A 114,188-nucleotide genomic window follows, 5' to 3' on the forward strand; every position below is an offset into this window, starting at 1 on the left:
TGGATGCGCTGCAAAGCGCGGTGCGCACGCTGCGGCCCGATGATCTGGGCACGCAGCAATTGCTGCTGCTGGAGGATGGTCACTGCCTGACCGATCAGGCGCTGGAGGCGTGCAAGCGGGGCAGGGGCCATGGCCAGATCGACATGGGCGCCTCGTCGCTCGCCACGCTCACCCGGCTGGTGGCTGCGGGCTTTGGCCTGACGCTGATGCCTGAACTCGCCGCCGAGGAAGAGCTGCGCGGCGCGCCCGGCCTCCGCCTTGTGCGGTTCGACGCGCCCGAGCCGCGGCGCACCATCTGCCTCGTGCGCCGCGCATCGACCTCCGGCGACGGGTGGTTTGGACAGCTAGCCGAGGTGCTGACGCAAGTGGGGCAGACGATTACCCAAGGCGCCGCCGACACTTACGCGGGAGCGCGCGCCATGAGCGGCGCGCGATGAGAGGCGAGACGCCGCACCCGGCAGCTTCGGCTGCGCTGGCAACTGCCGCCGTGCATGCCTATACTCATGCCAACTGACCACACCATTCGCGGGGACCAATTCGTGCGTGATCTGAAAATTCCGGCGCAGCGCCATCCCGAAAAGCAGCGCCGTCCCGACAATGCCCAACCGAAGAAGCCTGACTGGATCCGCGTCAAGGCGCCGGGCGGGCAGGGTTATGCCGAGACTGCCCGCATCATGCGCGACCATAACCTGACCACCGTCTGCGAAGAGGCAGGCTGTCCCAATGTGGGCGAATGCTGGTCCCAAGGGCACGCAACCATGATGATCATGGGTGAGGTCTGCACCCGCGCCTGCACCTTCTGCAACATCGCCACCGGCAAGCCGCCCGAGGATCTGGACGTGTTCGAGCCGGGCCGCGTCGCAGATGCGGTGCAGAAGTTGGGGCTGAATCACGTCGTCATCACCTCGGTCGATCGCGACGATGTCGAGGATGGCGGCGCCGAGCATTTTGCTCAGACCATCCGCGCCATCCGCCACCGCAGTCCCGGCACCACGATCGAGATCCTGACGCCCGACTTCCTGCATTGCGACCCGGCGGTCCTGCAAACCGTCGTTGATGCCAAGCCGGACGTGTTCAATCACAATCTTGAGACGGTGCCCGGTCTCTATCCGTCGGTCCGCCCGGGCGCGCGCTATTTTCACAGCTTGCGCCTCTTGCAGCGGGTCAAGGAAATGGACCCCGAGATTTTCACGAAGTCCGGCATCATGGTGGGGCTGGGCGAAGACCGCGCGGCGGTCCATCAGGTGATGGATGACATGCGCGCCGCCGATATCGACTTTCTGACCATCGGGCAGTATCTGCAACCGACGCCCAAGCACCATGTGTTGGACCGGTTCGTCACCCCGGATGAGTTCAAAGCTTATGAAAAGGCGGCCTTCGGCAAGGGCTTCCTGATGGTCTCGGCCACGCCACTGACACGCTCGTCTTACCATGCGGGCGATGATTTTGCCCGCCTGCGCGAGGCGCGGCTGGCCAAACTGGCAAAGCTGGCGGCGGTTTAACCCGCGACGGCGCGGCGCGTGGCATCCGACATCTCTGGCACGAGGCGCTCAACCAGCAGGAGAGTCTCGCGCAGGCCTGCCTTGGGGTCATAGCTCTCGGGCAGGATATGCATGCGCTGCCAATAGCCGTCCGATAGTGTATCGATCCATTCCGCGATGCGGCTGATATCCTCCTCCGGCGCGCCTTGCATCAGCGCCGCGCAGGCCTCGCGCACCGCGTCATTACGTGCGGCATCGAACTGGGCCGAGATGGCGGCGTAATCGGGCGTGAACTTCTGCTCGCCCCAAAAGGCGAACCAGATCGACAGCGCCTCGGGATTGCAGATGGACGGATCGAAATCGGCGCGGATCAGCGCGATCAGGCGGTCCTTGGGATCATCCCCCGCATCCTCCAGTGCCTGCTCCCACGTCGCCTGATAGCGCTGGTAGTGATCGCGCAGCGCCTCGGTCAGCAGGCCCGCCTTGGATTTGAAGTAGAAGACCGCAACGCCCTGCGACAGCTCGGCCTGCGCCGCCACCGTTGCCAGCGTGGTGCGAGCCAGCCCGTTCTGCGCGATCGAACGCCATGTCGCATCCAAGAGTTGCTGGCGCCGCTTGTCGGCATTTTCCTTGCGCTCTTTGCGCGGCTTGGCGGTCTGAGGTTTGCTCATGGAGTCACGTCGCTGGTTTGTGGCCTATTTTAGTAGCGGTCTGGCGTAAAATACACCATAGCAAATAATTTATTTGAGCGCTCAAAAAAACTTTTGCAGGCCGCGCGATGTGCTATGCTTCGACCAACTTGAACAGGAGACCCAGCATGACAACCGCCACAGCCGCACCCGATATGCCCACAGCAAATGAGCCCGCCACCGAAGAGTTGCATGGCTGGGATCGCACCCATCAGCTGCACCCCTGGGCCGCGATGGATGACTGGCGCGGGTACGATCACATGATGGTCGACGCCGCCAAGGGGATCTACCTGTGGGATTCCACCGGCAAGCGGTTCATCGACGGCCCGGGGGGCATGTGGTGCGTCCAGATCGGCTATGGCCGGCAGGAGATGGCCGACGCGATCTCGGCGCAGGTGATGAAGCTGCCATACACCTCGCCCTGGACCACGGTGACCGAGCCGTCGGCGCTGTTGGCCAAGAAGCTGGCCGATCTGGCGCCGGGTGATCTCAACAACGTGTTTTTCACCACCGGCGGCTCGACCGCCGTCGATACCGCCATCCGCACCGTGCATTTCATGAACAACCGCCTCGGCCGCCCGGACAAGAAGATCGTGATTGCGCGTGAAAAGGGCTATCACGGCTCGACCTATCTGGCCTCTTCCGTGACCGGCAAGGAGCGGGACAAATCCCGCTTTGACGTCGAGGAGCGCCTCGTGCGCTTCCTGCCCGACGTCAATCCCTATCGCCGCGCCGAGGGGCAAAGCGTGGCCGACTGGTGCGACGAGAAGGTGGCCGATCTGGAGAATATGATCGCCGAGGTTGGCGCCGAGAATGTCGGCGCCTTCATAGCCGAACCGATCCTTTGTTCAGGCGGCGTCATCATCCCGCCCGAAGGCTATCACAAGCGCACCCATGACATCTGCAAAGCGCATGACATCCTCTATATCTCGGACGAGGTGGTCACCGGCTTTGGCCGCCTCGGCCATTGGTTCGCCTCGCTGGACGTGTTCGGCATCACGCCCGACATCATCACCTGCGCCAAGGGGTTGACCTCGGGCTATCTGCCGCTGGGCGCCTGCATCATTTCGGACGCGGTGATGGAGCGGATGACCGACCCGGACGATGCCGCGCTTTTCGCCAATGGCTATACCTATTCGGCCCATCCGGTCTGCTGCGCAGCCGCCCTTAAGAATATCGAGATCATCGAGAATGAGGACATTCTGGACCATGTGCGCCAGATCGCCCCGCATTTTCAGAAGCGCCTGCAGGCGCTGCGCCGCTTCGACATCGTCGGGGATGTGCGCGGCATGGGTCTCTTGGGCTGCATCGAGGGCGGCGCGCGCACATTAGCCGGTGAGCGCCGTCTGGGCGCGATGCTGGACGAGGTGTGCGAGGAGATGGGTCTGCTCGTGCGCCCCCTGATCAACATGGCCGTCTTCTCGCCGCCGCTGATCATCACGCGGGCCGAAATCGACGAGCTGTTCGATATCCTGGAGCGCGCCCTGGAAGAGGTCGAGCGGCGCCTGTCCGCGTGAGAACATTAAGATCACCGCGCAATTATTAATTGAAAAATCAAATGGGGCCAGTTCGTTTCTGATTGAGCGCTCAGATGAAAACTTGTGTGACGCCGCGGTCCTGCTAGCCTTGATGACAAGGCCATGAGCGAAACACGCCCCCAAAAAAAGCCGTTCAACAAGGAGAACCATATGTCTGCCTATCGAAACTTCGCACTTGTCGTATCGTCCGCGGCCCTGGTGGCCGCCGGGGGCGGGGCGCTTGCTGCGGATGGTGAACTGACGGTCTTTGACTGGGCCGGCTACGAGGATCCCAATTTCTTCCCGGCCTATGTCGAGGCGCATGGCGAAGGCCCCACCTTCGCCTATTTCGGTGACGAGGAAGAGGCGTTTCAAAAGCTCCGCTCGGGCTTTCAGGCGGACGCGGCGCATCCCTGTTCGCAATCCGTGCCTAAATGGATGGAGGCGGGCCTGCTTGAGCCGATCGACACCTCGCGCATCGAGCGGTGGGATGATCTTGAGCCGGGCTTTCGCGATATCGAGGCCTACAAGAAGGATGGCGAGAATTACTTTATTCCCATCGACTGGGGCAACACGGCCATCGTCTACAACACCGAACTGCTGAGCGAAGAAGATGTCTCGTCCCTTCAGGCCTTTGCCGATCCGGCACATGCGGGGCGGATATCGATTGGTGACAATGTGGACGATGCCTATGCGCTGGCCTTCCTTGCAACGGGCGTGACCGACTGGACCAAGGCAACTGACGAGGAGTTTCAAGCCGCGTCGGACTTCCTGCGCAAGGTACATCCGAATGTGCGCGCCTACTGGTCGGACGGCGCATCGCTGGCGCAACTGATGCAGAGCGGTGAGGTCTATCTGGCCTGGGCCTGGAACGAGACTTATGCCACGATGAGCGCCGAGGGCCATCCCATTGCGCTGAAGCGTGACACCGAGGAAGGCGCGTCCTCCTGGGTCTGCGGTTATACAAAACTGGCAGGTGGGCCCGGCTCGGATGACAAGTTCTATGATTTCATCAATGCCTGGCTCGAGCCGCAATCGGCAGACTATATCGTGACCGCATGGGGCTATGGTCACGCCAACGCCGAGGCGATGAGCGAGATTCCGGCGGAAACGCTGAAATCGGTCGGGCTGGAAAGCAGCGAAAAGATGCGCGAGAACACGCTTTGGCAGGCTCCCGTGCCCGCGGCGCTGCGCGAGAAGATGATCGCTGAATTCGAACTGATCAAGGCGGGATTCTGAGCCGACTGCAGGATCGCATTGCAAATCGGGCGGGCCCTTCGCGGCCCGCCTTTTTGCATGTCATGCGGGCTTGCGAGCGCGAATGTGATGCGGGCAATGCTCCCCCGTCTCCAGCACGCCGATCATCGCGCGCCAGGTGACGATGGAATGGTCGATGAACTCCGCCCCATGTTCGGCGGCCAATTCATCGCGCCGGGTTTCCAGCAGTGACAACTCCTCTCGCGCTACGTCCAGATACCAGGCGTTGCGATTGGTAAGCGCTATATTCTCAAACCCAGCCCCTTCCAGCGCCGCACGGTAGCGCGCGGGCGAAGCCATGGCGAAATCCAGATCCTCTAGAACCAGATAATCGGCCATCTGCTGTGTCGGCGTGTCCCCGGAGATCATCCAGTCGGAGGCGGCGAACCAGCCGCCGGGCGCAAGGACGCGATACGTCTCGCGGGCGAGGGCATCCTTGTCGCGAATGTGGATGATCGAATCCTTTGAAAAAACCACGTCGAACGCGCCGTCCTCGTAGGGAAAAGGTCCCGGCGCGACCTTGTTGATCGTCACCTCGCCGTCTGCGCCCGCTGCCGCGATCCGCGCGCGGGCGGCGGCGGCGACATCGTCCTCAACGTCGATCCCGGTCACATGCGCCGCGCCATGATCGCGCGCGAGGGACAGGGTGATCGCCCCCGATCCGCAGCCGATATCAAGGACGCGCTTTCCGCTCAGATCCAGCCCATCCAGCACACGCGCCACTTCCTCGGGGCCGCCCGGCGACAGGTATCCCTCGCCCCAGAGCATTTCCAGAAACGAGATATGACCCTTGTCGTAAAGCGGCTCGGACATGGCGGTTTACTCCAGAAGGATGATGGAATCGGCACCCCAGCCTACGGTTACGGTGCTGCCCTCGCGGGCAACGGCGCGGCCCGCCGTATTGCGCATCGAGATGGTCACAGGTGTCTCGGCGCCGGGCAGGGCGACGCTGTAATAGGTCATGTCGCCGTAATAGTCGGTGCCGGTCACGGTGCCCTCCACCTCGCGCTCGAACTGGCCAGTATCCTCGCCGGTGATGGTGAACATCTCTGGCCGCACGCCGACTGCGTTGATCTGCGCCGCGGTCAGACCTTCGGGGGCGTGGCTGGCGGCAATCTCGACCTTGCCGAGCGCGGGAATATCAAGGTGAAAGGGCGCGCCATCACCGCCCGTCGCCGTCGCGTCGAGAAAGTTCATCACGCCGATGAAGGACGCCACTTTGCGCGTTGCGGGGCGGCGATACAGCTCCTCGGGCGTGGCGAGTTGCGCGATCGTTCCGTCGAAGATGACAGCGATCCGGTCGGACATGATCAGCGCCTCTTCCTGGTCGTGGGTGACAAGGATGAAGGTGATCCCGAGCGATTTTTGCAGGCGCCGCAGCTCGTGCTGCATCTGGTCGCGGAGCTTCTTGTCCAGCGCCGACAGCGGCTCGTCCAGCAGGATCACTTTGGGCCGCATGACCAAAGCGCGCGCCAGCGCCACGCGCTGCCGCTGGCCGCCCGACAGCTCATGCGCCTTGCGCTGGCCGTAGCCGGCCAGATCGACCATTTCCAGCGCCGCCTCCACCTCGCGCGCCATCTTTTCGCGGCCCAGCTTCTTGCGCGTCAGGCCGTAGCCCACGTTTTCTGCCACATTGAGGTGCGGAAAGATCGCGTAGCTTTGGAAGACCATGTTCGTCGGGCGCTGATTGGCCGGAATGCCCTTCATCGACTTGCCGCCGATCATGATGATTCCGCCAGTCACTTGCTCGAACCCTGCGATCAGGCGCAGAAGTGTTGTCTTGCCGCAGCCCGAGGGCCCCAGAAGCGAAAAGAATTCGCCCTCGCGGATCGTCGCATTCACGCTTTTCAGCGCGGTGACAGCGCCGAAGTTCTTCGACACGTCGCGGATTTCAATCATGGGGGCGACATCGGCTGGCGTCATTTTCAGACCATTCCTTGTGTTGATCCGGCATCCATACCCTGCCGGCGGACCGCGCGGCGGCGGAAAATCTCGGAGACCGCCAGCAGCATGACGGACACCGCCAGAAGGATCGTCCCCAGCGCCATGACCGATGGGAGGCGCGCGGGAAAGCGCAGTTGGCTCCAGATATAGACGGGCAGGGTGACATCGGTGCCGGTGAGGAAGAAGGCGATGATGAACTCGTCCAGCGAGATGGTGAAGGTGATGAGCAGGCTGGAGATGACGCCCGGCATGATCAGCGGCAGCGTCACACGCCGGAATGTGCCCCAGCGCGTCTCGCCCAGATCGAAAGACGCCTCCTCGAGGCTGGTTTCCATCCCGGCAAAGGCCGAGCTGAGGATGGCGATGGAAAAGGGTGTGCAGATCAGCACATGCCCCGCCACCACCGTCCAGAGCGAGAGGGACATGCCCAGTTGCATCAGCATCACGAGCAGGGCGACCGCCACGATGATCTCGGGCAGGACCAGCGGCAGCATGATGAAGCCCATGATGCCTTTCTGTCCCGGAAAGGTGAAATTCGCCGCCGAGCGCGCGGCGCAGGCCCCCAATAGCGTGCTGATGACCGCCGTGCTGACCGCGACGATGGCGCTGTTGCGCACCGCGCCATGCAGGGCGTCGGTGCCCCAGAGCAGGTCGAACCACTTGGTGGTGAAGCCGCTAAGCGGGAAGGCGACGACCGTCGCATCGTTGAACGCAAAGAGCGGCAGCAGCAGGACCGGCGCATAGAGGAATACCATGTAGACCACGGCATAGACCGCCAGCCACCGACCCGAGAGATATCTGCCAAACCCGCCCATCATCTGACCTTGCCGCCGAACTTGCGGCCCGCAAAATAGATGCCGACGCTGATCGCGCCCACGACGACCATCGACGACACCGCCAGCGCCGCGCCGAGGGGCGCGTTATTGGCCTTGCCGAACTGGATCTGGATCATGTTGGCCACCATCAGCCCATCCGTGCCGCCGACCAGCTTGGGGGTGATGTAGTCGCCGACGGTGGGGATCAGCACGATCAGGGTCGAAGCGACGACGCCCGGCATCGCAAGGGGCAGGGTGATCCGAAAGAACCGCCGCACCGGCCCGTCGCCCAGATCCTCGGCCGCCTCCAAGAGCGAGCGGTCGATCTTCTCCAGCGCGACAAAGATGGGCAGGATGGCGAAGGGCGCCCAGGCATGGGCCAGCGTCAGCACCACCGCGTTGGCATTATAGAGGATGAAGGTCAGCGGCTCGTCGATGATGCCAAGGTTCATCAGCGCCGAGTTGAAGACGCCATTATAGCCCAGGATCACCTTCCACAGGAACACGCGCAGCAGATAGCTGGTCCAGAAGGGCACGGTGATCAGGAAAAGCCACAGCGCCTTGCGCGATTTGACATGAAACGAAAGGTAATAGGCGATGGGAAAGGCCAGGATCACCGTCGCCGCCGTCACGATCAGCGAAATGCGCAGGCTGCGCCACATCAGCACCTGGAAAATGGGCTGGGTCCACGCCTCGCGGTAATTGGCAAAGGTCAGCGTCTTGTCGAGGTCGAGGTAGTTCTGCGTCCAGAAGCTGAACATTACCACCATCGCCAGCGGCGCCGCCAGCATGACCAGCGCATAGATCAGCGTGGGGCTGATCAGGGTCAACCCCTGGCGGCTGTGCTGGCTCAGACCGGGCACGATGTCGGCATCTCCCCTGGACAGCCTTCAGCGATACATGGCCTGCATGCAAAGACAAGCGCCCTCATCGAGCGGGCGTACCCAACAGCTCGGCATTGGTGCGGCTCAGCGTGCCCTCGGCCGGCTCGTCGCCGTTCAGCACGGGAAACAGCTCGCGCAGGGCGTCGTGATAGCTGCGCACGCCATATTCCAGATCCGACAGCACGATCCCGTCGAACCCGCTGGAGAACGCCGCCTCCCACGTCCATTCGATCAGCTGCTCATCTTCCTTGCCGGTGATGCGGTCGATCCGCATCGACAGGTAGCGCGCGGCGCGCATCCGGCGGTCCTCATCCTTGTGGCGATAGGTGCTGCCGCGCTGAACCGTCCTGCCGTTCTCGATGGGGAACTCGTGGTAGAAAATCACCGAATCCGGATAAAGGCCAAAGACGAGATTCGGGAACATGCCCACATAAAGCCATGCGGCCTTATGTACGTCATCGAGACGCTCGGGCGGTTGCAGGATATTGCGATAATGCTCGACGCTCCACAGGCGATGCTTGCCTTGCCGGAACCGGCCAAGGGAGCGCGACGTGCCATTTTCGAACGGCTCGTCATGGTAATTATTGCCATAAAGGTCATGCAGACCCGGATGCGCCATGGGCACGTGATAGCCTTCGTTGTCGACATCGCGCACGCATTTCCAGTTGGCCTCGATCTCGCTGGCCCAAAACCCGTCCTCGGCAGGCACGAGGTTTTCCAGGTCGTATTGCGCCAGCTCATCGTCAAAGCGGGCCATGATCTTGGCCACGCTGGGCTGCGGACCCGGCTTGAACCGGACAAAGACAAAGCCTTGCCAGATTTCCATTTCGACAGGCTTCAGCCCCATCTCAACGGGGTCGAGATCGGGCAGGGTCTGCGGTTGGGCCGCACCGCGCAGAGTACCATCGAGGTTATAGGCCCAGCCGTGGAAGGGACAGATGATCGCCGATTTGCAGTTGCCCGAGCTTTCGGCCACGACGCGGCTGCCGCGATGGCGGCAGAGATTGTGAAATGCGCGAACTTCCATGTCGCGCCCGCGCACGACCAAGGCGCGCTCGCCCACCAGGTCGGATGCGATGAAATCACCGGGATTGGGAACATCGTTGATATGGCAGACCACCTGCCAATGGCGACGGAACAATTGTTCTTTCTCGGCCTCCAGCATCTCGGGGCTGAAAAAGCTCCACGCAGGCAGTCCCTTGCGGTCCCACTCGTTCGGTATCCGGGTGTCTTGAGTTTCCATGGCGGCCTGGCTCCTTGGTGCGTCGGGCCGAGTATAGGTAATTTAAATGAGCGCTCAAATAAAAATTTTCCCATGGCTCATCGGACTGCTGCTTTCATAGAAAAGGGGCGCCGATCCGCCGCACATATGCGAGCTCTGATGTGCCAGCGCCACGAGTTGCGCGGCCTTTTGCGTCATCGGAAACGATGTAAATTTCCCCGGCTCCATGGACCAACATTTTTTTCGCATAACCCACTGGACGCCGTCAGACCGCATTGCTATACGGCACCTCGTGTTCCGGCGTAGCTCAGCGGTAGAGCAGTTGACTGTTAATCAATTGGTCGTAGGTTCGATCCCTACCGCCGGAGCCAACTAAAACCTTAAGCGTATAACTTACTTAGCTTTTTGTTTTCAAATTGTTGGCGACCCACCCAAAGGCCCGCCCCCCAAAAATTACCTTAAATTCATAGGTAAAGAAGGGCGCTTGGCTCTTCTTTTCGGCTTGAAGCGCTGACACTGATCACACGGTCCGAGCGTCAGGTTCCCCAAGGCTGAATGTGGTCTGCGCCAGTTGTAATTCTCCTGCCATTCTTCGAGTGTTTTGCGAGCGTCGCCCAATGTGCCAAAGAGCGTTTCATTCAAACCTTCGTCCCGCAGCTTCCTGCCGCCTCTGCGGTGCACTTGCAGCTTCTCTTCGGTGTAGATCCGCCTGACTTTCTTGTGGTTCACCTCAAAACCCTTACGCGCAATCATCACGTGTATGCGGCGACAGCCAAACCGACGCCGTTCGCGCGAAACCCGTTTGATTGCATCGCGCAAATCAGAATCATCGCCACGACGCGACAGATACCGCACCGATGATCGATCAACTTGCAAGACATCACACGCCCGCCTCTGGCTTACCTGATGAACATCCATCAAATGCGCTACTGCTTTCCGCTTCCCAACGGGCGTCACCACTTTTTTGAATTGATGTCTCGTAGCATTGCGTTGTCGAGCATCTGTTCGGCCAGCAGCTTCTTCAGCTTGCCGTTCTCATCTTCCAAAGCTCGTAGTCGCTTCGCGTCAGACTGCTCCATACCGCCATACTTCGATTTGTATTTATAGAATGTTGCCGAAATGATCCCATGCCGCCGACACACGTCAGCAGTCTTCACGCCAGCTTCCTGTTACTTGATCATCTCAATGATCTGTTCGTCCGTAAATCGTGCCTTCATTTGTCCGTCCTTTTGTTGGGCGGACTCTACACAAATTTGGAGGAGTTTCAGGGGCGCAGGTCACAAGACCCCGCGTCCGCCGCCCATGTCAAAGAAAACCACCTTCAAATCGTGGCGGCAGGAACATCACCCTTCGAACCCGACTTCTTCAGCAGCCTGTTAAAGGCCCAGATACGCTTTGCGAACAGTAGGGTGCCCTTCAAGCTCTTCCGCGGGGCCTTCCAGCACGATCCGGCCATGCTCCAGAACATAGCCGCGATCCGCGACTTTCAGGACCTGGCGCACGTTCTGCTCGACCAGGAGGACGGGTAGGCCGGTGGCCGCGACGCGCTGAATGGCGGCCATCACGTCCTTGACCAAGAGAGGCGAGAGCCCGAGGCTCGGCTCGTCCATGAGAAGCATCTTGGGCCGCAACATCAGGGCGCGCGCGATGGCGACCATTTGCTGCTGCCCTCCGGACAGGGCACCTGCCGGGCTACCAGCCAGACGGACGAGATCGGGAAAGAGCGCATGCACCTCCGCGAGGCTTTCGTGGCGGCGTGCGCGGGCCTCTGGCAGGAACGCTCCGAGAAGCAGATTATCTTCGACCGTTAGGTTCGGGAAAAGCTGCCGGCCCATCGGCACATGGGCCAGCCCCTTCTGGGCCATCTGATGCGGCTTGACGCTGCCGATGGCCTCGCCGTCAAACAGGATCTGACCCTTCCATGTCGGGATCATGCCCGAGACGGCGCGCAGGATGGTCGACTTGCCGCTGCCATTGCCCCCGACGAGGCCGACAAGTTCGCCCTGCCGGACCTCGAGATTGATGTCGAATGCCACCTGAAGCGTGCCATAGCCCAGATCGACGCCTTCGACTGAAAGAACGCTCTTGCTCATTCCGTCCCCAGATATGCTTCGATCACTTGCGGATCGCTTGTCACGGCCTGCGGCGTACCTTCGGCGATGCGCGCCCCGCTGGCCAGCACAATGACGTGATCGGATAGCTCGATGATCGCCTCCATGATATGCTCAACCATGACAATGGCCATGCCGTTGTTTTTCAACCCCTGAACAAGCCCAATCATTTCACGTAGCGCGGGCGGGTTGAGCCCCGCCATGATCTCATCCAGAAAAAGCACCTTGGGCCGTAGCGCCAGGGCGCGGGCGAGCTCGAGCCGGCGACGGCGGGCCAGATTGAGATCCATAGCCGGCTGGTGCGCGCGGTCGCCCAGACCGACGATTTCGAGCTGCTCCAGCGCCAGGTCTTCGGCATTGCTGCGCCGGGGCTCGGTGAGGAACGCCCCGATCAGGACGTTCTCCAGCACCGTCAGCTCCTCGAAGGGCCGCTCGGTCTGGAAGGTGCGCCCCATGCCAAGGCGGGTCCGCGCATAGGCGGGCGCCTTCGTGACATCCTGGCCAACGAAGGTGATCTGCCCCTCATGCACGGGCACATAGCCGGTCAGCGCGTTGAAGAGCGTCGTCTTGCCGGCCCCGTTGGGCCCGATCAGGCCCAGAATTTCGCGGTCCGCGACCCGGAGCGAGACATGATCGACCGCGACCACGCCGCCGAAACGGACCACGATTCCATCAGCCTTGAGAGCGTCGGGCATATCGCCTCCGGATCATGTTTCTGGCCACCTCGCCAAGGATGCCGCGCGGCATGAAGAGGACGACGATGAGAATGAGAAGCCCGTAGATCAGCAGGTTGGCCTCGGCAAAAGCGGTGCGGAAGATCTCGCCCGCGCCGATGATCAGCACGGCTCCCACAAGGGGGCCGAAAATTGTCCCGCGGCCGCCGATGATGGCGGTCAGCGCGATCTGGATCGAGAGCAGCAGGTAGAACATGATATGCGGCTCGAGAAAGGACAGGAAGATGCCGTAGATGCCCCCACCGGCGGCGGTAAGCGCGCCCGACAGCATGAAGGCGCGCAGCTTGATCGCACGCGGATCGATGCCCGCCGCCATGGCCGCATTCTCGTCCTCGCGCACAGCGCGCAGCTGATAGCCGAACCGCGCCATCGACATCCAGGCAGTGCCTCCAAGACAGATCAGCGCAAAGACCAGTGCCATGTAATACTGGGTCGCACGCTCGAATAAATCGATGCCGAAGGGCTCGGGCAGGGTGGCGATGAAGACGCCGGTGGCGCCCCCCGTCAACCAACCCTCGTTGATGGCGACGAGGCGCAGGATTTCGGCGACGGCAATTGTCGAGAGGGTGAAATAGGGGCCGCGCAGCCCGAATGTGATGGACCCCCAGAGCCAGGCCAGCGCGGCGGCGGCCAGCATTGCCAGTGGAAGGGTGATCCAGGGGGCGAGGCCGTGATCAATCTGTCCGATCGCGACCACATAGGCGCCCAGGCCCACAAAGGCCGAATGCCCGAGACTGACCTGACCGGCCCATCCGCCAAGGATATCCCAGGCCGTGGCCCAGCCGATGAACAGCAGCATCGTGATGCCGACGGTCATGTAGGCCGGAAAGACATGCGGATAGGCCAGACCGACAAGGGCGAAAAGCGCGATGGCGCCAAATGTCATGGGCCGGCTCATACGCGTTTCACCGAGCTGCCGAAGAGGCCTTCGGGCCGCAGGAGCAAGATGAGCAGGAACGCGATAAGTCCGTATGCGTCACGATACTCGGAGGCCAGATAGGACGCCCCCAGCACTTCGATGACGCCCAGCAAAAGCCCTCCGCCAATGGCCGCGCCAATGCGCCCTAGACCGCCCAGGACGGTGACGACAAACGCCTTGAGTGTGAAAATGGCGCCTGTGGTCGTCGGGGTGGCAAACAGCAGCGGGATCAGGGTCGCACCAGCGATCATCGCCAGCATGACACTGAGGCCGAAGACGATGGAATGGATCCGCGTCGTGTTGATGCCGACCAGTTCGGCGCCAAGACGGTTCTCGGAAGTGCCCCGGATCGCCCGGCCGATTTCCGTGCGCTCGAGCACCAGATAGAGGCCGATAATGGCCAGTGCGGTGGCCAGACCGGCCAGAAGCAGAACCACTGACACCCGGACCGGCCCGATAGCGATGGTCGAGGCGGCGTAGCTGACCTGAACCGATTGCGGCTCGCCGCCAAAGGTCAGCAGCAGCGTGTTGCCGATGACCAGTGACAGCCCCAGCGTGGCCAGCATGGACGACTCGGCCGGCGCTTCGACAAGCCGCGCCAGCATAAGGCTTTCGATGAGCACGCCGGTGAAGAACCCGACAGGCATGGCGATGACGAGCGACAGGTAAGGATCCCAGCCAAGCACCAGATGAAAGAGGACGGCGGAATACATGCCCAGAACCACGAAATCGCCGTGGGCAAAGTTGATCGTGCGCATCACGCCGAAGATCAAAGTCAGCCCGACCCCGACCAGTGCATAGACACCGCCGATCAGCAGGCCGTTCGACAGGTTCTGCGCAAACGCAATGAGGTCGAGCATGATGTGTTATTCCAGACTTGAACGGCGCTTATCGCCTGAGGGCGGCATGGCCTGCCACGATATCATGGCAGGCCATTTTGGCAGGGATCAGCGCGCGTCCCACGCAGGGTTCGGGAACCGAACTTCTTCTGCCGCAAGGTCCGCGGGGTAGACCGTCACATGCCCGCCATCCTGAATTTGCAGGATGAGGCTGCGGATCGGGTTCTGGTTCTGGAACTCGCCCTCATCCTCGAATTTGACCGAGGTCACGGAGGTGTCGAGATCGGTCGCCTTGAGGGCATCGCGCACGGCGGTCCGGTCGGTCGATCCGGCGCGGCGCAGCGCGTCGGCCGCGACGGTCAGCGCCAGATAGCCTTCGGCCTCGTAGAATGAGGGCTCGGCGCCGGCCGCGTCCTTGAGGCGGCCATAGAGGTCCTGCGCGCCCTCATATTGCACGTCCTTGCTCCAGCTGACGGCGGTCACGACATATTCTGCCAGATCGCCGACCTGATCGATGTAGCTGGTCAGGGCGGCGGATGTATCCATCGCGATGACCTTGGCATTGAGGCCGACTTCGCTGATCTGGCGGGTCAGGGCGACACCGTCCTCGGCGTAGGAGATCATGTAAAGGATATCGGGCTCGTTCTCGCCGATGAAACGGTTGAGGATGGGGCGGAAGTCGGTCACGCCCTGATCGTAGGCCTGACGGCCGACGACTTCATAGCCGCGCTCTTCGGCCAGCATCTCGCCTTTCTCGGCTAGCGATGTGGGCCAGGCGCCATTGCCCGAAATGATCGCGATGGTCTTCAGCTCTTCGTCCTTGGTCTCGCGCAGCCAGTCAAAATAGTCGAAATAGGCGCCCGCGACGATGGTCGAGTTATGCTTGGCCCGGAAAACCCAGGGCGAGCCAGGCTTGGTGATCGAATCGTCGGCACTGCCCAGAACCAGCAGCGGGATTTCCTGGCGCGTCATGATCTGGGCCATCGGTCCGGTGATCGAGGACGCGTAGGAGCCGATGACCATCGGCACGCCCGCATTGTCGAGGCTTTCCACCGCGGCGAGGGCGCTTTGTGCCTCCGAGCGGTCGTCCTGTATATTCAGGGTCAGGTCTTCGCCATTGATGCCGCCATTGGCGTTGATTTCGTCCAGCGCGACTTCCATGCCGGTCAGATAGCGGTCGCCGAAGGCCGAGAAGGCGCCCGAAAGGCTGTTGATCACGCCGATCTCTACCTCCGCATGGGCGGCGGTGCCCATGGTCAGGCCGGCGGCAAGCGCCAAAGTCAGATTCTTTCTCATTACATCAAGCTCCTAGTTGAACATTAACGCCGCGAGGCGCGCGGACGCATCAATATTGCGAAACTTCGAGAGGCATTGTTGTAATAACAAATAACTTACGTCAAGTAACGCTAAGAGAATTTTTGGAGCCTAGCCATGCCAGCCGATGATCCTTTGACCTCCGGGGGAATTTCCAACTTCAGTCGCCAGTTCCGCAGTGGCGCTTTGACCGCCGAGCAAGTGACGCGAGACTATCTCGACCGTATTGCGGAGCTGGACCAGAGGCTGGGCGCATACGCTCATGTTGCGGCCGATGATGCGATCCGGCAGGCGCAGGCGATTGATGCCATGCGGGCTGCGGGCTGTGATCTGGGGCCGCTGATGGGCGTGCCGATCGCGGTCAAGGATCTCATCCGCGTTGACGGGATGCCAGTCACCGGCGGCACCAAGCTGGAGGTTCAGGATCTGATCGGCCCCGAGGGGCCTGTTGTTCTGGCGCTGCGCCGGGCCGGATGTATCATTCTGGGTAAAACCAAGACAGTGGAGTTCGCCCTGGGCATCACGGGCGTCTCGGCGCCGCACGGCACCCCCTGGAATGCGCATGACCCCGACACACATCGGCTGCCCGGCGGATCAAGCTCGGGTTCCGCTGTCGCTATGGCCGCTGGCCTCTGCGGCTTTGCGATCGGCAGTGATACCGGTGGCTCGGTGCGGGTGCCCGCCGCCTTGAATGGCGTTTTCGGCCTCAAGACGTCGTTCGGGCGTCTCTCCAACGACGGCGCATTCCCGCTGGCGGCTCATCTCGATTCGATCGGCCTTCTGACGCGCGATGCGCGCGATGCCGAGATCATCCTCTCGGTTCTGACAGGTGAGGCGCCCGCTCCGAAGAGGCCGATATCGGCGCTGAGGATCGGCAGACCTAGCACGTATTTCTTCGACGGGATCGAGCCTTCGGCAGCGCAGCGCGTCGAGCAGGCGATTGATCTGCTCTCTCGGCATGGCGCCTCTATCGAGCCGGTCGATATCCCCGAAGCGCCTGAGCGAGAAGACTATTTCCCAGCCGTCTTGCCGGTGTGCCTGGTCGCATCGCTGGGGCGCGAGCGGGCCAATGAAGGTCTTTCGCTGATGGATCCGGTGATTGCAAAACGGGTCAAGACAGCTTTTGACGTTGACGCGATCCGCCTTGTGCAATTGGAAGCACGGCGGTCCGCATCAATGCACGCTGTCCATGGGCGCATCGCAGGGTTCGATGCTTGGATATCGCCGACCGTCGGTGATGTCGCCAGCCCTGTCTCGGCGCTTGAGGATCCCGAAAAGGGCTTTGAACTGGCGCTTGGCATGACGCGCAATACGCAGCCCGCCAATTATCTTGATCTCAGTGCCGTTTCCATACCTCTGCCACGTGATGTTGGTCAGATGCCGTTTGGATTGCAATTGATGGCAGGACCTGGTCGCGAATTCGAATTGATCGCAATTGCTCAGTCCATCGAAAACGCTCTTGAAGAGGGGATGGGCATTTGAATTTGAATAGCTTGCTAGCTTACCCAGAAAGGTGGGGTTGCCGAATGGTTTCGAAGCAGTTGCAATGAACCTCTTCGGTAGATCCGGCGCGGGCAAGCTAAAATGGTTAGTACTTCGAACAGAAAGGGCTCATAGTATTTGAAGCTATGTCTCTTTGCGTAGTTCGACCCAATTCAAGAACTGCCTGAACGCCTTTCGGAGATCGTTGGACAGCTCATTGACATGGGTTCGGTCGGGGCTCTACTCGCATCCGGACTTCCACTGACTCGCTGGTAACGGATGACGTCATCGCAGCACTACCGTCTTCATTGAAATCCTCGGCACCCAGGGCACGGGTCGGGCGGGTTCGAGTCGCGACTTCCTGTCGGCACATGCAGGCAATTCAGTTCGTGTTCAGGCACGCTGCTGATCATGGCGCCGCAACCTTGATGCCAGTGCTACCCGCTGCCCGGCAGCGAGGTCGTGAAACGACACGCTTGAGCGCCTCATTGTAGGCCGACCAGTTCCTGGTCTTGTAGCTTGGGGGTATCGGTCTGCTCATGAAACCCAGCTACCATGCTGGATTCACGAGATGAATCCCTCACGCGATTTGTGCAACAGGGCCGTTTAGTATCATTCAATCAAGCAAAGCGATCATGCATGACCAAAGTCGCATCGATCTCGCTCGCAAGGCTGGCAGAAGACCTGCGCGCCGAGATACGGCTCTGGCATCTCTGGCTTGGTTTGGACACTCACTTACGGCGAGCGAATTGCTGGACAGTAACTAAGGTGTCCTTCAAGCCTCTTAGGTCTTCAGCGCGCATCATCCACGTGGCATGATGCCTATCGGCAATCAGATTAACCGCAGATATGGCTATATCCAAGCCACATGCTGCGGGCGAAAGGTATTTCTCATGAAGGTTGTGGTTATGGGTGCGGGCGTCATCGGCGTCACCACCGCGTATTATTTGGCCAAATTTGGCGCTGAGGTCGTGGTGATCGACCGCCAGACCGGGCCCGGCCTGGAGACAAGCTAGCCGTCTTGCCGTCTCGATGCTGATTGACCTGGCGTTTTCCCGGCGACAAGATGCAACCGGAATCCTGACCGGCTCCGGTGAGTATTTGTTCAGAAAATGGCTTCTTCAGGCTATGTGCACTCATGCGAAGACCACTTTAAGCCTTTGCGTGCATGGCCGCCGATCAGCAGCAATTTCATGATTAGGAGCGTTTTGGCAGAGGGACCGGCAGATGCCAAATACATGGCGCGTGCCTTTCATACCGACGAGCGAAATTCGTGCATAAACGCATTTGGAGGGCGGTGCATAAGATGAAGACCAGGATTTTCAGCCGGCACAGTTGGGCGAAAGTGTCATCCTGTTGAGCCGCGGTCAGCGGGTCGGCAACGCCGCCCATCGCGACATCGTCGGCTCCGGTGTCGTTCGGGCAGCGGTGGGGCGCGGGATCGTTCCGAAAAACGTGGATGACCAACCTGTTCGCGCGGTGGTTCCAGAATTCTGTTCGAGGGCAATGGTGCCCGCGCTTGAAATTGACTTGTATTTAAATTCCATAGCATACTTGCCTTTTCGCATCATCTTCACGGAGGCGGGGGAATGAGTGAGGGTGCCCGGTCTGATTTTGCCAGCTCGCTTGATACGCTGCCGGGCGTGTCCAGTTTCGAATGGAGTTCTCAGACAGATTGTACACGCCTGTCTGATCGGGCACGATCCTTGCTTGGTGTCGCCAGCCCGATCTCGACAGATCAATTTTTCAACCGCATTCATCCTGACGACCGGATCCGGATCGAAGCCGAGACGATCACATTTCTTGAAACCGGGGGCAATCGGACGGAAGAGTTCCGGTTCATACGGCCAGACGGCAAGGTCGTGCATCTGATTTCGCACGCGTCGCTTGTTCGCTCGCACAGTTCGGGTCATGACCTAGTCAGCGGGATATTCATCGATGTTACAGAAGCGCGGGAAAATGACAGGATCGGCGGCATGCCGGAATGCCAATTATTGGGATCCTATGTCTATGACGTGCGACATGGTGAGTCCGTCTGGTGTCCTGCATTGCGGCAATTGCTCCTGTGCCCGGCCGATGGTCTGATCACGCGCGAGACGATGCGCAGACATATTCATCCATCGGACCGCGATTGGGTGACCGGCAGCATGGATGCGATCACGCGGCGCCCCGGCCCCTATGAGCTTTCCTATCGCCTTGTTTTGCCGGATGGACGCACGCTGTGGGTGCGGGACGCCGGACGGGCGCATGCAACCCGTGAGCAGGCCACTGGCAAGGTCGATCGTGTCACAGGGACACTGACGGATATCGTCAGGCAGACGACCGGGCCGACGTCGCATCTGAAACTCGCCAGCGATGAATTCTGGCGCCTGATCGATACGGCGCCAGTCGGCGTCTATGCGGTGGACGCCGATCTGCGGATGGTGCGCATCAATCGGACCGGCATGGCGGCTTTCTCGGAGATAGACGACCTTATAGGGCGCGATATCGGGGAAGTCCTCAATATCCTCTGGGATGATCCCTTTGCGTCTTATGCCGTGACGCAATTCCGCAAGACGCTCGACACCGGTACACCATATTACGCCGAACCGGTGATCCAGGACCGTGCCGATCGCAAGGTGCTCGAAGCCTATGACTGGAGCATCGAGCGGACGATCCTCGACGACGGTGAGCCCGGCGTTCTTTGCTATTTCTACGATTTGAGCGAACGGGTGCGCGACGAGCGGGCACTGGAAGAGCAGCAGAAGAAGCTGGGCCTCGCCTATAGCGCTGCCCAAATGGGTGCGTGGGAGGTGAACCTCGTCACGCAGGAGGTGAGCGGCACGGCGCAACTGGCCAAATTGTTCGGCCAGCCCGGATATTCAGGGGATATGAGCCAGCTATGGCGCAATTCGATACACCCGGAGGACCGCAGACGCGTCGAGACGGCCTTTGAGAAGGCGGCGCGGCGGGCAGGGGGGCTCGAAGTCGATTTTCGCATCCTGATCGGCGCGGATGAGGTCCGCTATCTTGCCGCGAAAGGCGAGGTGGTGCGCAATGACGAGGGCCGCGCCCTTCGGGTGATCGGGGTCATTCAGGATATCACTGCGGTTAAAGAAACCGAAATGTCCCTGCGCCAAAGCGAAAGCCAGCTCCGGACCGTCATCGACAGCACGCTGGCTTTCGTCGGCGTGCTGGGCCCCGATGGACGGGTCGCCGAGATCAACCAGCCCGCGCTGGACTTTGGCGGCCTCGCCCGGGGCGATGTGATCGGCAAGAAATTCTGGGAAACGCCCTGGTGGGCCTACAAGGACGAGATCGCCGAACAGTGTCGGCAGGCCGTGGCCAAGGCGCAGACCGGCGAGCCCGAGCGCTTTGACGTGGTCGTGCGCGGGAAAGGTGATCAACTGATCACCGTCGACGTTCTCATTATGCCCATCTTCGACGAGGATGGTCGCCTTGTGCGCCTTGTCGCCTCCGGTTTCGACGTCTCGGCGCGCGAGGAGGCGCGCGCCCATGCCACGCTACTGATGGGCGAGATCAACCACCGTACCAAGAACATCCTTACGCTCGTTCAGGCCGTGGCGCGGCAAACCGCGCGTGGCGGTACTGAAGGCTTTCTCGACCGGTTCGAGACGCGTCTGCGCGCCTTGTCGCGTGCGCAGGATCTGTTGCTGGATGGCGGGAGTGACCGGATTGATCTGCATAGCCTGGCAGGATCGCAGCTGGATCATTTTCGGGATCTGCTCGATACCCGCATTCACCTTTCCGGACCACCGATCGAGCTTTCGGCCCAGGCCGCGCAGGCGGTGGGCATGGCGTTGCATGAACTGGCAACCAATGCCGGGAAATATGGCGCCCTGTCGAATGAAAACGGCCGGGTCACTGTCAGTTGGGATGTCCAGCCCAAAACCAACAGTTTTGACATCCGCTGGGCCGAGCATGACGGCCCGACCGTCTCCGCGCCCCGGTCCAAGGGCTTTGGCTCGACGGTGATCGACCAGATGACCAGTTCCGCGCTGAATGCGACCGTGTCGCTGGATTACGCGCCGGGCGGTGTGCGCTGGCACCTGACCTGCGCGCTAGAGGCTCTGAAACAGTCGTAGCAGCTGGTCGCTACAGGAATCCCATGCATTGCGACGCGTCGCGCCATTGAGGCAGACGCGGTAACAGACCTGCTCACGCTCCGCCTACCTCTGCTTTCCTTGGTGCGTGCTGGTGCGCACCCTTTGCCGACATTGGCCGTCGAGCCTGGAGCGCTTTGCCGGTTTGGAAATTGTCCCGAAAGTCGCGGAACCAAAAACCCGCCGACAGTCTTGTTTCTACATGTCACCCATTTGTGAAGACGCAGGCTGAACGGAGAAAACCATGTACGGAATCTTCTATTTGATCGGAGTGATCGTGGTGATCCTCGCTGTCCTCAATCTTGTATTTTGAACTCCAAGGGAGAGTATCATGACCGAACCTACCTCGAATACATCAGAAGACCTCAAACAGCAGGTAAAAGCCAAATCGGCTGATCTGGGCGCCAGTGCCCGCGATGCCGCGCAGGATGCGGCGGGCGCGGTCCGCGAAGACGCAACGCGCCGCGCCGAACGCGCCAAAACCGGCGTTGCCGACGAAGTGTCAGACGTGGCCTCGGCACTGCGAAAGGCCGCCGATGACATGCGGAACGGCTCGGCGCAGGAGCGCACGATCGGCCAGATCGCAGGCGGTCTGGCCGATGTGTCGGACACGATCCGCGACAAGGACCTGGGCGAGATGGCCGAAGAACTCAGCGGCTTTGCCAAGCGCAATCCGCTCCTTTTCCTCGGCGGTGTCGCACTGGCAGGCTTTGCCGCCACGCGCTTTGCAACGGCATCGGCTCGGCGCGACCGCAGCGACGTGCAACCCGATCCTTATCAATCGGCCAGCTCGGTCCATGCCAGCCACCGCCCGGCCAGCCCCAACATCAACCGGACAGCCGATGTCCGGCCCACAAGCGGAGGTGCGTCATGAGCGATTCAAACAAGAAATCGACCTCGGACATGCTGTCCGACGCGCTGACCCATGTCAGCGCGCTGGTCCGCAAGGAAGTGGACCTGGCCCGCGCCGAAGTGTCGGAAAACCTCAACCGCGCTGCCGTCGCTCTCGGGTTGATCGTGGGAGCGATCGTAGTGGCCCTGACCGCGCTTAACGTTCTGTCGGCGGCCTTGGTCGCGGCACTGACCGAGGCGGGTCTGGACGCCGGGTGGAGCGCGCTGATCGTCGGCGTGGTTTTTGCCGTAATCGCTTTCGTGATGGCGGGCAAAGGAATGAATGACCTCAAGCTGTCCAGCCTGGCGCCTTCGCGCACCGCGACCAACGTCAAGCGGGACGCCTCAGCAATAAAGGATGCCTACGATGACAAGTAATGCCAAATCTTCCGAAGAAATCGAACGCGAGATCGAGCGTGAGCGCATGGGTCTCAAGGACTCGATCAATGACCTGCAGGATCGTCTCTCACTGGACGGCGCGTTTCAGCAACTGGGCGACCAAGTCCGCGAACATGGCGGCGAATTCGGCCGCTCCATTGCGCGCTCGGCTCGCGACAACCCGGTAGCCCTTGCCCTGACAGGGGCAGGACTCGCGTGGCTGATGTTCGGCAACAATCGCAAATCCGGGCGCAGCGCTGACGATTACGACGATGATCGTCGCCGCGACGAGGCACGCTATCGCCGCCGCAGCGTGTCCTACACCCGTGATGTCGATCACGGCGACGTGCCCGATTATGCCGCCCGCCGCGGGGCCAGCTATAGCGGTCCGAAAACGGGCGCGGAAGATCGCATGCGCGCGCAGCCCTCTTGGGCCCGCGACTGGGACCGGCATGAGTTGGGCGATATGCGCCACAGCGGCGGATCGCACTCCGGCGGGGCAATGGACGCCGTGCGCGGTGCCGCCAGCAATGCGCAGGACAAGGTCTCTGCCGGGTCCTCTGCGGCGGCAGGCGCAGTGTCTTCGGCGGCATCTTCGGTGCACGACAGCGCCAGCGATGCGGCACATAGCGTTTCGGATACGGCCAGCGACGCAGCACAAGGCGTGCGGGATCGCGCAGGCAATCTCTGGAGCAGCGCGTCGCAGCGGGCCAGCGCTGTGCAACGGCGGCTGACAGAGGGAACCGAGAACCTGTCAGAAGAAGCGCGCGACCGGATCGCAGCCGCCCGTGCCCGCGCCATGGATGCGCGCGACGAGGCCGGTCGGCGTCTTAGCCGGGGGGCGGATCAGGCCGCCGACTTTTATGAAGAGCATCCGCTTGTCGCCGGTGCCGTGGCGTTCGCCCTCGGTGCGGCGATCGCCGGCGCGCTGCCGCGCACACGGGTCGAGGATGAGTATGTCGGCAGCTATAGCGACGACCTTTATGACGAAGCCGAACGTATTTATGCCGAAGAGGTCGAAAAGGCGCAGAAAGTCGTCAAGGCGGGCGTTGATGAGGCCAAGACCGTCGCCTCGGACCTCGAAGGCGATGTCAAGGATGCGGCCAATACGGCAGCGGACAAGGCAAGGTCCGCAGCCAGCCAGGTTGCCGGAGCCGCCAAGGACAAGGCCGAGCAGGAAAACCTCGGTGACGTCAAGGACGACGTCAAAAGCAAGAGCTAAGCCACACGGGGCAGCCTGAGATAGTAGGCTGCCCCGCTTTCTTTTCAGATTAACTCCAGGAAGATATCTATGACCCGTGGCCGCGACGCGCAAAAACCCTCCGGGATTCCGGCCAAAGGATGGAAGGATATCGCCCTGCGGGTCAAGGACGAGATGGCGCGCGACCATGTCGGTCTGATAGCGGCAGGCGTCGCCTTCTACGCACTTTTGGCCATATTTCCGGCGCTCACCGCGCTTCTGGCCATCGGGGGACTGATGCTGGAGCCGTCGCAGATCGTGAGCCAGCTTCAGACCTTTTCAGAGGTCATGCCCGAGCAGGTTGCCAGCATCATTCTGGACCAGGCCGAGGAGGTTGCAGGCTCGCGCGAGGGCGGCCTCGGTCTTGCGGCCGTTCTCGGCATCGTTCTAGCACTGTATTCGGCCTCGAAGGGGGTTGGAAGTCTGATCGAGGGGCTCAATGTCGCCTATGATGAGGAAGAAGAGCGCGGCTTCATCTGGCTCAAGGTCATCACCTTCGGCCTGACCATCGCGCTGATCCTCGGCGTGATCGTGGCAATGGTGCTGATGATGGCGGTGCCCGCAGGGCTGGCTTTTGTGCAGTTGGGCCCGGTGGTCGAGATGGCGGTGACGGCGGGCAGCTGGCTTTTCCTGCTGATCCTGCTGTCCGTCGCTCTGACCTTCCTCTATCGGTTTGGCCCTGACCGGGACCGGCCGGAATGGCGCTGGACCTCGCCCGGATCGTTTGTCGCTTGCGCGGTCTGGCTGGTGGCGTCCATCGGCTTTGCGATCTACGCCGCCAATTTCGGCTCGTATAACGAGAGTTTCGGTTCACTCGGCGGAGCGATCGTCCTGCTGATGTGGCTCTGGATCTCTGCCTACATCGTACTGATGGGGGCCGAGTTGAATGCCGAGGTGGAGGCGCAGACGCGCTATGACACCACCATCGGCGAGGACGAACCGATGGGGGAGCGCGGCGCAGAAAAGGCCGACCGGCTGGGCGAAGCCAAGGGATGAGCGGCGCCGGAAGGGTCAGCTGCGCTCGGATCCCCGAGTCAGCGTAAATACGGCATCGGCATGGAGCGGCCCTTGTGCAGCCGCCTCGCCGCGCGCGGTGAGATCAACCAGATGCGCCAGAACGTTGCGCGTGGCGGCGGGCATCAGGGCGGCTGGGGTTTGCGTATAGATGCGCCCGGTCAGCGCCGCCGCGGTGGCCGGACCATCGGCCAGCGCGGCGATGATCGAAGCCTCACGCGCCGCGCGGTGCTGCATCAACCAATCGAGGCGGGCAGACGGATCAAGCACCGGCGCACCATGGCCGGGATGCAGCACAGCGGCCCCCACCTCCTTGAGCCTTGCGCAGGAGGCGACGAAATGCGCCGCATCCCCGTCGGGCGGCGAAACCAGAGAGCTGGCCCAGCCCATGACCAGATCGCCCGTAAAGATTGCGTTTCCGGCGGCAAAGCACATGTGATTACCGAAATGTCCCGGCGTCCAGAGCGCATGGATTTGCCATCCAGCGCCATGAAGGACCTCGCCATCTTTCAGAAATATATTGGGCGCAAACTCCGCATCCACGCCTTCGCCGCCGCCGATCATGCCATCCGCTGCAAGCTGCGCCATGACCGGGCTGCGGCCGGCACTGGCATCGCCAAAGGCCAGAACGGGCGCGCCGGTCTCGGCGGCAAGGCGGCGCGCGAGGGGCGAATGATCGCGGTGCGCGTGGGTGACCAGAATATGGCTCACATGCTGATCTGGGCCAATAGCCGACAGGAGGGCGGACAGATGCCGGTCGTCATCGGGGCCGGGGTCGATCACGGCAATGTCCTTGGTGCCCAGAAGGTATGTGTTTGTGCCTCGAAACGTCATGGGCGACGGGTTGGGTGCAAGGATCCGGCGCAGATCCTGGCCGAGGATAGCGGCAGGCAGATGCTCGGGTTGGCCGGGCATGGGGTCGAAAGGGAAGGTGTCGGACAAGGGGCGGCGCGCCTCCGTCAGAATTGTGCGATGGGGTAAGGCTATCGGCCGCGTGCTGCGCCGTCCAGCCTGGTGCGACAGGAACAGGCAGACGCGTGCCGCGGCTTGCACGGGTGAGGGGGCTGGCGTAGCGTCGGCCATTATGTTTCGATGGCTCAAGCGCACCATGCCGCGTGGTCTCTATGGCCGCGCCTTCCTGATCCTGCTGTTGCCGGTCATCTCGCTGCTTTTGGTGGTCTCCGTGGTCTCGGCACAGCGCCTTTTCGAAGGGGTGACGCGGCAGATGACCACCTCGGTCAGCCGCGAGGTGCGCTTGCTGCTCGACAGCGATGATCCGGCGCCGATTGCCGACGCGCTTGCCATCATCATGATGCGCGTCCAGCCCGAGGATGTTCCCGCGCAGAACCTGCGGCCATGGTACGACATCACCGGGCTGATCCTTCTGGACGAGATCGAGGCACTGCTCCCCCGCCTCATTGCGGTGGATCTCAGCGGCGGCCAATTGGTTGATCTCTATCTGCAAACCGCTGACGGTCCGATGCGCATGACGATTGACAGGCGGCGCTTTTCGGCCTCCAACCCGCACCAGCTTTTCGTGAATATGGTATTTTTCGGCGTCCTGATGACGCTGATTGCCTATCTCTACCTGCGCAATCAGTTGCGCCCCATCACACGGCTGGCCCGCGCCGCCGAAGCGTTCGGGCGAGGGCGTCACGAGCCTTATCGCCCGTCGGGCGCGAACGAGGTGCGCGCGGCGGGCAATGCCTTTCTGGACATGCGCGCCCGGATCGAGCGCCAGATCGAGCAGCGGACTCTCATGCTGTCCGGCGTCAGCCATGATCTGCGCACGCCGCTGACGCGCCTCAAGCTGAGCCTCGAGATGCTGGAGAACGAGGAAGAGCGCGCGCCGATGCTGCGGGATGTGCGCGACATGGAGCGCCTGATGGATGCGTTTCTGGACTTTGCCCGCGGCGCGTCCGAGGGCGAGCCCGAGCCGGTCGATCCGGGACAGCTGATCCGCCGGATTGCCGAGGATTGCGCGCGCGCCAATATTCCCGCAACGCTGCATGAGATCACCGGCGAGGGGACGGTCCCGCTACGCCCTGTCGCAATCCGCCGGGCGGTGGAGAACCTGATCGGCAACGCAGTACGCTATGGCACACGGGCCGAGCTGTCGATGGTGCTGACCGATCGAGCGCTTCGCATCACCGTCGAGGATGATGGCCCGGGCATCCCCGAGGCGCAACGCGAGGAGGCGCTGCGGCCCTTCGCCCGGCTCGAGCCCTCGCGCAATCAGGACAAGGGGCCGGGTGTGGGGCTGGGCCTGTCGATTGCCATCGACATCGTGCGCGCGCATGGGGGCAGCTTGCGCCTGGGTACTTCGAAGCGTCTGGGCGGTTTGCGTGCCGATCTTGTGATCGCGCGATGACGCGTACCGAGTTCAGCGACGCTCTGTTAGGGAGGCGAATGCCGCAAATTCGCCAAATTCATGTAGGATGATGCATTTTTCCCTGCAAGGACGGGCAGCTTCCATGAAGACTGCTGATCACGATGCGCCGGTTTTCTGGCTCGAGATGAAGGATGGCCGCCCCGTGGCTTCGGGGCCTGCTTCGTGGCGGTCGGGGCCGAACCTGGCGGACAATTTGGGCAGATTGCACGCGGCCTGGCAGTGGGACGGATCGCGCCTGAAGGCCGAGGTGGACTGCCACGGATTCTACAGCCTCTTCGTCTATGAGAAGGGGGGAGTCATTGCCCTTTCGCCCAGTCTGCTGGCGCTGGTCGCTTGCGGGGCGGACGCAACCCAGGACCATCGCGCGCTCGCGGTCTTTCACCGGATCGGCGTTTTCATCAATGACGACACGCCGCTGAAATATGTGCGCACGCTGCCGCCCAACGGGAGGCTGACTTGGCAGGACGGAGTGCTGCGCATTTCCGGCGACGCGCCCATGCCCAAGGTGCAGAGCATCACCCGCGAGGATGCGCTCGAGGGTATGACGCATCTGTTTCGGCAATCCATGGCGCGTATTTTGTCTGCTTCGGATCGGCCTTTGACGCTGCCGCTCAGTGGCGGCCGCGATTCTCGGCACATCCTGCTGGAAATGCTGCAGCAGGGCCACATGCCGCGCGCTTGCGTGACCTTTCATCACAATGGCGCCGTGATGAATGGCGAGGCTCTGGCCGCCCGCGCGGTGGCCGCGCGCGCAGGCGTGGCGCATGTCGTGCTGGGCCATGCGCGCCCGCGCCTTGCCGATGCGCTGCGCTGCGCCGTGATGACCAGCCTTTGCGTGGATGAGCATGTTCAGATGATGCCGCTGTACGACTACATGCTGGGCACTGGCGACGCTGCCTTTGACGGGATCGCGGGCGATATCCTGACCAATCCCGACAATGATGCCGAGGCTTTTTTCCGGCTAGCGGAGAAAGGCGACTATACCGGCATCGCGCGCGGCCTGACCGAGGGCCATGCGCGAGTCATCTCGCATCCCCATTGGGGGCGCGGCGCGGGGCCGATCCTGTCGCCGGGAATGGATGACGAAGTGCATGAATATCTGGGGGAGACAATTGCTAAATATGTGGATGCGCCAGACCCTTACCAGATGTTCTGGATGTATCACCGGACCCGGCGCGAGATCAATTTCGTCCCTCAGGCAATCCTCTCAACCGCAAGCCCGGTCTTTTGCCCCTATCTCGATCCGGATTTCGCCAGTTTCTGCTTGTCTTTACCCTACAGCGTGACGCGCGATCAGATGCTTCATGACGATGTCATCGCGCGGGCCTATCCGGCTTTTGCCGATATACCCTTTGCCGCGGGGTTTGCCGTCCCTGCGCCGCGGGGAGGAGGCGCCCGGCACAAACTGCGGAGCATGGTGGATGTACTTCATATCACCGCCGCCCTTGGTCCTCGCGCGATGGCCGAGCGACGCGCCTTTCTGCGCCCGCCACCGCGATTGAAGCGGGCGCCGGATACCGCCCTGCGCCTGCATACGATCTGCCTAGATGGTCTGGATGCCCCCCGCGCGCGCCGCCTGATCGAAATCGCCGCGCGGCTTGAGATGGGACGCCCGCAGCGTCTGATCTCGGATGCTTTGGCGGAGGCGAAAGCATGACTGACGCATTGAGACGGCGACTCGCACGCGCGCTTCACCGCCGTAAACGGGCGGGTGCGTTTCAACGGCCGTTCGGCGGGACCACCGCTCGCCGGGTTCTTTTGCTGGGCATCGATCATCCGATACCGCAAAGTCAGCTATTCGGCTTTCACTACCATGCAGACCGGTTCCGCACGCGTCTCACTGCAGAAATTCGTGAGATATCCGTTGAGGGCGACCTTGATGTTGAACTTTTAGAGCGCGCGACAACAATCTGCTTTCAAACGCATTTCGATATTTCAGATGTGGCGCTCGCAAAGCTTGTCGACCGCATTCGCGCAGCGAACCCGGCGGCGCGTCTGATCTATCTGGACTGGTTCGCCCCTACCGATCTGCGGCTTGCCGCGCGAATGGGTCCGCTGGTGGATGCCTACGTGTCGAAACATCTGCTGCGCGACCGCGCCCTATATGGGCAGAAGACCTATGGTGACACGACGCTGATGGATTATTACGGGCGGGAACACAATCTCAACCATGACGATCAGATATTCCCTGTTTCCAACGACTTTCTCGGTAAACTTCATCTGGGCCCATCCTTTGCCACGGCTGATTTCATGCTGCCGGTCTTCGACCGCGGGCGGATGCCCAGAGGGCCGCGCCGCTTCGATCTGCATGCGCGCATCGCGGTCGAGGGATCGCCCTGGTACAACGCCATGCGCGCAGGCTGCGCCGCTGCGGTAGCCGGGCTGCAAGGGGTGCGCGCCATCACGGGGTTCGGCGTGCGGCATGACCGTTTCCTGCGCGAACTTGCCGCATCGAAGGTCTGTTTCAGCCCGTTCGGCTATGGCGAGGTCTGCTGGCGCGACTATGAGGCGATCCTTTGCGGCGCCGCCCTGTTGAAGCAGGACATGAGCCATGTGGAGACCGCGCCCGACATCTTCATCCCGGATGAAACCTACGTGCCGGTCAAATGGGATCTGAGCGATTTCGAAGAGCGTCTGCTCTGGCTGCTGGAGGATGCCCCGGCACGGCAGCGGATCGCGGCAAATGCCTTCGAGGTACTGCATGAATATGCGCGCTCGGGCGCATTCGTCGATCAGATGGCGCCCGCGCTTTTCGGAGAGGCCGCGCCGTGACGGACCGTGTAGATGCCGTCGTGATCGGCCGTAACGAGGGCACGCGGCTGGTTGCCTGCCTTGCCTCGCTGCAAGGGCAAGTGGGGCGCATCGTCTATGTCGATAGCGGCAGTACCGATGGTAGCGTAGCGGCGGCGGAGGCTGCCGCGGCCGAGGTGCTGCAGCTGGACCTGTCGCAGCCTTTCACCGCGGCACGGGCGCGCAACGCCGGTCTGGCACTTTGTGATGGCGAGTTCGTGCAGTTCGTGGATGGCGATTGCACCGTCGCGCCGGGATGGGTCGCGGCGGGGCTGTCGCATCTGGAGTCCGATCCCGGCTGCGCCGTCGTCTGTGGCCGGCGCCGCGAAGCGCGGCCCGAGGCGAGCATCTACAATCGCCTTTGCGATATCGAATGGGATACGCCCATCGGCCCGGCGCGCGCCTGCGGTGGGGATGCCCTGATGCGGCGCGGCGCCGTCGCCGCCCTCGGGGGGTTCGATCCTGCACTGATTGCGGGCGAAGAGCCGGATCTGTGCCTGCGCCTGCGGGCCGCCGGGTGGCACATCAGGCGGCTGGATACCGACATGACGCGGCACGACGCGGCAATTCATCGCTTTGGCCAATGGTGGCGGCGCGCTCGGCGCGCGGGTTACGCCTTTGCCGAAGGGTCCGCACGGCACGGCGCCCCGCCCGAAAAACACTGGGTTGCCGAGACGCGGCGCGCACTGATTTGGGGGCTGGCACTGCCCGGCGTAATCATCTTTGGCGGTCTGATCTGGTGGCCGCTGGCGCTGCTTTTGTTGCTCTATCCCGCGCAGGTGCTTCGGCTGGGTCTTCGCAGTGGCGATTGGGATTGGGCGGTTTTCACCGTGCTGGGTAAATTCGCCGAGGCGGGCGGCGCGCTGCGCTACTATGCAGGCCGGATGGCCGGGCGCCGCAGCAGGCTGATCGAATACAGGTGAGCGTTCAGCGTGCCTGCCTTGCGCGCCATGCCAGGCCGGGAAGGATCGCGGCGCAGCGTGCGTAGCGCGGTATCAGCCGTGTGGGATGGCCGAGCGCCCGCCAGAGCCATTCCAGTGCCAGCGCGCGCATGATGCGCGGTGCCCGCCGCTGCTGGCCTGCCAGAAAATCGAGACCGGCACCGATCGAGACCAGCCCCACCGATGGGGCAAGCGCCGCGCCCCGTGCTGCCAGCCGCTCCTGTTTTGGCGCGCCCAGCGCAAGAAAACAGAGCGCCGCACCTGAAGCCTCCAGCGCGGCCAGCATTTCTGCCGCCGCCGCGCCGTCTGGGTCGAACCCCATGGGCGGCGCGTGGTGATAGGCCACTTCCAGACCGGGAACGAGCGTGCGCAGATGCGCCTCTGCGCCGCCGAGAACCGCATCCGTGCTGCCGATCAACGCAATAGAGCGCCCCTCTTCGGCAGCGATGCGCGCCAGCGGCACAATCATGTCCGAGCCGGGCATCAGGTCAACAGGCTGGCCCGCGACCTGTGACAGCCAGCGGATGGGTCGTCCGTCGGCCACGATCATGTCATGCTGTGCATACGCCTCGGCAAAGGCTTCGTTGCGTGCGATCTGCACCATGTGGTCGAGATTGACCGTCGCCATGCGAAACCCGGCGCGGCGACGCGTGAGCGCGCGTATATCCTCCAGCAGCGCGGCGCGGCGCGCATGGGAAATGTAGACCTTGCGGCCGTTCGACGTGGTCAGAAACATCCGATGCGCGCCCTCTCTGCTCACGCCTTCATAGCCGCGCTACGCGTCGATGCAAATGCGTCGCCGGGTTCGCCAGACAGGACAAGTCGGGCGCAGCGTGCTAAGAGGCGCACAATCGTTGTTTCCCGGACGCCCCATGCCAAACGCACTCGCCTATCTGATGCTGATGATCTGGCCGCTGGTCTGCGTGCTGCTGTGCAAACGGATGCCGGCGGAGCGGGCGATCATCTGGTGCATCCTGGGCGGGTATCTCCTGTTGCCGCAATCGGTGGGGTTCGATCTGCCTCTCGTGCCTGAAATGGACAAGGTGTCGATCCCCAGTATCAGTGCGTTTCTTCTGGCGGTATTCTACCTACGCCGGCGTGTCTCGGTCTGGCCCAAGGGTTGGGCGATGCGCGCTCTGCTGATGCTCTTCGTCGCCGGCGCGCTGCCGACAGTCCTGACTAATGGCGAGGCAATTGTTTTCCCGGTTTCTGGCGATGGAACGCCCCTCAGCTTTGTGGCGGGTATGCTGCCGGGGCTTGGGCTGCGCGATACGCTGTCGGTGGCGGTCGGGCAGATCATCGTACTTCTGCCGTTCTTCTTGGGCCGGAGCCTTCTGGCCAGCGACGAGGGTCTGCGCGAACTGTTGCTGGCGCTCGTGGTGGGTGCACTGATCTACTCTGTCCCGGCGCTTGTCGAGATCCGCCTCAGCCCACAGATCAATGTCTGGGTCTACGGGTTTTTCCAGCATGACTTCGCGCAGATGATGCGTCAGGGCGGGTTCCGGCCCATCGTGTTCCTGCCGCATGCGCTTTGGTTGGCATTCTTCATCATGAGTGCGGCGATGGCGGCATTGGCGCTGTCGCGCGGCGCACCACAGGGCACCCGCCTGCAATATCTGTCGGCGGCTGTTTATCTTCTGATCCTGCTGGTGCTCTGCAAGAGTGCGGCATCGTTGCTGTATGCGATGATGCTCACGCCGATCTTCCTGCTCGGCTCGGCCCGGCTGCAGGTGCGGCTGGCGCTGGTCTTTGCGCTGATCGCGATGATCTATCCGATGCTGCGCAACAACGGTATGATCCCGACCGAGGCGATCCTGACGCAAGCCGAAGCCTACAGCCCGGAGCGCGCACAATCGCTGGCCTATCGCTTTGAAAACGAAGAGAGGTTGCTGGAGCGCGCAGATGAAAAGCCCCTTTTCGGATGGGGCGGATGGGGCCGTAACCTGATGCATGATCCGCAAACCGGCGCGGTTCTGACCATTCCCGATGGTGAATGGATCATCGTCTTCGGCACGTTCGGTTGGGCTGGCTACATCGCCCAGATGGGCCTGATCGGTGGGCCGCTGATTCTTCTTTGGTGGGGGACGGGGCGTGGCCGTGAAGGGATCATCCCGGCCTATGTGGCGCCCCTGTCCGTGCTGTTGGCGATCACGATGATCGACATGCTGCTCAATGCCATACTGACGCCCTATACTTGGCTCATGGCGGGTGCGATCCTTGGGGTCTGCGAGGCGCGGCTGCGTACAGAGGCGCCAGATCCGGAGGCGGATGCGATGGAGCTGCCGGAGCGGCGCAGGGTGCTGATCGGGCAGCTGCGTCCGGCGCGGCGGCGGCGGGCCTCGCTTGGGGTCTCGGAAGTCCGGCACTGATTCCTTTTGGAAAGATTGCAGTGATGTGCCATTGTTGTCGTCTGATGACCAATCTGTTTCCCGGACATGATTTGTCGCGCGAGGCGCGCTAAGAGAAAAATGCGCCACGTCGCCTTATAGTGACTTGAAACCAGTCGCTTGCCCGGCAAAACTCATGCAGGTTGGAAACTGCACTTCGCGGTCTTTCAGTCGCTGTAGTATCAGTATGCTGTCCTTGTGTGTTTGTGCGGGGCAGTTGGAGTTTGCGAGTTAATATGGCTGAGTTTTCCGATCTTGTCGCCGCGCGGGCACGTGCATCCGAAGGCGATCTGGCCATCGTTGGCATGGCTGTCCACGTGCCGGGGGCGCAGGATGCCGGCCAATTCTGGGCCAATCTAGCGGGCGGCGTGGAGAGCATTGTCCGGCTAGACCGCGATGCTTTGATCGCAGCGGGCGAGGATCCCGCCCGGATTGCCCAGAAAAATTACGTTCCCGCCACCGCCCCGATGGAGGGGTTTGCCGATTTCGACGCCGAGTTCTTTGGCTTCGGCCCGCGCGAGGCGGCGATCCTGGATCCGCAGCACCGCAAGTTCCTTGAGGTGACATGGGCCGCGATGGAGCAGGCAGGCCACGCACCGCGCGGCTTTGCCGGACGCATCGGCGTTTTTGGAGGCTGCGGGCAGGGCAGCTATTTTAACGACAATATTCGCACCAATGCCGATCTGGTCGAGGAGGTGGGACATTTCCTGCTGCGCCATACCGGCAATGACAAGGATTTCCTGACGACGCGCGTCAGCCATGTGTTCGACCTCAAGGGCCCGAGCGTGACACTGCAGACCGCCTGTTCCACGTCGCTGGTCGCGGTTCATTATGCGCGGCAGGCGCTGCTGAACGGCGAGTGCGACATGGCGCTTGCTGGCGGTGTCACCATCGAGCTGCCGCAGGGGCGCGGCTATCTCTACAAACAGAATGAAATTCTGTCGCCTGACGGACATTGTCATGCGTTCGACCACCGCGCCGAGGGGACGGTCTTCGGAAGCGGTGCGGGTGCGGTAGTGCTGCGGCGGCTGAAGGATGCCGTGGCCGATGGCGATCATATCTGGGCCGTCATCAAGGGCACCGCCATCAACAATGACGGCGCGGCCAAGGCCGGATATCTCGCGCCCAGTGTCGAGGGGCAGGCCGAGGCCATCCGCGCCGCACTGCGCGATGCGCATGTGGACCCGGCCAGCATCGGCTACATCGAGTGTCACGGCACCGGCACCTATCTGGGCGATCCCATTGAGATTGCGGCGCTGAGCGCGGCGCATGAGGGCGCGCGCACGCCTTGCCGCATCGGATCGGTGAAGACGAATATCGGCCATCTCGATACGGCGGCGGGGGTGGTCAGCCTGATCAAGGCGGCGCTGGCCCTGCACCACGGCCAGATCCCGCCCAGCCTGAATTTTGAGGCGCCCAATCCGGCGATAGATTTTGCCAGTGGCCGCTTTGCCGTGGCTGACAGGCTGATCGACTGGCCCGAGACAGATGAACCGCGCCGCGCCGCGGTCAACTCGCTGGGCGTAGGCGGCACCAACGCCCATGTGGTGTTGGAGCAGGCGCCTGCCCGCACCCCTTCGGAAGAAAGCGATTTTCCTTTTCATGTCCTAACCCTCTCAGCCCGCAGCAAACCGGCCCTCGATGCCGCGTCGCACGCCTTGGCCGCGCATCTGCGCGCCCATCCGGAAGAGCCGCTGGCCGATGTCGCCTGGACGCTCAAGGAAGGCCGACATGCCTTTGCCAAGCGCCGCGTTCTGGTGGCCGAAAGCCACGAGGAGGCTGCCGCGCTGTTGGAGGCGGGCGATCCACTGCGCGTTCCTACCCATGAGGCGCCCGAGACGGCGCCGCAACTGGTATTCATGTTTCCCGGAGGTGGGGCGCAATATCCCGGAATGGCCCGCGACCTTTACGAGACCGAGCCGGTGTTTGCCGAATGGATGGATCGCGGCCTGGATCATCTGGCGCCGCAGCTGGGCTATGATATCCGCGCGCTCTGGCTGCCCGAGCCGGGCGCGGAGGCGGCCGCTGCCGAGGCGCTCAAAAAGCCGTCGGTGCAGCTACCACTGATCATGATCACCGAATATGCGCTTGCTCAGCTCTGGTTGGGCTGGGGCGTGAAACCCGCCGCGCTGGTCGGCCATTCGATGGGCGAGAATACCGCCGCCGCGCTGGCGGGTGTCATGTCCTTCGAGGATTGCATCGATCTGGTGCTGTTGCGTGGCCGGCTTTTCGACAGCGTGGCGCCGGGCGGCATGCTGAGCGTGCCGATGGATGTCGGCGATCTGGCCCCGTTGATCGGCGACGATCTGGATATAGCCAGCATCAACGCGCCGGGCCTTTGCGCCGTTTCCGGCCCTCAGGGGGCGCTGGACGCGCTGGTGGCGCGGCTGGCCGAGCGGAATGTCGACTGTCAGCGCGTGGCCATCGACATCGCTGCGCATTCGCGAATGCTGGACGGTATCCTGCCGCAGTTCCGCGCGCATCTGGAAGGGATGACGCTGACCGAACCGCAGATCCCGATCCTGTCGAACCGCACAGGCGCGCCGCTGACGGCAAGTGAGGCACGCGATCCCGAATACTGGGTGCAGCAGCTGCGCCAGACCGTGCGCTTTGCCGATTGCATCGACGCGGTCGCGGCGCGGCCTTCGGTCTTTCTTGAGGTCGGGCCGGGCAGGGCGCTGGCCTCTCTGGCGGGGATGGGCGCGCGCGTCGGGCCGGGGCAGGCTTTCAGTACCTTGCGCCACCCGGACCAGGACATCGCGGACGACGCGCATTTTCTGGGCGTGATCGGGCGACTTTGGGCCAGCGGAATCGAAGCCGATTGGGCGCAGGTCTGGGGCGGCGCGCGCCGCCACCGCCTGCCGCTGCCGGGCTATCAGTTTCAGCGCAGCCGCTACTTCATCGAACCCGGCAAACCTGCGGTCGGTGACGGCAAGGCGCTGCTGCGCGAGGGCGATCTGCGGGACTGGGGATATGCCGTCCGCTGGCGCCCCGCCGCAGCAGATTGCGACACCGAGACCGAAGAGACGCTGGGCACATTGCGCAGATGGCTGATTTTCGCAGATGAGGCCGGCATTGCCGCGTTCGCTGCAAACGCTCTGCGGCAGGCCGGGCATACAGTGACACTCGTGCACTCCGGCGACAGTTTCCAGCGGCGCAGCGAGGCTGAGTACATCCTCTCGCCCGAGCAGGGGCGCGCGGGCTATGAGGCGCTGATGGCGGCGATGTCAAGCGACGGCCGCTTGCCCGAGCGGATCGCGCATTTCTGGGGTGTGACGGCGGAGGAAAGCTATCGCGCCGGATCCAACTTCTTTGACCGCAACCTGGAGCATGGGCTTTATAGCCTGACGCATCTGGCGCAGGCGATGGGTGCGGTGCAGATGCCGGAGGGCTGCCATATCTGCGTGGTAACTTCCGGAGCGCTGCGCGTGGCCGAGGAGGGGCCATGCTATCCTGAAAAAGCCTGTGTTCAGGGACCTGTCGGGGTGATTCCCCGCGAATTTCCCGGCGTGACGGCGCAATGGGTGGATATTGAATCGCCCGCGTCCCAAGGCAGGCGACGGCGGGCCCAAGCGGATGAAACCGCGCACCGTCATCGCCTCCTGATGCGCGACCTGCTGGCCGAGCCTTCGAATGACATCGCCGTCCATCGCAGCGGAGCGCGTCTTGGGCGTGTGCTGCGCCACCAGCCGCTGGAGGACGTTCAGGAGACACCGGTTTACACACAAGGCGGGCTTTACCTGATCACTGGCGGCTTTGGCGGGATCGGCCTCAGCGTTGCGCGCGATATTGCGCGGCGGGCGCAAGGACATATCGTTCTGCTTTCGCGCCGTGCGGTGCCGCCGCGTGCGGATTGGGCGCGTTATAGCGAGGCCGGGCCCACTGCGCGCAAGATCGCCGCAATCCGCGAGATCGAGGAACTGGGAGGACGCGTCACGTGCCTTGCCGCCGATGTGACCGACCTCGCCCAGATGCTGGGCGTGCGCGATGCCCTCGGCGATATTGGCCCGCTCTCAGGGATCATCCATGCCGCCGGCGTCATCGACGACGCGCCTATCCTGGCCAAGACCGATGCGGCGATGCAAGCCGTACTCACGCCCAAGCTCGGTGGTTTGCGCGTGATCGACGCGGTTTTTCCCGATGGTGCGGCGGAAATGCTGGTGCTCTTCTCGTCGACCAGCACTCTGACCACCCCGGCGGGGCAGGTCGATTACGTGGCGGCCAATGCCTATCTGGATGCGGTCGCCGAGGCGCGCCGGGGCGGGCGCACGAAGGTTTGCGTGGTGAATTGGGGCGTCTGGTCTCAGATCGGGATGGCCGCCGATGCGATGGCACGCCGCACTGGCGAGGAAAGCGCAGCGCGCGCACTGGACCAGCCAATGCTGCAAAGCGCCGTCGAAGGCGCCGACGAGTCCGAACGTTTCACCCTGGATCTGTCGCCCGAAAAGGACTGGGTTCTGGCCGAGCACCGAACCCACACGGGCCAGATCCTGCTACCGGGCACCGCCGTGATAGAACTGGCGGCCGAGGCGATGGCCGCGGGCGGTGCGTTCCGCCCATTTGAACTACAGGACCTGCAATTCATGCGCCCCTTCGCCGCCACGCCCGGTCAGCGGCAGGGCGGAATGCTGCGCCTCGGTGCTGGAACTCAGGCGCGGATGTTGTCGCTGCATCGCCGTATAATGCTGGAAGGCCGCGAGGGCGAGGTGACGACCGCGGAGGCACGGCTTGCGCCGCTGTCGGAGACGGCCCCGCGCATCGAGATCGCCGAGATCGAAGGCCGCTGTGGACCTGCGCAAGAGGGCGATTTCGTCTCGCCGCAGGAGGCGCATCTGGCCTTCGGTCCGCGCTGGCGTGTCGTGACGCGGCGGGCAATGGGCACGCAGGAGGGTATCGCGTATCTGGCGCTGCCTGCGGCCTTCCGGGCTGATCTGGCGGCCGGTTGGCTGGCGCATCCTGCATTGCTGGACCTTGCCACCGGCTGGGGGATTGCGCTGCATCCGGGCTACGACGCGGCGGACCTTTGGGTGCCGACCGGCTATGACAGTCTGCGGATGTATGCGGCGCTGCCCGAGCAAATCATCAGTTGGATGCGGCTGGCCGAGGGGGCAGGCGGCGTGGATGCAGACACGACCCGCTTTGATATCACGCTCGCCACGCCTGGGGGCGACGTGCTGCTTGAGGCGCGTGGACTGGCCATGCGCCGCCTTGCCGCCTCGGCGCTTGCGGGCCTGGATGCACCGCCCGCGCCGCGTGATATCGTTTACGTGGCCAATGAGGCCCAGCCCCTCTCGGCCGCCGAGACGCGTCTGATGCGCCAGATCGCGCAAGGGATCACCCCCGAGGAAGGCGCCAAGGCGCTTTACCGTGCGCTGGCTGCGATGCGTTCAGGCGGATCCGCGCGTATCGCTATCTCGCCGCTCGACCTGAATGCGCTGGTGGCCGAGGCCGCCGCCGTGCCGGAGACAAGCGCCAATAGCGCCAGCTTTGAGCGCCCTACACTCGACGCGGAATATGTCGCTCCCAAAGAGGGGACCGAGGCCAGCCTTGCCGGTATCTGGTCCGGCCTCTTGGGCATTGATGATGTTGGGGCCGAGGACAGCTTTTTTGATCTTGGCGGTCACTCGCTGCTTGCCGTGCGCCTCTTTGCACAGATCAAGCAGCGCCATGGCGTGGACTTTCCGCTCTCGGTGCTCTTCGAAGCGCCAACCATTGCAGCGCTGGCCGCGCGGATCGACGCGGCGGGCGGCGGCGTGGCAGCCGCGGATGACACGGCTGAGGAGCCGCCAAACCCGCAGGATGCGCTGCGTCATCTGGTGCCGCTCCACCCCAACATGTCGGGCACGCACCCGCCGCTCTTCATCGTCGCGGGCATGTTCGGCAATGTGCTGAACCTGCGGCAACTGGCCCTGCTGACCGGGCGCGACCGTGCAGTCTGGGGTTTGCAGGCGCGTGGTCTGATCGGGGATGAGACGCCCCATGACCGAATGGAGGCTGCCGCTGCCGCTTATATCGCCGAGATGCGGCAGGTGCAGCCCAAGGGCCCATATCACCTTGCCGGGTTCTCCGGCGGGGGCATCACCGCTTACGAGATTGCTCAGCAACTGCACGAAGCGGGCGAGATGGTGGCCATGCTCGCGCTTCTCGACACGCCGTTGCCGCAGCGCCCGGCGCTCTCACGGCCCGACAAGGCCCTGATCAAGCTGCAGGAGCTGCGTCGCAAGGGGCCGCGCTACCTTGGCGAATGGGCTGGCGCGCGGCTGCGCTGGGAGCTTGAAAAGCGCCAGAGGGGCGGCCAGGCACCTGACGCGCCCGGCAGCTTCAACAACGCGGCCGTCGAGGCGGCCTTTCGCGCCGCCGCCGCTGCCTACCGGCCTCGGCCCTGGGACGGGCCAGTGACGCTTTTCCGGCCGAAGCTGGATCACCATTGGCGCGGCACCGCAGGCGCATGGATCAGCGCCGAGCGCGAATACGTGCTGCCCGATAACGGGTGGGGGCAATATTGCCCGCAGCTGGAGGTGATCGAGGTGCCAGGCGATCATGACGGCATGGTGTTGGTGCCCAATGTGTCGGTTCTGGCCGGGCATATCAACGCGTTGGCGGCAACTGCAAATGGAAGACCCGCGGAACCGTCCCGGCAGCCAAGCCGCACGGCGGCGGAGTAAACACGCCATGACGCATGAGACTGACCCCGCCATCCTCGTAATCGTGCTGAACTACCGCACGGCACAGCTGAGCCTGAAGGCTGCCTCTTACGCGCTGACCGCCATGGACGGGCTGGCCGGGGCGATCACCATCGTCGACAATGCGTCGGGTGATGGCAGCACACAGATTATCGCAGATGCGATCAAGGAGCGCGGCTGGGATCGGGTCAGCCTTGTCACATCGAAGGTCAATGGTGGCTTTGGCGCGGGCAACAATCTGGGAATGGCGTCGGGCCTATCCGATGGCACGCGGCCAGATTATGTCTATATCCTCAACTCCGATGCCTGGCCACGCCCGGACGCGATCCGCCATCTGCTGGAGGCGCTCCAGCGCGACGAGACCGCCGGGTTCGCCGGAAGCCGCATCGTCGGAGAAGATGGAATCTTGCACCGCACCGCGTTCCGCTTCCCTTCCGTGCCGGGCGAGTTCGAAGGGTCGGTGCGCACGGGACTTTTCACGAGCCTCCTGCGCGATTGGGTCGTACCCCTGCCGGTGCCCGAGCGTACGGCGCCCGTCGATTGGGTTGCGGGCGCATCGCTGATGCTGCGGCAGGATATGCTGGACGAGATCGGCCTTTTTGACGAGACGTTCTTTCTCTACTTCGAAGAAACGGACCTCTGCCTGCGTGCGGCACGCGCTGGGTGGGTCTGCCTGTACGTGCCGGACTCGGAGGCGGTGCATCTCGGCTCGGTCTCGACCGGAATGCGGGACTGGGGGCGTACGCCGGAATACTGGTTCGATTCGCGTCTGCATTATTTCGTCGAAAATCACGGGCGCGCCTATGCCGTGGCTGCAACCTTGTCACGCGCGTTGGGCGAGGGGCTGTGGCGGCTGCGCTGCGCGGTCTCGGGTGCGTCGCGGCGGGATCCGCCACATTTTCTGCGCGATTTGCTGATCCATGCGCTGCGCACTTGGTTTGGCGCGCGCAAGGGCCGGGCCATTCCGGCAACGGACGGTGTGCAGGCCAGACCGGTCGACGTCATCGCCAGAGGAGATCCGACATGAGCCTTTTTTCCTGCGTACTGATCGGCGATGAAAGCCTGACGATCGCCTGCGCTGCCCGTTTGATCGAGCGCGGGGCAGATATCCGCGCCGTCGCGACGCGCGATGTCGAAGTGCACGCTTGGGCCCAGGAAGCGGGCCTGCCTGTCACTCGCCGCATCAAGGATCTGCCGGGTCTGGTGCCGGACGGTGTGGATTGGCTGCTCAGCATTGCAAACTTGCGTATCATCCCGCAGGAGGTGCTGGACTGGCCCGCTTGCGGTGCGGTCAACTTCCACGATGGGCCGCTGCCGGACTATGCCGGCGTCAACACGCCCGTCTGGGCTATCCTGAACGGCAGGGGGGCGCATGGGGTCACATGGCACCACATGGCGGGGGGCATTGACGAGGGCGATATCCTGGCGGCCCACCCGTTCGATCTGCCCCGCGATATCACCGCCCATGCGCTGAATGCGCGCTGCTATGCCGAAGGGCTGGACAGCTTTGACGAGGTGATAGACCAGCTCGCCTCGGGTCAGCCGCGCCGGATACCGCAGGACCTGAGCGCGAGGCGTCTTTTCACGCGCGCTGATCTGCCGCCAGGGGCGGGGTATCTGAATTTTGACGGTCCGGCACAAAAGGCGCTGGCGCTGGTGCGCGCGCTGGATTTTGCGGATCATGCCAACCCCGTGGCGACGGCCCGCATCCGACTGGCCGGTGCGGCGGTCCAGGTGCGCCGGGCCGAGCCTGCCGAGGGGCAGGGCGGTCCGGGCGAAATTCTGGCCGTGGGCGAGGATTGGTTGACGGTCATGTTCGCGGACGGAGCGCTCCGCCTCTCGGGGTTGATCGGCATGGATGGACGTACGCCGGTTTTTCAGGTCGCCGCGGGAAATTCCTTGTCGCTGCCAGATGCAAATATCGCCGCGCTGGCCGCTTTGAGACGTCACGAAGATCGCTGGCGCAAGGCGCTTGTCGCGTCCGAGCCGCTGGATCTGCCTGCCGGCCTGACGATCTCCAACCGCGCAGGTGGGACGGCGGATTGGAAAGCGCGGGAGCTTTCATGGCCCGAAGATGCAAGCCGCGAGGAACTGGCACGCCGCATTGCCCGCTGGGCAAGGGTGACGGCAGGGCGCGACGGCTACATCGCGTATCAATCCACTATGCTCGCGGAAGGCGCCAATGCGGCGCCGGGTGACATCGCCGAATGGGTGCCACTGCGCAGCGATGACGCTGTAGCAGAACTTGCGCACGCCGAGGCATCTCCGGGCATGGCCGCCGATCTGGGTCTGCGCCTCGCCGGGGTGCCGGGGCTGAGGGTCCCGGCGATCGGCCTCGCCGAGACGGGCACGCCCATCGCGGGCACTGCGGTCTGCGTGCTCTGGCCTGAGGGGCGTCTGATGGTGGACGTGGCGCGGGTTCCGCCCTCAGCCGCCGATCTGCTGGTCGCACGTCTGGACGAGGTTCTGGCGGGCAGCGATGCCGATTTGCTGGCCGCTGATATCGCCCTCATGGACGGGTGGCACGGGCCGGCGGTGGATCTAAGCGATATGCAGACCATTCACGGCGCGATCGAGGCGCAGGTTGCGCGCATACCTGATGCCGTCGCGCTGGTGTTCGAGGACATCGCGCTCAGCTATGCGGAGCTGAATGCGCGGGCAGATACCGTGGCCGCCGGCTTGCGCACGGACGGTGTCACGCGCGGCAGTCATGTCGCGCTCTGCGTGGCGCGCGGACCCGCTTTACTCATCGGGGCGCTGGGTATCCTCAAGGCAGGCGGCGCCTATGTGCCGCTCGATCCCGACTATCCGCCGGCCCGGCTGGCCCATGCGATCAGCGACAGCCGCGCCGCGATTCTCCTGACCGAGGCGCCGCTGGAGGGGCTGTTGCCTGAGACCAATGTCCGGCGGATCCTAATCGAGGACATGCAGGCGGGCGAACCATCCGGTCTGGAGGTCCAGAATGGCGAGTGTCTCGATGACCCGGCCTATCTGATCTACACTTCCGGCTCGACCGGCACGCCGAAGGGCGTCAGCATCACCCACCGCAACGTCGCCAATTTCCGCGCCGGTATGGACGCGCATATCGATCCCGAGGCGGGCGGTGTCTGGCTGGCGGTGACCAGCCTGGCCTTCGATATCTCGGTGCTGGAACTTTTCCACACGCTGGCCCGCGGCTTCAAGGTGGTGCTCAGCGGCGGCGAGACGCGCGCCGCCGTGTCGGGCACGTCGCAGATGCGCGGTGGCAGCGGAATGAAGTTCGGCTTCTATTACTGGGGCAATGACGGCGGCTGTGACGCGGGCAAGTATCACCTGCTGCTTGAGGGCGCGAAATTCGCCGATGCGCATGGTTTTACATCGCTCTGGACGCCCGAGCGGCATTTTCACGCCTTTGGCGGCGCCTATCCCAATCCAGCGGTCACCGGCGCGGCGGCGGCGGCGGTGACGCGTCATCTGGACATCCGAGCAGGAAGTTGCGTGGCGCCCTTGCACCATCCCGCGCGCATAGCCGAGGAATGGGCGGTGATCGACAACATGACCGGCGGGCGCGCGGGGCTCGCCTTCGCCTCGGGCTGGCAGCCGGATGATTTCGTGCTGCGCCCGGAAAACACGCCTCCCGCGAACAAGCCCGCGCTATTTGACACGCTGGAGAAGGTGCGCGCGCTCTGGCGTGGCGAGGAGGTGCAGTTTCCTACAAAGTCAGGCGCACCGCATGGCGTAACCACCTATCCGCGCCCGGTACAGCCCGAACTGCCCGTCTGGGTCACGACCGCAGGCAATCCCGGCACCTGGCGCGAGGCGGGCAAGATGGGCGCTCATGTGCTGACCCACCTGCTGGGCCAGACCATCGACGAGGTGCGGGGCAAGATCGCCCTTTATCATGAGGCGCTGCGCGCGGCCGGGCATGATCCGTCAGATTTTCACGTCACGTTGATGCTGCACAGCTACCTTGCGGATACGCGTGATGCCGCCCGCGAGGTCGCGCGCGAGCCGATGAAAGACTACCTGCGCAGCGCCGCCGGCCTTATCAAGCAATACGCTTGGGCCTTTCCCGCCTTCAAGAAACCGAAGGGGGTGGAAAACCCGATGCAGATCGACCTCGCCGGACTGGACGAGGGCGAGATGGAGGCGATCCTCGATTACGCCTTCGAGCGCTATTTCGAGGATGCGGGCCTCTTCGGCACGGTCGAGGACGGTCTGGCACGCAGCGCCGAACTCTCTGAAATCGGAGTGACGGAAATTGCCTGCCTCATCGACTATGGCATCGACGCCGAGACGGTATTGCAGGGCCTGCGCCCGCTGGCGGAGGTGCTGCGGCGCGCGAATGCGCCCGATACGCTGGACGCCGATGACTTCTCGCTTGCAGCGCAGATATTGCGCCACGGTGTCACCCATTTGCAATGCACGCCCAGCATGGCGCGCATCCTGGCGATGAATCCCGAAGCGCGCCGCGCGCTGGGGCGGGTGCAGCATCTCTATCTGGGGGGCGAGGCATTGCCCGGTGATCTTGTCTCGGATCTGCGCCGCGCGACGCCTGCGCGCATTCTCAACATGTATGGCCCGACCGAGACGACCATCTGGTCGACGGTTCAGCCAATCGAGGGGCAGGTGCAGGGGACTGCCCCCATCGGCGCGCCCATTGCCAATACCGTCTGCCATGTGCTGGACGAGGCCGGCGCACGTGTGCCCGTCGGCGTGCCGGGCCAGCTTTGGATCGGCGGGGCGGGCGTGACCCAAGGCTACTGGCAGCGCACCGAGCTGACGGCTGAGCGGTTTCGCGCCCTGCCGGATCTGCCGGGCGGCACGCTTTATGATACCGGCGATCTTGCGGCATGGCGCGCGGATGGGACGCTCGATTTCATTGGCCGGTCGGATGGCCAGTTGAAAATCCGCGGTCAGCGGATCGAGCTGGGCGAAATCGAGGCCCGCATGACCGAGTTTCCCGGAGTTACCGGGGCTGTCGTCACGGCTCTGGGGACCGGAGGCGATCTGCGCCTTGCCGGCTACTACACCGGCGACGCCGTCGATGCCGAAGCACTGCGCGGGCATCTGGCCCGTCAGTTGCCTGCCGCGATGGTCCCGGCCAGCCTGACCGCGCTTGCGGCCTTTCCCCTGACCCCGAACAAGAAGATCGACCGCGCGGCTCTGTCGCGGCCCGCGCCCGCCGCACCCAAGCGCGCGCAGATTGCCGAGGCGCCGCGCACGTCAGCCGAAGCCCCGACCGATCTGCTGGATCGGCTGGCCAGGATCTGGGCCCATGTTCTGGGCCTTGCCGCGGTACAGCCGGGTGACAACTTCTTTGCGCTTGGCGGGCACTCATTATTGGCGGTTCAGATGCACCGCGATATCCGTGCGGCCTTGCCCGACTTGCGCCTGACGATCACGGATGTGTTCCGTTATCCGGTCCTCGCGGATCTGGCGGCGCATCTGGGCGGCGCAGCACCGGGGCCAATCGAGCCCTCGCCGCCGGACGCCTCCGGGCGCGCCGACGTGATGCAGCGCCGCCGCGCCATGCGGGCGGGGCGCGGGCAGGCGGCACGATGAGTGCGGGACTCAACCTCGCTGGCGCAGCTGCTGCGCCGATGGTCGCCGGGCCAGCCCAGGCGCTGCGCGCACTTTTTTCGCCCGAAGTCGCGGTGGCGCTGAGCGATCCGCGCGCTCCGCAGCCCGCCCCATGGCCCGCCGAAGCACCCGCCATCGCACGCGCCGCGCCGGCCCGCGCACGGGAATTCGCCGCGGGCCGCGCCGCCGCGCGCGATGCGATGATCCAGCTGGGCCGCGCGCCTGCGGCCGTGGCAAGCGGCGCGGATCGCGCGCCGATCTGGCCCGAGGGGCTGACGGGCAGTATATCGCATACAACAGATCGGTGCATTGCAGCCCTTGCGCCCTGCGACCGCGTGCGCGCCATCGGAACGGATATCGAGGACGCAAGCCCGCTTGCCCCCGATCTGATCCCCGAGATATGCACGCTGGCCGAACGTGCCTGGCTGGCCTGTCAACCCGAGGCGGCGCGCGGCATTCTGGCCAAGCTGATCTTTTCCGCGAAAGAATGCGCATATAAGTGCCAATACCCGCTGACCGGCCTTCTTCTGGATTTCGATACGTTCGAAATCACCCCCGATCTTGACACTGGCCAGTTTGAGGCAACGCTGAGCCGGCCCGTCGGCACACTGGCTGCCGGAACCTGCCTTGCCGGGCGGTTTCTGATCGCGCAAGACCTGATTGCCTGCGGCATAACGCTGGGGCGCAGTCCGCGTTGGGGGATCGGACAATGATGGTAAGACGAGGCATGGCAGGCGCGAGATGGGCAACTCAGTGATGATCTGGATCGGGGCGGCGGTACTGGGGCTCACCGGTGCGGTAGCGCTCTGGATGGCGCGCGCACCCGGCGTGACGGCAGAAGCGTTTGAGGCGGCGTATGCCGCGCCCCTTACCGCGCCCGAGGGCGCCTTGGCGGTCTATCATCTGGGCCATTCGCTGACCGGGCGCGATATGCCTGCGATGTTGGCCCAACTCGCCCCCGAGGGACACAGCTATCACAGCCAGTTGGGTTGGGGCACATCGCTGCGCGAGCATTGGGAGCAGGATGTGCCGATCAAAGGCTTTGACGCCGAGAATGATCATCCGCATTTTCGCCCCGCGCGCGAGGCTGTCGGCAGCGGGACGTATGATGCAATCGTCTTGACCGAGATGGTCGAGATCGAGGATGCGATCCGCTATCATGCCAGCGCCGATTACCTCGCCAAGTGGAGCGAATTGGCCCACAAGGGCAATCCCGATACGCGCGTCTATCTCTACGAGACGTGGCATTCGCTGGACGATCCCACGGGCTGGCTGGCGCGTTTGGACCGGGATCTGCCCGAAGCGTGGGAGGCCGGTATCCTGCGGCCTGCACATGATCCGGACGCGGCACCGGTGCGCGTGATCCCTGCGGGGCAGGTCATGGCCGCCTTGGTGCGCCATGTCGAGGCCGCGGGAGGCATCGGCCCGATGCAGACACGCCGCGATCTTTTTCGGTTGAATGCGGATGGGACTCAGGACCTGATCCACCTCAATGATCTGGGCAATTACCTTGTCGCTCTCACGCATTATGCAGCGCTCTATCATCGCAGCCCCGTGGGTCTGCCCGATGCTCTGCGCAGGGCCGATGGCACGGCGGCAAACGCGCCGGGGGAGGCGTTGGCGCGCGTCATGCAGGAAACCGTGTGGGACGTGGTTACCGCATACCCCAAGACGGGGGTTGAGCCATGAGGCTCCACCCCCGCGCGGTGCTCGCCGGGCTTGCCGCCGCGCTTGTGGCCCCGACGCTGAGATGGGCGGCAGCAGGTCATCCGCTGTCAATAAACCCCGCGCCGATGTATCACTGCAGCACGCAACTACCCATTGTAGGCGTGTTCAAGACTGTCCGCCGCTGGATCGGCCATCTGCCGGGCCGTTGGGGCGCGCGGGATGATGCGCCGCGAGCCACCGCTGATGGCGGGTCGCGGCCCGGGGAGGCGTTCGTTGCCTATGCCTTTACTGGGTTTTTCGGCCATATCGTGGAAGCAACCAAGCGGCGCGGCCTGATCGCGGGGTGGCTGGCCGAAAGTCTGGAAACCGCGACGAAGGCGGACCGGGCCAATGGCTTGGCGGACATGGCGCTGGGGGGCTACGTTGCGGCGCGCAAATTTCATCATGCCACCCCCCGCGCCACCGCAGAGCTGCGCGGCGGCGCTAAAAGCGGCCATACATTCGACATGCTGCGCGATCTGCTAAATCACATCTGGCCCCGCCACGTCGGAGTTGCGCGGCGGCACGGTCTGTCCTCGAATACGTCTGAGGGCGGCAGCCAGGGGGCCGCGGTCGGCCGCCACATCGACGATGACGAGTTGACCGCGCTTCTCGTGCATCTGAGTTATTCACCTGAAATGAGCGCGCTCTATGACGATGTGCGCAACGGTGGGGCGACGCTGGAGGCAGGGACGTTCACCCAGTACAACGATGTCGCCTCACCCGGCACGTGGGGTAGTTCGGGCGCGATGCGCTGGCCGTGCGATGACAATCCGCGCAGGCGCGCGCTCGGGGCACGCACGTGAGCGCCGCCACCGTGATAATCCCTGCCCATGACGAGGCGGGTTATATCGCCGCGTGTCTTGAGGCGGTCTTCGCGTCGCAACTGGACGACGTCGAGCTGCAGGTCATTGTCGTGGCCAATGGCTGCAGCGATGAAACGGCCAAGATTGCCAGAAGCCATACCGGCGCGGGGCGCGACCTGGAGGTGATCGAGACGCAGACGGGCGGCAAGCTGAACGCGCTGGGACTGGGCGACGGGGCCGCAGGCCATGGCACGCGGATCTATCTCGATGCCGATGTGATCGTCTCGCCGCAGCTCATCATGGAGCTTACGGGCGCATTGAATGGCGCGGTGCCGCGCTATGCCAGCGGCACGCCGGTCGTTGCGCCTGCGCGCAGCCGGATCACGCGCAACTATGCGCGGTTTTGGCAAAACCTTCCCTTCGTGAAGCAGGGCGTGCCGGGCTTCGGGATCTTTGCGGTCAACGAGGCGGGCCGGGGGCGTTGGGGCGATTGGCCGGACATCATCTCGGACGACACATTTGTGCGGCTCAGCTTTACCCCCGAGGAGCGCGTTCGCGTTCCGGCAACCTATAGCTGGCCTATGGTCGAGGGCTGGCGGCCGCTGGTGCGCGTCCGGCGGCGGCAGAACCGCGGTGTGGCCGAGATTGCCGGGTGCTACCCCGAACGGATGAAGAATGATGACACTGTCCGGCTGGGAGCATCGGAGATCGCCGCCCTCGCGGCGCGCGATCCGGCCGGATTTTTGGTCTACGGCGCGGTATCGCTGGCAGTGCGATTGCCGGGGCCGGATGGCTGGGTGCGCGGCAGATGAGCGGCGCTTTCGCTGAAATGCGCAGCCAGTTTGGCGGCCTCGATATCGATGTCATGGCGCGCCAGCACGCGTTCGCGGCCGGCCGTGCCCATCTGGGCCAACTGGCTGCGCGGCGTCTCGGCCATCTGCACCATCGCGGCGGCCAGGGCGGCGCTGTCGCCGGCAGGCACAAGCCAACCGGTCTTGCCCGTCTCTACCAGCTCGGGCGTGCCCGCGATGTAGGTGGCGATGACGGGCCGGGCGGCGGCCATCGCCTCCATCACGACCATGGGCAGGCCTTCGGCGAAACTCGGCATGACGAGGCCATGCGCGCAGGCCAGTTGCGCGCGCACCGCCGCCTCATCGAGCCAGCCGGTGAGGGTCACGTGGTCCTGCAGCCCCTCGGCGGCGATCTCGATCTCGAGCGCAGCGCGCAGCGGGCCGTCGCCGATAAGCGTGAGATGAAGGCCCGGCACGCACCTCAGCGCCTCTTGCAGCGCGGGGACCAGCATCATCTGGCCCTTTTGCTCGACAAAGCGGCCGATGGCGACAAGGCGCAGCGGCCCGTCCGGCATCGGTACCGGATCGGTAAAGCGCTGAGGTTCAATCCCGCAATGCACCACGTGGATGCGCGGCCACACCTCATGGCTGACCAGCCGGCTGAGTTGCGAGCGGCCAAAGCTGCTGATCGCCACGGCAAAGGCGGCGCGGTCGATCTTGGGGCCCAGCGACAGAGCACGCGGCGCATCGAACTCCTCGGGTCCGTGAACGGTAAAGCTGTAGCGCGGGCCGCCCATTGCATGGCAGAGCATCGCGACCGTCGCGGCATTGGTGCCGAAATGCGCATGCGCGTGGGTTGCGCCCGTCGCAGCGCAGCGGCGCGCGACATGGGCGGCCTCGGCCAGATAGATCAGATGGCGCGGGCGCCCCGCCTCGCTGCGCCCGCCGCATTGCCACGCGAGCGTCAGTGCTGCTGCGGTGGCGCGCGGAGCATGAAACGCTTGGGCGGTGAGATCCTTCAGAAGCGCCAGCGCGCCGGTCTTCAGCACGTAATGCGTGCGCGCCGCCTCGGCCCGGTCGCCCTCATCGACCAGCGGAATATCGGCGGCGCGCATCGCGATGCGGTCAATCTCGAAGGCCTGCCGCTCAATCGCGTGCAATTCGCGCCGGATGAAGCTGTGCGAGGGTTGCGGATAGGTGTTGAGGATGTAGGCGATCTTCACGTGGCGGCGCTCCGGGTTGGTGCCGCGCAGGGTATCGGCGCCGCCGCGCCACACAAGGCGATTGCGGCGGCCATGGGCATTTTCAGGCAGGCGGGTGGCAAACGCGCCGATTGGGCCCGCCCATGAGGCGCCTGATCAAAGCCTTTGCGGGCAGTGCGCTGACCGCGCGGGTGCTGCGCAGCGCGTCCTGGGTCATGGTTGGTTATGGCGGCGCACAGGCGATCCGGCTGGCGTCGAACCTGATCCTGACCCGTTTGTTATTTCCCGAGGCGTTCGGACTGATGACACTGGTGACCGTTGTCACCGTCGGCCTGATGATGTTCTCGGATGTCGGGATCGGGCCGTCGATCAGCCAGTCCAAGCGTGGGGACGATCCCGATTTCCTGAATACCGCCTGGACGATTCAGGTGATGCGCGGCCTCGCGCTGTGGGGGGTGACGCTTCTGATGGCGGTGCCGATGGCGCGCATCTACGATCAGCCCCTTCTGGCGACATACCTGCCCATCTCGGGGCTGGCGCTGATCATCTCGGGTCTGCTGCCCACGCGGATCGAGACGGCGCACCGGCATCTGGTCTTTGGGAGGCTGACTGTGCTGGATCTGGGTGCGCAGGCGATCGGTGTTCTGGCGATGATCGTGATGGCGGTGATCACGCAGTCGGTCATCGCGCTGGTTTTGGGCAGTGTCGTCACCGCGCTGGCCAAGCTGATCCTGACAACGCTTTTCCTGCCTGGTCTGCGCAACCGGTTCCGGCTGGAGCGCGCGGCGCTGCGCGAGCAGGTGCATTTCGGAAAGTGGATCTTTCTCAGCACCGCTTTTGGCTTTGTGAGTGTGCAGGGGGACAAGGCGGTACTGGGCGCGCTCCTCGATCTCAAGACTCTGGGAATATACAATATCGGCTATTTCCTCGCCAGCTTTCCAGTCTTGCTGGGTGGCTCCTTGGCGCAGCAACTTCTCATTCCGATTTATCGCGACTGCCCTCCAGGTGAGAGCGCGGCGAACCGTACCCGCCTTCGGAAGATGCGGATTATGCTCACCGGCGGCACCTTCGGCCTGCTGGCGGTGATGGCGCTGGCGGGTCCTTGGCTGGTGACGGTGCTCTACGATCCGCGCTATGCGCCGGCAGGGGGGATGTTGGTGCTGATCGCGCTGGGGTTCCTGCCACAGGCCATCGGGCTCAGCTATGATCGCGCGGCGCTGGCGGCGGGCGACTCTCGGGGGGTCTTTGTCTATTCCGCGCTGCGATCGGTGCTACTGGTTGCTTTGCTGGTGGCCGGGTTTTACGCCTTCGGGCTGGTCGGTGCGCTGGCCTCTCTGGGGGTGGCGCTGCTGATCGCATATCCCGTGCTGGTTCGGTTGGCGCGGCGGCATGGGGCGTGGGATGCGCCGCATGATGCGACCTTCGCGGTGATCGCGGTTGTGCTGATGGCGCTGGCGCTTTGGATGCATTGGCCGGTAATTGCGATGCTGGCCGGGCTCTAGCGATCGCGCCGCCGCGAGAACCAGCGGCGACGGCGCTTGGCCGGCTGCATCCGCGGGATCGAGACAACAGGGCGCAGCCCCAACTCGTGCTCCATTTGCGCGGCTGAACGGAGCACCGGATGGCGCAGATCCATGGCAAAGGCGGCAAGAACAGCGGCGAAGGCACTGACCACGGCGCCGAGAGCGACGAGCAGTTTGCGGGATCGGGTGTAAGGATGGTCCGGCAGCGCGGCCGGATCAAGGACCATCAGCCGGGCGGCCTGGCGCTGAGTTTCGAGGCGGTAGGCGACGTCGGCCTCCTTGCGGCGGGCCGATGTCGCCTCAAGCTCGGCCTGAAGCGCCTCAAGCCTGCGCGCGTAATCGTCCAGTTGGCGCTGAACCTCGGGGGTGCCTTCGATCGAGGTGGTCAGCGCCTCGATATTGCGCGTCAGAAGATCGCGCTCTTCGCTCAGGCTGTCCAGCTGCGTCTGCTGCTCTTCGCGGGCGCGCCGTTCGACCCGTGATTGGGCGGGTAGGGCGATCTGGCGCTGCAGCGCGATCATCTGCCTGTCTATGTCCAGCCGGGCCTCGTTTAGTGTGGCGATCTCGCGCTGAACGTTTTCGATAGTGCTGAGGGATGCGGTATTGTTGCGCGCGCGGAACTGGCTGATTTCGCGCTCCAGCGTCTGAACTTCGCGCAAGGCCGCATCCTCCTGAAGCGTGAAGAAATCCAGCGTGTCGCGCGCCTGGTCCAAACGGGTGCTGACGCTCAGCGACACGGTGCGCTGCGAAATCTCGTGGGCGAGGGCGCGCGCACCCTCGGCGGTTGGCCAATCGGCCGTGATCCGCAGCAGCGATACCTCACCATCGTCGCCATAGCCCTCGCGCGCCGCGGCAACGCCGGATATCTGGACCGCTTCGCGGATCGCCGCCACCTTCTGAGCCTCGGTCAGCGCGGGTTGATCGACGAAAAGCCCAAGCTTGGCGATCAGCTCCAGAATGGCGCCGCGCGACATGACTTGCTGTTCGATCAACTGCAGCCGGCGCGCGGATGACCCTTGTACCGTGGAAGGCGCCATTTCGCCCGGAATGATCGGACCTTGCATCTGCAAGACCTCGGAAGAGGCATACATGTGCCGTTGTGCTGCGGCGATGATCAGGGACAGGAAACAGCCAATGACAAAAACGAACAGAACCAGGCCACGGCGGCGCCGCAGCATGTCAAAAAAATCCGCAATCGAAAAGATCGATCCCATCCGCTGGCTGTCCCCCGCGCTGATACCGCTCTCCGGCGGACAGGCCGGAGAACGCGATGATGTCCTGCCATGATCCATGACATGGTAAAGGGGCAATAATATGACGGGGATGTAGGCCGCGCGGGTGCGCGCTGCAACGCCGGGACTGCGGAAGACTACACGTCAGGCCGCGCGGCGTGCCGACTCGCGTGAAGGGCGGGTGCGGTTCAGGATGACGCCCAGCAGATGCGATTTGCCCTCGAGCCGGCGCTCGCATTCCGTGATCTGTCTGGCCAGTGTGCGCGTGGCGTCCGCGACCAGCAGGACTCCATCGACCTGTGGCAGGAAGGCCTCCAGATCGTCGTGCTCCAACATGGGCGGCAAGTCGTAAAGGGTGATGTCGGGGCGCAGCGTTTCCAGCACCTCGTCCAGCACCTCTCCGGTGCGTCGCGCATGCAGCACTTCCGAGGGATTCGGTGCGTGCCCCTGCCCAAGACCGAGCGTCAGAGTCTCGGCCGGTTTGACCAGATGATCGTGAAGGGTCACGTCGCCGGACAGCAGGCGATGCATACCACCCCGCGCCTTGATACCCAGCATTGCGGCGATGGAGGGTGTGCGCTGATCCATGTCCATCAGGAGCGCGCGCGCGTCAGGGATGCGCGCAATCGCCAGCGCAAGGTTCAGCGCGGTAAAGCTGGCACCGCAGCCTGCGGTCGGCGCCGCAATGGCGATCCGCGACCATCCTGCGCCGTGCATCGTGCGCAGCAGTTGTGTGCGCAGATCATCAAATGCGCGCAGCATCGCTCGGTCATGCCTTGTCAGGCGGATTTGCGCCTCGATTGGAGTCTCGCCATGGCCGAAGCGGACCATCGGCAGGCGACTCCAGAGGCTGGGAACGATATCGATTCCGCGCTGGGGGAGCATGAGCTCGCCGCCAAGCACCGGCTCGAACGGCTCTGCCATATCAGCACCGTTCGGAAGGTCATCAAAGGAATCGACCACCGGCGGATCCGCCGGATCGCGCGTGCCCCATTTCGGTACCATCATCTCGCCGTTCACCCGGCGCGTCAGCTCCAGATCGAAAGGCAGATCGTCAGACTTGCTGCTTGGGGCAGGGTGATGGCGGACGCTCGTGTCGCGATAGCGTTCAAACATGGCCTAGACTCCCGTCCGCTTGATCACCGCGCCGATGGTTCGCCACAGAACTCGCGCATCCTCTGTGATCGATACGTCGTAATCGTAGGCAACATCCAGTGCAACACGGGCGCGAAAGGCGCTCTGGCTGCGCTGTGAGACCTGCCAATAGCCGGTGATGCCCGGCCGAAGGGCAAAGTAATGCGTCGCGTCGCCATAAAGTGCCAGCTGTTCGGGTAGCATGGGACGCGGACCGACCAGGCTCATCTCGCCCCGCAGCACGTTCCAAAGCTGGGGCAGCTCATCCAGCGACGTCTTTCGCAGGAAATTTCCGATGCGGGTGATGCGCGGATCATCGCGCAGTTTTTGGGTCTTGTCCCATTCCGCGCGCAAGGCCGGATCAGAGGCGAGATGCGCCTCCAGAAGCTGATCCGCATCGCGCACCATCGTGCGCAGTTTGACAATGGAAAACGTTTTGCCCGCCTTGCCCAGCCGCGGTTGGCGATAGAAAGGCGCTCCGCCCTCGAGCCAGAGCAGAACGGCTGAAACGCCGATCAGAAACAGCGCGATTGGCGCTCCCAGTACGATAAGCGTGATGTCCAACACACGCTTGCCACTGAGACGATAGAAACCGGCATGTGGCCGGGGGACGGGACGAACAACCGGCAGTGTCGCCACGGACGCCGCCGAAGGATCGCTTCGATAGGTGGGATAAGGCGCGGGGTAGACGGGGCGCAAACGCCGGGTCGCGCGGTAGGCTGGCACTGATACGCGCGCCACAGGCGACGAAACATCGGTATGCACTTCTGACATGGCAGACTTACTCACTCACAACACGCGCGGCCCCACTTCCGCGCCAAAACACAACAAACTGCCCCGATGTCTGACGTCCCGAGGTCTGCGCCCCGTCACTGTCCGGGGGCGGCCAACGGGCCGCCTCCGAAGATCGGATTGCATCGGTTCAAGAACAAAAAAACGCCCTCAAATCGACACGATTCAAGTTAACATTTGTCACTGCAATCTTCAGAGAAATCTAACGAAACATATTGTTTCCGGTCCGGAAGGATCCGGAGGCGACACGCAGCGCCGAATTCAACTCATACGTGTTGATTTACTAGAAAAAATGCACCGACCAGTCCAAACAACCCCCATTGTTTCGAAAACTGTCCACCGCCACATCGGCGATACTCCGCTTATACAGAAATTAGGCGAAATTGCAACTTTCTTGTGGCGGTGATTTGGCAAAGAAAGCTGCGGCTTCCCGAGACTTAGACAGAAATTCCGGCTCGGTTTGCGGCGACAATTGCGACGGGATTCGTCTGATTCCCGTGCAGACGTCAGACCATCATTTCCTTCGTCGCTGTCAGGCGTATATCCGGATAATCGCGTTGTACGCGGTCAATATCCCACTGAAGGCGGGTCAGATAGACAACATCACCGTCGTTATCATGGGCGATATGCGCCTGGTTCGCCTTTATGAAGGCGTCGATGGCGGCTTGGCTACCCTGAACCCATCTTGCAGAGGTGAATTGCGACGGCTCGAACCGGACGGGTAGGCCGTATTCCAGCTCAATCCGCGAGGCCAGCACCTCGAATTGCAGTGCGCCCACGACGCCGACGATGAAGCCCGAGCCGAAGGCGGGTTTGAAGACCTTGGCAGCACCTTCCTCGGCGAATTGCATCAGCGCCTTTTCCAGATGCTTGGCCTTCATCGGATCGCCCGCCCGCGCCGTTTGCAGCAGTTCCGGCGCAAAGCTGGGAATACCGGTCACGCGCAGCGCCTCGCCCTCGGTCAGCGTGTCGCCGATGCGCAGCTGGCCATGGTTCGGGATGCCGATAATGTCGCCGGCCCAGGCCTCCTCGGCCAGTTCGCGGTCCGAGGCGAGAAAGAGGACCGGGTTCGACACAGTCATGGGCTTTTTGGTGCGTACATGGGTCAGTTTCATGCCGCGCTTGAAATGTCCCGACGCCATGCGCAGAAACGCCACGCGGTCGCGATGCTTGGGGTCCATGTTGGCCTGCACCTTGAAGACAAAGCCGGTGACTTTCGATTCCTCGGGCGCGATCTGGCGCGGCTCGGCACTTTGCGGCTGGGGCTGGGGGCCATACTGGGCGATGCCGCTCATCAACTCCTTGACGCCGAAGGAATTGATGGCCGACCCGAACCAGATCGGGGTCATATGCCCCTCCAGCACCGCCTGCGGGTCCAGCGCGGGCAAGAGCTCGCGCGCCATCTCGACCTCCTCGCGCAGCTTGGCAACCAATTCTGCAGGCAAGTTTTCGTCCAGCTTGGGATCGCTCAGACCGTTGATTTCGATGCTGTCCGCCACCTTGTTGCGGTCGGCACGGTCCATCAGCTCAAGCCGATCATTCAGCATGTCGTAGCAGCCCATGAAATCGCGGCCAATGCCGATAGGCCAGCTGGCGGGCGTCACATCGATGGCGAGGTTTTCCTGGATCTCGTCGATTATGTCGAAAACGTCACGGCTCTCGCGGTCCATCTTGTTGCAGAAGGTCAGGATGGGCAGATCGCGCAGGCGGCACACCTCGAAAAGCTTCTGCGTCTGGCTCTCGACGCCCTTGGCGCCGTCGATCACCATCACGGCGGCATCGACGGCCGTCAGCGTGCGGTATGTGTCTTCGGAAAAGTCCGAGTGGCCGGGCGTATCGACCAGGTTGAAGCGGAAACTCTTGAAATCGAAAGACATTGCGGAGGCACTGACGGAAATGCCGCGATCCTTCTCCATCTGCATGAAGTCACTGCGCGTGCGCCGCGCCTCGCCCTTGGCCCGCACCTGTCCGGCCATCTGGATGGCCCCGCCGAACAGCAGGAATTTCTCGGTCAGCGTCGTTTTGCCCGCATCGGGATGCGAGATGATCGCGAATGTGCGGCGGCGCGCGATTTCGCTCGGCAGATCGGGGCGGTTTGAGGCGGTGTCCAGCATGGCGCCGCGTATAAGGCGGCGCGGGCGGGCGCGCAATGGGGCGGAACAGGCAAGGGGTGAGCGGCGTTTTGCGTGCATCACGCACAAACGCAAAAGGAGATACCTCATGAGTGCAAAGAAACCCGGCGAGCGCCCTGCCAAGCCAGACAATGCCAAATCCGCGGCCGATCCCTTTGGCACGCCGAAGATGAAGAAGGATGGCGCGTGGACTCATGCCGCGATGGAAGAGGCTCTGCGCGAGCCGCGCCTGGACGGCAACGAGGACAAGGTCGCCAAGGAGGAGCTGGACGCAGAGAAGAAGTGAGCGTGTACGAAGTGATCTGGCCGCGCTAGCGGGTCGAGGCGCGGCGCAGGATCTCGGCGGCATCGGGCCTGTCGACAAGCCTCGATTGCACTTCGAACTCAGTAAGCGCCTTTCGGTCATGGCCGGGCTCGGGGTGCGACAGTGCCTCGCTCAGATCGGCGGGCAGAACGGTGCGGGTGCGCGGATCGACCAGCATGGTTTCGGCGGCGATGCCCTCGACATAAATGATCTGGTGCTCGTCAAAAAGCAGTTGGAAGTAGTCGACGAAGCCGCCACGCTCCTGCACGATGCTGCTTCCATTGACAAGATGCCGCGCGCGCACAAGCACCTCGTGCCGCCCGGCGCCCAGCGCATCCGAGCGCTGGTAGATGAAAAGCCGGCTTTCAGGACTGACCAGCAAGTCGCCCGCATTGTTCAGCGCGCCGGCGCGGATGCGGACGGGGGCGAAATCGCCAACCGCACGCGCCGTCGCGGCGCCGATCCATCGCAACGGGCGAGGACCGTCGTCGCGTGTCAGGATCATGTCACCGGGCCGCAGATCCTCGATCGGGGTCTGGGCGCCCGACGCCAGCGTGACGTGGGTGCCGCGCGAAAAGAACACACAGGCCACCTCGGCAAAGCGGGTTTGCGCGGATGCACGGTCGATCCCGACAAGCGTGAATTCCGTCCGCGGCGTCAAGGGCGCGAGAGGCAGGACATAGACCGCTTCGACATCTCCGCACGAATCAACTTCGACAAGGATCAGAAGCTCGGTGGTGATGCCATTGGCCGTCATCATCGTCAGCGCCGCGTCCAGATGCACCCGGTGGCCTGGCGTGCCCAGCGCCGAGCCTTTGGCGATGGCCATGACGCCTGCGCGTGTCGGCTGAACGGACAGGCGCACGGATTGGGCGCGCAGACTCAGCTCGTAGACGTCGTCAAGATCCAGCTCGTCCGCAAAGGACATACCATCGCCCAGATTCGCCCCGTTCACGACGCTGATGTCGCGAGCGCGAAACACAGGCAGAATCTGAACAAAGCCATCGGTCATCTGATGTCGGTCCTTTATTCCGGCGTCCGGGTCAATCACTTAGCGCGCGCGACCGTGCAGACCATGCCGGGTGCCGCGCGCAGCCAAAAAACCTTTTGGTCCCAGGTCGGCTGACATAGGGTCAGGGTTAGCAGGAGATTGTGGCAGCAGCGGGACGCGTTGCGGCACAATATACGGCAAACCGCTCGTCGCGGCAGGAACGCATTGGGAGAAGTCTAGATGGATATGGGTCTGAACGGCAAGCGCGCGCTGGTATGCGCCTCGTCCAAAGGGCTGGGACGTGGCTGCGCGCGCGCCCTGGCCGCCGAGGGCGTAAATCTGGTGATGAACGCGCGCGGCCAAGAGGCGCTGGATGCCGCCGCCGATGCGATTCGCGGAGAATTCGGCGTGGACGTCACGACTGTGGCCTGCGACATTACCACTGAAGAGGGCCAAGCTGCCGTGCTGGAGGCGGCGGGCGATCTGGATATCCTTGTCACCAATGCGGGCGGCCCGCCGCCCGGCGTCTGGAGTGACTGGGGCCGCGATGATTTCATCAAGGCGTTGGACGCCAACATGCTGACGCCCATCGCGCTGATGAAGGCCGTGCTGCCCGGCATGATGGAGCGCGGCTGGGGCCGCATCGTCAACATCACTTCGCAATCGGTCAAGGCGCCCATCCCGGCGCTTGGCCTGTCGAACGCGGCACGCACGGGCCTTACCGGCTATGTCGCAGGCACCGCGCGGCAGGTGGCGCCGCATGGCGTGACGATCAACAATCTTCTGCCTGGCATCCACGCGACCGACCGCGCCGTGCAGCTGGATGCTGGCGTCGCAGAAGCGCAAGGTATCTCGATGCAAGAGGCCCGCGAGAATCGCTACGCCGACATCCCGGCACGCCGCTATGGCACGGCGGACGAGTTCGGGGCCGCCTGCGCCTTCCTCTGCTCGGTCCAGGCGGGCTTCATAGTGGGGCAGAACCTGCTGCTGGATGGCGGTGCGATCTCCTCGACAATGTAGGCGGCCCTCGCTGCCGCCGGCGCATGGGCGATCACAACTTCGCCAGCGGACAAGTTGCGGCTGGCGCCTTTTGTAGGCGCCGGGGTAGCTCCCTCGCCAACGGCGCATTCCCGTGCCGCGCGGGAAGGGACTTTCATGCAAGCTGCCATCATCATCGCCATCTTCGGGGCAGTCATTCTTGCCAGCCTTGTGGCCGCTCCGCGCCGCGCGACGGTCGACGGCTTTTTCGGCGGGGCAGGAGCATCGGGTCGCGCGCCCGGCCTCTGGGTTCTGACGTTGAGCCAGGTCACCACATGGATCTTTGCGCGGTCTCTGATGAATTCGGCCATCCTTGGCTATTTCTACGGCATTTGGGGCACGTTGGCTTATGCAACCTACTACGGCTCGTTCCTGACCGGCGGCTTCATCGTGGCACGGTTGCGCGCGGGCGGGGCCGGATCGGTGCAGGACTGGCTGGGCGCGCGCTTTGGTGGGGTGGGGGCGGGATGCTTCAATCTCGTCATCGGCCTGCGCCTCTTGTCCGAGGTCTTTGCGAATCTTCTGGTAGTCGGTCTCATTTTCGCCGCTGCGCTTCCGGAGATTGGTCTTGCGCGGGAGGCCGCCATCGTGATCGTCGCCGTTCTCGGCCTTGGCTACAGCGCTTGGGGCGGGCTCAGCGCGGCCTTGCGCACGGATGTCCTGCAGATGGTCGTGTTCCTCGCCGTGTTTGCTGCCGCCTTCGTCGCACTCATCCTCAGCCCCGGCTTCGATCTGGGCCGCGTTCTGACGGCGCCTGGCACGTCCGGTGCGTGGCATGGTCAGGTGCTGCTGCTGGTGGCGCTTTTGCAGATCTTTTCTTACCCCGCACATGATCCGGTGATGATGGACCGCGGGTTTCTGGCGGACGCCGCCACGACGCGCCGATCCTTTTTGTATGCCTTCTGGATCTCGACGCTGTGTATCATCGCCTTCGGGATGTTCGGCATTCAGGCTGGCGTCATCGGCGCGACTTACGAGGGCGAACTCTTGGGCACATGGGCCGCCATGTTTCCCCCATGGCTCTACATCGCGCTTCTGGTGTCGCTCTTGATCTCGGCACTCAGCACGCTTGATTCGGCGCTGGCCAGTGCCGCGCGTCTGGTGGTCGAAGAATTGCATATCGGCGCGCGTAGCCTTGCGTCGGGGCGCATTGCGATGACTGCCTTCACGGGGCTGGGCACGGCGCTGACACTCTGGGGCAACCAGACGCTGTTCGACGCGGTCGCGGTCAGCGGCACGGCCTCGATGTTCCTGACCCCGATCCTGATTGTGGGGCTGGTGATGAACCGGCCCATCGCGCGCTGGTCTTACAATCTCTCCTTTGTGGCGGCCATCGCGGGCGCGGCTCTCTACTTTGCGCGCGGCGCGAATTGGGCCGCGGCAATCTTGCCCGACGCCCATAAATACGAACAGCTCCTGCTCATCTGCGGCGGCGTCCTTGCTATCGGGTTCGCGGCCACGCTTGCCGGGGCGCGAAAGCCTGTCTGAGCCATAGAGCTTGCAAGCGCAGGGGGGCGTTGCTATCTGCCGTTGCAACCCATTCCCGACCGCATCGCTCGGGTAACTACCCGCACCGACTTGCAAAGGCCCTGAATGCCCGCCCTGATTCCCCGTTTGCAGATCGAGCATCTCAGCCGCCGCTATGACGGGCGCCTGGTGGTCGACGATATTTCGCTCTCGGTGATGCCGGGGCAGGTGACCTGTCTGCTCGGTCCCTCGGGCTGCGGCAAATCCACCACGCTGCGCATGATCGCTGGGGTCGAGACTCAAGATAGCGGGATCATCCGCGTTGACGGCGAAATCATCTGTGACGGCACGGCGCGCGTGCCCCCGGAAGAGCGCCAGATCGGCCTGATGTTCCAGGACTTCGCGCTCTTTCCGCATCTGACGGTCGAGGGCAACGTGGCGTTCGGCCTCTCGGGCAGCAAGGCCGAGATGCAGGCCCGCGTCGCCGAGCTCCTGGATCGGGTCGGTCTGCGCCATTTCACCAAATCCTTCCCGCATGAGCTGTCGGGCGGCGAGCAGCAGCGCGTGGCGCTGGCCCGCGCCCTCGCGCCGCGCCCCCGCATCATGCTGATGGACGAGCCTTTTTCCGGCCTCGACAACCGTTTGCGCGACGGTATCCGGGATGAGACGCTTGATATCCTGCGCGAGGAGGACGCCGCCGTCCTTCTGGTCACGCATGAGCCGGATGAAGCGATGCGCATGGCCGATGACATTGCCCTCATGCGCGGTGGGCGCATCGTGCAGCAAGGCGCGCCCTACAATGTCTACAATGCCCCGGTTGACAAGGATGCCGTGGCCTTCTTCAGCGATATCAACGTGATCCGCGGCACCGTGCGCGGCGCGCTGACGGAAACGCCCTTCGGCCATTTCCTGGCCCCCGGTGTGCCCGACGGCGCCGAGGTCGACATCGTGATCCGCCCCCAGCACATCAAGATCGACTTCGACCGCGCCGGGCGCGGCCCCGATCCCACCGCGCAGGACGGAACGCCCGCGCGCGGCGTGGTCGAGCGGGCGCGCTTCATGGGCTCGGAAAGCATCGTGGAATTCCGCATGGATCACGACGGCTCGATCCTCAAGGCGACCGTGCCCAACGTCTTTCTGCCCAGTCCCGGCAAGGCACTCTGGCTGATGATCCGCCGCGACCGCTGCTTTGTCTTTCCCGCCCGCGATTGAGCCTTTCACCTTTCCGAAACACTCATGGCCCGGCAGAGCAAAGATGCGAGCCTTGTTTTTTTCGCGATTCCGCGCGGTGCAGCCCGCCTTAGCCCTTTTAACCGGCTGCGCCAGCGTTTAGATACGGATGCAGTTATACAAGCAGGGCACGCAACTGGCGCGCCCCGAAGCCAGGGAGAGACTTCATGCTCAACAATATCGGCCTTCCCGGCCTTCTTCTGATCGCCGTCGTCGTGCTGGTGCTGTTCGGGCGCGGCAAGATCTCGTCGCTCATGGGCGAGGTGGGCAAGGGTATCACCTCGTTCAAGAAGGGCATCGACGAAGGCAACAAGGAGATCGAAAGCTCGGCCAAGGATGCCGATATCGATCACGAGGCCGGCACGCGCGACGTGACCCCCAAGGACGACGCGGCCTCCAAGAAAAAAGACAAGGTCTGAATCCAATATGTTCGACCTAGGCTGGACCGAGCTGCTGGTCATCGGCATCGTGGCGCTCATCGTGGTCGGTCCCAAGGATCTACCCGGCATGTTCCGCACCGTCGGGCAGTTCGTGGGCAAGGCCAAGGGCATGGCGCGTGAATTCTCGAAGGCGATGAACGATGCGGCTGACGATGCGGGCGTTTCGGGCATGTCCGAGAGCCTGCGCAAGGCCAGCAATCCCATCGGCTCTGCCATGGACGAGGTGAAGAAAAGCGCGACCAGCTTTACCCAGGCGACCCGCGACGCTGGCAAACCCAAGGAAAAACGCGAGGCCGAAAAACTAAGCGCCGAGCGTCAGGAGGCCAAGGATAAGATCACGGCCCATTCCGCCAAAAAGACGCAAGAGCGACTAGATCGCGAGGCGGCCGAGGCCGAAGCGGCGAAGACGGCGGCCCCTGTTCAGGCTGGCCCCGAGGGGAAGGCACCCGCCAAGAAATCCGCGCCGCGCAAGACCCCGTCCAAGAAGCCCGCCGCCAAGAAAACAGCGGCCAAGGCGCCGGCTGGTAAATCCGCGGCGGCAAAACCTGCCTCCGCCAAGGCGGCGACCTCCAAAACCGCGCCCAAGCCTGCCGCGAAAGCCGCGACCAAGCCGAAAGCCAAGACGTCGGCTGAATCCAGCGCAGGTACTGCGGCTAAACCGGCCGCCAAACCGCGCAAGACATCTAAAGCGACCGCCACAGGTGAGACCAAATCATGAGCACCGAAGGCGATATCGAGGATAGCAGCGCCCCGCTGATCGAGCATCTGGCCGAGCTGCGCACGCGCCTCATCCATTCCGTGCTCTATTTTTTGGCCGGGATGGTGATCTGCTTTACCGTCGCGACACCGATCTTCAACTACCTGACCGCGCCGCTTTGCTCGGTGCTGGCGGATCGGGGGCAGGATTGCGACCTGATCTTCATCAGCCCGCAAGAGGGCTTCTTCGTCGCAATCAAGGTGTCGCTGCTGGGCGGCCTCATCCTATCCTTTCCCTTCATCGCGAACCAGATGTGGCGCTTCGTGGCTCCGGGGCTTTATCGCAATGAAAAGGGCGCCTTTCTGCCCTTCCTCATCGCATCGCCCTTCATGTTCGTGCTGGGCGCCAGCTTTGCATTTTACGTGGTCACGCCGCTGGCCTATGACTTCTTCCTCGGCTTCCAGCAGTTTGGAAATTCGGGCGAGGTGGTCGATGGCGTTCAGGGGGCTGCGCCGCTGAGCGTCGTGTTCCAGGGCTCGGCGCAGGAATACCTGAACCTCACGATCAAGTTTATCGTCGCCTTCGGCCTCTGTTTTCAGCTGCCCGTTCTACTGACCCTTATGGGCAAGGCGGGACTCGTCAGCGCCGTGGGTCTGCGCGCCGTGCGCAAATACGCGGTCGTCGGCATTCTGATCCTCGCCGCCCTTGTGACGCCCCCCGATGTCATCACCCAGGGCATCCTCTTTGTGGTGGTCTACGGTCTCTATGAAGTCTCGATCCAGCTGGTCGCCCGTGTCGAGCGTCAGCGCGAAGCGAAACTGCGCGCCGAGGGTCTGTGGTTCGATGATGAGGACGAGATGGAAGAGAATATGGACGGCCATCCCGAGGATGAGTTCGACGACGAGGTGGACGAGGACAAGCGCCTGTGAAGGATGTGAAGGATCAGGCGACGGACCCCATGATGCGGATTGCCGAGGCGCTTGAGCGGATCAGTCCGCCGCCCGCGCCCGCGCCCGATCTGGCCGCCTACGACGCCTATGTCTGGCACGTCTCGCCCGATCATCTGCAGCCTGTCCCGGACGTGTCACGCGTCGATATGAACCTGCTGGTCGGCATCGACCGCGCCCGTGATACGCTGCTGGAAAACACGCTGCATTTCGCCAAGGGGCTGCCCGCCAATAACGCGCTGCTTTGGGGCGCGAGGGGGATGGGAAAATCCAGCCTGGTCAAGGCTGTGCACGGCGAAATTGTCAGCCAGGGCTTGGATCTCAAGATCGTCGAATTGCAGCGCGAGGATCTGACCAGCGTGACGCGCCTTCTGTCGCTGCTGCGGCAGTCGGATGCGCGATTCATCCTCTATTGCGACGATCTCAGCTTCAGCCATGATGACCAGCATTACAAATCGCTCAAGGCGGTTCTGGATGGCGGGATCGAGGGGCGGCCAGAGAACGTGATTTTCTACGCCACGTCGAACCGCCGCCACCTGATGCCCCGCGACATGATCGAGAACGAGCGCGGATCGGCCATCAACCCGGCCGAGGCGGTCGAGGAAAAGGTATCACTGAGCGACCGCTTCGGTCTCTGGCTGGGCTTTCACGCCTGCGATCAGGACGGGTTCCTGGCGATGATCCGGGGCTATTGCGATGCCTACGGGATCGAGATTTCGGACGAGGATCTGCGCGCTGAGGCGATCGAATGGCAGGCGACCCGCGGCGGCCGCTCGGGGCGCGTGGCGTGGCAGTTCATCACTGATCTGGCCGGGCGGCATGGGGTCCGGCTACCCTGATTTTTGGGGTGTGGGCTGACGTCCATGCTTTGAAACGTGCGCTTGACGCGTAGTTTGCTGCCGAATGCCGCAATCCATTGGAAAAATTCCCAACTTTGGCCAGTAAATAACGGGCGCGCTGCCAGCGAACACGGTCATTTTGTCACCTTCGGCATATTGCACAGCGCGGAAGCGTGTAGGCGGTGAGCTTGCATCATCCGTTACTCCGAGGGCTCTGCCAAACTCGGTCAGACAGGCGAATCTTCGCCATTCCATCCAAAATCGACCTGAGTGATCTTATAACAATAATGCTTCTTTCCTATATCAAACGCACAATAGTTGTTCTTAACATGGAGCTAAGTCGATGCGTTTTGCGATCCCGTCCCTCGTTTTCCTCATGTTCTCCACGCCTGCTCTTGCCCAGGTCACGGCAATCGCTGATGTGCAGCGAAATCAGCCCGTTACGGTTGCAGGAACGGTCGAGCGCTTCCACGATGAGGATGAAATTCGCCTGACGGATGAGACAGGCTCGCTCCGGGTCTACTTGGGCCCGCGTCCCGTCCAGCTGGAACTCGGGCAGTCAATTCAGATCAGGGGCTTCATGGATAATGATCTCATCGGCAACGAGCTTTATGCGCGCGAGATCACCATGGAAGACGGCACGGTCGTCACCGTGGATGGGGCCTACAAGTGATCCGTCGGGCCGAGATGGCGTAGCCTAGTCTGCAACCCGCGCGGCCCAAGACGCGCCTGCCATCCAAAGCGGGCCATAGATGGTAAAAGGGCAGGCCGTTTGGCCTGCCCTTGACGGTTTGGTACCTGCGGCAAACTCAGCCGTTCAGCGCCTTGTTCAGGTTCTCGTCCACCTTCTCGAGGAAGCCCATCGTGGTCAGCCATTTCTGATTGGGGCCGACCAGCAGGGCGAGATCCTTGGTCATGTGGCCTGCCTCGACGGTGTCGACGACGACCTTTTCCAGCGTGGTCGCGAAGTTGGTCAGCGCCTCGTTGCTGTCCAGCTTGCCGCGGTGCTTGAGGCCGCCGGTCCAGGCGTAGATCGACGCGATGGAGTTGGTCGAGGTCTCCTCGCCCTTCTGGTGCTGGCGGTAGTGGCGGGTGACGGTGCCGTGTGCGGCCTCGGCCTCGACGATCTGCCCATCCGGGGTCATCAGTTGGCTTGTCATCAGGCCCAGCGAGCCGAAGCCCTGCGCCACGGTGTCGGACTGCACGTCGCCGTCGTAGTTCTTGCAGGCCCAGACATAGCCGCCCGACCATTTCATCGCCGAGGCGACCATGTCGTCGATCAGGCGGTGCTCATAGGTGATGCCGGCTTTGTCGAACTTGTCCTTGAACTCCTCGTCGAACACCTTCTGGAAGATGATCATGAACTGGCCATCGTAATTCTTGAGGATGGTGTTCTTGGTCGAGAGGTACACCGGATAGCCACGCTTGAGGCCATAATTGAAGGACGCACGGGCGAAGTCGCGGATGCTCTCGTCGAGGTTATACATGGCCATGTAGACGCCGGAGGAGGGGGCATCGAACACTTCTTCCTCCATCACGGTGCCGTCCTCACCGACGAATTTCATCGTCAGTTTGCCCGGCCCGGGGAATTTCATGTCGGTCGCGCGATACTGGTCGCCGTAAGCATGACGGCCGATCACGATGGGCTGGGTCCAGCCGGGGACAAGGCGGGGCACGTTTGAGCAGATAATCGGCTCGCGGAAGACCACACCGCCCAGGATGTTGCGGATCGTACCGTTGGGGCTGCGCCACATCTTTTTCAGGCCGAATTCCTCGACCCGGCCCTCATCTGGCGTGATGGTCGCGCATTTGACGCCGACGCCGTATTTCTGGATCGCGTGCGCCGCGTCCACGGTGATCTGGTCATCGGTCTCGTCGCGGGACTGGATGCTGAGATCGTAGTATTTCAGGTCGATATCGAGATAGGGCAGGATCAGTTTTTTCTTGATGAAATCCCAGATGATGCGGGTCATCTCGTCGCCGTCGAGCTCGACGACCGGGTTTTCTACCTTGATCTTGGACATGGGGCGGCCTTTCACTTAAGGGGGGCGAATGATGCGCCGCTTCTAGCGTATCGGCGCGGCGAAGGAAAGTGTTCAGTATACGGCGGTATGCAGAAAGCCGCGCAGGGATTTAGGCGCTGTCATCTGCGGCGCGCTGCGCCATAATCTCGTCCATGACGTTCAGCCACAGCGCCGTATCCTGCGCGCCCGGCACCGCATGCTGCGCGGCGACGATGAAGGTCGGAACCGAGGAGATACCCATCTGGCGAAACTGTGCGTCACGGGCGCGGATATCGTCCGTATCGGCATCCGAGGCGAGCAGTTTGCCCACCACGGCGGCATCCATGCCGATCCCGTCTGCGATATCGGCCAGCACCTCGGCATCGCCGATGTCGCGCCCTTCGGTGAAATAGGCGGCAAAAAGGGCCATCGCGGCGGCCTCCTGCTTGCCCTCGATCCCGGCCCAATGGATCAGGCGATGCGCATCCAGCGTGTTGGGAGTACGCTTCATCGCCTCGAAATCGATATTCAGGCCAGCGGCCTCGGCGCGCTCGACCACGGGCGCATAGGCGGCAATCGCGCCCTCCTTGCCGCCGAACTTGGTCTCCAGATACGCGCGCCGGTCCATGCCCTCGCGCGGCATCTCGGGGTTAAGTTGAAACGGGTGCCATTCGATGACGAAAGGATGCTCGGGGCGCTGCGCCAGCGCGCGATCCAGCAGCGTCTTGCCGATGTAGCACCATGGGCAGATCGGGTCGGAGACGATGTCGAGCTTGACCATTTGAGGCACCTTTCAAGGATGGCGGAGCGCCGCCTTGGTAGGCGTTGGGACGGGCCATTGCAAGGCAGGGCAATTCACCCGGCAGGCCGTAGCCCCGGTCAAGATATGAGCGCGGCGCGGCGCAATCCCGCGTCAGAACCAGCTCTGGACGCCGCGTGCAGCGCCCGAAATGTCCTGACCGACGCCATCGACGGTCGCGCAGCCAGCCATCAGCGCAAGCGCCGTGAGGGCGATCATCTTTTTCATGTGACTACCTGCCATTTGCCTGTTTCTGCTCATGCCGTTTGCGCCGGTTTGCCCGGTCTTGCGATCAGCGGATACTATCACTCGTCCTCGGCCATCCACCAGACTTCGGGAAGGAACCCCACGCCGTCGCCATAGAGGGGCAGCCGGTCCTCAGGATACTTCAGCCGTGCATCATGGGCAATGCGTCCTTCCGAATACTGATGAATCGGGATCACATAGCGGCCCGAAATCAACACGCGGTCCAGCGCGCGCACAGCGGTCACGAAGTCCTCGCGCTCGGTCGCGGCCAGCATGGTGCGGATCATCGCCTCGGCGGCGGGACTGTCCATGCCCATCAGGTTGCGGCTACCCGGCTGGTCCGCGCCCTTGGCGCCCCAATAGAAATACTGTTCGGCTCCGGGGCTAAGCGAGAGCGAGCGGCGCATGTAGGTGATGTCGAAATCATACTCCGCCTCGCGCAGGTTGTATTGCGCGCTGTCCACGCTTTGCACGTTCAGGCTGATACCCAGCCGATCCAGCGCGCGGGCATAGATATCCATCATCGCCGTGGCCTGCTGCACCAGCGCATCCTGTTGCAAAAGAACCGTCAGCACCATGGGCTGGCCGTCCTTGCGCAACACCCCATCCTCGACTTGCCATCCCGCGTCGGCCAGAAGGTCTGCGGCGGCCCGGATATTGGCGCGGTTGCGCTTGGTGCCGTCGCCTTGGGGCAGGGCGTAGCCCTCGATCGCGCCGGGCAGCAGGCTGCTTGCGAAAGGGGCCAGCAGCGCGGCCTCGGCCTCGGGCGCGGGGCCGGGGCGCATGCCCAGCTCGGAATTCGAGAAATACGAGGTGATGCGAGGCTGGCGCCCGCCAGTTAGCGTGTCGTTGATATACTCGAAATTGAACGCATCAATGAGCGCCTGGCGCACCCGCCAGTCATCCAGGGGCGGATTGCGCGTGTTCATGACGAAACCCGAGATGCCCGAAGGCTGGCCGTTGGGGATGGTACTGCGTACGATCTCTCCGTTACGGACGGCGGGCAGGGTGGCCAGTTCCTCCCAGCGCTCGGCATTGAATTCGCGGATATAGCTGATCTCACCAGCCTTGAACGCCTCTTTCATCACGGCATCATCCCCGTAGAAATCGATGCGGATTTCGTCGAAATTGTTGGTGCCCCGGCGAAAGGGCAGATCCTTGCCCCAGTAATCGGGGTCGCGCTTGAGGATCACCTGCCGGCCGACCTGATAACTGTCCACGACATAAGGCGCCGTGCCGATGGGAATGTCCTCGATTGCGCCATCCTCGAAGACCGCATTCTCCCATTGGGATTTCTTGAGGATGGGGCGCAGACCGGCCAGCAGGACAAGATCGCGGTCAGGCGGACCGTCCGAGGTATCGAAATCGATGCGCACCTTGCCGGGGGCGGTCTCGCGGATGCTGTCGATGCGGGTCCAGAAATCGCGGTAGCGCAGATGTCCGCGCGTGCCCAGCGTCTCGAAGGACCAGATGACATCCTCGACCCTGACCGGGCTGCCATCCGAGAACCGCGCCGAGGGGTTCAGCGCAAATTCGACCCAGGTGCGCGCCTCATTCGTCTCCACCGTTTCGGCCAGAAGACCGTAAAGCGTGAAGGGCTCGTCCCAGGAGCGGCCCAAGAGCGATTCGTAGGCGAGGTGGCGCAACTGCCAAGGCGGCGTGCCCTTGGGGGCGAAAGGGTTAAGCGAATCGAAGCCGCCGACATTGGCGGTAGTCACGCGGCCGCCTTTGGGCGCCTCCGGCTTGGCATAGGGTAGGGCGGCGAAATTTGGCTCAAGGGCGGGCGCGCCATACATCGCGATTCCGTGAGCCGGCTCGGCTGCGGCGCTGCCCAGACCCATAAAAACAAAGGTAATGGCTGAAGAAAGGCCCATAAGCGGCGGGAAACAAAGTGATCTCATCGCGGAGACAATTCCTGTATGGCGTTGCTGGATTGGGGAAGAGCGTGGCACGAGGGTAGAGGGGGTTCTATGGATTTTCAAACTTTTAGCTTGGATGGCGGCGCAGGATTGCTTATAAGGGAGTCACTGCTCGATAGGTTTCTTGCCTGTATGAAACCTGCCTCAATAACTTAACGCCAGCTTCGCGCTGGCGTTTTTTTTGGTTGATCGGTTTTGCAGGCAATCGCATCCGGATGGGCAGCCGCCCGACACGTGATCGCGGGTGACATTTGCAGATGCAGCATTATATTCTGCGATGCAACAGAGCGCAGGAGGAAAAGCATGGATATCAGCGGCAAGACAGTGATCATCACGGGCAGCAATTCGGGCATCGGCTTGGGGATCGCGCGCGAGATGGCGAAGGCCAAGGCGCATGTGGTGCTAAACTCGTTTACCGATAATGATGACGATCACCAGCTGGCCAAGGATCTGGCCGCCGAATTCGGCACCGAGGTGCGCTATATCAAGGCCGACATGTCCAACGGGGACGAGTGTCGCGCGCTGATCGAGAAGGCGGGTGCCTGCGATATCCTGATCAACAATGCCGGCATTCAGCATGTCGCGCCGATCCCCGAGTTTCCCAGCGAGAAATGGGATGCGATCATCGCGATCAATCTCAGCTCGGCCTTTCACACCACCGCCGCCGCGCTGCCGATGATGCGCAAGGCGGGCTGGGGCCGGGTGATCAACATCGCCTCCGCGCATGGCCTGACCGCCAGCCCCTATAAATCCGCGTATGTCGCCGCCAAGCACGGCATCGTTGGTCTGACCAAGGTCACCGCGCTCGAAACCGCGCAGGAGCCGATCACCGCCAACGCGATCTGCCCCGGCTATGTCCTGACCCCGCTGGTCGAGGCCCAGATCCCCGACACGATGAAGGAATATGACATGAGCCGCGAAGACGTGATCAAGAACGTCATGCTCCAGCGTCAGCCCTCCAAGGAATTCGCCACGACCGAGCAACTGGGCGGCACCGCGCTCTATCTTTGCTCGGAGGCGGCGGCGCAGGTGACGGGCACCACGATCAGCGTGGATGGGGGCTGGACGGCGCTCTGACGCGCGGGCGCTTGCGTTGATGCGGCGGGATATGGGTATTTTTCCCAAGAAAAAGCCGGAAGGGCTGTGATGGAGACCAAGCGGATCAATCTGGCGCTACAGGGCGGGGGCGCACATGGCGCCTTCACCTGGGGCGTTCTGGACCGGCTCTTGGACGAGGAGACGCTGGAGGTGAGCGGGCTTTCCGGCACCTCGGCGGGGGCGCTGAACGGGGCCGCGTTCAAATCCGGTTGGGTCGCGGGCGGGCGCGAGGGTGCGCGCGAGACGTTGAACTGGCTTTGGCGCCAGATGGGCGCGGTCCACGACATGCGCATGCCGACCTGGATGAATGGATGGCTGCCCGGCGCGGATGAAGTCAATTTGGCGATGGATTATTCGCTTCATGCCTCTGTGTCGGACGCCGTGTCGCGCGTCCTCTCGCCCTACGCCTATGGGCCGTTCTACAGCAATCCGCTGCGCCGGGTGGTGGAGAGGTTCGAGTATGACAAGGTCTGTGCCCACCAGGCGCCTCTGTTGAGTGTTTGCGCCACGAATGTGCGCGACGGCAAGATCCGAGTCTTCGAGGGCGACGAGATCGGCGCAGATGCGCTTTTGGCCTCGGCCTGTCTGCCGACGCTGTTCCAAGCGGTGGAGATTGACGGCGAGGCCTATTGGGACGGCGGATATAGCGGCAATCCGGCGCTCTTTCCGCTGTTCCTGCCGGAACTGCCGCCCGATATCGTGATCATCAACATCAATCCCCTGCACCGTGCCGACCTGCCGCAAAGCCCGCAGGACATCCAGAACCGCATCAACGAGATCAGCTTCAACTCGTCGCTCCTGCGCGAGCTGCGCGCGATCGACTTCGTCCAGCGCCTTCTGGATGGCGGCGCGTTGAACGAGGGCACGATGAAGCGTCTGCGCGTGCACATGATTGCCGATGATACGCTGATGGCCGAGCTGTCGGTCGGGACCAAGATGTCGCCCAACCCGTACCTGCTGAGCCGCCTCAAGGAGGCGGGGCGCGTTGCCGCCGACGCGTTTCTGGAGGCGCATTGGGACGATCTGGGCCATCGCGGCAGCACGGATCTGCGCCAGATGTTCGGTTGAGGGCTACTTGGCCGCGGGCTTGACCGGCATATCCTCGGGCTTGATCTGGTTCGGATAGACAAGCCCCGCCGAGATCACCAGCTTGGCTGCATCCTCGACCGTCATGTCCAACTCGATCACATCCTCGCGCGGCAGAAACAGCAAGAATCCCGAGGTCGGGTTGGGCGTTGTGGGTAGGAACACGCTCAGAAGCGCGCCACCGGTCTCGGCCTTGCTCGAAATCTCGCCCTTGGCGGTGGTCGAGATGAAACCGATGGCCCAGATCCCCTTGCGCGGGTATTGAATGAGACAGGCGGTCTCGAAGCTGCGCTCGGTCTGGGCAAAGATCGTCTCGGCGATCTGCTTGACCCCCGAATAGATCGAGCGGACGACCGGCATGCGGTTCACCAGACTTTCGCCAAACCGGATCAGGGTGCGCCCGATCAGCCCCTTGGCGATCCAGCCGATGATGATCGTGAAAACCAGAAAAACAACCACGCCGACGCCGCGCAGGTTGATGCCGATGTAATTCGCTGGCGTCAGATCATAGGGGATCAGCGGCAGGACCAGGCCATCGACCCAGCCGATCATCGTCCAGATCAGCCATATGGTCAGCGCCACGGGCAGGACGACCACAAGCCCGGTCAGAAAACTGGCGCGCAGGCGCGCGAGGATGCCGGTGCGGCGCGGCGGGCCCGTGTCTTCGTCGAAGGGTGCGGTCATCTCATGTTCGGCCTTTGATCGCGATTGTAACGGTTTAGGGCCAAATCGGAGGCTGGGCAATGGGGCAGGTGCGCCCGATCGCACAAGCGGGGCGCAGCCGGCGCGGCCAAGGGGCCTTGCGTCCGCTGCCTGCGCGGTCTATAGCGCGGCTACTTGAAATCCGCAGGCACGGGCGGGCCGACCGGGGGAGACATCCCCGGCAGTCCACCGGTTGAGGGAAAATCCCTCTCACCCCGTACCGAGGCGAAAACCGGAAAAGGAATACAGCATGGCTCTTCCCGAGTTCTCCATGCGTCAGCTGCTCGAAGCTGGCGTTCACTTCGGCCACCAGACGCAGCGTTGGAACCCCCGCATGGGCGAGTTCATCTATGGCGCGCGCAACGGCATCCACATCATGGACCTGACGCAGACCGTCCCGATGCTGGACGCGGCTCTGAATGTCGTGCGCGAGACCGTGGCGAAAAATGGCCGCGTGCTGTTCGTCGGAACCAAGCGTCAGGCCGCCGGCCCGATCGCCGAAGCCGCCGAGAAATGCGCGCAGTATTACATGAACCACCGCTGGCTGGGCGGCACGCTGACCAACTGGCAGACCGTGTCCAAGTCGATCCACCGCCTGAAGGAAATCGACGAATCGCTCGAGCAGGGCGCCGAGGGCCTGACCAAGAAAGAGCGTCTGGGCATGGAGCGTGACCAGACCAAACTGCAGGCCTCGCTGGGCGGTATCCGCGAAATGGGCGGCGTGCCGGACCTGCTGTTCGTGATTGACGTCAAGAAAGAGCAGCTGGCCGTGGCCGAAGCCAACAAGCTGGGCATTCCCGTTGTCGCCGTTGTCGACACCAACTGCTCGCCGGACGGCATCGATTACATTATCCCCGGCAACGATGACGCGGCCCGCGCCATCGCACTTTACTGCGATCTGGTCAGCCGCGCGGCCCTCGACGGCATGAGCGCTCAGATGGGCGCGGCTGGCATCGATATCGGCGCGATGGAAGAGGCCCCCGTCGAGGAGGCCACATCCGCAGACGTAAAGCCGGGCGTCGAGACCGGCGACATCAGCCACGAAGCCGTGCATGACGACAAGCAGACCAAGGACGCACCGCTGGACATCAAGTCGAGCGAAGAAGTATCCGACATGGCCGCAAAGGCCGGCGAAAAGGGCAAGGAAGAGAAGGCCGACAGCTGATCGGCCTCTGATCCATCCATTTCCGCGCCCGGTGGCATCACCGCCGGGCGCCCACGTCAATATTAGGAGAGCCAAATGGCGATCACTGCTGCAATGGTGAAAGAGCTGCGCGACACGACGGGCGCAGGCATGATGGACGCGAAAAAGGCACTTACCGAGGCGGATGGCGACATGGATGCCGCCGTCGATTGGCTGCGCACCAAAGGTCTGGCCAAGGCCGCCAAGAAATCGGGCCGCACCGCGGCTGAGGGCCTTGTGGCCGTCAAGGTCGAGGGTGGCCGCGGCGTTGCTGTCGAGATCAACTCGGAAACCGATTTTGTCGCCAAGAATGCCGACTTCCAGAAGATGGTGTCGTCGGTTGCCGACGCCGCCGTCAACGTGGACGATGTCGAGGCGCTGAAGGCGGCCGATCTGGGCGGCAAGACCGTCGAGGACACGATCACCGACAAGATCGCCACCATCGGCGAGAACATGACCCTGCGCCGGATGTCTGCCATCGAGGGCGACAGCGTCGTGTCCTACGTGCACAACGCCGCCGCTGACGGCATGGGCAAGATCGGCGTTCTTGTTGCGCTGAAGGGTGACCAGACGTTTGGCCGCCAGGTGGCCATGCATATCGCCGCGACAAACCCCGTTGCCTTCGACGACGCATCGCTGGACCCGGCGGTTGTCGAGAAGGAAAAGCAGATCCAGATGGACATCGCCCGCGAAAGCGGCAAGCCCGAGCAGGTCATCGAGAAGATGATTGAGGGCCGCATGAAGAAATTCATGGCCGAGTCCACGCTGATGGGACAGGCCTTCGTGATGAACCCCGACCTGACGGTCGAGGCCGCCGCCAAGGAGGCGGGCGTCACGCTGACGGGCTATGTGCGCCTGGAAGTCGGCGAGGGCATCGCCGTCGAGAAGGAAGACTTCGCGGCCGAAGTCGCCAAGATGGGCAAGAGCTGAGCCATAGCGGTTTGGTTGAGAAAATGGGGGGCGGGCCGAAAGGTTCGCCCTTTTTCAGTTGCGACAGCTGCGATCACGCCCTCTCGAATTCCATTCGGTAGATGACGCTTTCGCCTGTCACCGGATCGACGCCGGGCGCGCCGCTGATCGTCAACCTGCCGTCCTCCAGCGTGAAGGGCCGCGACAGGTCCAACTCCCAGCTTGGATTCCACGCGCGCTCGACGTGATGAACGACGCGGCCACCGTCAAGACTGTACCTTGCGACATAGGCCAGCATCGTGTCGAACAGTTCGGCTTTTTCGGCCCGGGTCCATCCATCCTCGCCATTTGGCCGCATCCGATCACGGCGAAAAACCGTCGCCATCATGCGGCCATCGGCGTGATAGGCGATGTAGCCGATGGGATCAGGGCCCATGGCATCGGAGATATCGCCGGTCTCCAGGACCTCACGCGTCCATGATTTCATCCGCCACGTCCCGAGAATCTGATCTGCCATGTTCATACGGCCCCCGAGATTTGCGCTGCCGGTTTCAACCGGACATCGTCCATGCCGGATCGAAGTCTCACTATGTGTGTGAATACTATGATACCAATATAGTATGCTGTCATTGTCTTTAAGGGCGTAGGGAAACACGTCGGCGTCTCCCGATATTGAGCGAGCAAACCGACAGGAGAGTTCGAAATGATCTGTGTCAAAGCCACCCGCCCGCCGACTTGGTAACATTCGCTAAATCTCAAGGAGTTTTTCCATGTATAAAAATATTCTTATCCCGGTCGTTTTTGATAGCGAGCACGACCACAAGAGGGCGTTGCAGATCGCGTCCCTTGCCGGACCGGATGCGAAGGTCACGCTGCTGCACGTGATCGAACAACTGCCGACCTATGTCATCTCATATGTGCCCGAGGGGACGTCGAAGCAGCTGCGCGCTGAGTTGCAGGCGGAGATGGACAAGTTGACCAAGGACCTTCCGAACGCGACCGGGGAGATCATCACCGGTCATTCCGGTCGCTCCATCACGAATTATGCCGAGAAGAACGGGATGGACCTCATTGTTGTCGAATCGCACAGGCCGGGCTTTGGCGATTACTTCCTCGGAAGCACAGCAGGGCACATCGTGCGCCACGCGACATGTTCGGTGCATGTGATCCGATAACTCTAGGCCGGCAAGCGCCGCGCGCTTAGCCCTTCTGCGCCAGATGGGCCAGCAACGCGTCCATGGCCATGGGGTAGCCCGCCGCGCCAAAGCCGCAGATCACGCCCAAGGCCACCTTGGCGATGTAGCTGACATGGCGAAACTCCTCGCGAGCGTGCACGTTCGACAGGTGCAGTTCGACGCAGGGCAGCTCGACCGAAGCGATGGCGTCCATCAGCGCGATGGAGGTGTGGGTATAGGCCCCGGCATTCAGCACGATGCCGGCGTGCACGCCCTTGGCGGCGTGGATATGGTCAATCAGCGCGCCTTCGCTGTTGCTCTGGGCAAAGGCCATCTCGGCCCCGCGCGAGGCCGCATGGGCGCGGCAGAGCGCCTCGATATCGGCAAGGGTCGAGTGGCCATAGACCTCGGGCTGGCGCGTGCCCAGAAGGTTCAGATTGGGCCCGTTCAGGATGAGGATCGAGGTCATGTCGGCGGCTCCTTTGATCCCTCTTTAGACTGCACAGGCGCGTCCTGTCGAGATGGCGTCACTCGGCGGCGGCGCGCAGGCTGGACATGAGGTAGTGGAACTTCTCGCCCTGCACCGCGATATGGGCGCGCATCGCATCGGCGGCGCCGGGTGCGTCGCCGCGCGTCAGGGCCTCGACGATGGCTTCATGCTCGGCCATGGATTGCGCAAGCCTGCCACGCAGGCGCAATTGCTGGCGGCGGAAAGGGCGCAGGCGACGATGCAGCTTTTCCGCCTCGGCCCGCAAGAATCCGTTGCCGGACTGCGTATAGATGATCTGGTGGAATCTTTCGTTCTCAAGGTAATAGGTGCCGGCCGCATTCTGCTCGACGGCCTTGGCACATTTGACGTTTGCAGCCCGCAGGTCGGTCAGTGCGTCATCGGTGATGCGCAGCGCGGCAAGGCGGGCGGCTGCGGCCTCCAGCTCGGCCATGACCTCGAACATCTCGATGAGTTCGACCGGGCCGGGCTGCCGGACAAAGACACCCCTGCGGGGGATTTGCGTGACCAGCCCCGATTGCGCCAGTCTTTGCAGCGCCTCGCGGATCGGTGTGCGCGAGACGCCAAACCGCACGGCCAGCGCGCTCTCGTCGAGGCGGGCATCGTCGGGATAGGTGCCATCGAAGATCAATTCTTCGATTTCCTCGGCGATCATGTCTGCGCGGCGTTTTTCCATGACTTACGATAGCGCGGGTCATGGCGCATGCAAAGATGAAATTCTTGTATACAAAACGATTGACTCACAAAACATCACGCGCCTAACCTGTGGGTCACGATCCGGCGGGGAGGCCGGACCAGGAAAAACAGTCTGGGAGGACACACCATGAAATCCATGCTCAAGGCCGCCGTTGCGGCAACAGCCCTGATGGCCCTCGGGGGCGCGGCATCCGCGACTGAACTGCGCCTGTCGCACCAGTGGTCCAACAACGACGTGCGTCACAAGGTGGCCCAGATCGTCGCGGATGAGGTGGCCGCCGCCGATGTGGATCTCGACATCAAGATCTTCGGCTCGAAGTCGCTGTTCAAGCCGCGCGAGCAGTACAAGCCGCTCAGCCGGGGGCAGCTGGACATGACCGTTTTTCCGCTGAGCTACGCGGGCGGCCAGCAGCCGGCCTTCAACCTGACGCTGATGCCCGGTCTCGTGAAGAACCACGACCACGCCGCACGTCTGAACGAAAGCCCCTTCATGGAGGCGATCGAGGCCAAGATGGCCGAGGATGACGTGATGGTGCTGGTCCATGGCTATTTGGCGGGCGGTTTTGCCGGCAAGGAGAAATGCATCACCAAGCCCGAGGATGTGAGCGGCCTGCAGACCCGCGCCGCCGGCAAGGCGTTCGAGCAGATGCTGGCGGGCGCCGGGGCCTCGATCGCGTCCATGTCCAGCGCAGATATCTACAACGCGATGCAAACGGGCGTTCTGGATGCGGCCAACACCTCGTCCTCGTCCTTTGTCAGCTACCGCATCTATGAGCAGGTTTCGTGCTATACGCCTGCGGGCGACGTCGCGCTGTGGTTCATGTATCAGCCGCTCTTGATGAACAAATCCAAGTTCGAGAGCCTGTCCGAAGAGCAGCAGCAGGCCCTTTTGGACGGCGCGGCCAAGGCCGAGGCGTATTACCTCGAAGAGGCCAAGAAGGAAGACGCGGATTCCGTCCAGGTGTTCAAGGATGCGGGCGTCGAGATTGCCAGCATGAGCCAGGAGGACTTCGACGCTTGGCGCGAGATCGCCAAGGAGACCTCCTACAAGAACTTCGTCGAGAACGTGCCGGACGGGCAGGAACTGCTCGATATGGCGCTCGCCGTCGAGTGATGGATGCGGGGCAGGGGTGGCTGATGTCGCCCTTGGCCATCCTGTTGTGGCGGGAGGCGCACGCGCCCCCCGCACCCTGACAGACAACCGACAGTCCTGCCGCCGTCCGCCAGCATGGCAGGCAGCACGGCAGACTTGCACCCAAAAAAGGAGCGCGGCATGGCCGGACAGCTGACGCACCGCGTCGCCAAGACGGGCGACAACAGATTTCTCAAGGTGGTCGCCGCTTTATCCACACTGGCGGGTTGGATCTCGGCCGCGATGATCGTCGTGGCGGTGGGCATCACCTGCCAGATGATTTTCGTGCGCGCGGTCCTCAATCAGTCCACGATCTGGCAAACCGAGATGGTGGTCTACCTGATGATCGCCGCCACCCTCATTGGCCTGCCTTACGTGCAGCGCCTGCGCGGGCATGTGAATGTCGATCTGATCCCCATCGCTCTGCCGCCGCGCGCACGCTTCGTCATGGCCTGTTTCACCCTCAGCCTCAGCAGCGTGATCGTCGCCGTCATGCTCTGGTACGGCTATGATTACTGGCATTTTGCATGGGAGCGCGGCTGGCGCTCTGACACGATCTGGGGCGTAAGGCTCTGGATACCCTACATGTCCATCCCTGTGGGCTTCGGCCTGCTGCTCTTGCAACTCATCGCCGATCTGGTCGCGCTCGTGCTGCGTATCGAGGCGCCTTTCGGTCTGGAGGAAACCTGATGGACCCGCTTGTCCTAGGCGCACTTGTCGCCATCTGCACCATTGCGGTGCTCTTTTCGGGCGTCTCGGTCGCGCTGGGATTGCTGATCGTCTCGGGCGGTTTCCTGATCGCGTTCGACGGGATGCGCTCGCTTGAACTCATGCCCGAGATCTTCTTTGGCAAGCTCGATAGCTTTGCCCTTCTCAGCATCCCGATGTTCATCATCATGGGGGCGTCCATCGCCTCGACCCGGGCGGGTGCCGACCTTTACGAGGCGCTCGAGCGGTGGCTGACGCGCATCCCCGGCGGCCTTGTCATCTCGAACCTCGGGGCCTGCGCGCTGTTCTCGGCCATGTCCGGCTCCAGCCCGGCCACCTGCGCGGCCATTGGCAAGATGGGCATCCCCGAGATGCGCAAGCGCGGCTATCCCGATGGCGTCGCGGCAGGCAGTATCGCCGCGGGCGGCACGCTGGGCATTCTGATCCCGCCTTCGGTGACGATGATCGTCTATGGCATCGCGACAGAAACCTCGATCGGGCGTCTGTTCCTTGCGGGGGTCATTCCAGGCATCCTGCTGGTCGCGCTCTTCATGGCATGGTCGATCTATGCGACCATCAGGTCGGGTAACACGCAGGTGTTGACCAAGGGCGTCTATACCTGGCGCCAGAAATTCGAGATCCTGCCGCGCGTCATCCCGTTCCTGATCATCATTCTCGGCGTGCTTTATGCCATGTATGGCGGCATCGCGACCCCGTCCGAGACGGCGGCTGTCGGCGCCCTGCTCTGCATCGTGATCGCCGTGGTCATTTACAAGCTGTGGAGCCCGGCGGGCCTGTGGCTGATCCTGCGCGATTCCACGCGCGAGAGCGTGATGATCCTCTTCATCATCGCGGCGGCGGGCGTGTTCAGCTACATGCTCAGCAGCCTTTTCATCACGCAATCCATCGCGGAATGGATCGGCACGCTCGATGTGAACCGCTGGGTGCTGATGGGCGCGATCAACGTCTTCCTGCTGATCGCTGGCTTCTTCCTGCCGCCCGTTGCGGTGATCCTGATGGCGGCGCCAATCCTTTTGCCGATCATCACCATCGCGGGCTTTGATCCGATCTGGTTCGCAGTGGTTCTGACGATCAATATGGAAATCGGCCTGATCAGCCCGCCCGTCGGCCTCAACCTCTATGTTATCAACGGCATCGCGCCTGACATTTCGCTGCGCACGATCCTGACGGGATCGCTTCCTTTCGTGGCGTGCATGGTGCTGGCGATTGTCATCCTCTGCCTCTTTCCGGGCCTCGCCACATGGCTGCCGGATTACGTGATGGGGACGGCCGTATGACCGTTCTCAGCGATCTTCTGACCTCGCTCTTCGAGCGGGGGGCAGGCGGCGCGCGGCGCGGCGACTGGAGCCGCAGGCCCGTCGAAGAGTTGGCCGATGCGCTGGTCACGACCCATGGGGAGATGTCGGGCACGATCCTGGCCGAACAGATTCTGTCGCGTTTTGCCGCGATGGACGACGCGGCCAAGCTGACCTTCTTTCACCATCTTGCGGGCGCGATGAATGTCGATCCCGCCGCGGCGCGCGCCGCGCTCGACGCCTATGAGGAAACCCCTTCGCGCAGCAGCTATCGCGGCTTTATCACCGCATCCGAGCCGCCGAGGCAGGAGTTGATCCGCCGTCTCAACCAGGTGCCGGGCGCGACCGGTGCGCTGGTTGCCATGCGCGCCGATTTGCTCAGGCTGGGCCGGGGCGTGCCCGAGCTAGAGGCGCTGGACCTCGACTTCAGGCACCTGTTTGCGTCCTGGTTCAACCGCGGTTTTCTGGTTCTGCGGCGCATCACCTGGCAAACCTCGGCGGATATCCTGGAAAAGATCATCGCCTACGAGGCGGTCCACGCCATCGACAGTTGGGATGATTTGCGCCGCCGCGTGCAGCCCGAGGACCGGCGCTGTTTCGCCTTCTTCCACCCCGCCATGCCGGATGAGCCGCTGATTTTCGTCGAGGTCGCCCTGACGCGCGGCATTCCCGGCGCGGTGCAGCCCCTTCTGGCCGAAGAGCGCAAGGCGCTGGCGGCGGATGCGGCGGATACCGCCGTTTTCTATTCGATCTCCAACTGCCAGTCGGGCCTTGCCGGCATTTCCTTCGGCAATTCGCTGATCAAGCAGGTGGCGGGCGATTTGGCCGATGAATTGCCCGGCCTCACCCGGTTTGTCACGCTGTCGCCCATTCCCGGCCTCATGGACTGGCTCGAGGCCGAAGGTCTGGAGCCCTCCGATACAGACCTGCCCGGCCTTGCCGCCTATTACCTCTTGAATGCGAAGGGGCGGGGCGAGTTGCCGCGCGATCCGGTGGCGCGGTTCCATCTGGGCAATGGCGCGATCGTTCATGCCTTGCACGCCGATGCCGATCTGTCGCAGAAGGGCCGCGCACAATCCGGGGGCGTGATGGTGAACTATCTTTACGACCTACGCCGCACTGCCGAGCGCCACGAGGCCTTTGCCGGAACCGGCGCGGTGGCCGCGACCAGCGCGGTCAAATCGCTGGCATCCGGGGCCGAGACCAAGATGACCAAAGGAGCCTGAGCCATGGCCAACCCGCTATACGACACCCTGTTCGGACGCCATGCAGGCAGCGACGCGCCCTTTCTCTACCTGCCGGATGGCAAAGTCACCAGCTATGCCGATTTTCTTGGCATGGCCGCGCGCATCGCCGGCTATCTGTCGGCCTCGGGGCTGAAACCGGGCGACAGGCTGGCCGCACAGATCGCCAAATCGCCCGAGGCGCTGGCGCTCTATGCCGCCTGCGCGCAAGCGGGCGTTGTCTTTCTGCCGCTCAACACGGCCTATACGGCCAATGAGATCACCTATTTTCTGGAAAATTCCGGGGCGTCCATGGTGGTCTGCGACAGCCGCGCGGTGGGCGCGTTGACCCCCATCGCCGAGGGGCTGGGCGCGCAGGTGGTCACGCTGGGTGCCGATGGCAGCGGCACGTTGATGGATGGCGCGGAAGGCCAGCCTGATACATATCCCACAGCCGACCGGACCGAGGATGATCTGGCCGCGCTGCTTTATACCTCGGGCACCACGGGCCGCTCCAAGGGCGCGATGCTGAGCCAGCGCAACCTGTTGAGCAATGCCGAGGTTCTCAAGGACGAGTGGCGCTTTACCAGCGACGACGTGCTGCTGCACTGTCTGCCGATCTTTCACACCCACGGCCTGTTCGTCGCCACCAACGTGACACTGGCCGCAGGCGGGGCGATGATCTTCTTGCCGAAATTCGATGTGGACGCGGTGCTGCAGCACCTGCCGCGCGCCACGTCGATGATGGGCGTGCCCACCTTCTACACCCGCCTTCTCGACGATGCGCGGTTCGACAAGGCGGCGACGCAGCATATGCGCCTGTTCACATCCGGCTCGGCGCCGCTGCTGTCGGAGACCCATGACAGGTTCCGCGCGCGCACCGGCCACGCGATCCTCGAGCGCTACGGCATGACCGAGACGAACATGAACACTTCGAACCCGTATGACGGTGACCGGCGCGCCGGCACCGTCGGATTTCCGCTGCCGGGGGTCGAGCTGAAAGTGACCGACCCCGAGACCGGCAAGGAGCTGCCACAGGGCGAGGTCGGCCAGCTGGAAGTGCGCGGTGACAACGTGTTCCAAGGCTACTGGCAGATGCCCGAAAAGACCGCCGAAGAGTTGCGCGAGGACGGCTTCTTCATCACCGGCGATCTGGGCCTGATCGATGAGCGCGGCTATGTGCAGATTGTCGGGCGCGGAAAGGATCTGATCATCTCGGGCGGCTACAATATCTATCCCAAGGAGATCGAGTTGGTCCTGGACGAGCAGCCCGGCGTGCTGGAGAGCGCCGTGATCGGCGTGCCGCATCCCGATTTCGGCGAGACGGTCGTGGGCTTGCTGGTGCCCGAGCCGGGCAAGACCCCGGACGAGGACGCCATCATGGCTGCGGCGGGCGAGGCGCTGGCCCGGTTCAAGCATCCCCGCAAGCTGATCGTACTGGACGAGTTGCCGCGCAACACGATGGGCAAGGTGCAAAAGAACATCCTGCGCGAACGATATGGCGATCTCTTTACCGGCGGCTAGGGCGCGCTTGCGCTGCGGCGTGCTTTGGTGAAAACTGCGCTCCAATATGCTGGCTATCACAAACCGTTATAGCGGATTTCGCCGTGCCCGATTGCGCATCGGGCCGGGCCGCGCGGAAACTGGCAGCCACCGCCAACCGGAGGAGAGGTCATGTCAAGACTGGCAGCGTTCAACTTTCAAAAGTGGATCGACGAGCATAAACACCTGCTGAAACCACCTGTCGGCAACAAGAAGGTGTTCGAGGATGCCGACCTGATGGTCACCGTGGTGGGCGGGCCAAACAAGCGCACCGATTACCATGACGATCCGGTCGAGGAATTCTTCTACCAGCTCAAGGGCGACATGCTCTTGAAACTTAAGGATGGTGACGATTTCTACGACGTGCCGATCCGCGAGGGGGACGTCTTTCTTTTGCCGCCGCATGTACGCCACTCGCCGCAGCGTCCGCAGGAGGGCAGCATCGGCCTGGTGATCGAGCCCAAGCGCCAGACCGGCGAGCTGGATGCGATCGAATGGTATTGCTTCGATTGCAACGCGCTGGTGCACCGCGCCGAGATGCAGTTGAAATCCATTGTGGACGATCTGCCGCCTGTCTATGAAAGTTTCTATGCCTCGACCGAGGCGCGCACTTGCCTTGAATGTGGATCCGTTCACCCGGGCAAGGAACCGCCCGCAGGCTGGGTTCAGCTGGACCCGGCCTAAGACCTCAAGCGCCCCGTCAGAGAGGCGCGTTTATATCAACACCCCATCCGGGAGGAGACACCCCATTATGACCTTTATGATGAAATTGCCCGCCGCGCTTGCGGCCTCCGTTGCTGCCGCCACGATGATGCTGGCAAGCACGGCCACGGCCAAGGACATGCGCCTTGGCCTGATCACGCCGCCCAGCCATATCTGGACGCAAGCGGCAGAGAATTTCGGCGCTGATCTGGCCGAGGCCACCGATGGCGCGCACAGCATCACCGTTTTCCCCGCGCAGCAGCTTGGCTCAGAGGCCGAGATGATGCAGCAGCTTCAGACCGGCGCGCTCGACATGGCTTTCCTGACCGTCGCTGAGGTCAGCAACCGCGTGCCAGATTTCGGTGCCTTCTACGCGCCCTATATGGCCAAGGACATCGCCCATGCGGGACGCATCCTGCAATCGGAGCTGGCGCTGCGCATGCTTGAAGATCTGCCGGCAAAGGCCGGCGTCGTCGGCATCGGTTACGGCATGGCCGGCCTGCGCCAGATCGTTGCCAAGGGCGAGGTAACCAGCGCCGCCGATCTAGAAGGCAAGAAGCTGCGCATCACGCCTTTCAAGCCGATCCTGGATTTCTACAATCTGCTGGGCGCCGCGCCCACGCCCATGCCGCTGCCTGCCGTCTATGATGCGCTGGCAAACGGGCAGGTCAACGCCATCGACATGGACGCCGAACTGATTTGGAAGCTCAAGTATTACGAGCAGGCCGATACGGTCGTCGTCTCAAACCACATGATGTTCCCAATGGTCGGCCTCGTCTCGGCCAAGGTCTGGAAGGACCTGTCCGAAGAGGACCGCGCCACCATCACCGAACTGATGAAGAAGCGTCTGGATGAGTGCATCGCGACCTATATCGTCAAGGATCAGGAGTGGCTGGACCAGGTGCGCGGCACGGACACCGCCTTCATCGACGTGGGCCCCGAGTTCTTTGGCGACGTGCCCGCAGAGTGGGACAAGATCTGGTCCGAGCAATCGTCCGTTCTGGGCGAGATGCGCGACGCGGCGTCTGCCTCGGCAGAATGAACGGCTGACAGGGTCAGCCTGATGGCCGCCCGGCAAACGGGCGGCCAAACTCACGTCCGACGGACAGGATGAGGGGTAGGGTGCTGCACAGAATTTCACAGGGATGGGCCCGTGCCGAGATAGGTGCCGCCGCCGTTCTGGCCGTTGCGATCACCGGACTCGTGCTGCTCAATGTGGTCACGCGCGCGATGAGCGCCTCGATCTTCTGGGTCGATGAGGCGGCCGTCTATGCCATGACGTGGATGACCTTCCTGGCCGCTTCCGCCGCCGTGCATTTTGGCCATACGATCAGCGTGACCCTCTTCACCGACATGTTGCCACAAGCTGCCGCGCATCTGGCGCAGCGGGCAGTCGATATGATCGTGGTGATCTTTGCTGCGGCGATGCTCTGGCTTTGCTGGCGCTGGTTCCTGCCGCTCGACCTTGCGCGCGCGGGTTTTGACACGATGGCGTTTCAGGGCGAGACCTTCAACTTTATCTATGCGGAGCCGACATTGACCCTGGGCTTCCGCAAATTCTGGCTCTGGCTGATCATGCCGGTCTTCGCACTTGGCATGACACTGCACGGGGTGGCCAACCTGCTGCGGCCGCTCGCGGTGGAGGCAAAGGCATGACTGCAGCGCTCTTCCTCATCCTGCTTCTCGGCGCCGTGCCGATCTCGATCGTGCTCGCCATGACGGCGATCAGCTATATCTGGCAGAGCGGTAACACCGTGCTTTTCGACAGTTTCGCGCAGCAGATGTTTGCGGGCACCGAGAATTACGGCCTGCTTGCCATCCCGCTTTTCATGCTGACGGGCGAACTGATGAACGAGGGCGGCATGACTAAGCGGCTGGTGAACGCGGCTCGCGTGCTGGTCGGCGGGTTTCGCGGCGGTCTTGTCTGGATCAACCTTCTGGCCAACATGTTCATGGCGGCCATCATCGGATCGGCCGTCAGCCAGATCGCGGTGATGAGCCGCGCGATGGTCCCGGCGATGGAGCGCGAAGGCTATGATCGCGGCTTTGCCGCGGCGACCACGGCGGCGGGCGGCCTTCTGGCGCCGGTGATTCCACCCTCGATGCTCTTTGTCATCTACGGCGTTCTGGCGCAAATCCCCATCGGCGACATGTTCCTCGCGGGCATCCTGCCGGGTCTTCTGATGGCGGGCAGTTTCTTTGTCGTCGTCACGCTGATCGGCCTTGCCGCGCAATTCCCGAAGGGCGAATGGATGAGCGCGGGGGACGCGCTGCGCGCCGTCCTCGCCGCACTTCCCGCCGCGCTGATCCCCATTGCTATCATCGGCGGCATCGTGATGGGCATTGCGACCCCGACCGAGAGTGCGGCGGTCGCCTCGCTGATCGCGTTCCTGCTGGGCTGGCTGATCTATGGCGAGCTGCGCCCATCGCACCTGGCGGCCCTGTTTCTGCGCACGGCGCAGAACGCCTCGATGGTCGTTTTCATGGTCGCTGCCGCCAATGTCTTTGGCTGGGTGGTCATCTACGAGGCGATCCCCCAGACGCTTGCCGCGCTCATTACATCGCTCACCTCGGATCCGTTCGTGTTCCTGCTGATCGTGATGGGCGCGCTCCTGCTGGTCGGGATGCTGATCGACGGGATCGCGGCGCTGATCCTGGTCACGCCCATCCTGCTGCCCATCGCCACGGGCGATTATGGTATCAGCCCGTTTCAATTCGGGGTCGTGATCAGCATCAATCTAGCGCTCGGCCTGCTGACGCCGCCCGTCGGCGTCGGCCTCTATGTCGCGGCCTCGATGAGCAACGTGAAGGCGACGGCAATCTTTGCCTCGCTCTGGCCCTTCCTGCTGGCGGTGCTGCTGGTGCTCCTGGCGGTCTGCTATTTCCCCGGCCTGTCTCTGGCGCTGATCGGCTAGGTCGTGCCCGCCACCTCGCGCAGCGCCTCCAGCAGCGCGGCTGCGGCGGGGGGCAGGGACGTGCCGGTGCGGAAAGACGCTCCAACCGGGCCATCGCCGAAGGGCAGGGGCAGGGGCAACTCGGCCAAGGCGCCTGTAGGTTCGCCCTGAACCAGTTCGGCAGGCATGGCACAGATCATGTCGCTGCCGGCCAATAGTGCCCGGTTCGTGACATAGCTGACCGATTCCACCACGCGCGGCGGCACGAATTGATCCTCGTCGACAAAGAACTGATCCAGTTGGCGACGGAGCGTCGTGTCGGATGGGGGCAGGATCCAGCCATAGCCGCGCAAGTCCCGAAACCCAAGATCGCGGCGCGCCAGCGCCGGGTGCCCCGTCCGCACCACCAGCGCGATGCGCCCCTGCATCAGATGCATCTGGCCGAGGTCCGAGCGGTGGCGGCGCATGGGCAAACGCCCAACGACCAGATCGAGCTCGCCTGCGCGCAGGCGCGGCATCAACACCTCATTGGTGCCCTCCACCACCTTGATCACAAGCCCGGGGCGCTGGTCCAGCACCCGCGAAATCGCCTCGGGTAATAGCCGCGCGGAGGCCGCCAGCAGCGTGCCGACAACGATACGCCCGGCATTGCCGCCCGCGATATCCTCAAGCTCCTGCGCTGTGGTGCCGATCTGCGAGAAAATCAACTGCCCGCCGCGGATCAGCGCGGCGCCGGCTTCGGTCGGGATGACACCGCGATTGGTGCGCTCGAAGAGCAGCACGTCGAAATCGATCTCGAGATCCTTGATCATCTTGGTCGCGGCGGGCTGCGAGAGGTTCATCTCGCGCGCGGCATGCAGGATACTGCGATGCCGGTCGACGGCGATCAGCAGGCGCAACTGCCGCAGCTTCATTCGGTTGATAACGCGGTTGGTGATCTGCGCATGGCTCTGCATGCGTCAGAGCCTCATCCAGCCGGTTTGGCACCGCACGGCCTGCACCGCGCTCATCGCCGCAAGGGCCGAGGATTTGGGATTGTCCGGCAGTGCGTTGCCGCTGATCGTGAAGTCCAAGCTGCCAAACGCGCCCCGCGCCTCGATCCGGTGGGTGTTCTGCGAGGCAACAGGGTCCGCGATCAATTGCACTTCGGTCGCGTCAAAGCCGAGTCCCGCCAGCGCCACGGCAGCGGCGACATTGGCGTTCTTGGGATAGGCCAGCGCCGCGGCGCGGGCGCTGCCGGTGAAATGAACGGCCGGGGTGGTGAGATTGGCGAGGTCCAGCGCCTTCTCGGCGGGTGAGCCGGCCCAGCCCTTGAGTGGCTTTATGCCCGAATAGCGCACCATGTCGAGGCCGCCGACACGCCCCGCGGCTAGCGCATCCAGTGCGCCAATCGCGCCTGAGGCAAGATGCAGCGTGCCGCCACCTTGCCTTGCAGCCCCCTCCAGCGCGGCGAATAGCCTTTCATCGGCCAAGGCACCCAGCGACAGCGTGATCAGCCTCCGACCGGCACCAAGGATGTGCGCACCATGCGCCGAGAGCCCTGCATGGCCTGCGCAATCCACGATCAGCTCGGCCCGCGCGGCCAGATCCGCAACATCCGTTACCGCCTCGGCGCCCAGTGCCTCTTGCGCTGCCGCCTCGCGACCTACGCGGGCCAGCACCAGCGTGGGCGCCATTCCGTCCGCAGCAAGCGCCCGCGCCACGTAGCGAGCGATCGCCCCGTAGCCGATGATCCCGATCGTCGTCATGCCGCTCTCCTCCTGTAGATTGGCGGCAGATTAGGTGAGGGCAGGGCGCTTGGCTATCGGATTTCGTGATAGCGGCGCGCAGCCTCGGTATTTGCAGGGGCGCCGGTGGCCGGGCATCATCAGGCATGTTTTGCCGCAGCCTTGAGGGCCTTCGATGACTGGCGAGTTTCGCGCCCATACGCCCGATGCGCTCTTGCGCGGCAAGGGGCGCTATTGCGACGATATCCCGCTACCGGGCGCGCTGAGGGCCGTGTTTCTGCGCAGTGACGAGGCCTCGGGCCTGATTTCAAGCCTCGACATCGACGAGGCCGCGATAATGCCCGGCGTGCAGGCGGTGCATACCGGCGCAGATGTAGCGCATCTGGGCGCGCTCCCCGTGAACGAGGTCATGCCGCTGGCGCATGCACCGCGCTTTCCCGTCTTGGCCCAGAGCAAGGTCGAGGCGGTGGGCCAGCCCGTCGCCGCCATTCTGGCCGATACGCGCGCGGCGGGCCTCGATGCCGCCGAGGCGATCTGGCTGGAACTGGACGCGGCGCCGGACTGCGGCACGGCGCCCATTGCCGAGAAACGCTGGCAGGCCGGCGATGTGGCCGAGGCGATGGGTAAGGCCGCGCACTGTGTCGAAGCAGAGGTGATCCACGCCCGCACGGCGCCGCTATCGCTGGAGACGCGCGGCATTGCGGTGCGCCCCGAGTCGGATGGTGGCCTGACCATCTGGCATTCCACCCAAACACCGCATCGCACGCGGCTTCACCTGGCGCAGATGCTGGGTGTTGATGCGGGGTCGCTGCGCGTGATCGCCCCCGATGTGGGCGGCGCGTTTGGCATGAAAGCCTCGCTCTATCCAGAGGAGGTCTATTGCGTCTGGGCCGCGCATACGCTGAACCGTCCGGTGCGGTGGAGCGCATCACGCAGCGAGGATTTCCTGTCGGCCAGCCATGGGCGCGGCATCACGGCGCGCGGGACACTGACATATGACGGTGATGGCCGCTTCACCGGCCTGAGTGCCGAAATCTCGGCGCCGCTGGGCCATTGGATGCCCAATAGCGCGCTGATCCCGGGATGGAACGCCGCGCGCATCCTGCCGGGCGGCTACCGGGTCGGGGCGGTCGATATCACCTCCGTCGCGGCCTGTGAAAACCGCGCGGCGACGGGCATTTACCGTGGGGCAGGGCGTCCCGAGGCCGCCGCTCTGACTGAGCGTCTTGTCGACAAGGCCGCGCGAAGCCTGGGGCTCGACCCGTTCGAGATCCGACTGCGAAATCTCCTCTCACATGATGATCTGCCGTTCGAGACTGGCACTGGCCAGACGTTGGATAGTGGTGACTATGGGGCGGCGCTGACGCGTTTGCGCGATATGTCCGGTTATCAGGCGCGCCGCGCCGAGGTTGCGCGCCGCCGTGCGGCTGGCGACCTTGTGGGCCTTGGCCTCGCATTCTTTCTAGAACCCTCCGGCGAAGGATGGGAGTCTGCGCGCGTCACATGGGGCGTGGACGGGCGCGTGCAGATTGCCAGTGGCAGCTCGGCCCAGGGTCAGCCGAGGGCGCGCAGCTACGCCGCAATCGCGGCCGAGGCATTGAGCGTGCGCCCGGACGAGGTGGACGTGCTGTATGGTGATACCGGCACATGCCCCGAGGGGATCGGCGCGGTTGCGTCACGCAGCACCGCTATAGGCGGCAGCGCGGTTCTGGAGGCGTGCCGCACTGTGTGGCGTGCGCGCGCAGCAGGTGAAGATCTTCCCATAACCCACGAGATTCGCTTCGAAACAAAAGGTCAGGCTTGGGGCTATGGCGCATACCTCGTACAACTCTCGGTCGATGCCGAGACGGGCGCGCCCTTGCTTGAGGCGGCATATTGCCTGGACGACGCAGGCCATGTTGTCGATGCGCAGGCGGTGGCGGACCAGATCATCGGTGGCTTTGCGCAAGGCCTTGGAGCCGCATTGATGGAGGCGGTCCATTACGACCCCTCGGGCCAATTGTTGTCAGCCTCCTTGATGGATTACGCCGTGCCGCGTGCAGATACGATGCCAGCCATAACGGCAGCCGAGATGATAACGCCCAGCCCGATGAATCCGCTGGGCGCCAAGGGCGTGGGCGAGGCGGGGACCATCGGGGCGCCCGCGGCAATTCTCAATGCTGCGATTGACGCGCTCTCGCCTCTGGGGATCGAAGATTTGCAAATGCCGCTGACATCGCAGACGCTGTGGCGCGCGATGAACGCGGCGAGACAGGGAAAGACCGGATGATGAAATACTCCAAACTCGACGCCAAGGACTATGCCCTAGAGAATATGCGCGGCATCTGGGCGGCTGCGCTGAACCCGTTTCTGCCAGACGGTGCGTTGAACGAGGCGGGGCTTAGGCAAAACATCAGGCATTGGATTGATGATCTTGAAATTCAAGGGCTTTTCATTGCAGGAAAGCAAGGCGAATTCTTTTCGATGTCAGTGGAAGAGCGCAAGCGAAACTTCGAGATTGCCGTCGATGAGTGCGGCGGACGCGCCGGCACGATCATGTCGGCCTCGGATCAGAATTTCGACACGGTGCTCGATCTTGCCCGTCATGCCGAGGCGTGCGGCGCCGATTACATCGTCGTCCACGCGCCTATGCTGCATTTCGTGACTGATCCGGATGAGACTGTTTTCAATTATTACAAGACGATATGCGACACTGTTAATATCGGCATCGCGATGTGGAGCCATCCTGACAGCGGCTATCTGATGTCGCCGGAGCTCTGCGCGCGCATCGCCGACCTGCCCAATATCGTGGCGATCAAATACTCGGTGCCGCGCGAGATGTATGTGCGTCTCACGCATATGGTAGGTGATCGGATACATGTATCGACAGCCTCGGAGGTCGAGTGGCTGGACAATATCGAAGAGCTGGACTGGAAGCTCTACCTGTGCTCATCGCCGCCATATCAGCTTCAGTCCAAGATCGATTGCCGCATGAATCAGTACACGCAGTTGGCCTTCGAGGGCCGCTTTGAGGAGGCGCGGCGTGTACGCGACAGTCTCGACCCGGTACGCGATGCGTTCAAGCGGACCAAACCAGGCGGCAAGCCGCAGGCACATGGCAAGTACTGGCAGGAACTTCTTGGCCAGGTCGGCGGCCCGGTACGAACGCCGCTGCTACAACTGACCGACGCCGAAAAAGCCGCTACACGCGAAGCGTTCGAGACATGTGGGTTGAAAGTTTGATCCGAAATGATGTCCGAATGGTAAGTAGGAGAAATAATTTCCCGGAGCACGATCCTAACAATCCAATATTTACATAATACTGATTATACGAATTAGAATTCGTAGCCGCAAAGCGATAATGTCACCCATGAGCAATTCAGAAGTGCCACTCTCCTCGCAAAACGATGTGAGGATGAGCGGACATGGGATGGGTGATGATGAGCGAGCGCGAGTTGAACCGCGTGGAGGTTCTAGCACAGGTCGATGATGGACGGCTGACGGTCGATAATGCGGCCAACATGTTGGCTCTGACGCGTCGGCAGATTTTCAGGCTGTTGAGGCGGTATCGCGAAGATGGCGCGTCTGGGATCCGGCACAAGTCACGCGGGCGTGCTCCCAACAATCAGTTTCACGCAGCCAAACGCGATTATGCACTGAGCGTTATCAAAGAACAGTATCCGGATTTTGGGCCGACCTTGGCCGCTGAGATGCTGGCAGAACATCATGGATTCAAAATCTCACGCGAGACTGTGCGCAAATGGATGGTTGAGGATGGCATCTGGCTGTCCCGCAAGCAGCGACGCCAGATTCATCAACCGCGCTTGCGTCGGGAATGCTTCGGTGAGCTCATTCAGATCGACGGGTCTGATCACAGATGGTTCGAGGATCGCGCCCCGCCCTGCACCCTGCTTGTGTTCATCGATGACGCGACCAGCACACTGATGGAACTGCGCTTTGTGAAGTCGGAAAGCACCTTTAGCTACTTCGAGGCACTGGACAGCTATCTGCACAGACATGGCCGCCCGGTTGCGTTCTACAGCGACAAGCACACGGTGTTCCGGGTGGCCAAGGAAGACGCCAAGGGCGGCGCGCGGATCACGCAGTTTGGCCGCGCGCTCAGTGAGTTGAACATCGAGATTTTGTGTGCCAATTCGAGCCAGGCAAAGGGCCGGGTCGAACGTGCCAACCGCACGCTTCAAGACCGTCTGGTCAAAGAACTGCGGATCGCGGGCATCTCGGACATGGACGCCGCGAACGCCTGTTTGCAAGGCGTCAAAGAGCGACACAACGCCAAGTTCGCCAAAGCACCGGCCAAGCCCGACAACCTGCACCGCGCGCTCAATGTCGAGCCGGATCGGCTGGCTGATGTGCTGTGCTGGCGGGAGAACCAATACGTCGGCAAGCAGCTCACCTTTTCCTATGACCGCAAACGCATCATGCTGGCGTCGACGGTCGGTTCGAAGTACGCTCAAAAGGACGATCCCTGCCCTACAAAATCTTCGACATGGATCAGCGTGTGACGCATACGGCCATCACGGACAACAAACGCCTCGGTGCGGTTCTGGAGCATATCAAAGAGATGCAGGGCGCAGCACCTCCAAAGCCGAAGGTGCGGACAAACTCAGAGAAGATGGGCTACAAACCGAACGGGCGACGGCAAGGACGACCGTCGATATCACGGGACAAGAAGAAGGTTGCGCACGCGGCGGAATAAAACAAAAGTCGAACAAGATATGCGTTTCGCTTTCTTCATATCCGTGGCTTTGGCCATCACCTGTCTGGGGTTGATGAGCCTAAACCTTTACGACTTCTGGTTTCGACCGGAACTGCCATGGCGTGAAGGCGACCTGCGCGGCGTCCTCACAAAATGTATCGCGGGAGCTCTAATTTTCTCCTCAGCATCTGTGGTCTTTCACAAGCTTGCGAAAGCTAATCGCTGACCCCCGCAAGGCTTTTCAGCCCTACGATATTTGAGGTCTCCGGGCTGCTAAGCCTTGCTCACGTTGCACTCAGAGTGACATTCCTGCTTTGCACAACCAATGACATTTCTGAATGGTGTTTACAAGAATACCAACGAGTGCGCGCTAACCCCAACTGGGACTCTTTTTAGAAAACAGTAGCTTATCTAATAGGCAGATTTTGGGATGGGAGTCATTTGCGCGCAACTTGACATGGAGGAACGCCGAAAGATTGAGAGATGGAGACATACAGATGACAGATTACGAGCTGAAAAAGCTCTGCAACCGCCTCAATTACACGCCACGCAAATCCCTCGGCTGGAACACCCCGGCCGAGGTCTTCTTCGAAAAGATGGGGCGATACACCTACCTTTAAAGACAATAAGAGACGCAGTTGGGGGTACCGCTCACCCTTACACCCCCCTGAAAGCTCACACTTCCGGGGGGTATCTGGCGTCACGCTTTCGCGGCGGTCACGATAAACTCGACCAGATAGTCCGGTGTCGCCAGCTTGGCCTCGCCTGCCGCCCGTGCAGGCGTGTGGCCCTCGGGCACCCATGCGTCCCAGACTGCATTCATTTCGGCGAAGTCCTTCATGTCAGCCATCCAGATGATGGTCTGCAGAATGCGTGTCTTGTCGGAGCCGGCCTCGGCCAAAAGTTTATCGATATTCTCGAGGCAGGTTTTGGTCTGATCTGTCACGCTGTCGCCAGCATTGCCGACCTGACCCGCCAGGTAGATCGTGCCATTATGCGTAACGATCTGGCTCATGCGCGGGCCGGTATGGCTACGGGTGATATCGCTCATCTTGGGTCAACTCCTTAGTTCGTCGATAAAAAAACGCTTTGGTGCAATGGCAGCTATGATCTCGGATGCCAGCGCCGGAGCGCGCCCGCCGATCACTGCCGCCGTCACCTGCGATAGCGCGGGCGCGGTCTGAACACCATAGCCTCCCTGCCCTGCCAGCCAGAAGAATCCGTCGCAATCGGTGGCATAGCCGACCACGGGCGTCCTGTCCGGCGCAAAGGTCCGTAATCCCGCCCAGCTTCGCTCGATCCGGGTCACAGGCACGGTCACCGCGCGTTCGTAACGATCCAGCCCCTCGGCAAGGACCATGTCGTCAGGCCAAGCATCATGAGGCTCCACGGGGTCTTCGTCCGCGGGCGACACCATCAACTTGCCTCCCTCGGGCTTGGCGTACCATGTCTCGGAAACGCTTCCGAAGAGAGGCCAATTCGAGACATCATGCTCAGGCCCAAGCGGTACGATGGCCGCCGACCGGCGCATGGGCTGCAGCCCAACGCGCTGAGTTCCGGCCAGCGCCGCTATGTGATCCGCCCAGGCCCCGGCGGCATTTACGACAAGGGGCGCGGTTAGCTGGTGATTCCCGGCAGTGACGTGCCACAGCCCGTCTGCGCGGCGCATCCCGGTCACCTGCGCCTTTGTGATCACAGTCCCGCCACGCTTTTTCAACATGCGCAGATACCCTTGCAGCATCAAATCGACGTCGATGGATTGCGCGGCCCCTTCGTAGATTGCGGCGGCAATCCGCTCCGGGCGCAGAATGGGCACCAAACGCGCGGCCTCTGCCCCGGTCAGGCGTTCAAGACCGACAGACCCGCTTGCATAAGCCTCAAGCGCAGACATCTCATCTCCAGTCGCCGTCAGAAGTTCGCCGCGGTGCGACAGAAGGCTGTGATCACAAATCCCGTCCGGTGTGGTCAGCGTCGGCTCTGAGGCGATGTTGATCGCGCGCAAGACAGTGTTGCCGTAGTTGCGAATATAGATCGCGGCAGAGCGCCCGGTGGCGTGATATCCGGTCTGCGCTTCGGCTTCCAGCACCGTCACGCGGGCGTCCCGCGCCAATTCCGCCGCCGCGGAAATACCGGCGATGCCGCCGCCGATAACAATTGCGTCTGGCATATTTTCGGTCATGCAATCAGGTCTTTATACGTCAAAGTTCGTGGCGGGGGCAGGCACCAAGACCTGCCCCCATTCCGACAATCAGAAAAACGCCTGCAGGCCCGTTTGGGCGCGCCCCAGAATCAGTGCGTGAACGTCATGGGTTCCCTCATAGGTATTCACTGTCTCGAGGTTCATCATGTGACGGATCACCTGATACTCTTCCGAGATGCCGTTTCCACCATGCATGTCACGAGACATGCGAGCGATATCAAGGGCTTTGCCGCAATTGTTGCGCTTGATCATGCTGATCATTTCGGGCGCGGCATTGGCGTGATCCATCAGGCGGCCGACGCGCAGCGCCGCTTGCAAGCCCAGCGTGATCTCGGTCTGCATGTTGGCCAGCTTCAGCTGAAAAAGCTGAGTCTGTGCCAGCGGCTTTCGGAACTGGTGGCGATCAAGGCCGTATTGGCGCGCGCCGTGCCAGCAGAATTCGGCGGCGCCCATTACGCCCCAGGCAATGCCATAGCGGGCGCGGTTAAGGCAGCCGAACGGGCCTTTCAGACCTTCGACATGCGGCAGGAGGGCATCCTCGCCCACGTCGACACCCTTCATCACGATCTCGCCGGTGACCGAGGCGCGCAGACTCTGCTTGCCCTCGATCTTGGGGGCCGACAGGCCGTCCATGCCCTTCTCCAAGACGAAGCCGCGAATCTTGCCATCATGGGCGTCGGATTTTGCCCAGACAACAAACACATCCGCGATCGGACTGTTCGAAATCCACATCTTGGAGCCGGTGAGACGATAGCCGGTCTCGGTCTTTTCGGCGCGGGTCTTCATGCCGGCAGGGTCGCTGCCAGCGTCCGGCTCGGTCAGGCCAAAGCAGCCGATCAACTCACCGGTCGAGAGTTTGGGCAGGTACTTCTTGCGCTGCTCTTCGCTGCCATAGGCGTAGATCGGGTACATGACCAACGACGATTGCACGCTCATCATCGAGCGATAACCGCTATCGACGCGCTCAATCTCGCGCGCGACAAGACCATAGCTGACATAGCCTGCGCCAAGGCCGCCGTATTCCTCAGGAATGGTCGTGCCCAGAAGGCCCATCTCGCCCATCTGTTTGAACAGCTCGGGCGCGACGGCCTCGTCAGCGTAATCCTTGATGACGCGTGTCTGCAGGTTTTCCTGAGCAAAGGTCCGCGCGCTTTGCGCGATCATCCGCTCGTCTTCTTCCAGTTGATCATCAAGGCGGAACGGGTCCTGCCAATCGAAACTGGAAAGATCCGGAGCGTCCTTGGGTTTGAGGCTGGGCTTGTTTGCGGGGGCGTCAAGGCTCATTGCGCTACCTTTCATGAATTTTCATGGGTTCTGCTTGCAATATAGGCCTTGGAGCCGCAGAAGAACACCAAGTCTTTTGCTCGAAACCATGAGGAAACGGAATAGATGGCACTGCCCCGCCGCTTCTTGCCGTCCATTGCCAGTCTTCGCGCGCTCGAGGCGCTGGATCGGCTGGGCAGCGCTACCGCCGCAGCCGAGGCATTGGCTCTGACCCAAAGCGCCGTCAGTCGGCAGATCCAGGCGCTGGAGGATCAACTGGGAGTGACGCTGGTGGTCAAGACCGGGCGGCGCATCGGCCTGACGCCCGATGCGGTGCAGTACGCGGCCGAAGTGCGCGCGGCGCTGGGGCAGATCGCGCAGGCCTCGATGAAGCTTACCGTGAACCCAGCGGGCGGCGCGCTGAGCCTGGCGATCCTGCCGACTTTCGGCATGCGCTGGCTGGTGCCGCGCCTGCCGGATTTCGCGCGCACGCATCCCGAGGTCACGCTGAATCTCTCGACGCGGATCAAGCCGTTCAACTTTGCGGTAGAACCCTTTGATGCCGCAATACATTTTGGAAACGCAGATTGGCCAGGCACCGAGTCCATGCGCCTGCGAGGCGAGGCTGTCATCGCGGTCTGCGCGCCCGAAGTCATCAAGGCCCGCGCGCCCCGAACTGCGCAAGACCTGCTGGATCTGCCCCTTCTTCACATCGAGACGCGCCCCGATGCTTGGCGCGCTTGGTTTGCAGCGCAGAGTGTGCCGGTGGCTAGGGTGCCCGGCACGGTTTATGACCAGTTCGCAACCATCACCCAAGCTGCGCTGCATGGGCTGGGCGTAGCGCTTTTGCCGGAATACCTGGCGCTGGGGGATCTGGAGGCCGGCCGTCTTGTTCCGGCCTGGGGCGGGCCCACGCCCAGCCCCGGCGCGTATTACCTTATCTGGCCTGAGAACAAGGCCGAGGATGGAGCCCTGACCAAGTTTCGCGATTGGCTGGCCACGCAAATCGGCGAGGATGAGTTGCTGCCGCGATAGGCGGAATTCGTCCGAATTCCGCCTCCGGAAAATTCAATTTTCCGGTGCGTCCAGCGCGGTCAGCCCTGCGCGAAAGCGGCGCATGTTTTGTTGGTAATGGAGCGCGCTTTGGCGCAGTTCCTCGATCGCAGCCTCGTCCAGCTCGCGGATCACCTTGCCCGGCGCGCCCATCACCAGGCTGCCATCGGGAATTTCCTTACCTTCGGTGATCAGCGCACCTGCCCCGATCAGACAATTCCGTCCGATCCGCGCCCGGTTCAGAACCGTGGCCCCCATCCCGATCAGGGTGTTGTCGCCGATGATGCAGCCATGCAGCATCGCCTTGTGCCCTATCGTGCAGCCCTCCCCGATGGTCAGCGGACAGCCCATATCGGTGTGCAGCACGCAGTTCTCCTGAATGTTGGAGCCGGTGCCAAGCCGGATGGTCTCGTTATCGCCGCGCAAGGTCGCGCCGAACCAGATCGAGCTGCCTGCGCCCAGCTCGACGCGGCCGATGACATGCGCGCCCGGAGCGACCCAGTAATCATTATCTGCGGGCGTCTCGGGATTGTGCCCGTCCAAGGTATAGAGTGTCATGAGCGTTCCTCGAATTCCATTTGAAGGCCGCGCACATGTTCGGTCAGCGCGGGTTGCTGAATGCGGCGCAGGCGCGCGGCGGCGATAATCTGCTTGAGCTTGGCGTCGGTCGCCTCCAGATCGTCATTGGTCAGAACATAGTCATATTCGGCCCAATGGCTGATCTCGTCCCAGCTTTTCTGCATGCGTTTAGCGATCACCTCCGCGCTATCCTGCCCTCGCGATTCCAGTCTCCGGCGCAGCTCGGCAATCGAGGGCGGCAGGATGAAGATCGACAGCGTATGTTTGCCAAGATCCGAATTCTGGATCTGCTGCGCACCCTGCCAGTCGATGTCGAAAAGCACGTCGCGGCCCTGATTGATCGCTTCCTCGACCGGCCCCTTGGGCGAACCGTAGAAATGGCCAAAGACATATGCGTGCTCCAGCATATCGCCATTCGTCACATCGTGGCGAAACGCCTCATCCGTCAGGAAATGATAGTCCTGACCGTCCATTTCGCCGGCGCGCGGCGCGCGGGTGGTTGCGGAGACCGAAAAAAGTACGTTTTCGTCCCATTCGCGCAAGCGCCGCGACAGGGTGGATTTGCCCGCGCCCGAAGGCGAAGACAGGATGATCAAAAGGCCGCGTCTGTTTGCCATGGGTCTTCCTTCACTCGACATTCTGAACTTGTTCTCGCATCTGGTCCACTGCCGCCTTCAGCGCCAGCCCAATCGCGGTCAGCGGGGTCGACCCTGCCTTGGCGCAGAGCGTGTTGGCCTCGCGGTTGAATTCCTGCATGAGAAAATCCAGCTTGCGCCCCACCGGGACGCCCTCGGCCAAGAGCGCACGGGCAGCGGCGACATGAGCCTCTAGCCGGCCGATCTCCTCGGTGATGTCCGATTTGACGGCGATCATGGCCAATTCCTGCGCCACGCGATCGGTATCAGCATTGCCCACGTTCTCCATGACGCGGGCGAGTGCAGCCCTGAGCGCCGCGGCGGCCTCGGGGCGGCGCGCTTCGGCGGCGCTGGCAGCGTCGGCAGTCAGGCACGCGATCTCGTCCAGATGGGCGCTCAGCAGGGTCGCAAGCGCGGCGCCTTCCTGCGCGCGCATCTGCAGGAAATTGGTCAGAACCGCGTCAAAATCAGCCATGATGGCGGCGCAGAGGGCGGCGGTGTCCGGCTCCTCGGCGGCGGCGGTTTCCAGAACACCGCGAACGGCCAGGATATCTCCAGGGCGCGCTGGGGCCAGCGACAGGCCTCGTGCCATCGCACGGGCTTCGACCTCGGCCATGGCATCCAAGGCGGCCTCCAGCTGAGCCGCGTTGACGGACATGCGCCCGCCCGCCTCCGCCGCCTGCACGCGCAGCGCAAGGGTAACATTCCCGCGCGTCATCGCCTCCGACAGGCGCGCGCGCAGCGCGGCCTCCAGCCCGGCAATCCAGTCAGGCACGCGCAGGCGCAGATCGAGTCCCTTGCCGTTGACGCTGCGCAGCTCCCATGTCCAAGAGTGGCCGGGCGCAGTGCCGCGGCCGGTTGCAAAGGCGGTCATGGAGTTGATCTTGTATTCGGCTGACATGCGGGCCCTCTTTCAGCGGAGGCGGGTCGCTCCGCCTATGGCCCTCCGTCCTAAGCCCCTGCCGTCCGCGAGGCAAGCGGCGCAGCACGGTTCCGGCTGCGGTCGGCCTCATCGGCAAAGATTAACCAATTGGATAGGATTTTAGACAAATGCCGAGGCGCCCGTGGCATAATGTAAAATGTGCGATATCCCTTCAAGCGGCTCCGAGTCGGCATGTTGTCGACCGTAGTGGGGCAGCGATGGGGAACCGGGAAGCGGGCCGATTTGTTAACCGGTATCGTTGCCACAAGCCCGACAGGTGCGGGACGTGGCCGGGTCGCACGGCGTGCAAGTTAGTAAAAGGTGCAGGACATGAGCAATGATTTCCATGGGCGCCCGCCCGGACCGACGGTTCAGCCTGCCTCCGACAGTGCCGCGCTTGCGGCCTTCGAGGCCTATTGGCGCAAGATGCGCCACGGCGCCATTGTCCCTCGCCGCTCGGATATCGACCCGCGCGGGATCGAGCCTCTGCTCGGCAATGCCTTCATCACCGAGCGTATCGCACCGGGCTTGGCGCGGTTGCGCATCGCAGGCGGACATCTGACTGACCTCATGGGCATGGAGGTGCGCGGCATGCCGATTAGCGCCTTTCTGGAGCCAGGCTCGCGCGATGAGTTGGCGCATCACCTCGTCTGCCTTTTCGACCAGCCTGCCACGCTGCGCCTGTCACTGGTCAGCGCGGCGCGCCCCGGCGCCCCCAAACTGGAAGGCACGTTGCTGATGATGCCGCTGCGCAGCGATCTGGGCGACATCTCTCGCGCGCTGGGATGCCTGGTGAGCACTGGGACCATCGGGCGCGGGCCGCGCCGTTTCGAGATTGCGCAGGCGACCGTCACACCCTTGGACGCCTGCGCGAACCCCGATGCCAAACCTCGCCTGATCCCTTTCCTGCCAGAGCGTGCGGAAGACGAGCGCCCGCCCGAGGCCGTGCCTGCCCGCCGCCCGTCCGAGCGTCCCTATCTGCGCCTTGTCAAAAGCTGAGCGCTGACGGTCGCAACGCGAAGTTTCGACGGCTCGCCCAGAATTCATCCCGAAACACAAAGCGACCGAGCGGTTTACCCGCCCGGCCACGCCCTGTTGGACAGTTTTTTATCGACTGCAACCGATGGGAGGAGGATATCGGGTTCAGCCTTCTTTTTTACACGCGAGGAGGAAGGAGCCGCCTCGCGCGTATCTTGCATCAGGTTCACGACGGGAGGAGGTATCGTATTCAACCCTTTGCATCTCGAGACAAACATGGCCTGCCGCGATGCGACAATGCAGATTTGCTGCAACTGCACAGCTTTTCGCCGCGTCGCCGCATAATTGGGCCGCATTACAGCCGCCTGCACAAGAATTAGGCACATTATCAATCATATGCGGCGTGCCGTCGGCTCGCGCCGATTCGATTGCTCCATGAAAAAAGGCGCGTGGAGGTTAGCCCGCGCGCCCTTGGCAATACCTTCAGCTGCGGGTGTCAGACCGCCTCGGCGCGCCGCTCATCATGCAAGGCCGACAGTTCTTCGGCAACGAGGAAAGCCAGCTCCAGCGACTGCGACGCGTTGAGACGCGGATCGCACGCTGTATGGTAACGATCGCTGAGGTTTTCATCCGTTACCGCCTGCACGCCGCCGATGCATTCGGTCACATCCTGGCCGGTCATCTCGAAATGCACGCCGCCGGGGATGGTTCCCTCTGCCTTGTGCACGCCAAAGAACTCGCGCACCTCGCGCAGCACCGCATCGAAGGGCCGCGTCTTGTAACCGGAGGCGGATTTGATCGTGTTGCCATGCATCGGATCGCAGACCCAGACCACATTGGCACCTTCGGATTGCACCGTGCGGATGAGGCGCGGCAGATGCTCCGAAACCTTGCCTGCCCCAAACCGCGCGATCAGCGTCAGACGCCCAGCTTCATTCTCGGGGTTCAGCTTGGTCAGAAGCGCTTTCAGGTCATCCTCGGTCATCGAGGGGCCGCATTTCAGGCCGACGGGGTTCAGCACGCCGCTGGCGAAATCGACATGCGCGCCGTCCGGCTGCCGTGTGCGGTCGCCGATCCAGATCATGTGGCCCGAGCCGGCCAGCCAATTACCCGACGTCGAATCGAGTCGCGTCAATGCCTCTTCGTATTCCAGCAGGAGCGACTCGTGGCTGGTGTAGAAATCGACCGTCTGCAACGCCTCGGTGCTGCCATTGTTGATGCCAGCCGCGCGCATGAAATCCAGCGCGTCCGTAATCCGGCCCGCCATCTCGCGATAGCGCGCGGCCTTTTCGCCCTCGGTGAAACCCAAGGTCCAGCTATGGACCTTGTTCATGTCGGCATAGCCGCCTTTCGAGAAGGCCCGCAACAGGTTCAGCGTGGCCGCCGACTGCGTGTAGGCCTGCAGCATCTTGGCGGGATCGGGAATGCGTGCGCCCTCGGAAAAGGGTAGTTCATTGATTATGTCGCCGCGATAGCTGGGCAGCTCGATGCCGTCTACCGTCTCGGTCGGGGCGCTGCGCGGCTTGGCGAACTGGCCCGCCATGCGACCCACCTTGACCACCGGCACCTTCGCCGCGAAGGTCAGCACCATGGCCATCTGCAGCATCACCTTGAACGTGTCGCGAATCGCGTCGGCGCTGAACTGGTCGAACGCCTCGGCGCAATCGCCGCCCTGCAATAGGAACGCCTCGCCGCGCGACGCCGCGCCCAGTTGCGCCTTGAGCCGGCGCGCCTCTCCTGCAAAGACCAAAGGAGGATATTGTCCAAGCCGCGCTTCGACGCCCGCAAGCGCCTCCGCATCGGTGTATTCGGGCATCTGCACACGCGGTTTCGCGCGCCAGTCGGATTTTGTCCACTCAGCCATGACATCCTCTCCGCCTAAGGCAATTCTGAGACGGTTGCATAGCAAAGCCGTGGCCCCGGCGCCACACGAATAATACCGTCGCTGCATCAATTATACCCTGCATCCCTTGTCAAATACGGTATTTTCGTGGAACACCCATATATCCAATGCGCAGCCGGAGGGCGCCAGCATGTCAAGCAATCAGCGCAATATACCGTCCGGAAGCGGCACGTCACGGACCCCGCCGCGTCGTTTTGTCTTCGTCTTGATCGATAATTTCACGTTGCTCAGCTTTGCGGCCGCGATCGAATGTCTGCGTATCGCCAATCGGATGGCCGAAAAACCCATTTATGAATGGTCGGTCATCGGGGACAGCGATGATGTGGTCGCGTGCTCGGCCGGATCGCGCTTTCAGCTGGATGGTCCTCTGGGCGAGCTGAGCCGCGACGATACGGTGCTGGTCTGCGGCGGCATCGAAATTCAGCAGGCCGCGACCAAGAAGGTGCTGAACTGGCTGCGCCGCGAGGCGCGGCGGGGGCTGACCATGGGCGGGCTTTGCACTGCTTCCTACCTGCTGGCCCGCGCAGGATTGCTGGATGGCAAGCGCGCGACGATCCATTGGGAAAACCACGACAGCTTTGCAGAAGAGTTTCCCGAAGTGACGTTGACGAAATCGGTCTTTACCGTCGACGGTGCGCGCCTGACAACTGCGGGCGGCACCTCCTCGATCGATTTGATGCTCAGCATCATCGCCAAGGACCATGACGAAAAGCTGGCGAATGCCGTGGCTGATCAGCTGATCTATTCCTCGATCCGCACCGATCAGGACACGCAGCGCCTGTCGGTGCCGACGCGGATCGGCGTGCGACATCCCAAGCTGAGCCAGGTCATCCAGATGATGGAGGCCAATATCGAAGAGCCGATCAGCCCCTCGAGTCTTGCACAGGATGCTGGCATGTCGACGCGCCAGCTCGAACGGCTTTTCCGGCGCTATCTCAGCCGCTCACCCAAGCGGTATTACATGGAGTTGCGACTGCAAAAGGCGCGCAACCTGCTGATGCAGACGGACATGACGGTGATCAACGTCGCGCTCGCCTGCGGATTTTCGTCGCCCTCGCATTTCTCCAAATGCTACCGCGCGCATTACAACACGACGCCCTATCGCGAGCGTGGCTCACACTCGTCCCGGCTACCGGTCTGAGATTGGTCAGGGCGTCATGCGATAGAGCGCGCCCTGCCCTTCGCTGAGAAACCAGATCGCGCCATCCGGTGCCTCGCGGATGTCGCGCAACCGCGCGGTCACATCGCTTTCAAGTCGCTGCTCCTCGCGCAGAGGATCGCCCGAGAGCCGCGAGATGAAGCCGAACTTGAGCGAGCCGGTAAAGAAATCCCCCTCCCATTCAGGCCAGAGCGCCCCGGAATAGATCATCAACCCCGAGGGCGCGATGCTGGGATCCCAGTAGAATTCGGGCTGCTCCATCCCGGCCTTCTGAGTGCCTTCCCCGATGGGCGCGCCGGAATAGTGCGTGCCGTAAGAGATGACGGGCCAGCCATAATTAGCGCCCTTGGTGATGCGGTTCACCTCGTCGCCGCCGCGCGCGCCATGCTCGGTCACATATAGCTGCCCGGCGGCGTCCAATGCCGCGCCTTGCGGGTTGCGGTGCCCGTAGGACCAGATGGCCGCGCGCGCACCATTCTGCTCGGCAAAAGGATTGCCGGAGGCCGCCACGCCCTCCCGCGTCAGGCGCAGCACGCTGCCATTCTCGCGGCTCAGATCCTGCGCCGAGGGGCGATCTCCCCGCTCGCCAACCGTCATGTAGATCAGACCGTCCTCGCCCTCGACAAGGCGCGAGCCGAAATGGATGCCGCCATCGCTGCCCTCGGCGATCTGGTAGATCACGCGCCAGTCTTGCAGCGTATCGGCGCCGTCCGGTAAGGTGGCAACGGCCAGGGCCGTGCCTGCGCCTGCCCCCTGGTCAATCGCGTGGCTGAAATAAAGCTGCCGCGTCCGGGCAAAATCGCGCGGGATCAGCACGTCCAGCAAACCGCCCTGCCCGACTTGCGCAATCGGCCCCACACCACCTATCTCAACCTGCTGCCCATCTCGTAGCTGCCAAAGCCGCCCCTGTTTTTCGGTGATCAGAACACTGCCATCCGGCAAAAAACCGAAGGACCATGGTCCTTCCAACCCCTCAGCCATCGGCGTTACGGATAACGGGCCGTCCGGCCCCTCCAGCGTCTGGGCATGGGCGGCGGGGGCCAGCATGAGGCAGGCAAGAAACATGCGGATCAGCGTCATACCTCTCAAGATATGACGTATTTCGGGCGAGAAAAGGTAAAGCGCCGCGAAATTGTCAGGCCCGTTTGTCCGCGATCTGCGAGATGTTCAGCAGATCCAGCACCTTGGTCTCGATCTGGGCCGCGCTCATCCCCGCGACGGCGTACATGTCAGCGGGGCTGGCCTGATCGATGAAGATGTCGGGCAGAACCATCGAGCGGAACTTCAGCCCATGATCAAACACGCCCTCATCCGACATTAGCTGCGCGACATGGCTGCCGAAACCGCCGACGGCGCCCTCCTCGACCGTGATCAGCACCTCGTGATCGGCGGCGAGTTTCAGGATCATCTCGCGGTCGAGCGGCTTGGCAAAGCGCGCATCGGCGATGGTGGGCGTGATGCCGCGCGCGCGCAACGCCTCGGCCGCCTTGCGCACTTCGCCAAGACGGGTGCCGAAGCTGAGGATCGCGGCGCGGCTGCCTTTCTCGATCATGCGGCCCTTGCCGATCTCCAGGATCTCGCCCTTCTCGGGCATGGTCACGCCCTCGCCCTCGCCGCGCGGATATCTGAACGCGATAGGCCCCTCGTCATGCGCCGCAGCGGTCGCGACCATATGCACCAACTCGGCCTCGTCAGCGGCTGCCATCACCACGAAACCGGGCAGATTGGCAAGGAAAGCCACGTCATAGCTGCCCGCATGGGTGGCACCATCCGCGCCGACCAGCCCGGCGCGATCAATCGCAAACCGCACCGGAAGGCGCTGGATCGCGACGTCATGCACGACCTGATCATAGCCGCGCTGCAGGAAGGTAGAGTAAAGTGCGCAGAACGGGCGCAGCCCGCCCGCCGCCATCCCGGCGGAAAAGGTCACGGCATGCTGCTCGGCAATGCCGACATCGAAGGTACGGCTGGGATAGCGCTCGGCCATGAGGCTGAGGCCGGTGCCATCTGGCATCGCCGCCGTCACCGCCACAATCCGGTCATCGCGGCTGGCATGGGCCACCAATTCGCGCCCGAAAACCGAGGTGTAGCTGGGCGCATTGCTGGGTGGTTTCGATTGCTTGCCAGTCGCGATATCGAATTTCGCGGTCGCGTGACCGCCATCATCGGCGCCCTCGGCGGGGGCATAGCCCTTACCCTTTTTCGTCAGCACATGGATCAGCATCGGCCCGGTCGCGCGCTGATGCACGGTGCGCAGGATGGGCAGGAGCTGCTCCATATCATGCCCGTCAATGGGGCCGAGATAAGAAAACCCCAGCTCCTCGAAGAGCGTGCCGCCGACGGCCAAGCCCTTCAGCATGTCCTTCGCGCGGCGGGCCCCTTGCTGGAATGGGCCGGGCAACAGGGAAATGGCCCCCTTGGCTGCCGCCTTCAACTCCTGAAATGGCTGCTCGGCATAAAGGCGCGACAGATACGAGGAGAGCGCGCCGACTGGCGGCGCAATGGACATCTCGTTATCGTTGAGGATCACGAACATCCGTTTGCCCAAGGCGCCCGCGTTATTCATCGCCTCAAAGGCCATGCCCGCGCTCATCGCGCCATCGCCTATGATGGCCACCGCGTCGCCGTGCCCGGTTTCGCAGGCTCCGCCCAGATCGCGCGCCACGGCAAAGCCGAGCGCGGCACTGATCGAGGTGCTGGAATGGGCCGCGCCGAACGGGTCATAGGCGCTCTCGGAGCGCTTGGTAAATCCGCTGAGGCCGTCCTTCTGGCGCAGCGTCTTCATCCGGTCGCGTCGGCCGGTCAGGATCTTGTGCGGATAGCTTTGGTGGCTCACGTCCCAGATGATCTTGTCGCGCGGCGCGTCGAACACGGCATGGAGCGCCACTGTCAGCTCGACCACGCCAAGGCCCGCCCCCAGATGTCCGCCGGTCTGCGATACCGTATGGATCGTCTCGGCGCGCAGCTCATCAGCGAGGCGTGACAGCTCGCCATCGCTTAGCCGCTTCATGTCGGAGGGGCCCGAGATACGGTCAAGGAGCGGCGTCTTGGGCGCCTTGTCGGGATCGGTGGTCATGGCATTGCCCCTCCTCGGGGCGTCAGGTAGCGGGGCGTCAGGTCAGCTGTCACGCGAGATAGCGAAGCGCGCGATGCGCCGCAAGGGATCGGCGCCCTCTCCATAAACAGATAGCGCGCCGATCGCATCGTCAACCAGCGCAGCGGCGCGCGCGCGCGCGCCCTCAAGGCCCAGCAGCGACACGAAAGTCGCCTTGCCCGCTGCCGCATCCTTGCCCACCGCCTTGCCGGCGGCGGCGGCGTCGCCGGTGACATCGATCACGTCATCATGGATCTGGAAGGCCTGCCCCATGGCCGCTGCATAACGGATCAGCGGCGCGGGATCACCCCCGGCCATGCGCGCGCCCGCAGCAGCGCTCCATTCAAAAAGCGCGCCGGTCTTGCCCTGTTGCAGCGCGCTGATCTGGTCAAGCGTCAACTCCGCGCCCGGCCGCTCGGCCGCCATATCGAGGGCCTGGCCCAGAACCATGCCCTGAGCACCGGCCGCCCGCGCAAGGCTCAGCACCAAGTCCGCGCGCACGTCTGCGCCGCCGACCTTCGGATGCACGGCCAGCTCAAACGCCAGCGCCTGCAGCGCATCGCCGGTCAGAACGGCGGTCATCTCGTCCCATTTGACATGCACCGTGGGCTGGCCCCGCCGCGCATCGTCGTCGTCCATGCAGGGCAGATCGTCATGGACAAGGCTATAAGCATGCATCGCCTCAATCGCCGTCGCGGGCCAGATCGCCGCCGACTGCGGTACGCCGTGCAGCCGCGCGGAGGCCATCACGAGGCAGGCGCGCAGGCGCTTGCCACCCGTCGTCGCATGGCGCATGGCTTGCGCTACGTCGCCCTCGCCAAAAGGGGCCAGAACCTGCGCCAGATGCGCCTCGACCGCGGCGCGCGCCGCGCCAAGATCCGCGTCGATCTTCTGCTGCATGTGGGTCAGAGGCCGTCTGCGGGCTTGAGGCCTGCAGGCTCTCCGTCGCTGTCGAGCGTGATTGCCGCCACCTTCTCTTCGGCCTCTTTCAGCTTGGAGTCGCAGCGTTTTTTCAAGGCTGCGCCGCGCTCGTAAAGAGTGATGGATTCGTCCAGTGCCACGTCGCCGCGCTCAAGCCGCCCGACCACCTGTTCCAGCTCGGCCATGGCCTGCTCGAACGTCATTTCTGCAACGGGTGTCTCGCTCATATAGGGGCCTTTCGGTCTGGGATCCGGCGCATCCGGCGGATGCTGAGAGCACCATAGACGCGCCGGTGCAGGGGTTCAATCGGCAGCCGCGCCATTTGAGTTGACCGCGCGGCGCGCCTGCGCTTGACTGCGCGGATGAGCGCGCCCCTGCCCCCGATCCCGGATCCTGACGCGATGAGTTGGATCACGGCGCGCCTCGAGGCCGCCCGCCGCGAGGCGACGCGTATGAGGTCGCTGCAGGTGACGGACCTCATCCGGCATGTCTCAGGCAAACGCGCAATCCTGCGCGGCACGCTTGACGGCCGGCGCGTCATCCTGCGCCTGCATGTCGCGCCTGATCAGCGTGATGCGCTGCGCGAATGGGACGAGATGCAGCGCCTCTGGTCGCATATGTCTACCGGTGATCTGCGTATCCCCGAGCCGATCCTGATCGCCGCCCAAGCGGGGCTGATCGTGCAGGAAGAGGCAGCGGGCACCCCACTGCTCGAACTGCTCTACAGCCTTGATCCGGCGCAGCGCATCGGTTGGCTGGCGCCAGCCGCCCGGTGGTTGCGGGCCAGCACACGCATCAGCGAGGACTGGACCGCAGCGCAACCGCACAAGTGGCTCGCCCGCGCGGCACGCGCCTCGGCACAGCAACCCTTCGAGCGCCTGCACATGATCGAGCAGCAGATTCTCGGCCAGATGGAGCGGCTTGCTCCCCTTGTCGCAGCCGAACCTTGGCGCATCGCCATCTGTCATGGGGACTACCACCCCAACAACCTGATTGCCGAGGGCACACGCCTCACCGGGATCGACCTTGGTGGCTCGCGCGGCATGCCCGTGACCAAGGACATCGCGCGTTTTGCAATGCATATGGGGCGCCGCCGACTGCGCCTGTCGGGGCAAAGCTGCCTTGGGGTCGACCGAACCTGCCTTGAGACATTCGCAAACGTCTTCGAGATGAGCGCCGCCGAACGTGGCGTCACTCTGCCCTTTTTTCTCGGCTTCGAGGCTCTGATCCGTGTCGAAAACAAGAGCCTGCCCCAAGGGCGCATCCAGCGCGCCGAAAAGACCTATCGCGCGTTATTGCGCGATCTTGAAATCGCGGGCACGGCGCGCGCGCCGCTTTGATCCTTTTGCGCCGCTCTTGACGCAGCGTCACTATACTGCAACTGTCATTGGCGCGCGCCGCGCAGCACCCGGGTCAAGGGGGCGCAAGGCGGGGTAGCGACAACAATGTTCAGCGCGGTTAAACTTGGGGACCCATAATGAAAAAGATCCACTTCGCGGCGATCGCCGCACTCACGATTGCAGCAGCACCCGTCGCCGCTGGTAACCTGTCAGAGCCGGTGATGGAGCCTGCGGTGATCGAGGCCGAGACGGCCAGTTCATCTGCCAATCAGGCTGAGATGGTCGCGCTGACCCTGACCGCGCTGATCTTCATCACCGCATTGGTCAGCGCCAACTGATACGCCCGCGATGATGGGCCTGCCAAAGAAGAATGGGGCGCCCTGACCGGGGCGCCCCATCATGTATCTTAACCGCCGTCAGGCGCTAGAAGGTCAATGCGCGGTTGCGCTCGTCGCATCGGGGCCTGCTTTCAGCGCCGCCTCAGCCGCTGCCGCCTCTTCTGCAGCCTCGTCCCATTCGATGGGCTCCGGCGCGCGGGTCAGCGCCAGGCGCAGAACATCGCGCACATGGGTGACCGGGACGATCTCCAGACCCTCTTTGACGTTATCGGGGATCTCGATCAGATCTTTCTCGTTCTCCTGCGGGATGAGAACGGTCTTGATCCCGCCACGGAGCGCCGCCAGCAGTTTTTCCTTGAGCCCGCCGATGGGCAGCGCGTTGCCGCGCAGCGTCACCTCGCCGGTCATGGCGATATCCCTGCGCACCGGAATACCGGTCAGCACCGACACGATGGAAGTCACCATCGCAAGGCCTGCACTCGGCCCGTCCTTGGGCGTTGCGCCCTCAGGCACGTGAACGTGGATATCCCATTTCTCAAGGCGCGGCGGCTTGATCCCGATGGCGGGCGCGACCGACCGGACATAGGAATTCGCCGCGTCGATCGATTCCTTCATCACGTCGCCCAGCTTGCCGGTGGTCTTCATCCGGCCCTTGCCCGGAAGGCGCAACGCCTCGATATTCAGAAGCTCGCCACCGACCGAAGTATAGGCAAGGCCCGTGACGACACCGACCTGATCGGCATCCTCGGCCAGTCCGAACTTGTGCTTGCGCACGCCCAGGAAGTCGCTGAGGTTTTCCGGCGTCACCTTGACCGACGTGACCTCCTTCTTGATGATCTTGGTCACCGCCTTGCGCGCGACCTTGGCAATCTCGCGCTCAAGGTTCCGCACGCCCGCCTCGCGGGTGTAGTAGCGGATGATATCGGTCAACGCTTCGTCCGTCAGCTCGAACTCGCCCTTCTTGAGGCCATGGTTCTTGACCTGCTTCGACAGCAGATGCTGCTTGGCGATCTCGCGCTTTTCGTCCTCGGTATAGCCGGCCAGCGGGATGATCTCCATGCGGTCCATGAGCGGGCCCGGCATGTTGTAGCTGTTCGACGTGGTCAGGAACATCACGTTCGAGAGGTCATATTCGACCTCCAGATAGTGGTCGACGAACGTGCCGTTCTGCTCGGGATCGAGCACCTCGAGCATGGCCGAAGCCGGATCACCGCGGAAGTCCTGACCCATCTTGTCGATCTCGTCGAGCAGAATCAGCGGGTTGGTCGTCTTGGCCTTTTTCAACGCCTGAATGATCTTGCCGGGCATCGAGCCGATATAGGTCCGGCGGTGGCCGCGGATTTCGGATTCGTCGCGCACGCCGCCAAGGCTGATGCGGATGAACTCGCGCCCCGTTGCATTGGCAACGCTCTTGCCCAGCGAAGTTTTACCCACGCCCGGAGGGCCGACGAGGCACATGATCGGGCCTTTCAGCTTTTTCGAGCGTTGCTGGACAGCCAGATACTCAACGATGCGCTCCTTGACCTTCTCGAGGCCATAGTGATCATCGTCCAGCACCTTCTCGGCGCGGGCCAGATCTTTTTTCACTCGGGATTTGACGCCCCACGGGATCGACAGCATCCAGTCGAGATAGTTGCGCACGACGGTCGCCTCGGCGCTCATCGGGCTCATGTTCTTCAGTTTCTTGAGCTCAGCCTCGGCCTTTTCGCGGGCCTCCTTGCTCAGCTTGGTCTCGGAGACGCGCTTTTCCAACTCGGCAATCTCGCCCTCGCCGTCCTCGCCATCGCCCAGCTCCTTCTGAATGGCCTTCATCTGCTCATTCAGATAGTATTCACGCTGGGTGCGCTCCATCTGGCTTTTGACACGCGTCTTGATCTTCTTCTCGACCTGCAGAACGCTCATCTCGCCCTGCATCAGGCCATAGACCTTCTCCAGCCGCTCGCTCACGCTCAGCGTCTCCAGAAGTTCCTGCTTCTGCTCCACCTCGATGCCCAGGTGCCCGGCGACCAGATCGGCCAGGCGCGCGGGATCATCTGCGTCCGACACGGCGGTAAGCGCCTCTTCGGGAACGTTCTTCTTGACCTTGGCATAGCGCTCGAACTCGGCGGTCACGCTGCGCAGCAGGGCCTCGATGGTAGTCGCATCGCCCGGCATCTCGGTCAGATACTCGGCCCGCGCCTCGAAGAAATCTTCGTTGTCGATGTAGTCGGTGATGCGCACACGTGCGACGCCCTCGACCAGCACCTTGACGGTGCCGTCGGGCAATTTCAGCAGTTGCAGCACATTTGCCAGCACGCCGGCCTTGTAGATACCCTTGGCATCCGGGTCGTCGACGCTGGGGTCGATCTGGCTGGACAGCAGAATTTGCTTGTCGTCGGCCATCACCTCTTCCAGCGCTCGCACGGATTTTTCACGGCCCACGAAAAGCGGGACGATCATGTGCGGGAACACCACGATATCGCGCAGCGGCAGCACCGGGTACGAGGAGTTGAGGGGCTCTTTCATGCTCTATCCTTATGCATCGGTCCGGAATTCTGTCCGGCCCTTTCTTGGCAAGAGGGTCAGGCCCCGCTCGGCGGCGACCATGCCCTCTCCATCTGTCGATCAATTTGGGGCAGTCCCCTGCCGCTTTCAACCTCGAGGGGGCAGAATGACGCTGCGGCGCGCGGGGGGCAAGGACTTCCCCGCGCGAAAATGGCTAAATTTGCGCGGATGCACTTCTAAAAAAGGGCGGCACGCTGGCCGCCCTCCCTGTGGCAGGTGTCAGGCCACCGTTTCAGGTAGCGCCGGATAATCGGTATATCCTTCGCGCCCGCCGCCGTAGAACGTGTCCTTGTCGGGCGCGTTCAGGGGTGCGTTTTGCCTCAGCCGTTCGGGCAGGTCGGGGTTGGCGATGAATGGCACGCCGAAGGCGGCCATATCGGCCGCGCCGCTCTCGACGGCCTTGATGGCCATCTCGCGGTCATAGCCGTTATTGGCCATGTAAACCCCATCCCAGAGGCTGCGCAGCGCATCGAGGCTTTGCCCGTCCTTCAATTCGCGCGGGCCGCCGGTCGCGCCTTCGATCATGTGCAGATAGGCAAGGCCGAAGCGGTTGAGCTGCGGCACCAGGTATTCGAACGTCTCCTGCGGATTCGCATCCTCGATCCCGTTTGCCGGCGAGAAGGGGGACAGGCGCAGGCCGGTGCGATCGCCGCCCCAGACCTTGGTCACCGCCTCCAACACTTCCAGCAGCAGGCGGGCGCGATTCTCGGGGCTACCGCCGTAGGCATCGTTGCGGGTGTTGCTACCGGTCTTCAGGAACTGGTCCAGAAGGTAGCCGTTGGCGCCATGCACCTCGACCCCGTCAAACCCGGCCTTGCGGGCCATCTTTGCAGCATGGACATAGTCCGCCACGAGGCGCGGCATCTCGTCCAGATCCAGCGCGCGGGGGACCGAGGCGTCCTCAAAACCATTCGCCGTGAAGGTCTGCACATCCGCCGCGATGGCCGAAGGTGCGACCGGCTTCGCGCCTTTCGGTTGCAGCGAGGTATGGCTGATGCGCCCCACATGCCACAGCTGGATCACGATCTTGCCGCCCGCCTCGTGCACCCCATCTGTGACACGCTTCCACGCGGCGACGTGCCCTTCAGTGTGTATACCGGGGGTCTGGAAGTATCCTTTGCCCTCGGGGCTGATCTGCGTGGCCTCGGTGATGATGATCCCGGCGCCCGCGCGTTGGCGGTAATAATCGACATGCATATCGCCTACTTCGCCGGTGTCGTTATCAGCGCGGTTGCGGGTCAGCGGGGCCATCACGACGCGGTTCTGCGCGTGGATCGCGCCTGCGTCGATAGGGGTAAAGAGTTTCTCGGTCATCCTGGATGCCTTTCTGATGTAACACAGTGCACAGCATCAGGTAGGCGCCCGCCGCGGCGCAGCAAGGCGCAACCGCCTCGGTTTTCGTGATGATCCGAAAGCTGGGCTTACACGTTGTCAGAGCGGTTCGATATCGCCCATCGCGCGGGTGCCGTGAAAATCGCGCTGCCACGCCTCGAACGCGCCCGCGGTAATGGCCGCGCGCATCCCTGCCATGATCTGCTGATAGTAATGCAGGTTGTGCCAGGTCAGCAGCATCCCCGAAATCATCTCCTGTGCGCGGAAGACATGGTGCAGGTATGCGCGCGAGTAGTTGCGGCAGGCGGGGCATGTGCACTCCTCGTCCAGCGGGCGCGGATCGTCCGCATGGCGCGCGTTCTTGATGTTGACCTGCCCGCGCCGCGTCCAGGCCTGCCCCGTGCGCCCCGAGCGACTGGGCAGCACGCAATCCATCATGTCGACGCCGCGCGCGACGGCGCCCACGATATCGTCCGGCTTACCCACGCCCATCAGGTAGCGCGGCTTGTCCTGCGGCAGCATGTCCGGCGCATAGTCCAGCACGCCGAACATCGCCTCCTGCCCTTCGCCCACGGCGAGCCCGCCAATGGCATAGCCGTCAAAGCCGATCTCTTTGAGTTTCTCGGCGCTTATACCGCGAAGTTCTTGGGTCACGCCGCCCTGCTGGATGCCGAAAAGAGCATGACCGGGCCGGTCGCCAAACGCCTCCTTGGACCGCTTGGCCCATCGCATCGAGAGCTCCATGCTTTCCGCCACGGCCTTGTCCGTCGCGGGCAGCGCGGGGCATTCGTCGAAACACATC

98 protein-coding genes, 1 tRNA gene and 4 pseudogenes (2 of these 103 only partly in view) are annotated in these 114,188 nt (G+C 63.0%); 57 read left to right on the plus strand and 46 right to left on the minus strand.

All coding sequences use genetic code 11. The annotated features are described in order from the left end of the window. Window positions 1-437: the final stretch of a hydrogen peroxide-inducible genes activator gene (locus tag ACEWPM_RS00270; protein ID WP_393960496.1), read on the plus strand. Its footprint begins 523 nt before the window's first position; only the last 437 of its 960 coding nucleotides appear in the window; its start codon lies beyond the left edge, outside the window; it ends in the stop codon at window positions 435-437. Window positions 438-539: 102 nt separating this feature from the next. Beyond that, window positions 540-1,502: a lipoyl synthase gene (lipA, locus tag ACEWPM_RS00275; protein WP_393960497.1), complete on the plus strand. Its 963-nt coding sequence runs from the start codon at window positions 540-542 to the stop codon at window positions 1,500-1,502. Here the strand turns inward: lipA and ACEWPM_RS00280 are convergent. After that, on the minus strand, window positions 1,499-2,152 hold the full coding sequence (locus ACEWPM_RS00280; RefSeq protein WP_393960498.1) for a TetR family transcriptional regulator C-terminal domain-containing protein: 654 nt from the start codon (window positions 2,150-2,152) through the stop codon (window positions 1,499-1,501). The genes lipA and ACEWPM_RS00280 overlap by 4 nt on opposite strands. Before the next feature lie 146 nt (window positions 2,153-2,298). Here ACEWPM_RS00280 and ACEWPM_RS00285 point away from each other — a divergent pair, with 146 nt between their 5' ends. Together ACEWPM_RS00285 and ACEWPM_RS00290 are read left to right on the plus strand one after the other, a co-directional pair. Further along, a complete protein-coding gene (locus ACEWPM_RS00285; RefSeq protein ID WP_393960499.1) occupies window positions 2,299-3,687 on the plus strand; it encodes an aminotransferase in 1,389 nt (462 codons plus the stop codon). A 171-nt stretch (window positions 3,688-3,858) separates the two neighbouring features. Next, a complete protein-coding gene (locus ACEWPM_RS00290) occupies window positions 3,859-4,926 on the plus strand; it encodes an ABC transporter substrate-binding protein (RefSeq protein WP_393960500.1) in 1,068 nt (355 codons plus the stop codon). Between the two features lie 60 nt (window positions 4,927-4,986). Here the strand turns inward: ACEWPM_RS00290 and ACEWPM_RS00295 are convergent, their stop codons facing one another. The 5 genes from ACEWPM_RS00295 to ACEWPM_RS00315 all read right to left on the minus strand — a co-directional run bounded on the left by ACEWPM_RS00295 (window position 4,987) and on the right by ACEWPM_RS00315 (window position 9,830). Then, window positions 4,987-5,757 (minus strand): methyltransferase domain-containing protein, encoded by a 771-nt coding sequence (locus tag ACEWPM_RS00295; protein WP_393960501.1) that lies wholly within the window; start codon window positions 5,755-5,757, stop codon window positions 4,987-4,989. A gap of 6 nt (window positions 5,758-5,763) precedes the next feature. After that, complete coding sequence (locus ACEWPM_RS00300; protein ID WP_393960502.1) at window positions 5,764-6,867, minus strand: ABC transporter ATP-binding protein; 1,104 nt, start codon at window positions 6,865-6,867, stop codon at window positions 5,764-5,766. Between the two features lie 2 nt (window positions 6,868-6,869). After that, window positions 6,870-7,706: an ABC transporter permease gene (locus ACEWPM_RS00305; RefSeq protein WP_393960503.1), complete on the minus strand. Its 837-nt coding sequence runs from the start codon at window positions 7,704-7,706 to the stop codon at window positions 6,870-6,872. Beyond that, on the minus strand, window positions 7,703-8,566 hold the full coding sequence (locus ACEWPM_RS00310; protein ID WP_393960504.1) for an ABC transporter permease: 864 nt from the start codon (window positions 8,564-8,566) through the stop codon (window positions 7,703-7,705). Before ACEWPM_RS00310 ends, ACEWPM_RS00305 begins: the two co-directional genes overlap by 4 nt. Window positions 8,567-8,630: 64 nt before the next feature. Continuing rightward, window positions 8,631-9,830, minus strand: a complete 1,200-nt coding sequence (locus ACEWPM_RS00315; RefSeq protein ID WP_393960505.1) for an aromatic ring-hydroxylating oxygenase subunit alpha — start codon at window positions 9,828-9,830, stop codon at window positions 8,631-8,633. Between the two features lie 275 nt (window positions 9,831-10,105). Here ACEWPM_RS00315 and ACEWPM_RS00320 point away from each other — a divergent pair. Further along, window positions 10,106-10,180 (plus strand) — tRNA-Asn (locus ACEWPM_RS00320). 82 nt (window positions 10,181-10,262) lie between these two features. On the opposite strand, the gene ACEWPM_RS00325 is transcribed toward ACEWPM_RS00320, so the two are convergent. The 8 genes and pseudogenes from ACEWPM_RS00325 to ACEWPM_RS00360 all read right to left on the minus strand — a co-directional run bounded on the left by ACEWPM_RS00325 (window position 10,263) and on the right by ACEWPM_RS00360 (window position 15,708). Beyond that, window positions 10,263-10,490: an integrase core domain-containing protein gene (locus tag ACEWPM_RS00325; RefSeq protein WP_393960977.1), complete on the minus strand. Its 228-nt coding sequence runs from the start codon at window positions 10,488-10,490 to the stop codon at window positions 10,263-10,265. Next, a pseudogene (locus tag ACEWPM_RS00330) lies at window positions 10,467-10,727 on the minus strand (IS3 family transposase); the annotation flags it as partial. The pseudogene ACEWPM_RS00330 and the gene ACEWPM_RS00325, both read right to left, overlap by 24 nt. A 61-nt stretch (window positions 10,728-10,788) precedes the next feature. Further along, window positions 10,789-11,026: pseudogene (locus tag ACEWPM_RS00335) on the minus strand (transposase); the annotation flags it as partial. A gap of 159 nt (window positions 11,027-11,185) precedes the next feature. Beyond that, window positions 11,186-11,902, minus strand: coding sequence for an ABC transporter ATP-binding protein (locus ACEWPM_RS00340; RefSeq protein ID WP_393960506.1), 717 nt, complete (start codon window positions 11,900-11,902; stop codon window positions 11,186-11,188). Beyond that, a complete protein-coding gene (locus ACEWPM_RS00345) occupies window positions 11,899-12,615 on the minus strand; it encodes an ABC transporter ATP-binding protein (RefSeq protein WP_393960507.1) in 717 nt (238 codons plus the stop codon). Before ACEWPM_RS00345 ends, ACEWPM_RS00340 begins: the two co-directional genes overlap by 4 nt. Continuing rightward, on the minus strand, window positions 12,593-13,540 hold the full coding sequence (locus ACEWPM_RS00350; RefSeq protein WP_393960508.1) for a branched-chain amino acid ABC transporter permease: 948 nt from the start codon (window positions 13,538-13,540) through the stop codon (window positions 12,593-12,595). The genes ACEWPM_RS00345 and ACEWPM_RS00350 overlap by 23 nt, the downstream gene beginning before the upstream one ends. 8 nt (window positions 13,541-13,548) lie before the next feature. After that, window positions 13,549-14,433 carry a branched-chain amino acid ABC transporter permease gene (locus ACEWPM_RS00355; RefSeq protein ID WP_393960509.1) on the minus strand — a complete coding sequence of 295 codons (885 nt, stop codon included), beginning with the start codon at window positions 14,431-14,433 and terminating at the stop codon, window positions 13,549-13,551. 87 nt (window positions 14,434-14,520) lie between these two features. Continuing rightward, the gene (locus ACEWPM_RS00360; RefSeq protein ID WP_393960510.1) at window positions 14,521-15,708 is read right to left on the minus strand and encodes an ABC transporter substrate-binding protein; all 1,188 of its coding nucleotides are present in this window, start codon (window positions 15,706-15,708) and stop codon (window positions 14,521-14,523) included. Between the two features lie 135 nt (window positions 15,709-15,843). Here ACEWPM_RS00360 and ACEWPM_RS00365 point away from each other — a divergent pair, with 135 nt between their 5' ends. The 7 genes and pseudogenes from ACEWPM_RS00365 (at window position 15,844) to ACEWPM_RS00395 (ending at window position 24,816) form a co-directional block, all read left to right on the plus strand. Then, window positions 15,844-17,208 carry an amidase gene (locus ACEWPM_RS00365; protein WP_393960511.1) on the plus strand — a complete coding sequence of 455 codons (1,365 nt, stop codon included), beginning with the start codon at window positions 15,844-15,846 and terminating at the stop codon, window positions 17,206-17,208. 893 nt (window positions 17,209-18,101) lie between these two features. After that, window positions 18,102-18,221, plus strand: a pseudogene (locus ACEWPM_RS00370) (FAD-dependent oxidoreductase); the annotation flags it as partial. A gap of 576 nt (window positions 18,222-18,797) precedes the next feature. Then, window positions 18,798-21,293 (plus strand): PAS domain-containing protein, encoded by a 2,496-nt coding sequence (locus tag ACEWPM_RS00375; protein ID WP_393960512.1) that lies wholly within the window; start codon window positions 18,798-18,800, stop codon window positions 21,291-21,293. A 349-nt stretch (window positions 21,294-21,642) separates the two neighbouring features. After that, window positions 21,643-22,185: a hypothetical protein gene (locus ACEWPM_RS00380; protein ID WP_393960513.1), complete on the plus strand. Its 543-nt coding sequence runs from the start codon at window positions 21,643-21,645 to the stop codon at window positions 22,183-22,185. Then, complete coding sequence (locus ACEWPM_RS00385; RefSeq protein ID WP_393960514.1) at window positions 22,182-22,580, plus strand: phage holin family protein; 399 nt, start codon at window positions 22,182-22,184, stop codon at window positions 22,578-22,580. The genes ACEWPM_RS00380 and ACEWPM_RS00385 overlap by 4 nt, the downstream gene beginning before the upstream one ends. Further along, window positions 22,570-23,802, plus strand: a complete 1,233-nt coding sequence (locus tag ACEWPM_RS00390) for a hypothetical protein (protein ID WP_393960515.1) — start codon at window positions 22,570-22,572, stop codon at window positions 23,800-23,802. Before ACEWPM_RS00385 ends, ACEWPM_RS00390 begins: the two co-directional genes overlap by 11 nt. 69 nt (window positions 23,803-23,871) lie before the next feature. Further along, window positions 23,872-24,816, plus strand: a complete 945-nt coding sequence (locus ACEWPM_RS00395; protein WP_393960516.1) for a YihY/virulence factor BrkB family protein — start codon at window positions 23,872-23,874, stop codon at window positions 24,814-24,816. 15 nt (window positions 24,817-24,831) lie between these two features. Here ACEWPM_RS00395 and ACEWPM_RS00400 read toward each other — a convergent pair whose 3' ends face one another. After that, the gene (locus ACEWPM_RS00400; protein ID WP_393960517.1) at window positions 24,832-25,776 is read right to left on the minus strand and encodes an MBL fold metallo-hydrolase; all 945 of its coding nucleotides are present in this window, start codon (window positions 25,774-25,776) and stop codon (window positions 24,832-24,834) included. 139 nt (window positions 25,777-25,915) lie between these two features. Here ACEWPM_RS00400 and ACEWPM_RS00405 point away from each other — a divergent pair, with 139 nt between their 5' ends. The 4 genes from ACEWPM_RS00405 (at window position 25,916) to ACEWPM_RS00420 (ending at window position 30,939) form a co-directional block, all read left to right on the plus strand. Next, on the plus strand, window positions 25,916-27,205 hold the full coding sequence (locus ACEWPM_RS00405) for an ATP-binding protein (protein WP_393960978.1): 1,290 nt from the start codon (window positions 25,916-25,918) through the stop codon (window positions 27,203-27,205). Window positions 27,206-27,308: 103 nt separating this feature from the next. Beyond that, window positions 27,309-28,883, plus strand: a complete 1,575-nt coding sequence (locus tag ACEWPM_RS00410; RefSeq protein WP_393960518.1) for an asparagine synthase-related protein — start codon at window positions 27,309-27,311, stop codon at window positions 28,881-28,883. A gap of 284 nt (window positions 28,884-29,167) precedes the next feature. Next, window positions 29,168-29,998: a glycosyltransferase gene (locus ACEWPM_RS00415; protein WP_393960519.1), complete on the plus strand. Its 831-nt coding sequence runs from the start codon at window positions 29,168-29,170 to the stop codon at window positions 29,996-29,998. Beyond that, a complete protein-coding gene (locus tag ACEWPM_RS00420; RefSeq protein WP_393960520.1) occupies window positions 29,995-30,939 on the plus strand; it encodes a glycosyltransferase family 2 protein in 945 nt (314 codons plus the stop codon). Before ACEWPM_RS00415 ends, ACEWPM_RS00420 begins: the two co-directional genes overlap by 4 nt. A gap of 4 nt (window positions 30,940-30,943) precedes the next feature. On the opposite strand, the gene ACEWPM_RS00425 is transcribed toward ACEWPM_RS00420, so the two are convergent. Beyond that, window positions 30,944-31,693: a WecB/TagA/CpsF family glycosyltransferase gene (locus ACEWPM_RS00425; RefSeq protein WP_393960521.1), complete on the minus strand. Its 750-nt coding sequence runs from the start codon at window positions 31,691-31,693 to the stop codon at window positions 30,944-30,946. Window positions 31,694-31,829: 136 nt separating this feature from the next. Between ACEWPM_RS00425 and ACEWPM_RS00430 the strand changes: the two genes are divergently transcribed. The 8 genes from ACEWPM_RS00430 (at window position 31,830) to ACEWPM_RS00465 (ending at window position 48,914) form a co-directional block, all read left to right on the plus strand. Further along, the gene (locus ACEWPM_RS00430) at window positions 31,830-33,326 is read left to right on the plus strand and encodes a hypothetical protein (RefSeq protein WP_393960522.1); all 1,497 of its coding nucleotides are present in this window, start codon (window positions 31,830-31,832) and stop codon (window positions 33,324-33,326) included. 254 nt (window positions 33,327-33,580) lie between these two features. Continuing rightward, window positions 33,581-40,009, plus strand: coding sequence for a type I polyketide synthase (locus tag ACEWPM_RS00435; protein WP_393960523.1), 6,429 nt, complete (start codon window positions 33,581-33,583; stop codon window positions 40,007-40,009). Window positions 40,010-40,016: 7 nt separating this feature from the next. Further along, entirely contained in the window at window positions 40,017-41,054 is a 1,038-nt protein-coding gene (locus ACEWPM_RS00440) for a glycosyltransferase family 2 protein (RefSeq protein ID WP_393960524.1), read from the plus strand. Beyond that, complete coding sequence (locus ACEWPM_RS00445) at window positions 41,051-45,571, plus strand: MupA/Atu3671 family FMN-dependent luciferase-like monooxygenase (protein WP_393960525.1); 4,521 nt, start codon at window positions 41,051-41,053, stop codon at window positions 45,569-45,571. The genes ACEWPM_RS00440 and ACEWPM_RS00445 overlap by 4 nt, the downstream gene beginning before the upstream one ends. Continuing rightward, a complete protein-coding gene (locus tag ACEWPM_RS00450) occupies window positions 45,568-46,302 on the plus strand; it encodes a 4'-phosphopantetheinyl transferase family protein (RefSeq protein ID WP_393960526.1) in 735 nt (244 codons plus the stop codon). The genes ACEWPM_RS00445 and ACEWPM_RS00450 overlap by 4 nt, the downstream gene beginning before the upstream one ends. Window positions 46,303-46,330: 28 nt before the next feature. Further along, window positions 46,331-47,278: a hypothetical protein gene (locus ACEWPM_RS00455; RefSeq protein WP_393960527.1), complete on the plus strand. Its 948-nt coding sequence runs from the start codon at window positions 46,331-46,333 to the stop codon at window positions 47,276-47,278. Next, complete coding sequence (locus ACEWPM_RS00460; protein ID WP_393960528.1) at window positions 47,275-48,102, plus strand: hypothetical protein; 828 nt, start codon at window positions 47,275-47,277, stop codon at window positions 48,100-48,102. Before ACEWPM_RS00455 ends, ACEWPM_RS00460 begins: the two co-directional genes overlap by 4 nt. Next, window positions 48,099-48,914: a glycosyltransferase family 2 protein gene (locus ACEWPM_RS00465; protein WP_393960529.1), complete on the plus strand. Its 816-nt coding sequence runs from the start codon at window positions 48,099-48,101 to the stop codon at window positions 48,912-48,914. The genes ACEWPM_RS00460 and ACEWPM_RS00465 overlap by 4 nt, the downstream gene beginning before the upstream one ends. Here the strand turns inward: ACEWPM_RS00465 and ACEWPM_RS00470 are convergent. After that, the gene (locus ACEWPM_RS00470; RefSeq protein WP_393960530.1) at window positions 48,851-50,116 is read right to left on the minus strand and encodes a glycosyltransferase family 4 protein; all 1,266 of its coding nucleotides are present in this window, start codon (window positions 50,114-50,116) and stop codon (window positions 48,851-48,853) included. The two genes, ACEWPM_RS00465 and ACEWPM_RS00470, sit on opposite strands and share 64 nt — an antisense overlap. A gap of 122 nt (window positions 50,117-50,238) precedes the next feature. Between ACEWPM_RS00470 and ACEWPM_RS00475 the strand changes: the two genes are divergently transcribed. Beyond that, window positions 50,239-51,597: an oligosaccharide flippase family protein gene (locus tag ACEWPM_RS00475; protein ID WP_393960531.1), complete on the plus strand. Its 1,359-nt coding sequence runs from the start codon at window positions 50,239-50,241 to the stop codon at window positions 51,595-51,597. Here ACEWPM_RS00475 and ACEWPM_RS00480 read toward each other — a convergent pair. The 4 genes from ACEWPM_RS00480 to ACEWPM_RS00495 all read right to left on the minus strand — a co-directional run bounded on the left by ACEWPM_RS00480 (window position 51,594) and on the right by ACEWPM_RS00495 (window position 56,890). Continuing rightward, on the minus strand, window positions 51,594-52,832 hold the full coding sequence (locus ACEWPM_RS00480) for a GumC domain-containing protein (RefSeq protein WP_393960532.1): 1,239 nt from the start codon (window positions 52,830-52,832) through the stop codon (window positions 51,594-51,596). The two genes, ACEWPM_RS00475 and ACEWPM_RS00480, sit on opposite strands and share 4 nt — an antisense overlap. Before the next feature lie 162 nt (window positions 52,833-52,994). Continuing rightward, entirely contained in the window at window positions 52,995-53,966 is a 972-nt protein-coding gene (locus tag ACEWPM_RS00485; RefSeq protein WP_393960533.1) for a CpsD/CapB family tyrosine-protein kinase, read from the minus strand. 3 nt (window positions 53,967-53,969) lie between these two features. Beyond that, entirely contained in the window at window positions 53,970-54,758 is a 789-nt protein-coding gene (locus tag ACEWPM_RS00490; protein WP_393960534.1) for a sugar transferase, read from the minus strand. Window positions 54,759-55,282: 524 nt separating this feature from the next. Continuing rightward, the gene (locus tag ACEWPM_RS00495) at window positions 55,283-56,890 is read right to left on the minus strand and encodes a peptide chain release factor 3 (protein ID WP_393960535.1); all 1,608 of its coding nucleotides are present in this window, start codon (window positions 56,888-56,890) and stop codon (window positions 55,283-55,285) included. Window positions 56,891-56,996: 106 nt separating this feature from the next. Here ACEWPM_RS00495 and ACEWPM_RS00500 point away from each other — a divergent pair, with 106 nt between their 5' ends. Continuing rightward, window positions 56,997-57,194 (plus strand): hypothetical protein, encoded by a 198-nt coding sequence (locus ACEWPM_RS00500; protein WP_393960536.1) that lies wholly within the window; start codon window positions 56,997-56,999, stop codon window positions 57,192-57,194. Between the two features lie 25 nt (window positions 57,195-57,219). On the opposite strand, the gene ACEWPM_RS00505 is transcribed toward ACEWPM_RS00500, so the two are convergent. Continuing rightward, complete coding sequence (locus ACEWPM_RS00505) at window positions 57,220-58,224, minus strand: Hint domain-containing protein (RefSeq protein WP_393960537.1); 1,005 nt, start codon at window positions 58,222-58,224, stop codon at window positions 57,220-57,222. A gap of 219 nt (window positions 58,225-58,443) precedes the next feature. On the opposite strand from ACEWPM_RS00505, the gene ACEWPM_RS00510 reads away from it, so the two are divergent. The 8 genes from ACEWPM_RS00510 (at window position 58,444) to ACEWPM_RS00545 (ending at window position 65,534) form a co-directional block, all read left to right on the plus strand. Next, a complete protein-coding gene (locus ACEWPM_RS00510) occupies window positions 58,444-59,223 on the plus strand; it encodes an SDR family oxidoreductase (protein ID WP_393960538.1) in 780 nt (259 codons plus the stop codon). Window positions 59,224-59,358: 135 nt separating this feature from the next. Further along, on the plus strand, window positions 59,359-60,729 hold the full coding sequence (locus ACEWPM_RS00515; protein ID WP_393960539.1) for a sodium:proline symporter: 1,371 nt from the start codon (window positions 59,359-59,361) through the stop codon (window positions 60,727-60,729). A 105-nt stretch (window positions 60,730-60,834) separates the two neighbouring features. Further along, on the plus strand, window positions 60,835-61,920 hold the full coding sequence (locus ACEWPM_RS00520) for an ABC transporter ATP-binding protein (RefSeq protein WP_393960540.1): 1,086 nt from the start codon (window positions 60,835-60,837) through the stop codon (window positions 61,918-61,920). Window positions 61,921-62,105: 185 nt separating this feature from the next. Next, window positions 62,106-62,357 (plus strand): twin-arginine translocase TatA/TatE family subunit, encoded by a 252-nt coding sequence (locus tag ACEWPM_RS00525; protein ID WP_393960541.1) that lies wholly within the window; start codon window positions 62,106-62,108, stop codon window positions 62,355-62,357. A 7-nt stretch (window positions 62,358-62,364) separates the two neighbouring features. Then, complete coding sequence (tatB, locus tag ACEWPM_RS00530; RefSeq protein WP_393960542.1) at window positions 62,365-63,096, plus strand: Sec-independent protein translocase protein TatB; 732 nt, start codon at window positions 62,365-62,367, stop codon at window positions 63,094-63,096. Continuing rightward, entirely contained in the window at window positions 63,093-64,004 is a 912-nt protein-coding gene (tatC, locus tag ACEWPM_RS00535) for a twin-arginine translocase subunit TatC (RefSeq protein ID WP_393960543.1), read from the plus strand. The genes tatB and tatC overlap by 4 nt, the downstream gene beginning before the upstream one ends. Window positions 64,005-64,033: 29 nt before the next feature. Continuing rightward, window positions 64,034-64,861, plus strand: coding sequence for an ATP-binding protein (locus ACEWPM_RS00540; protein ID WP_393960980.1), 828 nt, complete (start codon window positions 64,034-64,036; stop codon window positions 64,859-64,861). Between the two features lie 343 nt (window positions 64,862-65,204). Beyond that, complete coding sequence (locus ACEWPM_RS00545; protein ID WP_393960544.1) at window positions 65,205-65,534, plus strand: single stranded DNA-binding domain-containing protein; 330 nt, start codon at window positions 65,205-65,207, stop codon at window positions 65,532-65,534. A gap of 136 nt (window positions 65,535-65,670) precedes the next feature. On the opposite strand, the gene ACEWPM_RS00550 is transcribed toward ACEWPM_RS00545, so the two are convergent. The 4 genes from ACEWPM_RS00550 to ACEWPM_RS00565 form a co-directional block, all read right to left on the minus strand. Next, entirely contained in the window at window positions 65,671-66,885 is a 1,215-nt protein-coding gene (locus ACEWPM_RS00550) for an NADP-dependent isocitrate dehydrogenase (RefSeq protein WP_393960545.1), read from the minus strand. Between the two features lie 109 nt (window positions 66,886-66,994). After that, window positions 66,995-67,645 (minus strand): DsbA family oxidoreductase, encoded by a 651-nt coding sequence (locus ACEWPM_RS00555; protein ID WP_393960546.1) that lies wholly within the window; start codon window positions 67,643-67,645, stop codon window positions 66,995-66,997. Window positions 67,646-67,777: 132 nt separating this feature from the next. Further along, window positions 67,778-67,891: an entericidin EcnA/B family protein gene (locus ACEWPM_RS00560; protein WP_393960547.1), complete on the minus strand. Its 114-nt coding sequence runs from the start codon at window positions 67,889-67,891 to the stop codon at window positions 67,778-67,780. Between the two features lie 77 nt (window positions 67,892-67,968). Beyond that, window positions 67,969-69,810 carry an extracellular solute-binding protein gene (locus ACEWPM_RS00565; RefSeq protein ID WP_393960548.1) on the minus strand — a complete coding sequence of 614 codons (1,842 nt, stop codon included), beginning with the start codon at window positions 69,808-69,810 and terminating at the stop codon, window positions 67,969-67,971. Window positions 69,811-70,131: 321 nt separating this feature from the next. Between ACEWPM_RS00565 and ACEWPM_RS00570 the strand changes: the two genes are divergently transcribed. Beyond that, window positions 70,132-70,905, plus strand: coding sequence for a 3-hydroxybutyrate dehydrogenase (locus ACEWPM_RS00570; protein ID WP_393960549.1), 774 nt, complete (start codon window positions 70,132-70,134; stop codon window positions 70,903-70,905). Between the two features lie 69 nt (window positions 70,906-70,974). Continuing rightward, entirely contained in the window at window positions 70,975-71,994 is a 1,020-nt protein-coding gene (locus ACEWPM_RS00575) for a patatin-like phospholipase family protein (RefSeq protein ID WP_393960981.1), read from the plus strand. A gap of 3 nt (window positions 71,995-71,997) precedes the next feature. On the opposite strand, the gene ACEWPM_RS00580 is transcribed toward ACEWPM_RS00575, so the two are convergent. Further along, a complete protein-coding gene (locus ACEWPM_RS00580; protein WP_393960550.1) occupies window positions 71,998-72,696 on the minus strand; it encodes a DUF502 domain-containing protein in 699 nt (232 codons plus the stop codon). Between the two features lie 268 nt (window positions 72,697-72,964). Here ACEWPM_RS00580 and rpsB point away from each other — a divergent pair, with 268 nt between their 5' ends. Continuing rightward, window positions 72,965-73,879 (plus strand): 30S ribosomal protein S2, encoded by a 915-nt coding sequence (rpsB, locus tag ACEWPM_RS00585; RefSeq protein WP_393960551.1) that lies wholly within the window; start codon window positions 72,965-72,967, stop codon window positions 73,877-73,879. A 75-nt stretch (window positions 73,880-73,954) separates the two neighbouring features. Next, window positions 73,955-74,827 (plus strand): translation elongation factor Ts, encoded by an 873-nt coding sequence (tsf, locus tag ACEWPM_RS00590; protein ID WP_393960552.1) that lies wholly within the window; start codon window positions 73,955-73,957, stop codon window positions 74,825-74,827. A gap of 73 nt (window positions 74,828-74,900) precedes the next feature. Here tsf and ACEWPM_RS00595 read toward each other — a convergent pair whose 3' ends face one another. Then, window positions 74,901-75,293 carry a lipocalin-like domain-containing protein gene (locus tag ACEWPM_RS00595; RefSeq protein WP_393960553.1) on the minus strand — a complete coding sequence of 131 codons (393 nt, stop codon included), beginning with the start codon at window positions 75,291-75,293 and terminating at the stop codon, window positions 74,901-74,903. A gap of 283 nt (window positions 75,294-75,576) precedes the next feature. Here ACEWPM_RS00595 and ACEWPM_RS00600 point away from each other — a divergent pair, with 283 nt between their 5' ends. After that, entirely contained in the window at window positions 75,577-75,981 is a 405-nt protein-coding gene (locus ACEWPM_RS00600) for a universal stress protein (RefSeq protein WP_393960554.1), read from the plus strand. A 25-nt stretch (window positions 75,982-76,006) separates the two neighbouring features. On the opposite strand, the gene aroQ is transcribed toward ACEWPM_RS00600, so the two are convergent. Both aroQ and ACEWPM_RS00610 read right to left on the minus strand, forming a co-directional pair. After that, the gene (aroQ, locus tag ACEWPM_RS00605; protein WP_393960555.1) at window positions 76,007-76,450 is read right to left on the minus strand and encodes a type II 3-dehydroquinate dehydratase; all 444 of its coding nucleotides are present in this window, start codon (window positions 76,448-76,450) and stop codon (window positions 76,007-76,009) included. 58 nt (window positions 76,451-76,508) lie between these two features. After that, on the minus strand, window positions 76,509-77,165 hold the full coding sequence (locus ACEWPM_RS00610; protein WP_393960556.1) for a GntR family transcriptional regulator: 657 nt from the start codon (window positions 77,163-77,165) through the stop codon (window positions 76,509-76,511). A 147-nt stretch (window positions 77,166-77,312) separates the two neighbouring features. Between ACEWPM_RS00610 and dctP the strand changes: the two genes are divergently transcribed. From dctP to ACEWPM_RS00655, 9 genes are all read left to right on the plus strand, one after another. Beyond that, window positions 77,313-78,299, plus strand: a complete 987-nt coding sequence (dctP, locus tag ACEWPM_RS00615) for a TRAP transporter substrate-binding protein DctP (protein ID WP_393960557.1) — start codon at window positions 77,313-77,315, stop codon at window positions 78,297-78,299. A 159-nt stretch (window positions 78,300-78,458) separates the two neighbouring features. Further along, complete coding sequence (locus ACEWPM_RS00620) at window positions 78,459-79,007, plus strand: TRAP transporter small permease (protein WP_393960558.1); 549 nt, start codon at window positions 78,459-78,461, stop codon at window positions 79,005-79,007. Continuing rightward, window positions 79,007-80,323 (plus strand): TRAP transporter large permease, encoded by a 1,317-nt coding sequence (locus ACEWPM_RS00625; protein WP_393960559.1) that lies wholly within the window; start codon window positions 79,007-79,009, stop codon window positions 80,321-80,323. Before ACEWPM_RS00620 ends, ACEWPM_RS00625 begins: the two co-directional genes overlap by 1 nt. Beyond that, window positions 80,320-81,567 carry a malonyl-CoA decarboxylase gene (locus tag ACEWPM_RS00630; protein WP_393960560.1) on the plus strand — a complete coding sequence of 416 codons (1,248 nt, stop codon included), beginning with the start codon at window positions 80,320-80,322 and terminating at the stop codon, window positions 81,565-81,567. The genes ACEWPM_RS00625 and ACEWPM_RS00630 overlap by 4 nt, the downstream gene beginning before the upstream one ends. A gap of 3 nt (window positions 81,568-81,570) precedes the next feature. Further along, complete coding sequence (locus tag ACEWPM_RS00635; RefSeq protein ID WP_393960561.1) at window positions 81,571-83,088, plus strand: malonate--CoA ligase; 1,518 nt, start codon at window positions 81,571-81,573, stop codon at window positions 83,086-83,088. A 150-nt stretch (window positions 83,089-83,238) separates the two neighbouring features. Next, the gene (locus ACEWPM_RS00640; RefSeq protein WP_393960562.1) at window positions 83,239-83,790 is read left to right on the plus strand and encodes a 3-hydroxyanthranilate 3,4-dioxygenase; all 552 of its coding nucleotides are present in this window, start codon (window positions 83,239-83,241) and stop codon (window positions 83,788-83,790) included. Between the two features lie 67 nt (window positions 83,791-83,857). Then, window positions 83,858-84,850, plus strand: a complete 993-nt coding sequence (locus ACEWPM_RS00645) for a TRAP transporter substrate-binding protein (RefSeq protein ID WP_393960563.1) — start codon at window positions 83,858-83,860, stop codon at window positions 84,848-84,850. An 80-nt stretch (window positions 84,851-84,930) separates the two neighbouring features. Next, window positions 84,931-85,464, plus strand: coding sequence for a TRAP transporter small permease (locus ACEWPM_RS00650; protein ID WP_393960564.1), 534 nt, complete (start codon window positions 84,931-84,933; stop codon window positions 85,462-85,464). Beyond that, a complete protein-coding gene (locus ACEWPM_RS00655; protein WP_393960565.1) occupies window positions 85,461-86,723 on the plus strand; it encodes a TRAP transporter large permease in 1,263 nt (420 codons plus the stop codon). Before ACEWPM_RS00650 ends, ACEWPM_RS00655 begins: the two co-directional genes overlap by 4 nt. Here ACEWPM_RS00655 and ACEWPM_RS00660 read toward each other — a convergent pair. Continuing rightward, window positions 86,720-87,658, minus strand: coding sequence for a LysR substrate-binding domain-containing protein (locus ACEWPM_RS00660; protein ID WP_393960566.1), 939 nt, complete (start codon window positions 87,656-87,658; stop codon window positions 86,720-86,722). The genes ACEWPM_RS00655 and ACEWPM_RS00660 overlap by 4 nt on opposite strands. A gap of 3 nt (window positions 87,659-87,661) precedes the next feature. Continuing rightward, on the minus strand, window positions 87,662-88,450 hold the full coding sequence (locus tag ACEWPM_RS00665; protein ID WP_393960567.1) for an aspartate dehydrogenase: 789 nt from the start codon (window positions 88,448-88,450) through the stop codon (window positions 87,662-87,664). Between the two features lie 154 nt (window positions 88,451-88,604). Between ACEWPM_RS00665 and ACEWPM_RS00670 the strand changes: the two genes are divergently transcribed. From ACEWPM_RS00670 to ACEWPM_RS00685, 4 genes and pseudogenes are all read left to right on the plus strand, one after another. Continuing rightward, on the plus strand, window positions 88,605-90,698 hold the full coding sequence (locus tag ACEWPM_RS00670; protein WP_393960568.1) for a xanthine dehydrogenase family protein molybdopterin-binding subunit: 2,094 nt from the start codon (window positions 88,605-88,607) through the stop codon (window positions 90,696-90,698). Then, window positions 90,698-91,651, plus strand: coding sequence for a dihydrodipicolinate synthase family protein (locus tag ACEWPM_RS00675; protein ID WP_393960982.1), 954 nt, complete (start codon window positions 90,698-90,700; stop codon window positions 91,649-91,651). Before ACEWPM_RS00670 ends, ACEWPM_RS00675 begins: the two co-directional genes overlap by 1 nt. A 182-nt stretch (window positions 91,652-91,833) precedes the next feature. Further along, window positions 91,834-93,125, plus strand: a pseudogene (locus ACEWPM_RS00680) (ISNCY family transposase). Between the two features lie 497 nt (window positions 93,126-93,622). Then, the gene (locus ACEWPM_RS00685) at window positions 93,623-93,745 is read left to right on the plus strand and encodes a hypothetical protein (protein WP_393961011.1); all 123 of its coding nucleotides are present in this window, start codon (window positions 93,623-93,625) and stop codon (window positions 93,743-93,745) included. Window positions 93,746-93,825: 80 nt separating this feature from the next. On the opposite strand, the gene ACEWPM_RS00690 is transcribed toward ACEWPM_RS00685, so the two are convergent. The 3 genes from ACEWPM_RS00690 to ACEWPM_RS00700 form a co-directional block, all read right to left on the minus strand. After that, a complete protein-coding gene (locus tag ACEWPM_RS00690) occupies window positions 93,826-94,176 on the minus strand; it encodes a RidA family protein (protein ID WP_393960569.1) in 351 nt (116 codons plus the stop codon). Window positions 94,177-94,182: 6 nt separating this feature from the next. Beyond that, entirely contained in the window at window positions 94,183-95,292 is a 1,110-nt protein-coding gene (locus ACEWPM_RS00695) for an NAD(P)/FAD-dependent oxidoreductase (protein ID WP_393960570.1), read from the minus strand. A gap of 81 nt (window positions 95,293-95,373) precedes the next feature. Further along, entirely contained in the window at window positions 95,374-96,609 is a 1,236-nt protein-coding gene (locus tag ACEWPM_RS00700; RefSeq protein ID WP_393960571.1) for an acyl-CoA dehydrogenase, read from the minus strand. Between the two features lie 105 nt (window positions 96,610-96,714). Between ACEWPM_RS00700 and ACEWPM_RS00705 the strand changes: the two genes are divergently transcribed. Next, window positions 96,715-97,623, plus strand: coding sequence for a LysR family transcriptional regulator (locus tag ACEWPM_RS00705; RefSeq protein WP_393960572.1), 909 nt, complete (start codon window positions 96,715-96,717; stop codon window positions 97,621-97,623). Window positions 97,624-97,656: 33 nt separating this feature from the next. Here ACEWPM_RS00705 and ACEWPM_RS00710 read toward each other — a convergent pair whose 3' ends face one another. The 3 genes from ACEWPM_RS00710 to ACEWPM_RS00720 are packed head-to-tail and all read right to left on the minus strand — an operon-like array spanning window position 97,657 to window position 99,756. Beyond that, window positions 97,657-98,199, minus strand: a complete 543-nt coding sequence (locus ACEWPM_RS00710; RefSeq protein WP_393960573.1) for a gamma carbonic anhydrase family protein — start codon at window positions 98,197-98,199, stop codon at window positions 97,657-97,659. Then, a complete protein-coding gene (gmk, locus tag ACEWPM_RS00715) occupies window positions 98,196-98,837 on the minus strand; it encodes a guanylate kinase (protein WP_393960574.1) in 642 nt (213 codons plus the stop codon). The genes ACEWPM_RS00710 and gmk overlap by 4 nt, the downstream gene beginning before the upstream one ends. A 10-nt stretch (window positions 98,838-98,847) precedes the next feature. After that, complete coding sequence (locus ACEWPM_RS00720) at window positions 98,848-99,756, minus strand: YicC/YloC family endoribonuclease (protein WP_393960575.1); 909 nt, start codon at window positions 99,754-99,756, stop codon at window positions 98,848-98,850. 351 nt (window positions 99,757-100,107) lie between these two features. Between ACEWPM_RS00720 and ACEWPM_RS00725 the strand changes: the two genes are divergently transcribed. Beyond that, window positions 100,108-100,776, plus strand: coding sequence for a PAS domain-containing protein (locus tag ACEWPM_RS00725; protein ID WP_393960576.1), 669 nt, complete (start codon window positions 100,108-100,110; stop codon window positions 100,774-100,776). A 475-nt stretch (window positions 100,777-101,251) separates the two neighbouring features. Here the strand turns inward: ACEWPM_RS00725 and ACEWPM_RS00730 are convergent, their stop codons facing one another. Further along, window positions 101,252-102,619: a class II 3-deoxy-7-phosphoheptulonate synthase gene (locus ACEWPM_RS00730; RefSeq protein WP_393960577.1), complete on the minus strand. Its 1,368-nt coding sequence runs from the start codon at window positions 102,617-102,619 to the stop codon at window positions 101,252-101,254. A gap of 169 nt (window positions 102,620-102,788) precedes the next feature. Here ACEWPM_RS00730 and ACEWPM_RS00735 point away from each other — a divergent pair, with 169 nt between their 5' ends. Then, complete coding sequence (locus ACEWPM_RS00735; protein ID WP_393960578.1) at window positions 102,789-103,799, plus strand: GlxA family transcriptional regulator; 1,011 nt, start codon at window positions 102,789-102,791, stop codon at window positions 103,797-103,799. Window positions 103,800-103,805: 6 nt separating this feature from the next. Here ACEWPM_RS00735 and ACEWPM_RS00740 read toward each other — a convergent pair whose 3' ends face one another. Genes ACEWPM_RS00740 through ACEWPM_RS00755 form a run of 4 tightly spaced genes read right to left on the minus strand, consistent with a single transcriptional unit; the run spans window position 103,806 to window position 108,059 of the window. Next, window positions 103,806-104,897, minus strand: a complete 1,092-nt coding sequence (locus ACEWPM_RS00740) for a PQQ-dependent sugar dehydrogenase (RefSeq protein WP_393960579.1) — start codon at window positions 104,895-104,897, stop codon at window positions 103,806-103,808. A gap of 55 nt (window positions 104,898-104,952) precedes the next feature. Further along, complete coding sequence (dxs, locus tag ACEWPM_RS00745; protein ID WP_393960580.1) at window positions 104,953-106,893, minus strand: 1-deoxy-D-xylulose-5-phosphate synthase; 1,941 nt, start codon at window positions 106,891-106,893, stop codon at window positions 104,953-104,955. A 42-nt stretch (window positions 106,894-106,935) separates the two neighbouring features. Beyond that, the gene (locus ACEWPM_RS00750) at window positions 106,936-107,811 is read right to left on the minus strand and encodes a polyprenyl synthetase family protein (RefSeq protein ID WP_393960581.1); all 876 of its coding nucleotides are present in this window, start codon (window positions 107,809-107,811) and stop codon (window positions 106,936-106,938) included. Between the two features lie 5 nt (window positions 107,812-107,816). Beyond that, complete coding sequence (locus tag ACEWPM_RS00755) at window positions 107,817-108,059, minus strand: exodeoxyribonuclease VII small subunit (RefSeq protein ID WP_393960582.1); 243 nt, start codon at window positions 108,057-108,059, stop codon at window positions 107,817-107,819. A gap of 135 nt (window positions 108,060-108,194) precedes the next feature. On the opposite strand from ACEWPM_RS00755, the gene ACEWPM_RS00760 reads away from it, so the two are divergent. Next, window positions 108,195-109,172, plus strand: a complete 978-nt coding sequence (locus tag ACEWPM_RS00760) for a phosphotransferase (protein ID WP_393960583.1) — start codon at window positions 108,195-108,197, stop codon at window positions 109,170-109,172. A gap of 137 nt (window positions 109,173-109,309) precedes the next feature. Continuing rightward, a complete protein-coding gene (locus ACEWPM_RS00765) occupies window positions 109,310-109,510 on the plus strand; it encodes a hypothetical protein (RefSeq protein ID WP_393960584.1) in 201 nt (66 codons plus the stop codon). A 93-nt stretch (window positions 109,511-109,603) separates the two neighbouring features. Here ACEWPM_RS00765 and lon read toward each other — a convergent pair whose 3' ends face one another. The 3 genes from lon to tgt form a co-directional block, all read right to left on the minus strand. Continuing rightward, window positions 109,604-112,015 carry an endopeptidase La gene (gene lon / locus ACEWPM_RS00770; protein ID WP_393960585.1) on the minus strand — a complete coding sequence of 804 codons (2,412 nt, stop codon included), beginning with the start codon at window positions 112,013-112,015 and terminating at the stop codon, window positions 109,604-109,606. Window positions 112,016-112,273: 258 nt separating this feature from the next. Then, the gene (locus ACEWPM_RS00775; RefSeq protein ID WP_393960586.1) at window positions 112,274-113,368 is read right to left on the minus strand and encodes an alkene reductase; all 1,095 of its coding nucleotides are present in this window, start codon (window positions 113,366-113,368) and stop codon (window positions 112,274-112,276) included. A 117-nt stretch (window positions 113,369-113,485) separates the two neighbouring features. Next, a protein-coding gene (tgt, locus tag ACEWPM_RS00780; protein ID WP_393960587.1) for a tRNA guanosine(34) transglycosylase Tgt crosses the window boundary here: on the minus strand, window positions 113,486-114,188 show its 3' portion. The gene runs 428 nt beyond the window's last position; 703 of the gene's 1,131 nt are visible here — the last part of the coding sequence; the start codon falls outside the window, past its right edge; its stop codon occupies window positions 113,486-113,488.

Source organism: Roseovarius maritimus (assembly GCF_043355895.2).
GTDB lineage: Bacteria > Pseudomonadota > Alphaproteobacteria > Rhodobacterales > Rhodobacteraceae > Roseovarius > Roseovarius maritimus.

What these genes read in the sequence shown, in the direction of transcription:
- ACEWPM_RS00640 (WP_393960562.1), top strand. Translation starts at nt 83,239, where the DNA reads ATGTCAAGACTGGCAGCGTTCAACTTTCAAAAGTGGATCGACGAGCAT.
- ACEWPM_RS00660 (WP_393960566.1), bottom strand. Translation starts at nt 87,658, where the DNA reads ATGCAGAGCCATGCGCAGATCACCAACCGCGTTATCAACCGAATGAAG.
- ACEWPM_RS00580 (WP_393960550.1), bottom strand. Translation starts at nt 72,696, where the DNA reads ATGACCGCACCCTTCGACGAAGACACGGGCCCGCCGCGCCGCACCGGC.
- ACEWPM_RS00435 (WP_393960523.1), top strand. Translation starts at nt 33,581, where the DNA reads ATGGCTGAGTTTTCCGATCTTGTCGCCGCGCGGGCACGTGCATCCGAA.
- ACEWPM_RS00455 (WP_393960527.1), top strand. Translation starts at nt 46,331, where the DNA reads ATGGGCAACTCAGTGATGATCTGGATCGGGGCGGCGGTACTGGGGCTC.
- ACEWPM_RS00655 (WP_393960565.1), top strand. Translation starts at nt 85,461, where the DNA reads ATGACTGCAGCGCTCTTCCTCATCCTGCTTCTCGGCGCCGTGCCGATC.
- ACEWPM_RS00550 (WP_393960545.1), bottom strand. Translation starts at nt 66,885, where the DNA reads ATGTCCAAGATCAAGGTAGAAAACCCGGTCGTCGAGCTCGACGGCGAC.
- tsf (WP_393960552.1), top strand. Translation starts at nt 73,955, where the DNA reads ATGGCGATCACTGCTGCAATGGTGAAAGAGCTGCGCGACACGACGGGC.
- ACEWPM_RS00295 (WP_393960501.1), bottom strand. Translation starts at nt 5,757, where the DNA reads ATGTCCGAGCCGCTTTACGACAAGGGTCATATCTCGTTTCTGGAAATG.
- ACEWPM_RS00410 (WP_393960518.1), top strand. Translation starts at nt 27,309, where the DNA reads ATGAAGACTGCTGATCACGATGCGCCGGTTTTCTGGCTCGAGATGAAG.
- ACEWPM_RS00555 (WP_393960546.1), bottom strand. Translation starts at nt 67,645, where the DNA reads ATGGTCAAGCTCGACATCGTCTCCGACCCGATCTGCCCATGGTGCTAC.
- gmk (WP_393960574.1), bottom strand. Translation starts at nt 98,837, where the DNA reads ATGGCAAACAGACGCGGCCTTTTGATCATCCTGTCTTCGCCTTCGGGC.
- ACEWPM_RS00630 (WP_393960560.1), top strand. Translation starts at nt 80,320, where the DNA reads ATGACCGTTCTCAGCGATCTTCTGACCTCGCTCTTCGAGCGGGGGGCA.
- ACEWPM_RS00545 (WP_393960544.1), top strand. Translation starts at nt 65,205, where the DNA reads ATGCGTTTTGCGATCCCGTCCCTCGTTTTCCTCATGTTCTCCACGCCT.
- ACEWPM_RS00645 (WP_393960563.1), top strand. Translation starts at nt 83,858, where the DNA reads ATGACCTTTATGATGAAATTGCCCGCCGCGCTTGCGGCCTCCGTTGCT.
- ACEWPM_RS00675 (WP_393960982.1), top strand. Translation starts at nt 90,698, where the DNA reads ATGAAATACTCCAAACTCGACGCCAAGGACTATGCCCTAGAGAATATG.
- ACEWPM_RS00690 (WP_393960569.1), bottom strand. Translation starts at nt 94,176, where the DNA reads ATGAGCGATATCACCCGTAGCCATACCGGCCCGCGCATGAGCCAGATC.
- ACEWPM_RS00725 (WP_393960576.1), top strand. Translation starts at nt 100,108, where the DNA reads ATGAGCAATGATTTCCATGGGCGCCCGCCCGGACCGACGGTTCAGCCT.
- ACEWPM_RS00360 (WP_393960510.1), bottom strand. Translation starts at nt 15,708, where the DNA reads ATGAGAAAGAATCTGACTTTGGCGCTTGCCGCCGGCCTGACCATGGGC.
- ACEWPM_RS00610 (WP_393960556.1), bottom strand. Translation starts at nt 77,165, where the DNA reads ATGGAAAAACGCCGCGCAGACATGATCGCCGAGGAAATCGAAGAATTG.
- ACEWPM_RS00765 (WP_393960584.1), top strand. Translation starts at nt 109,310, where the DNA reads ATGAAAAAGATCCACTTCGCGGCGATCGCCGCACTCACGATTGCAGCA.
- ACEWPM_RS00505 (WP_393960537.1), bottom strand. Translation starts at nt 58,224, where the DNA reads ATGACCGATGGCTTTGTTCAGATTCTGCCTGTGTTTCGCGCTCGCGAC.
- ACEWPM_RS00445 (WP_393960525.1), top strand. Translation starts at nt 41,051, where the DNA reads ATGAGCCTTTTTTCCTGCGTACTGATCGGCGATGAAAGCCTGACGATC.
- ACEWPM_RS00350 (WP_393960508.1), bottom strand. Translation starts at nt 13,540, where the DNA reads ATGACATTTGGCGCCATCGCGCTTTTCGCCCTTGTCGGTCTGGCCTAT.
- ACEWPM_RS00595 (WP_393960553.1), bottom strand. Translation starts at nt 75,293, where the DNA reads ATGAAATCATGGACGCGTGAGGTCCTGGAGACCGGCGATATCTCCGAT.
- ACEWPM_RS00365 (WP_393960511.1), top strand. Translation starts at nt 15,844, where the DNA reads ATGCCAGCCGATGATCCTTTGACCTCCGGGGGAATTTCCAACTTCAGT.
- ACEWPM_RS00700 (WP_393960571.1), bottom strand. Translation starts at nt 96,609, where the DNA reads ATGAGCCTTGACGCCCCCGCAAACAAGCCCAGCCTCAAACCCAAGGAC.
- ACEWPM_RS00340 (WP_393960506.1), bottom strand. Translation starts at nt 11,902, where the DNA reads ATGAGCAAGAGCGTTCTTTCAGTCGAAGGCGTCGATCTGGGCTATGGC.
- ACEWPM_RS00665 (WP_393960567.1), bottom strand. Translation starts at nt 88,450, where the DNA reads ATGACGACGATCGGGATCATCGGCTACGGGGCGATCGCTCGCTACGTG.
- dctP (WP_393960557.1), top strand. Translation starts at nt 77,313, where the DNA reads ATGAAATCCATGCTCAAGGCCGCCGTTGCGGCAACAGCCCTGATGGCC.
- tatB (WP_393960542.1), top strand. Translation starts at nt 62,365, where the DNA reads ATGTTCGACCTAGGCTGGACCGAGCTGCTGGTCATCGGCATCGTGGCG.
- ACEWPM_RS00685 (WP_393961011.1), top strand. Translation starts at nt 93,623, where the DNA reads ATGACAGATTACGAGCTGAAAAAGCTCTGCAACCGCCTCAATTACACG.
- ACEWPM_RS00695 (WP_393960570.1), bottom strand. Translation starts at nt 95,292, where the DNA reads ATGCCAGACGCAATTGTTATCGGCGGCGGCATCGCCGGTATTTCCGCG.
- lon (WP_393960585.1), bottom strand. Translation starts at nt 112,015, where the DNA reads ATGAAAGAGCCCCTCAACTCCTCGTACCCGGTGCTGCCGCTGCGCGAT.
- ACEWPM_RS00285 (WP_393960499.1), top strand. Translation starts at nt 2,299, where the DNA reads ATGACAACCGCCACAGCCGCACCCGATATGCCCACAGCAAATGAGCCC.
- ACEWPM_RS00515 (WP_393960539.1), top strand. Translation starts at nt 59,359, where the DNA reads ATGCAAGCTGCCATCATCATCGCCATCTTCGGGGCAGTCATTCTTGCC.
- tatC (WP_393960543.1), top strand. Translation starts at nt 63,093, where the DNA reads ATGAGCACCGAAGGCGATATCGAGGATAGCAGCGCCCCGCTGATCGAG.
- ACEWPM_RS00290 (WP_393960500.1), top strand. Translation starts at nt 3,859, where the DNA reads ATGTCTGCCTATCGAAACTTCGCACTTGTCGTATCGTCCGCGGCCCTG.
- ACEWPM_RS00775 (WP_393960586.1), bottom strand. Translation starts at nt 113,368, where the DNA reads ATGACCGAGAAACTCTTTACCCCTATCGACGCAGGCGCGATCCACGCG.
- ACEWPM_RS00315 (WP_393960505.1), bottom strand. Translation starts at nt 9,830, where the DNA reads ATGGAAACTCAAGACACCCGGATACCGAACGAGTGGGACCGCAAGGGA.
- ACEWPM_RS00375 (WP_393960512.1), top strand. Translation starts at nt 18,798, where the DNA reads ATGAGTGAGGGTGCCCGGTCTGATTTTGCCAGCTCGCTTGATACGCTG.
- ACEWPM_RS00475 (WP_393960531.1), top strand. Translation starts at nt 50,239, where the DNA reads ATGAGGCGCCTGATCAAAGCCTTTGCGGGCAGTGCGCTGACCGCGCGG.
- ACEWPM_RS00510 (WP_393960538.1), top strand. Translation starts at nt 58,444, where the DNA reads ATGGATATGGGTCTGAACGGCAAGCGCGCGCTGGTATGCGCCTCGTCC.
- ACEWPM_RS00500 (WP_393960536.1), top strand. Translation starts at nt 56,997, where the DNA reads ATGAGTGCAAAGAAACCCGGCGAGCGCCCTGCCAAGCCAGACAATGCC.
- ACEWPM_RS00495 (WP_393960535.1), bottom strand. Translation starts at nt 56,890, where the DNA reads ATGCTGGACACCGCCTCAAACCGCCCCGATCTGCCGAGCGAAATCGCG.
- ACEWPM_RS00560 (WP_393960547.1), bottom strand. Translation starts at nt 67,891, where the DNA reads ATGAAAAAGATGATCGCCCTCACGGCGCTTGCGCTGATGGCTGGCTGC.
- ACEWPM_RS00440 (WP_393960524.1), top strand. Translation starts at nt 40,017, where the DNA reads ATGACGCATGAGACTGACCCCGCCATCCTCGTAATCGTGCTGAACTAC.
- ACEWPM_RS00485 (WP_393960533.1), bottom strand. Translation starts at nt 53,966, where the DNA reads ATGTTTGAACGCTATCGCGACACGAGCGTCCGCCATCACCCTGCCCCA.
- ACEWPM_RS00430 (WP_393960522.1), top strand. Translation starts at nt 31,830, where the DNA reads ATGCCAAACGCACTCGCCTATCTGATGCTGATGATCTGGCCGCTGGTC.
- ACEWPM_RS00635 (WP_393960561.1), top strand. Translation starts at nt 81,571, where the DNA reads ATGGCCAACCCGCTATACGACACCCTGTTCGGACGCCATGCAGGCAGC.
- ACEWPM_RS00355 (WP_393960509.1), bottom strand. Translation starts at nt 14,433, where the DNA reads ATGCTCGACCTCATTGCGTTTGCGCAGAACCTGTCGAACGGCCTGCTG.
- ACEWPM_RS00300 (WP_393960502.1), bottom strand. Translation starts at nt 6,867, where the DNA reads ATGACGCCAGCCGATGTCGCCCCCATGATTGAAATCCGCGACGTGTCG.
- ACEWPM_RS00740 (WP_393960579.1), bottom strand. Translation starts at nt 104,897, where the DNA reads ATGACGCTGATCCGCATGTTTCTTGCCTGCCTCATGCTGGCCCCCGCC.
- ACEWPM_RS00450 (WP_393960526.1), top strand. Translation starts at nt 45,568, where the DNA reads ATGAGTGCGGGACTCAACCTCGCTGGCGCAGCTGCTGCGCCGATGGTC.
- ACEWPM_RS00380 (WP_393960513.1), top strand. Translation starts at nt 21,643, where the DNA reads ATGACCGAACCTACCTCGAATACATCAGAAGACCTCAAACAGCAGGTA.
- ACEWPM_RS00480 (WP_393960532.1), bottom strand. Translation starts at nt 52,832, where the DNA reads ATGGGATCGATCTTTTCGATTGCGGATTTTTTTGACATGCTGCGGCGC.
- ACEWPM_RS00730 (WP_393960577.1), bottom strand. Translation starts at nt 102,619, where the DNA reads ATGGCTGAGTGGACAAAATCCGACTGGCGCGCGAAACCGCGTGTGCAG.
- ACEWPM_RS00490 (WP_393960534.1), bottom strand. Translation starts at nt 54,758, where the DNA reads ATGTCAGAAGTGCATACCGATGTTTCGTCGCCTGTGGCGCGCGTATCA.
- ACEWPM_RS00735 (WP_393960578.1), top strand. Translation starts at nt 102,789, where the DNA reads ATGTCAAGCAATCAGCGCAATATACCGTCCGGAAGCGGCACGTCACGG.
- ACEWPM_RS00620 (WP_393960558.1), top strand. Translation starts at nt 78,459, where the DNA reads ATGGCCGGACAGCTGACGCACCGCGTCGCCAAGACGGGCGACAACAGA.
- ACEWPM_RS00540 (WP_393960980.1), top strand. Translation starts at nt 64,034, where the DNA reads ATGATGCGGATTGCCGAGGCGCTTGAGCGGATCAGTCCGCCGCCCGCG.
- ACEWPM_RS00305 (WP_393960503.1), bottom strand. Translation starts at nt 7,706, where the DNA reads ATGATGGGCGGGTTTGGCAGATATCTCTCGGGTCGGTGGCTGGCGGTC.
- ACEWPM_RS00395 (WP_393960516.1), top strand. Translation starts at nt 23,872, where the DNA reads ATGACCCGTGGCCGCGACGCGCAAAAACCCTCCGGGATTCCGGCCAAA.
- ACEWPM_RS00760 (WP_393960583.1), top strand. Translation starts at nt 108,195, where the DNA reads ATGAGCGCGCCCCTGCCCCCGATCCCGGATCCTGACGCGATGAGTTGG.
- ACEWPM_RS00390 (WP_393960515.1), top strand. Translation starts at nt 22,570, where the DNA reads ATGACAAGTAATGCCAAATCTTCCGAAGAAATCGAACGCGAGATCGAG.
- dxs (WP_393960580.1), bottom strand. Translation starts at nt 106,893, where the DNA reads ATGACCACCGATCCCGACAAGGCGCCCAAGACGCCGCTCCTTGACCGT.
- ACEWPM_RS00460 (WP_393960528.1), top strand. Translation starts at nt 47,275, where the DNA reads ATGAGGCTCCACCCCCGCGCGGTGCTCGCCGGGCTTGCCGCCGCGCTT.
- ACEWPM_RS00720 (WP_393960575.1), bottom strand. Translation starts at nt 99,756, where the DNA reads ATGTCAGCCGAATACAAGATCAACTCCATGACCGCCTTTGCAACCGGC.
- ACEWPM_RS00755 (WP_393960582.1), bottom strand. Translation starts at nt 108,059, where the DNA reads ATGAGCGAGACACCCGTTGCAGAAATGACGTTCGAGCAGGCCATGGCC.
- ACEWPM_RS00625 (WP_393960559.1), top strand. Translation starts at nt 79,007, where the DNA reads ATGGACCCGCTTGTCCTAGGCGCACTTGTCGCCATCTGCACCATTGCG.
- aroQ (WP_393960555.1), bottom strand. Translation starts at nt 76,450, where the DNA reads ATGACCTCGATCCTCATCCTGAACGGGCCCAATCTGAACCTTCTGGGC.
- ACEWPM_RS00565 (WP_393960548.1), bottom strand. Translation starts at nt 69,810, where the DNA reads ATGAGATCACTTTGTTTCCCGCCGCTTATGGGCCTTTCTTCAGCCATT.
- ACEWPM_RS00570 (WP_393960549.1), top strand. Translation starts at nt 70,132, where the DNA reads ATGGATATCAGCGGCAAGACAGTGATCATCACGGGCAGCAATTCGGGC.
- ACEWPM_RS00345 (WP_393960507.1), bottom strand. Translation starts at nt 12,615, where the DNA reads ATGCCCGACGCTCTCAAGGCTGATGGAATCGTGGTCCGTTTCGGCGGC.
- ACEWPM_RS00600 (WP_393960554.1), top strand. Translation starts at nt 75,577, where the DNA reads ATGTATAAAAATATTCTTATCCCGGTCGTTTTTGATAGCGAGCACGAC.
- ACEWPM_RS00425 (WP_393960521.1), bottom strand. Translation starts at nt 31,693, where the DNA reads ATGTTTCTGACCACGTCGAACGGCCGCAAGGTCTACATTTCCCATGCG.
- ACEWPM_RS00670 (WP_393960568.1), top strand. Translation starts at nt 88,605, where the DNA reads ATGACTGGCGAGTTTCGCGCCCATACGCCCGATGCGCTCTTGCGCGGC.
- ACEWPM_RS00385 (WP_393960514.1), top strand. Translation starts at nt 22,182, where the DNA reads ATGAGCGATTCAAACAAGAAATCGACCTCGGACATGCTGTCCGACGCG.
- ACEWPM_RS00525 (WP_393960541.1), top strand. Translation starts at nt 62,106, where the DNA reads ATGCTCAACAATATCGGCCTTCCCGGCCTTCTTCTGATCGCCGTCGTC.
- rpsB (WP_393960551.1), top strand. Translation starts at nt 72,965, where the DNA reads ATGGCTCTTCCCGAGTTCTCCATGCGTCAGCTGCTCGAAGCTGGCGTT.
- ACEWPM_RS00520 (WP_393960540.1), top strand. Translation starts at nt 60,835, where the DNA reads ATGCCCGCCCTGATTCCCCGTTTGCAGATCGAGCATCTCAGCCGCCGC.
- ACEWPM_RS00705 (WP_393960572.1), top strand. Translation starts at nt 96,715, where the DNA reads ATGGCACTGCCCCGCCGCTTCTTGCCGTCCATTGCCAGTCTTCGCGCG.
- ACEWPM_RS00575 (WP_393960981.1), top strand. Translation starts at nt 70,975, where the DNA reads ATGGAGACCAAGCGGATCAATCTGGCGCTACAGGGCGGGGGCGCACAT.
- ACEWPM_RS00750 (WP_393960581.1), bottom strand. Translation starts at nt 107,811, where the DNA reads ATGCAGCAGAAGATCGACGCGGATCTTGGCGCGGCGCGCGCCGCGGTC.
- ACEWPM_RS00280 (WP_393960498.1), bottom strand. Translation starts at nt 2,152, where the DNA reads ATGAGCAAACCTCAGACCGCCAAGCCGCGCAAAGAGCGCAAGGAAAAT.
- ACEWPM_RS00710 (WP_393960573.1), bottom strand. Translation starts at nt 98,199, where the DNA reads ATGACACTCTATACCTTGGACGGGCACAATCCCGAGACGCCCGCAGAT.